Source organism: uncultured Paracoccus sp., assembly GCF_947487305.1.
GTDB lineage: Bacteria > Pseudomonadota > Alphaproteobacteria > Rhodobacterales > Rhodobacteraceae > Paracoccus.
On record NZ_CANKWH010000003.1, the window covers coordinates 56,877 to 170,663 of the forward strand.

General features: G+C 66.2%; 105 protein-coding genes (2 of these 105 running past the window's edge). 64 read left to right on the forward strand and 41 right to left on the reverse strand.

Going from position 1 to position 113,787, the window contains the following annotated elements; genetic code table 11:
- The 5 genes in view from Q1A36_RS04970 to Q1A36_RS04990 are tightly spaced (at most 24 nt apart) and all read right to left on the reverse strand, a layout consistent with a single transcriptional unit that may run on beyond the window.
- A protein-coding gene (locus Q1A36_RS04970; protein WP_299840620.1) for a GntR family transcriptional regulator crosses the window boundary here: on the reverse strand, positions 1-458 show its 5' portion. The gene continues 232 nt to the left of window position 1, outside the view; only the first 458 of its 690 coding nucleotides appear in the window; the start codon lies at positions 456-458; its stop codon lies off the left edge, out of view.
- Between the two features lie 24 nt (positions 459-482).
- Entirely contained in the window at positions 483-1,424 is a 942-nt protein-coding gene (locus Q1A36_RS04975) for a 2-hydroxyacid dehydrogenase (protein ID WP_299840622.1), read from the reverse strand.
- An 11-nt stretch (positions 1,425-1,435) separates the two neighbouring features.
- Positions 1,436-2,203 carry an SDR family oxidoreductase gene (locus tag Q1A36_RS04980; protein ID WP_299840624.1) on the reverse strand — a complete coding sequence of 256 codons (768 nt, stop codon included), beginning with the start codon at positions 2,201-2,203 and terminating at the stop codon, positions 1,436-1,438.
- Between the two features lies 1 nt (position 2,204).
- On the reverse strand, positions 2,205-2,948 hold the full coding sequence (locus Q1A36_RS04985) for an SDR family oxidoreductase (protein ID WP_299840626.1): 744 nt from the start codon (positions 2,946-2,948) through the stop codon (positions 2,205-2,207).
- A gap of 21 nt (positions 2,949-2,969) precedes the next feature.
- On the reverse strand, positions 2,970-4,751 hold the full coding sequence (locus Q1A36_RS04990) for an IlvD/Edd family dehydratase (RefSeq protein ID WP_299840628.1): 1,782 nt from the start codon (positions 4,749-4,751) through the stop codon (positions 2,970-2,972).
- A 105-nt stretch (positions 4,752-4,856) separates the two neighbouring features.
- Between Q1A36_RS04990 and Q1A36_RS04995 the strand changes: the two genes are divergently transcribed.
- From Q1A36_RS04995 to Q1A36_RS05035, 9 genes are all read left to right on the forward strand, one after another.
- On the forward strand, positions 4,857-6,008 hold the full coding sequence (locus Q1A36_RS04995) for a fumarylacetoacetate hydrolase family protein (RefSeq protein ID WP_299840630.1): 1,152 nt from the start codon (positions 4,857-4,859) through the stop codon (positions 6,006-6,008).
- 67 nt (positions 6,009-6,075) lie between these two features.
- Positions 6,076-7,053 carry a D-erythronate dehydrogenase gene (gene denD / locus Q1A36_RS05000; RefSeq protein ID WP_299840632.1) on the forward strand — a complete coding sequence of 326 codons (978 nt, stop codon included), beginning with the start codon at positions 6,076-6,078 and terminating at the stop codon, positions 7,051-7,053.
- Complete coding sequence (locus tag Q1A36_RS05005; RefSeq protein ID WP_299840634.1) at positions 7,040-7,783, forward strand: GntR family transcriptional regulator; 744 nt, start codon at positions 7,040-7,042, stop codon at positions 7,781-7,783. Before denD ends, Q1A36_RS05005 begins: the two co-directional genes overlap by 14 nt.
- A gap of 39 nt (positions 7,784-7,822) precedes the next feature.
- Positions 7,823-8,275, forward strand: a complete 453-nt coding sequence (locus Q1A36_RS05010) for a GAF domain-containing protein (protein WP_299840636.1) — start codon at positions 7,823-7,825, stop codon at positions 8,273-8,275.
- Positions 8,253-8,645, forward strand: coding sequence for a GFA family protein (locus Q1A36_RS05015; RefSeq protein ID WP_299840638.1), 393 nt, complete (start codon positions 8,253-8,255; stop codon positions 8,643-8,645). The genes Q1A36_RS05010 and Q1A36_RS05015 overlap by 23 nt, the downstream gene beginning before the upstream one ends.
- Complete coding sequence (locus Q1A36_RS05020) at positions 8,642-9,013, forward strand: GFA family protein (protein WP_299840640.1); 372 nt, start codon at positions 8,642-8,644, stop codon at positions 9,011-9,013. Before Q1A36_RS05015 ends, Q1A36_RS05020 begins: the two co-directional genes overlap by 4 nt.
- Positions 9,010-9,381, forward strand: a complete 372-nt coding sequence (locus tag Q1A36_RS05025) for a GFA family protein (protein ID WP_299840642.1) — start codon at positions 9,010-9,012, stop codon at positions 9,379-9,381. Before Q1A36_RS05020 ends, Q1A36_RS05025 begins: the two co-directional genes overlap by 4 nt.
- 56 nt (positions 9,382-9,437) lie before the next feature.
- The gene (locus Q1A36_RS05030; protein ID WP_299840644.1) at positions 9,438-10,064 is read left to right on the forward strand and encodes a LysE family translocator; all 627 of its coding nucleotides are present in this window, start codon (positions 9,438-9,440) and stop codon (positions 10,062-10,064) included.
- The gene (locus Q1A36_RS05035) at positions 10,061-10,708 is read left to right on the forward strand and encodes a pseudouridine synthase (protein ID WP_299840646.1); all 648 of its coding nucleotides are present in this window, start codon (positions 10,061-10,063) and stop codon (positions 10,706-10,708) included. Before Q1A36_RS05030 ends, Q1A36_RS05035 begins: the two co-directional genes overlap by 4 nt.
- A 175-nt stretch (positions 10,709-10,883) precedes the next feature.
- Here Q1A36_RS05035 and Q1A36_RS05040 read toward each other — a convergent pair whose 3' ends face one another.
- The gene (locus Q1A36_RS05040) at positions 10,884-11,645 is read right to left on the reverse strand and encodes an MBL fold metallo-hydrolase (RefSeq protein WP_299840648.1); all 762 of its coding nucleotides are present in this window, start codon (positions 11,643-11,645) and stop codon (positions 10,884-10,886) included.
- A 143-nt stretch (positions 11,646-11,788) separates the two neighbouring features.
- Between Q1A36_RS05040 and Q1A36_RS05045 the strand changes: the two genes are divergently transcribed.
- The 4 genes from Q1A36_RS05045 (at position 11,789) to Q1A36_RS05060 (ending at position 16,590) form a co-directional block, all read left to right on the forward strand.
- Positions 11,789-12,844, forward strand: a complete 1,056-nt coding sequence (locus tag Q1A36_RS05045; RefSeq protein ID WP_299840650.1) for a saccharopine dehydrogenase — start codon at positions 11,789-11,791, stop codon at positions 12,842-12,844.
- A gap of 1 nt (position 12,845) precedes the next feature.
- A complete protein-coding gene (locus Q1A36_RS05050) occupies positions 12,846-13,985 on the forward strand; it encodes a saccharopine dehydrogenase C-terminal domain-containing protein (RefSeq protein WP_299840652.1) in 1,140 nt (379 codons plus the stop codon).
- Between the two features lie 102 nt (positions 13,986-14,087).
- On the forward strand, positions 14,088-15,272 hold the full coding sequence (locus tag Q1A36_RS05055; RefSeq protein WP_299840654.1) for a PQQ-dependent sugar dehydrogenase: 1,185 nt from the start codon (positions 14,088-14,090) through the stop codon (positions 15,270-15,272).
- 91 nt (positions 15,273-15,363) lie between these two features.
- Positions 15,364-16,590, forward strand: a complete 1,227-nt coding sequence (locus Q1A36_RS05060) for a PQQ-dependent sugar dehydrogenase (RefSeq protein ID WP_299840656.1) — start codon at positions 15,364-15,366, stop codon at positions 16,588-16,590.
- On the opposite strand, the gene Q1A36_RS05065 is transcribed toward Q1A36_RS05060, so the two are convergent.
- On the reverse strand, positions 16,587-16,958 hold the full coding sequence (locus Q1A36_RS05065) for a DUF3775 domain-containing protein (protein WP_299841113.1): 372 nt from the start codon (positions 16,956-16,958) through the stop codon (positions 16,587-16,589). The two genes, Q1A36_RS05060 and Q1A36_RS05065, sit on opposite strands and share 4 nt — an antisense overlap.
- Positions 16,959-17,005: 47 nt before the next feature.
- Positions 17,006-18,847 carry a DNA mismatch repair endonuclease MutL gene (mutL, locus tag Q1A36_RS05070; RefSeq protein ID WP_299840657.1) on the reverse strand — a complete coding sequence of 614 codons (1,842 nt, stop codon included), beginning with the start codon at positions 18,845-18,847 and terminating at the stop codon, positions 17,006-17,008.
- Between the two features lie 128 nt (positions 18,848-18,975).
- On the opposite strand from mutL, the gene Q1A36_RS05075 reads away from it, so the two are divergent.
- Positions 18,976-19,152 (forward strand): hypothetical protein, encoded by a 177-nt coding sequence (locus Q1A36_RS05075; RefSeq protein ID WP_198590190.1) that lies wholly within the window; start codon positions 18,976-18,978, stop codon positions 19,150-19,152.
- 40 nt (positions 19,153-19,192) lie between these two features.
- Here the strand turns inward: Q1A36_RS05075 and Q1A36_RS05080 are convergent, their stop codons facing one another.
- Positions 19,193-20,530 carry a pitrilysin family protein gene (locus tag Q1A36_RS05080; protein WP_299840660.1) on the reverse strand — a complete coding sequence of 446 codons (1,338 nt, stop codon included), beginning with the start codon at positions 20,528-20,530 and terminating at the stop codon, positions 19,193-19,195.
- Positions 20,527-21,918, reverse strand: coding sequence for a pitrilysin family protein (locus Q1A36_RS05085; RefSeq protein WP_299840662.1), 1,392 nt, complete (start codon positions 21,916-21,918; stop codon positions 20,527-20,529). Before Q1A36_RS05085 ends, Q1A36_RS05080 begins: the two co-directional genes overlap by 4 nt.
- 265 nt (positions 21,919-22,183) lie before the next feature.
- On the opposite strand from Q1A36_RS05085, the gene Q1A36_RS05090 reads away from it, so the two are divergent.
- From Q1A36_RS05090 to phoB, 13 genes are all read left to right on the forward strand, one after another.
- Positions 22,184-28,867, forward strand: coding sequence for a hypothetical protein (locus tag Q1A36_RS05090; RefSeq protein WP_299840663.1), 6,684 nt, complete (start codon positions 22,184-22,186; stop codon positions 28,865-28,867).
- Between the two features lie 92 nt (positions 28,868-28,959).
- Positions 28,960-30,294, forward strand: coding sequence for a type VI secretion system baseplate subunit TssK (gene tssK, locus Q1A36_RS05095; RefSeq protein WP_299840665.1), 1,335 nt, complete (start codon positions 28,960-28,962; stop codon positions 30,292-30,294).
- Entirely contained in the window at positions 30,294-32,018 is a 1,725-nt protein-coding gene (gene tssL / locus Q1A36_RS05100; protein ID WP_299840667.1) for a type VI secretion system protein TssL, long form, read from the forward strand. Before tssK ends, tssL begins: the two co-directional genes overlap by 1 nt.
- Positions 32,015-35,644, forward strand: a complete 3,630-nt coding sequence (tssM, locus tag Q1A36_RS05105) for a type VI secretion system membrane subunit TssM (RefSeq protein WP_299840669.1) — start codon at positions 32,015-32,017, stop codon at positions 35,642-35,644. The genes tssL and tssM overlap by 4 nt, the downstream gene beginning before the upstream one ends.
- 16 nt (positions 35,645-35,660) lie before the next feature.
- Complete coding sequence (gene tagF / locus Q1A36_RS05110) at positions 35,661-36,395, forward strand: type VI secretion system-associated protein TagF (RefSeq protein ID WP_299840671.1); 735 nt, start codon at positions 35,661-35,663, stop codon at positions 36,393-36,395.
- Positions 36,379-37,143, forward strand: a complete 765-nt coding sequence (locus Q1A36_RS05115) for a protein phosphatase 2C domain-containing protein (protein ID WP_299840673.1) — start codon at positions 36,379-36,381, stop codon at positions 37,141-37,143. The genes tagF and Q1A36_RS05115 overlap by 17 nt, the downstream gene beginning before the upstream one ends.
- 128 nt (positions 37,144-37,271) lie before the next feature.
- Positions 37,272-39,122 (forward strand): serine/threonine-protein kinase, encoded by a 1,851-nt coding sequence (locus Q1A36_RS05120; RefSeq protein ID WP_299840675.1) that lies wholly within the window; start codon positions 37,272-37,274, stop codon positions 39,120-39,122.
- Positions 39,123-39,282: 160 nt separating this feature from the next.
- Positions 39,283-40,314, forward strand: coding sequence for a substrate-binding domain-containing protein (locus tag Q1A36_RS05125; protein ID WP_299840677.1), 1,032 nt, complete (start codon positions 39,283-39,285; stop codon positions 40,312-40,314).
- 70 nt (positions 40,315-40,384) lie between these two features.
- The gene (gene pstC, locus Q1A36_RS05130) at positions 40,385-41,569 is read left to right on the forward strand and encodes a phosphate ABC transporter permease subunit PstC (protein ID WP_299840679.1); all 1,185 of its coding nucleotides are present in this window, start codon (positions 40,385-40,387) and stop codon (positions 41,567-41,569) included.
- Positions 41,566-42,921 carry a phosphate ABC transporter permease PstA gene (pstA, locus tag Q1A36_RS05135; RefSeq protein WP_299840682.1) on the forward strand — a complete coding sequence of 452 codons (1,356 nt, stop codon included), beginning with the start codon at positions 41,566-41,568 and terminating at the stop codon, positions 42,919-42,921. The genes pstC and pstA overlap by 4 nt, the downstream gene beginning before the upstream one ends.
- 18 nt (positions 42,922-42,939) lie before the next feature.
- Entirely contained in the window at positions 42,940-43,740 is an 801-nt protein-coding gene (pstB, locus tag Q1A36_RS05140) for a phosphate ABC transporter ATP-binding protein PstB (protein ID WP_299841115.1), read from the forward strand.
- A gap of 19 nt (positions 43,741-43,759) precedes the next feature.
- Positions 43,760-44,488, forward strand: a complete 729-nt coding sequence (gene phoU / locus Q1A36_RS05145) for a phosphate signaling complex protein PhoU (RefSeq protein ID WP_101752955.1) — start codon at positions 43,760-43,762, stop codon at positions 44,486-44,488.
- A gap of 4 nt (positions 44,489-44,492) precedes the next feature.
- The gene (gene phoB / locus Q1A36_RS05150; protein WP_299840687.1) at positions 44,493-45,185 is read left to right on the forward strand and encodes a phosphate regulon transcriptional regulator PhoB; all 693 of its coding nucleotides are present in this window, start codon (positions 44,493-44,495) and stop codon (positions 45,183-45,185) included.
- A 200-nt stretch (positions 45,186-45,385) separates the two neighbouring features.
- Here the strand turns inward: phoB and Q1A36_RS05155 are convergent, their stop codons facing one another.
- The 3 genes from Q1A36_RS05155 to Q1A36_RS05165 are packed head-to-tail and all read right to left on the reverse strand — an operon-like array spanning position 45,386 to position 48,134.
- Positions 45,386-46,690 (reverse strand): TRAP transporter large permease, encoded by a 1,305-nt coding sequence (locus tag Q1A36_RS05155; protein ID WP_299840689.1) that lies wholly within the window; start codon positions 46,688-46,690, stop codon positions 45,386-45,388.
- A complete protein-coding gene (locus Q1A36_RS05160) occupies positions 46,683-47,144 on the reverse strand; it encodes a TRAP transporter small permease (RefSeq protein ID WP_299840691.1) in 462 nt (153 codons plus the stop codon). The genes Q1A36_RS05155 and Q1A36_RS05160 overlap by 8 nt, the downstream gene beginning before the upstream one ends.
- Positions 47,145-48,134, reverse strand: coding sequence for a DctP family TRAP transporter solute-binding subunit (locus Q1A36_RS05165; RefSeq protein ID WP_299840693.1), 990 nt, complete (start codon positions 48,132-48,134; stop codon positions 47,145-47,147).
- A gap of 240 nt (positions 48,135-48,374) precedes the next feature.
- On the opposite strand from Q1A36_RS05165, the gene Q1A36_RS05170 reads away from it, so the two are divergent.
- From Q1A36_RS05170 to Q1A36_RS05190, 5 genes are all read left to right on the forward strand, one after another.
- Positions 48,375-49,517: a TRAP transporter substrate-binding protein gene (locus Q1A36_RS05170; protein ID WP_299840695.1), complete on the forward strand. Its 1,143-nt coding sequence runs from the start codon at positions 48,375-48,377 to the stop codon at positions 49,515-49,517.
- A gap of 67 nt (positions 49,518-49,584) precedes the next feature.
- Positions 49,585-50,169, forward strand: coding sequence for a TRAP transporter small permease subunit (locus Q1A36_RS05175; RefSeq protein WP_299840697.1), 585 nt, complete (start codon positions 49,585-49,587; stop codon positions 50,167-50,169).
- 45 nt (positions 50,170-50,214) lie between these two features.
- The gene (locus tag Q1A36_RS05180) at positions 50,215-51,633 is read left to right on the forward strand and encodes a TRAP transporter large permease subunit (protein WP_299840699.1); all 1,419 of its coding nucleotides are present in this window, start codon (positions 50,215-50,217) and stop codon (positions 51,631-51,633) included.
- Complete coding sequence (locus tag Q1A36_RS05185) at positions 51,623-52,984, forward strand: amidase (RefSeq protein ID WP_299840701.1); 1,362 nt, start codon at positions 51,623-51,625, stop codon at positions 52,982-52,984. Before Q1A36_RS05180 ends, Q1A36_RS05185 begins: the two co-directional genes overlap by 11 nt.
- Positions 52,984-53,166 carry a hypothetical protein gene (locus tag Q1A36_RS05190; protein ID WP_299840703.1) on the forward strand — a complete coding sequence of 61 codons (183 nt, stop codon included), beginning with the start codon at positions 52,984-52,986 and terminating at the stop codon, positions 53,164-53,166. Before Q1A36_RS05185 ends, Q1A36_RS05190 begins: the two co-directional genes overlap by 1 nt.
- 12 nt (positions 53,167-53,178) lie before the next feature.
- On the opposite strand, the gene Q1A36_RS05195 is transcribed toward Q1A36_RS05190, so the two are convergent.
- Complete coding sequence (locus tag Q1A36_RS05195; protein ID WP_299840705.1) at positions 53,179-54,807, reverse strand: BCCT family transporter; 1,629 nt, start codon at positions 54,805-54,807, stop codon at positions 53,179-53,181.
- A 174-nt stretch (positions 54,808-54,981) separates the two neighbouring features.
- Here Q1A36_RS05195 and Q1A36_RS05200 point away from each other — a divergent pair, with 174 nt between their 5' ends.
- The 10 genes from Q1A36_RS05200 to tssH all read left to right on the forward strand — a co-directional run bounded on the left by Q1A36_RS05200 (position 54,982) and on the right by tssH (position 67,000).
- Positions 54,982-55,584: a hypothetical protein gene (locus tag Q1A36_RS05200; protein WP_299840707.1), complete on the forward strand. Its 603-nt coding sequence runs from the start codon at positions 54,982-54,984 to the stop codon at positions 55,582-55,584.
- Between the two features lie 8 nt (positions 55,585-55,592).
- A complete protein-coding gene (gene tagH / locus Q1A36_RS05205) occupies positions 55,593-56,816 on the forward strand; it encodes a type VI secretion system-associated FHA domain protein TagH (protein WP_299840710.1) in 1,224 nt (407 codons plus the stop codon).
- On the forward strand, positions 56,809-58,179 hold the full coding sequence (locus tag Q1A36_RS05210) for a type VI secretion system ImpA family N-terminal domain-containing protein (RefSeq protein WP_299840712.1): 1,371 nt from the start codon (positions 56,809-56,811) through the stop codon (positions 58,177-58,179). Before tagH ends, Q1A36_RS05210 begins: the two co-directional genes overlap by 8 nt.
- A 92-nt stretch (positions 58,180-58,271) precedes the next feature.
- Entirely contained in the window at positions 58,272-58,799 is a 528-nt protein-coding gene (gene tssB, locus Q1A36_RS05215; RefSeq protein ID WP_299840714.1) for a type VI secretion system contractile sheath small subunit, read from the forward strand.
- 3 nt (positions 58,800-58,802) lie between these two features.
- The gene (gene tssC / locus Q1A36_RS05220) at positions 58,803-60,293 is read left to right on the forward strand and encodes a type VI secretion system contractile sheath large subunit (RefSeq protein WP_299840717.1); all 1,491 of its coding nucleotides are present in this window, start codon (positions 58,803-58,805) and stop codon (positions 60,291-60,293) included.
- 39 nt (positions 60,294-60,332) lie between these two features.
- The gene (locus Q1A36_RS05225) at positions 60,333-60,830 is read left to right on the forward strand and encodes a type VI secretion system tube protein Hcp (RefSeq protein WP_299840719.1); all 498 of its coding nucleotides are present in this window, start codon (positions 60,333-60,335) and stop codon (positions 60,828-60,830) included.
- 91 nt (positions 60,831-60,921) lie between these two features.
- Complete coding sequence (gene tssE / locus Q1A36_RS05230; RefSeq protein ID WP_299840720.1) at positions 60,922-61,488, forward strand: type VI secretion system baseplate subunit TssE; 567 nt, start codon at positions 60,922-60,924, stop codon at positions 61,486-61,488.
- Positions 61,485-63,401 carry a type VI secretion system baseplate subunit TssF gene (gene tssF, locus Q1A36_RS05235; RefSeq protein ID WP_299840722.1) on the forward strand — a complete coding sequence of 639 codons (1,917 nt, stop codon included), beginning with the start codon at positions 61,485-61,487 and terminating at the stop codon, positions 63,399-63,401. Before tssE ends, tssF begins: the two co-directional genes overlap by 4 nt.
- The gene (tssG, locus tag Q1A36_RS05240) at positions 63,398-64,354 is read left to right on the forward strand and encodes a type VI secretion system baseplate subunit TssG (RefSeq protein ID WP_299840724.1); all 957 of its coding nucleotides are present in this window, start codon (positions 63,398-63,400) and stop codon (positions 64,352-64,354) included. Before tssF ends, tssG begins: the two co-directional genes overlap by 4 nt.
- A 9-nt stretch (positions 64,355-64,363) precedes the next feature.
- Entirely contained in the window at positions 64,364-67,000 is a 2,637-nt protein-coding gene (tssH, locus tag Q1A36_RS05245) for a type VI secretion system ATPase TssH (RefSeq protein WP_299840726.1), read from the forward strand.
- 6 nt (positions 67,001-67,006) lie between these two features.
- Here tssH and Q1A36_RS05250 read toward each other — a convergent pair whose 3' ends face one another.
- Genes Q1A36_RS05250 through Q1A36_RS05275 form a run of 6 tightly spaced genes read right to left on the reverse strand, consistent with a single transcriptional unit; the run spans position 67,007 to position 70,324 of the window.
- Positions 67,007-68,098: a hypothetical protein gene (locus Q1A36_RS05250; protein ID WP_299840728.1), complete on the reverse strand. Its 1,092-nt coding sequence runs from the start codon at positions 68,096-68,098 to the stop codon at positions 67,007-67,009.
- Positions 68,095-68,502, reverse strand: coding sequence for a biopolymer transporter ExbD (locus tag Q1A36_RS05255; RefSeq protein WP_299840730.1), 408 nt, complete (start codon positions 68,500-68,502; stop codon positions 68,095-68,097). Before Q1A36_RS05255 ends, Q1A36_RS05250 begins: the two co-directional genes overlap by 4 nt.
- Complete coding sequence (locus Q1A36_RS05260) at positions 68,499-68,990, reverse strand: biopolymer transporter ExbD (RefSeq protein WP_299840732.1); 492 nt, start codon at positions 68,988-68,990, stop codon at positions 68,499-68,501. The genes Q1A36_RS05255 and Q1A36_RS05260 overlap by 4 nt, the downstream gene beginning before the upstream one ends.
- A gap of 3 nt (positions 68,991-68,993) precedes the next feature.
- Positions 68,994-69,650 (reverse strand): MotA/TolQ/ExbB proton channel family protein, encoded by a 657-nt coding sequence (locus tag Q1A36_RS05265; protein WP_299840734.1) that lies wholly within the window; start codon positions 69,648-69,650, stop codon positions 68,994-68,996.
- A complete protein-coding gene (locus Q1A36_RS05270) occupies positions 69,643-70,110 on the reverse strand; it encodes a hypothetical protein (RefSeq protein ID WP_299840736.1) in 468 nt (155 codons plus the stop codon). The genes Q1A36_RS05265 and Q1A36_RS05270 overlap by 8 nt, the downstream gene beginning before the upstream one ends.
- Positions 70,103-70,324, reverse strand: coding sequence for a hypothetical protein (locus Q1A36_RS05275; RefSeq protein ID WP_299840738.1), 222 nt, complete (start codon positions 70,322-70,324; stop codon positions 70,103-70,105). Before Q1A36_RS05275 ends, Q1A36_RS05270 begins: the two co-directional genes overlap by 8 nt.
- Between Q1A36_RS05275 and Q1A36_RS05280 the strand changes: the two genes are divergently transcribed.
- The 8 genes from Q1A36_RS05280 (at position 70,317) to Q1A36_RS05315 (ending at position 79,258) form a co-directional block, all read left to right on the forward strand.
- Positions 70,317-70,691 (forward strand): DUF1036 domain-containing protein, encoded by a 375-nt coding sequence (locus tag Q1A36_RS05280; protein WP_299840740.1) that lies wholly within the window; start codon positions 70,317-70,319, stop codon positions 70,689-70,691. The genes Q1A36_RS05275 and Q1A36_RS05280 overlap by 8 nt on opposite strands.
- Before the next feature lie 97 nt (positions 70,692-70,788).
- Positions 70,789-72,177, forward strand: coding sequence for a peptidoglycan-binding domain-containing protein (locus Q1A36_RS05285; protein WP_299840742.1), 1,389 nt, complete (start codon positions 70,789-70,791; stop codon positions 72,175-72,177).
- Positions 72,178-72,189: 12 nt separating this feature from the next.
- Positions 72,190-74,454 carry a M23 family metallopeptidase gene (locus tag Q1A36_RS05290; protein WP_299840744.1) on the forward strand — a complete coding sequence of 755 codons (2,265 nt, stop codon included), beginning with the start codon at positions 72,190-72,192 and terminating at the stop codon, positions 74,452-74,454.
- A gap of 74 nt (positions 74,455-74,528) precedes the next feature.
- Positions 74,529-75,485 carry a glutaminase gene (locus tag Q1A36_RS05295; protein WP_299840745.1) on the forward strand — a complete coding sequence of 319 codons (957 nt, stop codon included), beginning with the start codon at positions 74,529-74,531 and terminating at the stop codon, positions 75,483-75,485.
- A gap of 139 nt (positions 75,486-75,624) precedes the next feature.
- Positions 75,625-76,221: an outer membrane lipoprotein carrier protein LolA gene (locus tag Q1A36_RS05300; RefSeq protein ID WP_299840746.1), complete on the forward strand. Its 597-nt coding sequence runs from the start codon at positions 75,625-75,627 to the stop codon at positions 76,219-76,221.
- Positions 76,222-76,359: 138 nt separating this feature from the next.
- A complete protein-coding gene (locus Q1A36_RS05305) occupies positions 76,360-77,613 on the forward strand; it encodes an MFS transporter (RefSeq protein WP_299840748.1) in 1,254 nt (417 codons plus the stop codon).
- Positions 77,614-77,709: 96 nt separating this feature from the next.
- Positions 77,710-78,495: a 5'-nucleotidase, lipoprotein e(P4) family gene (locus tag Q1A36_RS05310; RefSeq protein WP_299840750.1), complete on the forward strand. Its 786-nt coding sequence runs from the start codon at positions 77,710-77,712 to the stop codon at positions 78,493-78,495.
- Positions 78,496-78,565: 70 nt separating this feature from the next.
- Positions 78,566-79,258, forward strand: a complete 693-nt coding sequence (locus Q1A36_RS05315; RefSeq protein ID WP_299840752.1) for an HAD family acid phosphatase — start codon at positions 78,566-78,568, stop codon at positions 79,256-79,258.
- Positions 79,259-79,262: 4 nt separating this feature from the next.
- Here Q1A36_RS05315 and bluB read toward each other — a convergent pair whose 3' ends face one another.
- The 5 genes from bluB to Q1A36_RS05340 form a co-directional block, all read right to left on the reverse strand.
- Positions 79,263-79,946, reverse strand: coding sequence for a 5,6-dimethylbenzimidazole synthase (gene bluB / locus Q1A36_RS05320; RefSeq protein ID WP_299840754.1), 684 nt, complete (start codon positions 79,944-79,946; stop codon positions 79,263-79,265).
- Between the two features lie 7 nt (positions 79,947-79,953).
- The gene (locus Q1A36_RS05325) at positions 79,954-80,343 is read right to left on the reverse strand and encodes an acyl-CoA thioesterase (RefSeq protein ID WP_299840756.1); all 390 of its coding nucleotides are present in this window, start codon (positions 80,341-80,343) and stop codon (positions 79,954-79,956) included.
- Positions 80,340-81,263, reverse strand: a complete 924-nt coding sequence (locus tag Q1A36_RS05330; protein WP_299840758.1) for an ornithine cyclodeaminase — start codon at positions 81,261-81,263, stop codon at positions 80,340-80,342. The genes Q1A36_RS05325 and Q1A36_RS05330 overlap by 4 nt, the downstream gene beginning before the upstream one ends.
- Positions 81,264-81,330: 67 nt before the next feature.
- Positions 81,331-82,554 (reverse strand): UbiH/UbiF/VisC/COQ6 family ubiquinone biosynthesis hydroxylase, encoded by a 1,224-nt coding sequence (locus Q1A36_RS05335; protein ID WP_299840760.1) that lies wholly within the window; start codon positions 82,552-82,554, stop codon positions 81,331-81,333.
- Between the two features lie 48 nt (positions 82,555-82,602).
- Positions 82,603-83,454, reverse strand: coding sequence for an SDR family oxidoreductase (locus Q1A36_RS05340; RefSeq protein WP_299841117.1), 852 nt, complete (start codon positions 83,452-83,454; stop codon positions 82,603-82,605).
- Between the two features lie 182 nt (positions 83,455-83,636).
- On the opposite strand from Q1A36_RS05340, the gene Q1A36_RS05345 reads away from it, so the two are divergent.
- The 3 genes from Q1A36_RS05345 to Q1A36_RS05355 all read left to right on the forward strand — a co-directional run bounded on the left by Q1A36_RS05345 (position 83,637) and on the right by Q1A36_RS05355 (position 86,618).
- The gene (locus Q1A36_RS05345) at positions 83,637-85,121 is read left to right on the forward strand and encodes an AMP nucleosidase (RefSeq protein ID WP_299840762.1); all 1,485 of its coding nucleotides are present in this window, start codon (positions 83,637-83,639) and stop codon (positions 85,119-85,121) included.
- A gap of 149 nt (positions 85,122-85,270) precedes the next feature.
- A complete protein-coding gene (locus Q1A36_RS05350; RefSeq protein WP_101752920.1) occupies positions 85,271-85,570 on the forward strand; it encodes an HU family DNA-binding protein in 300 nt (99 codons plus the stop codon).
- 166 nt (positions 85,571-85,736) lie between these two features.
- On the forward strand, positions 85,737-86,618 hold the full coding sequence (locus Q1A36_RS05355; RefSeq protein ID WP_299840767.1) for a DMT family transporter: 882 nt from the start codon (positions 85,737-85,739) through the stop codon (positions 86,616-86,618).
- 12 nt (positions 86,619-86,630) lie between these two features.
- Here Q1A36_RS05355 and Q1A36_RS05360 read toward each other — a convergent pair whose 3' ends face one another.
- Together Q1A36_RS05360 and Q1A36_RS05365 are read right to left on the reverse strand one after the other, a co-directional pair.
- Entirely contained in the window at positions 86,631-86,822 is a 192-nt protein-coding gene (locus tag Q1A36_RS05360) for a hypothetical protein (RefSeq protein ID WP_299840769.1), read from the reverse strand.
- Positions 86,815-87,399, reverse strand: a complete 585-nt coding sequence (locus tag Q1A36_RS05365) for an alpha/beta fold hydrolase (protein ID WP_299840771.1) — start codon at positions 87,397-87,399, stop codon at positions 86,815-86,817. The genes Q1A36_RS05360 and Q1A36_RS05365 overlap by 8 nt, the downstream gene beginning before the upstream one ends.
- A gap of 388 nt (positions 87,400-87,787) precedes the next feature.
- On the opposite strand from Q1A36_RS05365, the gene Q1A36_RS05370 reads away from it, so the two are divergent.
- The 7 genes from Q1A36_RS05370 (at position 87,788) to Q1A36_RS05400 (ending at position 92,870) form a co-directional block, all read left to right on the forward strand.
- Positions 87,788-88,273 (forward strand): NAD(P)H-dependent oxidoreductase, encoded by a 486-nt coding sequence (locus Q1A36_RS05370; RefSeq protein WP_299840773.1) that lies wholly within the window; start codon positions 87,788-87,790, stop codon positions 88,271-88,273.
- Between the two features lie 17 nt (positions 88,274-88,290).
- The gene (locus tag Q1A36_RS05375; RefSeq protein WP_299840775.1) at positions 88,291-89,001 is read left to right on the forward strand and encodes a TauD/TfdA family dioxygenase; all 711 of its coding nucleotides are present in this window, start codon (positions 88,291-88,293) and stop codon (positions 88,999-89,001) included.
- Positions 88,988-89,203 carry a hypothetical protein gene (locus Q1A36_RS05380; RefSeq protein ID WP_299840777.1) on the forward strand — a complete coding sequence of 72 codons (216 nt, stop codon included), beginning with the start codon at positions 88,988-88,990 and terminating at the stop codon, positions 89,201-89,203. The genes Q1A36_RS05375 and Q1A36_RS05380 overlap by 14 nt, the downstream gene beginning before the upstream one ends.
- A 25-nt stretch (positions 89,204-89,228) precedes the next feature.
- Positions 89,229-90,200: an NtaA/DmoA family FMN-dependent monooxygenase gene (locus Q1A36_RS05385; protein WP_299840779.1), complete on the forward strand. Its 972-nt coding sequence runs from the start codon at positions 89,229-89,231 to the stop codon at positions 90,198-90,200.
- Positions 90,201-90,273: 73 nt separating this feature from the next.
- On the forward strand, positions 90,274-91,197 hold the full coding sequence (locus Q1A36_RS05390; RefSeq protein ID WP_299840781.1) for a hypothetical protein: 924 nt from the start codon (positions 90,274-90,276) through the stop codon (positions 91,195-91,197).
- On the forward strand, positions 91,079-91,762 hold the full coding sequence (locus Q1A36_RS05395) for an ABC transporter substrate-binding protein (protein WP_299840783.1): 684 nt from the start codon (positions 91,079-91,081) through the stop codon (positions 91,760-91,762). Before Q1A36_RS05390 ends, Q1A36_RS05395 begins: the two co-directional genes overlap by 119 nt.
- Before the next feature lie 337 nt (positions 91,763-92,099).
- A complete protein-coding gene (locus Q1A36_RS05400; protein WP_299840785.1) occupies positions 92,100-92,870 on the forward strand; it encodes an ABC transporter ATP-binding protein in 771 nt (256 codons plus the stop codon).
- Positions 92,871-92,911: 41 nt separating this feature from the next.
- On the opposite strand, the gene Q1A36_RS05405 is transcribed toward Q1A36_RS05400, so the two are convergent.
- From Q1A36_RS05405 to Q1A36_RS05420, 4 genes are all read right to left on the reverse strand, one after another.
- Positions 92,912-94,378 (reverse strand): sodium:solute symporter family protein, encoded by a 1,467-nt coding sequence (locus Q1A36_RS05405; protein ID WP_299840788.1) that lies wholly within the window; start codon positions 94,376-94,378, stop codon positions 92,912-92,914.
- A 43-nt stretch (positions 94,379-94,421) separates the two neighbouring features.
- A complete protein-coding gene (locus Q1A36_RS05410) occupies positions 94,422-95,318 on the reverse strand; it encodes a CobW family GTP-binding protein (protein ID WP_299840790.1) in 897 nt (298 codons plus the stop codon).
- Positions 95,315-96,928: an amidohydrolase gene (locus Q1A36_RS05415; RefSeq protein ID WP_299840792.1), complete on the reverse strand. Its 1,614-nt coding sequence runs from the start codon at positions 96,926-96,928 to the stop codon at positions 95,315-95,317. Before Q1A36_RS05415 ends, Q1A36_RS05410 begins: the two co-directional genes overlap by 4 nt.
- A 121-nt stretch (positions 96,929-97,049) precedes the next feature.
- Positions 97,050-98,159 (reverse strand): hypothetical protein, encoded by a 1,110-nt coding sequence (locus Q1A36_RS05420; RefSeq protein ID WP_299840794.1) that lies wholly within the window; start codon positions 98,157-98,159, stop codon positions 97,050-97,052.
- 49 nt (positions 98,160-98,208) lie between these two features.
- Between Q1A36_RS05420 and Q1A36_RS05425 the strand changes: the two genes are divergently transcribed.
- The gene (locus Q1A36_RS05425) at positions 98,209-99,609 is read left to right on the forward strand and encodes a hypothetical protein (protein WP_299840795.1); all 1,401 of its coding nucleotides are present in this window, start codon (positions 98,209-98,211) and stop codon (positions 99,607-99,609) included.
- A 60-nt stretch (positions 99,610-99,669) separates the two neighbouring features.
- Here Q1A36_RS05425 and Q1A36_RS05430 read toward each other — a convergent pair whose 3' ends face one another.
- From Q1A36_RS05430 to Q1A36_RS05475, 10 genes are all read right to left on the reverse strand, one after another.
- Positions 99,670-100,353, reverse strand: coding sequence for an SGNH/GDSL hydrolase family protein (locus Q1A36_RS05430; protein WP_299840797.1), 684 nt, complete (start codon positions 100,351-100,353; stop codon positions 99,670-99,672).
- Positions 100,354-100,362: 9 nt separating this feature from the next.
- Positions 100,363-100,557, reverse strand: coding sequence for a hypothetical protein (locus Q1A36_RS05435; protein ID WP_299840799.1), 195 nt, complete (start codon positions 100,555-100,557; stop codon positions 100,363-100,365).
- A gap of 44 nt (positions 100,558-100,601) precedes the next feature.
- The gene (locus Q1A36_RS05440; RefSeq protein WP_299840801.1) at positions 100,602-101,615 is read right to left on the reverse strand and encodes a Gfo/Idh/MocA family oxidoreductase; all 1,014 of its coding nucleotides are present in this window, start codon (positions 101,613-101,615) and stop codon (positions 100,602-100,604) included.
- Between the two features lie 24 nt (positions 101,616-101,639).
- Positions 101,640-102,578 (reverse strand): hypothetical protein, encoded by a 939-nt coding sequence (locus Q1A36_RS05445; protein WP_299840803.1) that lies wholly within the window; start codon positions 102,576-102,578, stop codon positions 101,640-101,642.
- A 61-nt stretch (positions 102,579-102,639) separates the two neighbouring features.
- Entirely contained in the window at positions 102,640-103,341 is a 702-nt protein-coding gene (locus Q1A36_RS05450) for an acylneuraminate cytidylyltransferase family protein (RefSeq protein WP_299841119.1), read from the reverse strand.
- A 127-nt stretch (positions 103,342-103,468) separates the two neighbouring features.
- The gene (locus Q1A36_RS05455; protein WP_299840805.1) at positions 103,469-104,113 is read right to left on the reverse strand and encodes a NeuD/PglB/VioB family sugar acetyltransferase; all 645 of its coding nucleotides are present in this window, start codon (positions 104,111-104,113) and stop codon (positions 103,469-103,471) included.
- A gap of 4 nt (positions 104,114-104,117) precedes the next feature.
- Complete coding sequence (gene neuB / locus Q1A36_RS05460) at positions 104,118-105,140, reverse strand: N-acetylneuraminate synthase (RefSeq protein WP_299840807.1); 1,023 nt, start codon at positions 105,138-105,140, stop codon at positions 104,118-104,120.
- A gap of 10 nt (positions 105,141-105,150) precedes the next feature.
- Positions 105,151-106,404: a polysaccharide biosynthesis protein gene (locus Q1A36_RS05465; protein ID WP_299840809.1), complete on the reverse strand. Its 1,254-nt coding sequence runs from the start codon at positions 106,402-106,404 to the stop codon at positions 105,151-105,153.
- Positions 106,401-107,468 (reverse strand): nucleotidyltransferase family protein, encoded by a 1,068-nt coding sequence (locus Q1A36_RS05470; RefSeq protein ID WP_299840811.1) that lies wholly within the window; start codon positions 107,466-107,468, stop codon positions 106,401-106,403. The genes Q1A36_RS05465 and Q1A36_RS05470 overlap by 4 nt, the downstream gene beginning before the upstream one ends.
- A 159-nt stretch (positions 107,469-107,627) precedes the next feature.
- Entirely contained in the window at positions 107,628-108,791 is a 1,164-nt protein-coding gene (locus Q1A36_RS05475) for an aminotransferase class I/II-fold pyridoxal phosphate-dependent enzyme (RefSeq protein WP_299840813.1), read from the reverse strand.
- Positions 108,792-109,119: 328 nt separating this feature from the next.
- On the opposite strand from Q1A36_RS05475, the gene Q1A36_RS05480 reads away from it, so the two are divergent.
- The 3 genes from Q1A36_RS05480 to Q1A36_RS05490 form a co-directional block, all read left to right on the forward strand.
- The gene (locus Q1A36_RS05480; RefSeq protein ID WP_299840815.1) at positions 109,120-110,241 is read left to right on the forward strand and encodes an efflux RND transporter periplasmic adaptor subunit; all 1,122 of its coding nucleotides are present in this window, start codon (positions 109,120-109,122) and stop codon (positions 110,239-110,241) included.
- 3 nt (positions 110,242-110,244) lie between these two features.
- Entirely contained in the window at positions 110,245-113,391 is a 3,147-nt protein-coding gene (locus tag Q1A36_RS05485) for a multidrug efflux RND transporter permease subunit (protein ID WP_299840817.1), read from the forward strand.
- A gap of 141 nt (positions 113,392-113,532) precedes the next feature.
- On the forward strand, positions 113,533-113,787 hold the 5' end (the start) of the coding sequence (locus Q1A36_RS05490; protein ID WP_299840819.1) for an MFS transporter. It continues 912 nt past the right edge of the window; only the first 255 of its 1,167 coding nucleotides appear in the window; its start codon is at positions 113,533-113,535; the stop codon falls past the right edge of the window.

A 113,787-nucleotide genomic window follows, 5' to 3' on the forward strand; every position in this document is an offset into this window, starting at 1 on the left:
TTGTGGCTGGCGGCGACGATGGCCGAGTGCATCGCCATGTCCAGCCCGAAGACATCGACCTTGTCGCCGCTGTCATAAAGCTCGGCCACTTCGCGCGCCTGTTCGCGGATGCGGTCGATTTCCGCGTCCGTGGCGTTGCGGCAGGCCAGTTCGCCCGACATCAGCTCCAGCATCCGCAAGACGGCGATCTCGTCGCGCACCTCGTCAAGGCTGGGTGCGGCGACGATGGGGCTGCGCAGCGGGCGCAGCGTGACCAGACCCTCCTTGGCGAGGATGCGCACCGCTTCGCGCAGCGGCGTGCGGCTGATCCCCAGCCGGTCGGCATTGTCGCGTTCCTTGATCTGGGTGCCGGGCGGCAGGTCGCCGTTCAGGATCTCGCGCCGCAGCTGGTCGGCGATGGCGGCGGGAATGGTGCGGTCCGCGCCATGATCCCCGCTCTGCGCTGACTCGGCGTCCATCATGGCGACCCTCCCGTGATGCGGTCAGTTGACCGGCGTTGACAATGCGGTCCCGTCCAGCCCCGCGCGCAGGTTCCGGCGCTGCAGATCGCCCATCGCCCCACGGGTCTCGACCGTTGCCGAGCCGATATGGGGGAGGGGGTAGAGGTTGTCCAGTTTGACCAGACGTTGATCCACCTTAGGCTCGCCCCGGAACACGTCCAGCGCCGCGCCGCGAATGGTGCCATCCGTCAGCGCCGCGATCAGCGCCTCTTCGTCGATGACGCTGCCGCGCGAGATGTTGACCACCACGCCATCGGACCCGAGCGCGTTCAGCACTTCCGCATCGACCAGCCCCTGCGTCGCCGGGCCGCCAACGATGGCGATGACCAAGTCATCCACCGCCCCGGCCAGCTCGACCGGATCGGCGTGATAGGTCCAGCCCATCGGCGCGTCCTTGGGGCTGCGCGACTGGTAATGGATCTCGGATTTGAAGGCGGCGAGCCGGTCGGCGATCTCGCGGCCAATGCGACCCATGCCAAGGATGCCGATGCGCCGCCCCGACATCTTGCGCCCTAGCGCCAATTCGCCCTTTGCCGCCCAATCGCCGCTGCGAACAAGGGCCGCGCCGGGTTCAAAGCGGCGGTTCAGCGCGATCAGCAGGCCCACCGCCAGATCGGCCACATCGTCATTCAGCACATCGGGGGTGTTTGTGACCTTGATGCCGCGAGCACTGGCCGCAGCCACGTCGATGGCGTCATAGCCCACGCCGAAATTGGCGATCACCTTCAGCCCCGGCAGCTTGTCCATCTCGGCTGCACCGAAGGGTGTGCCACCGGCATAGGCGAGGCCGCGGATGCCTGCCCGCTCGGACTCGGTCAGCGTCTCGATCTCGTCCGGTCGGGCCAGCAGCTTTGCGCCGAAATCCTCGCGCAGCGCGGTGGCGTCGCGGTCGAGATAGGGGCCGATGGCCAGCGTATCCGTCATGTCCTGTTCCTTCACAGCGAGGCGGTGATGCCGCCATCCACATAGAGCGTTGTGCCGTTGACGAAGCTCGAGGCCGCCGACGACAGGAAGATCGCCGCGCCGACCAGTTCCGGCAATTGCCCCCAGCGACCGGCGGGGGTGCGCTTGGCCAGCCAGGCGCTGAAATCGGCATCGGCAACCAGCGCGGCATTCAGCGGCGTGTCGAAATAGCCCGGTGCAATGGCATTGCAGTTCAGCCCGTATTTCGCCCAATCGGTCGCCATGCCCTTGGTCAGGTTCGCCACTGCGCCCTTGGTGGCGGTATAGGGGGCGATGCCGGGGCGGGCGAGCGCGCTCTGGACGCTGGCGATGTTGACGATCTTGCCGGCGCCGCGTGCGATCATGTGGCGCGCGACGGGTTGCGCCACGTTGAAGACGCTGGCGATATTCGTCTGTAGCAGCCGCTGGAAGGCTCCCGCCGGGAACTCCTCCAGGGGCGCACGGTGCTGCATGCCCGCATTGTTGATGAGGATGTCGATGGCGCCACTCTCGGCTTCGAACCCGTCCACGGCGTCGCAGGCGGCGGCGTGATCGGTCACGTCGAAGGGCAGGGTGGCCACGTCGAATCCGTCAAGGCGCAGCAGGTCGGCGGCTTCCTCGAGCTTCACCGCATCGCGGCCGTTCAGCACGATCGAGGCCCCCGCTGCCGCCAGCCCCTGCGCCAGCGCCAGACCGATGCCCTGCGACGAGCCAGTGATCAGCGCCCGCTTGCCGCTGAGGTCGAAAAGCGACAGGCTCATCTCAGCCCCGCCCGATGAAGGGCATCTTGGTCGCCATCACGGTCAGGAACTGGATATTCGTCCCCTCGGGCTGGGTCGCCATGTAGAAGACCGACTCGGCCACGCGCTGCGCATCCATCATCGGCTCGGCCTTGATCGAGCCATCGGCCTGCGGCACGCCGGATTGCATCCGCTCCGCCAGCTTGGTCAGGGCATTGCCGATATCCACCTGCCCGCAGGCGATATCAAAGGGACGCCCGTCCAGCGAGATCGCCCGGGTCATGCCCGTCACCGCATGTTTCGAGGCGGTATAGGCGATCGAGCCGGGCCGCGGCACATGGGCCGAGATCGAGCCGTTGTTGATGATCCGCCCGCCTTGGGGCTCCTGCGCGCGCATCACCCGGAAGGCCGCGCGGGCGGCCAGGAACATCCCGTTCAGGTTCACGTCGATCACCTTGCGGAAATCGTCGGGGTCGATCTGGTCGGGCGTGTTCGCCGGGATATTGGTGCCGGCATTGTTGAACAGGGCATCCACCCGGCCCCATTTGGCGACCACCTGGTCGAAGGCCGCATCCACCGCCGCCGCGTCGGTCACGTCGCAGGGCAGGGCCAGCGCATCGGAATCGGCGCCCGCCACCTCGCGCAGCTGATCCTCGCGCCGCCCGATCAGGCCGACGCGCCAGCCATTCGCCAGGAAATGCTCGGCCGTGACGCGGCCGATGCCGCTGCTGGCGCCGGTGATGATGATGGTCTTCGGATCCGCCATGGTGGTTCCTCCTCAATGCCCTCAGTGATTGTCGCGCGGCAGGCTTTTCGCCACCTTGTGATAGGCCGTCGCCAGTTCCAGACAGCCTCCATCGGCCAACTGCCCGACATGCTTGCGATAGATCTCTTGCCAGGGTGTCTGGTTCACCAGTTCCGGCGCGTGCCACGCATCGCGGCGGCGCTGCCATTCGGCCTCGTCCACCAGCGCGTTCATGGTCCGCGCGTTCAGGTCGAGCCGCACCCGGTCGCCGGTCTCGAGGAAGGCCAGGCCACCGCCGACCACGGATTCCGGGCTGGCGTTCAGGATCGAGGGGCTTTCCGAGGTGCCCGATTGCCGCCCGTCGCCCACGGTCGGCATGTGGTTGATGCCCTGCTTGATCAGCGCATCCGGCGGCTGCATGTTCACCACCTCGGCGCTGCCCGGATAGCCGACGCAGCCGACATTGCGGATGAACAGGATGCAGTTCTCGTCGATGTTGAGCGCCGGGTCGTTGATCCGGTCGTGGTAATCCTCGGGGCCCTCGAAGACGATGGCGCGGGCCTCGTGGATGCCCTCCTGCCCCGGTTCCGACAGGAAACGCTGGCGGAAATCGGGCGAGATGACGCTGGTCTTCATCAGCGCCGAGTCGAAGAGATTGCCCGAGAGGACGAGGAAACCGGCATTCGGTCGCAGCGGCTCCGCAACCGTGCGGATCACGTCCAGATCGCCGCTGTCCCAGCCCGTCAGGTTTTCGCCCATGGTCTTGCCGGTCGCGGTCATCGCCGCGTCCCGGATCAGCCCGGCCTTGCGCAATTCGCCCATCACCGCCGGCACGCCGCCGGCGCGGAAGAAGCTTTCGCCCAGATACTCGCCCGCCGGCTGCATGTTCAGCAGCAAGGGCACCTCGAACCCGATGGTCTCCCAGTCCTTCACGTTCAGCTCGACCCCGGCATGGCGGGCGATGGCCTGCAGATGCGGCGGCGCATTGGTCGAGCCGCCGATCGCCGCGTTGACGACGATGGCGTTCTCGAAGGCTTCGCGGGTCAGGATGTCACTGGGCTTCAGGTCGTCCAGCACCATCTGCACGATGCGCTTGCCGGTCTCGTAGGCCATGTTCATCCGCTCGCGGAAGGGGGCGGGGATGGCGGAATTGCCGGTCAGCGTCATGCCAAGCGCCTCGGCCATGGCATTCATGGTGCTGGCGGTGCCCATGGTGTTGCAATGGCCAAGGCTGGGGGCCGAGGCGCAGACCCGGCTGATGAACTCGTCATAGTCGATCTTGCCCTCGGCCAGAAGCCGGCGGCTTTCCCAGACAATCGTGCCCGAACCGGCGCGCTTGCCCTTCCACCAGCCGTCCAGCATCGGCCCGCCATTCAGCGCGATGGCCGGAATGTCGACGGTCGCCGCGCCCATCAGCATGGCGGGCGTGGTCTTGTCGCAGCCGGTGGTCAGCACCACCCCGTCGATCGGATAGCCGTGCAGCACCTCGACCAGCGACAGATAGGCGAGGTTGCGGTCCAGCGCCGCCGTGGGCCGCTTGCCGGTTTCCTGGATCGGATGGACCGGGAACTCCATCGGGATCCCGCCGCCGTCGCGGATGCCCGCCTTGATCCGGTCGATCAGGAAGACATGGATCTTGTTGCAGGGGGCAATGTCGCTGCCGGTCTGGGCAATGCCGATCACCGGGCGCTCGGATTGCAGTTCTTCGCGCGTGTAGGCCTGATTCTGGTAGCGTTCCAAGTAAAGCGCGGTCATGCCGGGATTGTTCGGATTGTCGAACCATTCCTGGCTGCGGAAGCGTTTGTGGGCGCGTGTATCCGACATGGTTTCCTCTCCCGAACCGGCGAATTGCCAAAGCTTGAAATTTTGGTATACCATTTTGAGAAGCGCGTAAAGCGCAACCATGACCGCGCCCGAGGAGGAATTCGCATGACCCCTGCCACCCACCTGCCCGAAACCGGGATCTTCACCGGGCGCATCTGGCGGCCGGGCGTCGGCCCGACGCTGGTGGCGCTGCGCGAGGGCGCGGTCTTCGACGTCACCTCACCCGCGGTGCCGACCATGCGCGACTTGTTGGAACTGGACGATCCGGTGGGCTGGCTGGCTGCGATGCCGGGCGAGCGGGTCTGCGATCTTGCCGATCTCGAAGGCGAAACGGATGATCCCGATGCGCTGCGGCTGATCTCGCCCGCCGATCTGCAGGCGATCAAGGCCAGCGGCGTCACCTTTGCCGAATCGATGGTCGAGCGGGTGATCGAGGAACGCGCCGCCGGCAATCCCGACCTTGCCGCCGAGATCCGCGCCCGCATCGGCGCGCGCGTGGGCGACAATCTTCGCGGCATAGTCCCCGGCTCGGACCGCGCCTCTGAGGTCAAGCGCGCGCTGCAGGAAGAGGGCCTCTGGTCGCAATATCTCGAAGTGGGTATCGGCCCGGATGCCGAGGTCTTCACCAAATGCCAGCCCATGGCCTCGGTCGGCTGGGGCGCGCGGGTCGGGCTGCACCCGATCAGCCGCTGGAACAATCCCGAACCCGAGATCGTGCTGGCGGTGGACAGCCAGGGCCGGATCAAGGGCGCGACGCTTGGCAATGACGTGAACCTGCGCGATGTCGAGGGACGCTCGGCGCTGCTTCTGGGCAAGGCCAAGGACAACAACGCCAGCGCCGCCATCGGGCCGTTCGTCCGGCTGTTCGATGCGGGCTATGGGCTGGAGGACGTGCGGCAGGCAGAACTGACGTTGCGGGTCGAGGGCGCGGACGGGTTCGTGCTGGACGGGCGGTCGTCGATGAGCCGGATCAGCCGCGATCCCGCCGATCTGGTCAGCCAGACGCTGGGGCGGCATCACCAGTATCCCGACGGGATGATGCTCTATCTCGGCACGCTCTTCGCTCCGACGCAGGACCGCGATGCCCCGGGGCAGGGCTTCACCCATCACCCGGGCGATCTGGTGACGATCAGCGAGCCGGGGCTGGGGGCGCTGGTGAACCGGGTGGCGCTGTCGACCGAATGCCCGGAATGGCGCTTCGGCACGGCGGCGCTGATGCGCAATCTTGCCGCACGCGGCTTGCTGGCAACGGCTTGAACTTCCCCGCATCCGGCGAATAACGTATACACTATTCATGGCCGGGCAACGGCAGGAGGAGTGTAGGATGCAGGTTCTGATTCTGGGGGCCGCCGGCATGGTCGGCCGCAGGCTGGCGCAGCATCTGCTGGCAAGCGGCAGGCTGGGCGACCAGCCCGTCAGCCGCATCACCGCCTTCGACATGGTGCCCGCCGATCTCGAGGCCGGGGCTAGTGGCATCGACCTCAAGATCGTCACCGGCGATGTCTCGGACGAGGCCACCGTCCGCGCGCTGGTGGCGGATCGTCCCGATGTCATCTTCCACCTCGCCGCCGTGGTCTCGGGCGAGGCCGAGGCCAATTTCGACAAGGGCTATCGCATCAACCTGGATGGCACACGGCACCTGTTCGAGGCGATCCGGGCCGAGGCCGATTACCGCCCGCGCGTGGTCTATACCTCGTCCATCGCCGTCTTCGGCGCGCCCTTTGGTGACAAGATCGGCGACGAATTCCTGACCGCGCCGCTGACCAGCTATGGCACCCAGAAGATGATTGGGGAATTGCTGCTGAACGACTATTCCCGGCGCGGCATCTTCGACGGCATCGGTATCCGGCTGCCGACCATCGTGGTCCGGCCCGGCAAGCCGAACAAGGCGGCCTCGAGTTTCTTTTCCGGCATCATCCGCGAGCCGCTGGCCGGGGTCGAGGCCGATCTGCCTGTGGATGACGATGTGCGCCACTGGGTCGCCAGCCCCGATTCCGCCGTCGGCTATCTGGTTCATGGCGCGACCATGGACCTTGAACCCGTCGGCCCGCGCCGCTGCCTGACCATGCCGGGCCTGTCGGTGACGGTGGCCGAGATGCTGGCGGCGCTGCGTGATGTGGCGGGCGAGGATGTCGCGGCGCGGGTTCGGCGCAAGCCGGACGAAACCATCCGCCGGATCGTTGCCGGCTGGCCGCGCGATTTCGACGCCACGCGGGCGGCGGAGCTGGGCTTTGTCACCGATGCCAGCTTCCACGACATCATCCGCGCCCATCAGCGCGAGACCGGCCATGGCCTCGCCTAGAAGCGGGGCGACCCGCCCCGGCGACCGCCGCGCCCGCTCGCGTCCCAGCCTGCAGGGCATCGCCGACCTGCCAGCCCGCGACCGAGCCTATCACGACCTGCGCTATCGCATCCTGACCGGGCGGCTGGCGCCCGGCACCACGCTGCTCGAAACCGAACTGGCGGCGCTCTTGTCGCTGTCACGGACACCGGTGCGCGAGGCGACGATCCGGCTGGCCGAGGAAGGGCTGATCGCCATCCGCCCGCGCCACGGCATCACCGTGCGCAGCCTGACGCTGAACGATGTGCGGGACATTCTGGATGTGCTCTCGGCGCTGGAGATCCGGGCGGTGGAACTGGTCGCGCGGCGGGGATTGGCGCGGGCGGATCATGACCGGCTGTTGCATCTGATGGACCGGATGGAGCGGGCGACCGAAGCCGGTGACATCGCGCAATGGTCAGAGATGGACGATGATTTCCATTCCACCGTCGCGGGGCTGTGCGGCAATGACCGGCTGTTGTCGACGCTGGACGAGTACTGGTCGCAGCAATACCGCCCGCGCATGATGATCGTGCCGTTGCGCCCCAAGCCCACGCAGTCGAATATCGAGCATCGCCGCATCGTCGAGGCACTGGCCGCCGGTGATGTCGAGGCGGCGCGGCTGGCCCAGCAGCAGCACCGCGCCCGCGCCGACCGCCAGCAGCTTGACCTGCTGCGCGACCGGCTGGCCGATGGCGCGGATCGTGCCTGACCCCTTTCGCACGCGGCCCGAAACCCCTAGATCGGCAGCATGACCGATTATGACGCACTCTCCGCCCGCATCCGGGCCCTGACCGAAGGCGAGACCGACGAGGTTGCGCTGATGGCAACGCTGGCCTGCGAATTGCATCAGTCGGATGACCGCTTCGACTGGACCGGTTTCTATCGGGTCGTCGCGCCGGAACTGCTGAAGATCGGCCCCTATCAGGGCGGTCATGGCTGTCTGGTCATCCCCTTTTCGCGCGGCGTCTGCGGAGCGGCAGCGCGAACGGGCGAGGTGCAGCTGGTGCCCGATGTCGACGCTTTTCCCGGCCATATCGCCTGCGCCAGCTCGACCCGGTCCGAGATCGTGCTGCCGGTCTGGGGCAAGGATCGCCGGCTGATCGGCGTGCTGGACATCGACAGCAATCTGCCCGACGCTTTCACTGCCGAGGATGCGCGGCGGCTGGAGGCGATTCTGCATGACACATTCGGCGGGCTCTGAGTTTTCCGGCTCCTGCCTCTGCGGGCAGGTGCGGTTCGAAGGCCAATGGGGCAGCGATCCGCTGCGCGCCTGCCATTGCGGGCAGTGCCGCCGCTGGTCGGGCCATGTCTGGGCCGCCGCCCTAGCCGACCGGCTGGAGATCACCGGCGAGGTGACATGGTTCCGCTCCTCCGCACAGGCCGAACGCGGCTTCTGCCTGACCTGCGGCTCGTCGCTGTTCTGGCACCGGCTGGGGTCGGACAAGATCGACGTGGCGGCGGGCTGCGTCGATGCGCCGACCGGGATCGTGCTCTCCGGGCATATCTATGTCGAGGACAAGGGCGATTACTACGCGATCGATGACGGTCTGCCGCAGGAAGAGCGCGAATGATCGAAGGCGCCTGTCTCTGCGGCGCGGTGCGCTTTTCCGGGCCGATTGAAAGCCGAGATGTCACCGCCTGCCATTGCGGCATCTGCCGGCGCTGGACCGGCCATGTGAACGCCGCCTTCCACATGGATGCGCCCCGGATCGAGGGCGACGTGCGCTGGTTCCGCTCCTCCGACCGGGCCGAGCGGGGGTTCTGCCCCACCTGCGGCTCGTCGCTGTTCTGGCGCGAACCGGGCGAGGCGGGGATGGCCGTCGCCGCCGGGGCGGTGTCGAACCCGACCGGGCTGCGGCTGGTCGGGCATATCCATGTCGAGGGCAAGGGCGATTACTACCAGGTCGCCGATGGCCTGCCGCAGCGAGGGCGCGAATGATCGCGGGTTCCTGCCTTTGCGGTGCCGTGCGCTTCTCGGGCCATCCCGAAACGCCGCATGTGATCGCCTGCCATTGCAGCCAGTGTCGGAAATGGTCGGGCCATGTCTGGGCCTCGTTCCACCTGACCAGCGCGCGGATCGAGGGTGAGGTGCGCTGGTTCCGCTCTTCCGATCACGCCGAGCGGGGGTTTTGCCCCAGCTGCGGCACCTCTCTGTTCTGGCGGCTCGAGGGGCGCGAGGTGCTGTCGGTTTCGGCCGGGGCGCTGACCGATCCGACCGGGCTGAACCTGGGCGAGCATATCTATGCCGCCGACAAGGGCGATTATTATGAGATCGCCGACAATCTGCCCCGCAAGGATCAGGATTGACCTTTCATCCGTTGCAAGAGATTCAGCGGTGAAACCTTCAAACCGGATGGGCTGAGATGATCTGGGACACCATCGCCAATATTCCGCTGGCGCAGTTGACGGCCTTCATCGCCGGTGGGCTGGTGTTGAATTTTGCGCCGGGGCAGGACGTGTTCTTCGCCAGTGCCTGCGGCATCCAGGGTGGACCGCGCGCCGGTGCGCTGGCCGGCTTCGGCGTGGGCTTGGGCGTGCTGTTCCACCTGACGCTGGCGACGGTCGGTCTGGGCGCGGTGGTCGCGGCCCATCCCGAGGCGCTGCTGGCGGTGAAATATGCCGGCGCGGCCTATCTGTTGTGGCTGGCATGGAAAAGCTGGAATGCCGGGCCGGTCGATCCGACCGCGCAGGCGGCGCGGCGGCCCTGGAACATCGTCCGCCGGGGCGCGCTGTCGAATATCCTGAACCCGAAGCCCGTGCTGTTCCTCTTGGCCTTCCTGCCGCAATTCACCAATCCCGCCTATGGCCCGATCTGGCAGCAGATCCTTGGCCTCGGTCTGATCTTCGCCTTTACTGGCACGCTGGTCACAATCGGCTATGGCGTGGTGGCGGGCTATGCCGGGCAGGTGCTGGGCCAGCGTCTGGGGCTGGTGAACAAGATCGCCGCGGTGCTGTTTGCAGGTCTGGCGCTGCGACTGGTCGCGAAGTGAGCTTTACCTACAGCCCGCCGTCCGATCCGCCCGAGGTGATCCATGCCGATCACGAAATTCTGGTGGTGTCGAAGCCGGCGGGTCTGTTGTCGGTGCCCGGTCGTGGCGAGGACAAGGCCGATTGCGCCATCGAGCGGCTGCGCGGCGCCTTTCCGACCATCCTTCTGGTGCATCGGCTGGATCAGGACACATCCGGGGTGATGATCTTCGGCTTGACGCCCCATGCGCAGCGGAACCTGTCGAAGCAGTTCGAGGATCGCAAGACCAAGAAGGCCTATGTCGCCCGTGTCGCCGGCAGGCTGGAGCCGAAGACCGGCAGGGTCGATCTGCCGCTGATCGTCGATTGGCCGAACCGCCCGCGCCAGAAGGTCGACCACGCCGAGGGCAAGCCGGCGCTGACCGAATGGCGGGTGATCCGGGCGGGCGATGACGAAACGCGGGTGCGGCTTTTCCCGCTGACCGGGCGCAGCCATCAGCTGCGCGTGCATATGGCCGAGACCGGCCATGCGATCCTGGGCGATCCGCTTTATGCGGCAGGCGCGGCGGCGGAGTTCCCGCGGCTGATGCTGCATGCCGAGAGTTTGCGGATCAAGCATCCCGACAGCGGTGTGCAGATGACGTTTACGGTGCCGGTGCCGTTCTAGGACGCTGCCCGATGCGCGGGCTGCAAGCCCGCCGGGCAGCGCCCGTCCGCCCCATCGGGCGGGCGCTTTGGTGACCACCCGCGCCGAACAGAAGTTCGACGTGGTGGCACCATAAACTGCAAGGTTCAACCGCCGGCAGCGCCCACCCGCGGACGGGCGCTGCCCTCCGTTCAGTCTATGCCCCCGGATACCAGTTGGCGATCACCACCTGCGAGCCCGAGCCCCCAGCCTCGACCAGGGTCTTGAAGGCCTGAACATCGCTGCCCTTGTGGTGATAGGGATAGACGAAGGCCGGCTTGAAGCCCTCGACCCCTGCTGCCGCCTGCTCGACCGTCATGGTATAGGGCAGGTTCATGGGCAGGAAGGCGACCTCGATGCCGGTCAGGGCCTTCATCTCGGGAATATCCTCGGTATCGCCGGCGATATAGACGCGCTTGCCACCAAGTGTCAGCACGTAGCCATTATCGCGCCCCTGCGGGTGATATTGCAGCCGGTCCTCGGTCAGGTTGTAGGCCGGTATCGCCTCGATGCCGATATCGCCTTGCATCGCCTGAGCGCCGTTCTCCATCGCCGTGGCGCGGGCCTTCAGCGCCTCGGGCAACATGGCATGGACGGCAGGGTTGGTGATGATCGGGGCGGCGCCGCCGATCCCCTCCAGCGTCGGCGCGTCATAGTGATCGCCGTGCTCATGGGTAATGAGGATCAGGCTGGCTGGCGGCAGCGCCGCATATTTCTCGGCCCCGCCCACCGGGTCGACCCAGATCACCCCGCCCGGCGTCTCGATCACCATCGAGGCGTGATCGACCGGGTGGATCACCACATTGCCGCCCTCGACGGCATAGGAATTGGCGTCTTGTGCAAAGACATGACGGGGCAGCGCGGCCATGCTCAGCGCGGCGGCGCCAAGCTTCAGGCTGGAACGGCGGGTCATCGGCATCTTCGGTCCTCCTGTTTTGCGGGTCGTCCTGGGGTTGCAGGCCCAACGCCCGCAAGCCGGGCAGGTTCCGGGCGGGTCTGCTGCGCCTTGTCGCCACCTGCCCGCTGGCCTAGACACATCCTGCAAACCGAGCGGGGGACAGCATGACGCATCTCTGGGTCCGGGCGGAAAACCGCCCCAACGAAGACCGGGTGGGTATCACCCCCGAAGGCGTAGCGGCGCTGATCGCCCAAGGCATGACTGTGACGGTCGAAGACAGCCCCAGCCGGGTCATTCAGATCGACGAATACCGCAAGGCCGGGGCCGAGATCGCCCCCGCCGGCGCCTGGGTCGATGCGCCGGACGAGGCGATCATCTTTGGCCTCAAGGAGCTGCCCGAGGATGGCACGCCGCTGAAGCACCGCCACATCATGTTCGGCCATGCCTTCAAGGGCCAGCCGGCGGGCCGGGTGCTGCTGAAGCGGTTCAAGGCCGGGGGCGGCAGCCTTTATGATCTCGAGTATCTGCTGGACGAGAACGGCCGACGGCTGGCGGCCTTCGGCTATTGGGCCGGGTTCGCCGGGGCGGCGGTCTCGCTGAAGGCCTGGGCGGCGCAGCAGCAGGGCGGCATCTGCGGGCCGGTGCGCAGTTGGCCCGACAAGGAGGCGATGATGACCGACCTGCGCGCGGCGCTGGACGGCACCGGACGCCCGCGCCCCTCGACCATCGTCATCGGCGCCAATGGCCGGGTGGGCACCGGCGCCAGCGACCTGCTGACGGCGATGGGCTGTTCGGTCACCAGATGGGACATGGCCGAGACCGCCAGCGGCGGACCCTTCCCGCAGATCCTGATGCACGGCGTCTTCATCAACGCCATCCTCGCCAATCCCGGCTGCCCGGTCTTCGTCCCGGCCGAGGCGGTGCATCCCGGCCGGGCGCTGTCGGTCATCGGCGACGTGGCCTGCGATCCGACCAGCGAGTTTTCCCCGATCAAGGTCTATGACCGCACGACCACTTGGGCCGAGCCGGTGCTGCGGGTGACTGATCACCCAGTTCTGGACGTGATGGCCATCGACAACCTGCCCTCGATGCTGCCGCGCGAAAGCAGCCTCGACTATGCCGCCCAGCTTCTGCCGGTGCTGAGCCGGCTTGACGCCATCGACGCCGGCCCCTGGGGCGGCGCGCGCGCGTTGTTCATCAAGCATCAAAGCGAGGTCTGACATGACCATCCACTGGATCGGCACCGGTCTTTCCGCCATTCCCGGCCTGCGCCGCCTGATCCGCGAGGGGCGGCCTGTCGTGGTGTGGAACCGCACCGAGGCCAAGGCCCGCGAGGCCGTGGGCGACCTGACCGACGACATCCGCGCCTATTCGCCCGAGGCGCTGGCGGGCGCGGTGACGAAGGGCGACATCATCGTCTCGATGCTGCCCGCCGATCAGCATGTGGCGCTGGCCCGGATGGCGATCGACAAGGGCGCGCGCTTCGTCAGCTCCAGCTATATCGCCCCCGAGATGGCGGCACTGGACGCGGCGGCGAAGGCGGCGGGCGTCGCGGTGGTGAACGAGGTCGGGCTGGACCCCGGCATCGATCACATCATGGCGCATGAGCTGGTGGCGGATTACCGGCAGATGGCCAAGCCCGGCGATGTCATAAGCTTCACCTCCTATTGCGGCGGCGTGCCGAAATACATCAACACCTTCCGCTACAAGTTCAGCTGGTCGCCGCTTGGCGTGCTGCGGGCGCTGCGCTCGCCGTCGAGATCGATCCGGGGCGGCGAGACCCGCGACGTGTCCCGGCCCTGGCTGGCGGTCGAAACCTATGACGCGCCCTTGCCCACGCCCGAACGGTTCGAGGTCTATCCCAACCGCGACTCGCTGCCCTTCCTGCGGCAATACGGCTTCGACCCGGCATGGCAGGTCGATGAGTTCGTCCGGGGCACCATCCGCCTGAAGGGCTGGAAGGAAGCCTGGACCCCGGTCTTCGAGGAGATCGAGACCTTGCAGGGCGAGGCGGGCGAGGCCCGGCTGCGCGCGATGGCCGAGGAATTCTGGCGCGCCAATGCCTATGCGCCGGGCGAGGCCGACCGGGTGGTGCTGTTCGTTGCGCTGAAGGCCGAACGGGATGGCAAGACCGTCTGGCACAAGGAATGGGTGCTCGACGCGCATGGCGACCGGGCGGGTTCGGCGATGGCCAAGCTGGTTTCCGTGCCAGTGGCGCTGGCGGTCGAGGCGGTGGCCGATGGCCGGATTGCGCCGGGGGTCCATGCCGCGCCCGAAGATCCCGAGCTGGTGGCGGGCTGGCTGGTCGAGGTCGGCCAGATCGCCCAGCATCTGGCCAAGGTGAACCACCTGAAGGCGTGAGCCAGCCAACGCAGATGTGAAGCGCCGGGCGGCGCAGGGGCCGGAACGGATCGATCCCGCATCGGTTGGATTCCCAAGTCATTGCCAAGGGAAGGTTCCGCCATGAAACGCATTGCCCTGACCGCCGCCTCGGCCCTTCTGGCAAGCGCCGCCTGCGCCCAGGATTTCAACAGCGAGGCGCCGAACGCCCCCGACCAGCAGCCCGCCTTCGAGGGCCAGACGCGCGCGCCGGTGCTGGCCGATGACCTGCGGCTTTCGACCGAGGCCGTGGCCGAGGGGCTGGAAAACCCCTGGGGCATGGCGGAGCTGCCGGGTGGTGAATGGCTGGTGACAGAGCGGCCGGGCCGGATGCGGCTGGTCGGGGCGGATGGCAGCCTGTCCGTGCCGATTACCGGCCTGCCCGAGGTCGACAACCGCGATCAGGGCGGGCTGCTGGACGTGGCCGTCGCCAATGATTTCGCCCAGACCCGCCGGGTCTGGTGGAGCTTCTCGGAGCCGCGCGAGGAGGGCAAGACCGGCACCGCGGTCGGCACCGGCACCCTCTCTGCCGATGGAACGGCGATGGAGGATGTGCGCGTCATCTTCCGGCAGCAGCCGGCCTGGGATTCGGCCATGCATTACGGCTCGCGGCTGGTCTTCGACAACGAGGGCGGGCTTTTCGTCACCACCGGCGAGCGTTCGCATCCCGAGCCGCGCCAGCTGGCGCAGGATGTGACCACGCATCTGGGCAAGGTGCTGCGGATCAGCCCGGATGGCGGCGCCGCGCCCGGCAACCCGGCGATCGAGGGCGGTCAGCCGGAAATCTGGTCCTATGGCCACCGCAACCTGCAGGCGGCGGCGCTGGCGCCCGACGGCACGCTCTGGACCGTCGAGCATGGGCCGCGCGGCGGGGACGAGTTGAATCACCCGCAGGCCGGCCGGAACTATGGCTGGCCGGTCATCACCTATGGTCAGGAATACAGCGGCGATCCCATCGGCGAGGGCCTGACCGCGCAGGAGGGGATGGAGCAGCCGGTCTATTACTGGGATCCGGTCATCGCCCCGAGCGGGATGGAGTTCTACCAGGGCGAGATGTTCCCCGAATGGCAGGGCGATGCACTGGTGGGAGGCATGGGCGCGCTGGCTCTGGTGCGGCTGGAACTTGACGGCGAACGCGTGACCGGCGAGGCGCGGCATCTGCAGAATATCGGACGGGTCCGCGATGTGGATGTGGACCGCGACGGGGCGGTGATGCTGCTGATCGACGATCCCGAGGGCAGCATGATCCGCGTGACACGGGGCGACTAGCTGCGCCCCGGTTCGGCGTCTGGCGTCTGGCGTCTGGCGGTTGGCGTCGCGGCGTGGCATTGCTGCGGCTGTAGTTTGACGAGGGTTTTTCATGTTGCGAGTTACCGGAACGGTTCTGTCTCTGCTCTGCCTTGGCCCGGCCATGGCGCAGGACTTCAACGATACTCCGCCCAATGCGACGGCTCAGTCCCCCGCCTTCGTGGGCCAGACCCGCGCGCCGCTGCTGACCGACGAGATCCCGCTGGAAACGACCGCGGTGGTCGAGGGGCTGGAACATCCCTGGGGCATGGCTGAACTGCCGGATGGAAGCTGGCTGGTCACAGAGCGCCCGGGCCGGCTGCGGCTGGTTTCCCCGGAAGGTGCGCTGTCGGCGCCGATCACAGGCCTGCCGGAGGTCGATCCGCGCGGGCAGGGCGGTTTGCTGGACGTGGTTGTCAACGATGATTTCCCCGAGACCCGCCGCGTCTGGTGGAGCTTTGCCGAACCGCGCGCCAAGTGGAAAAGCCTGATCCGTGGCCGCAACTACGCCGCCAGCCGCACCGCCGTCGCCACCGGAACCCTGTCCGAGGACGGCACCACCATCGAGAATGCCGAGGTAATCTTCCGGCAGGACCCGGCCTGGCATGGCAATTCGCATTTTGGTTCGCGGCTGGTGTTTGACCCCGAGGGCGCGCTGTTCGTGACCACCGGCGATCGCTCGGACCCCGAGGCGAGCCCGCTGGCGCAGGACCCGGCCACGCATATCGGCAAGGTGCTGCGCCTTGCCCCCGAGGGCGGACCGGCGGCGGGCAATCCCGAGATCGAGGGCGGCCAGCCCGAGGTGTGGTCGCTTGGCCATCGCAACCTGCAGGCCGCCGCACTGGCGCCCGACGGGCATCTGTGGACTGTGGAACACGGCCCGCAGGGCGGGGATGAGTTGAACCGGCCCGAGCCGGGCGGCAATTACGGCTGGCCGGTCATCAGCTATGGTCAGGATTACAGCGGCGAACCCGTAAGCGACGGCCAAACCGAGGCCGAAACGATGGAGCAGCCGGTCTATTACTGGGACCCGGTCATCGCCCCCAGCGGCATGGCCTTCTATACCGGCGAGATGTTCCCCGAATGGTCGGGCGACGCGCTGATCGGCGGACTCGCCGGCATGGCGCTGGTGCGGCTGCGGCTGGCCGATGGCAAGGTCGTCGGCGAGGCCCGGCACTTGCAGGATATCGGCCGGGTGCGCGATGTCGAGGTCGCCAGCGACGGCGCCATCATGCTGCTGATCGATGACCCCGAAGCCCCGATGATCCGGGTGACGCGGGACGTGGGCGAGGCGTCCTAGACCGGCTTCTGCAACTCGTCCTCGGCGGCCTCGGGCGAGAGGCCAAGCGCCTCCATCCCGGCCTCGAGGTAATCGGCCAGTTGCGGGTCGCCCATCAGGTAATCCTCGGTCGGCGTGGTTCGCTCGGCCCGCGCGGTGGCGATGGCCTCGTCCAGATCCTCGGCGTCAAAGCTGTCGCGGCCGATCCACATGACCGCCACGAGGCTGGCCTGTTCGTCCTCGTTCAGGCCTTCGATGAAGTCGTGCAGCTCGGTTCGCGTGCCATACTGGCGGCGCTGGCCGTTATCGGCCCAGGCATCAATGCTGCTGCCATATTCGCGGGCGCGGATGATGACATGGGCGATCTTGTCCGGGGCAATCTGCAGCATGACGGGCCTTTCGGGTTGGCCCATGGTGGGCCTCGCCAGCCTGCGGGTCAATCCTTGCGGCCGAACAAACGCTCGATATCGGCCAGTGGCAATTTGACCCAGGTGGGCCGGCCATGGTTGCACTGGCCGGATTTCGGCACCCGTTCCATCTCGCGCAGCAGCGCGTTCATCTCGTCGGCCGTCATTCGCCTGCCCGAACGCACCGAGCCATGGCAGGCCATGGATGAGAGCACCGCATCGATCCGCCCCCTCAGCCGGTCCGAGGCGCCCTGATCGGCCAGATCGTCCAGAATATCGCGGATCAGTGCGCCCGCGTTCAGCCGGGACAGCAGCGCCGGCACCTCGCGCACGGCCACGCTGCCGCCACCGAACGGTTCGATCACCAGCCCCAGCACCGCCAGATCCCCGGCGATGGACAGGATCTGCGCCGCCTCGGATTCCGACAGCTCGACGATCTCGGGGATCAAGAGCGACTGGCTGGCGATGCCGTTTTCCTCGGCCTGCGCCTTCAGCCGTTCATAGACCAGCCGCTCATGCGCCGCGTGCTGGTCGACAATGACCAGCCCGTCTTCGGTCTGGGCGATGATGTAATTCTCGTGGATCTGGGCACGGGCGGCGCCAAGCGGTGCATTGCCCGGCGCGGGCACGGCTTCCGGCATCGGCTCGAAACGGGCAGAGGGGGATTCGGCGAAACCGGGGGTCTCGAAAACAGGTGCTTCGAAGACCGGCGCCTGCAGGTCCATCGAGGCGCGCCGGGCGCTGGCCGAGGGGCGATAGTCCATCTGGTAGGGGCGCGGGGTCACGCCCTCCGGCTCGACCCGGAAGGCCCCCAGCGTCGCCGTGCCGACGGTCGTCGAGGCGCGATGCCCGGCCCCCGCCAGCGCGTGCCGCAGGGCACTGACCACGAGGCCACGCGCCAGACCGGGATCGCGGAAGCGCACTTCCGCCTTGGCCGGGTGGACGTTCACATCCACGAGCTGCGGGTCACAGGTCAGGAACAGCACCGCCGCCGGATGCCGGCCCGAGGCCAGCACATCCATGTAACCCGCCCGCATCGCCCCGGTCAGCAGCTTGTCCCGCACCGGGCGGCCATTGACATAGACATGCTGCGCCACTGCCGCGCCGCGCGAATAGGTGGGCAGGGCGGCAAAGCCGGTCAGGGTGATCTCGTCGCGGGTGGCGTCGATCGGCAGGGCATTGTCGATGAAGTCGCGGCCCATGACGCGGGCCAGACGGGCCTGCAGCGCGCCGAAGAGTTCGCCCTGTTCGGCATCGGCGCGGAACACCACGCGGTCGCCATCGGTCAGGGTGAAGCCGACATAGGGCTCGGACATGGCAAGGCGCTTGACCACATCGGCGATGGCCTGCGCCTCGGCCCGGTCGGTGCGCATGAATTTCAGCCGTGCCGGCGTGGCGAAGAACAGGTCGCGCAGCTCGACCACGGTGCCGCGATTGCCGCCGGCGGGGCGCACGGGCTGCATCCGGCCCCCGGCCACGGTGATGCTGGCGCCGTCCGCGCCGGTGGCGCGCGAGGTGATGGTCAGTCGCCCGACCGCACCAAGGCTGGGCAGGGCCTCGCCGCGAAAGCCGAAGCTGCGGATGTTCAGCAGGTCCGAGCCGTCGATCTTGCTGGTCGCATGGCGGGCCAATGCCAAGGGCAGATCCTCGGCCAACATGCCGCAGCCGTCATCGCTGACCCGGATCAGGCCCTTGCCGCCATCGGCGATGGTGATTTCGATGCGGGTCGCGCCGGCATCCAGCGCGTTCTCGACCAGCTCCTTCACCGCCGAGGCGGGCCGTTCCACGACCTCGCCGGCCGCGATGCGATTCGCGGCGGCCTCGTCCAACTGCCGGATAACAGGGCGGATATGGGGTGTCGGGCTGTTCATGCCCCCAGATATAGCATTGTGGGTCGGCTGCGGGAAGGAATTCATCCCGGGATCGCCGCCGCGAGGAAACCGGATTGCCCAATCATTCGTTGAGCCGGGCAAACACATTCAACTCAAGGAGATTGGCCATGACGAAAATCGCTATCCTTCTGTGCGGCGCTGCCCTGACGCTGGCGGCCTGCGGACCGAACACCGCGACCCGTGCGACCACGGGCGCCGCCACCGGTGCCGTCGTGGCCGGCCCTGTGGGCGCCGTGGCGGGTGCGGCACTCGGCGGTACGGGTGCGGTGCGGGTGAACCCGTAACAATTCAACCGTAACGAGTTGACCGCGCCGGGGACGACCCTCAGTTCGTCTGCGGCGCGGCTTCGGCTTCGGTCGCGTCATCCGTGACGCCGACCGGTCGGCCGACCAGCACGAAGCGCAGCTCATCGGCCTTGAGCAACCGCTCGGCCACGCGCTGCACATCCTCTTTCGTCACCGCCTCGACCATGCCGTTGCGCGTGTTGACGTAGTCGATGGGCAGGCCGATCAGCTGCATCCCGGCGAGGATGCCCGCGATCTTGCCATTGCCGTCGAAGCGCAGTGCATATTCCCCGGTCAGGTAGGTCTTGGCGTCGGTCAGTTCCTTGTCGCTGACGCCCTCGGCCATGCGGCCCCATTCCTGCCGGATCAGATCGACCCCCTCGGCCACCTTCTCGTTGGCGCTGGCCATGCCACCGGCCCAGGTCTGGCCATAGATGCCGGTCGCCAGCCCGGTGCCGATGCCATAGGTCAGCCCGCGCTTTTCGCGGATCTCGTCCATCATCCGCGAGGAAAAGCCGCCGCCGCCCATGATGTGATTGGCGACCGTGGCGGCGAAGTAATCGGGATCGTCGATCGGCAGGCCCGGCCCGGAGAAGGTCACGATGGTCTGCGGGCTGTCCCAGTCAACCACGGTCACGCCCGGCGTGAGTTGCAGGTTCGCCGGTTCGGGCAGGGGCGCGGTACCGGTTTCCGGCAGCCCGCCCAGGATGGTGTCCAGCAGCAGGCCCAGTTCCTCGGGGGTGATGTCGCCCGCCGCGCCCACGACGACACGGTCGCGCGCCAGCACGCGGTTCTTGGCGGCGATCAGATCCTGCTGGGTCAGCGCCGCCAGCGATTGCTGGGTGCCGTTCACCGACGAGCCATAGGGATGATCGCCCCAGGCCTGGCGGGCCATTTCCTTGGCGGCGATGCTTTGCGGCTCGGTCGCCTCGGAGCGGATGATCGCCTGCACCTGTGCGCGAACCCGCTCGACCGCATCGGCGTCAAAGCGCGGCTGGGTCAGGGCAAGACGCAGGAGTTCGGCGGATTCGTCGCGGTTCTCTGTCAGGGTGCTGAGGTTGATCGACAGCTCGTCATCGCTGACATCGAAGTTCAACCTTGCGCCAAGCGCCTCGATTTCCTGCGCGAAGGCGGTGGAATCCATCGGTCCGGCGCCCTCTTCCAGCGTCGCGGTCATCAGGTTGATCGCACCGCGCTTGCCCTCGGCCTCCAGCGAGGCGCCGCCCTTGAAGTCGAGCGAGATTGCGGTGAAGGGGATCGTATGATCCTCGACCAGCCAGGCCTTGATGCCGGCGGGCGAAGTCACGTCCTGAATTTCGATGGCCTGGGCCGGCAGGGCCAGCATCGTCAGGATCAGGGCGAAGGTGGCGCGGATCATCCCTGTTTCTCCTCTTTGGGGGCGGCCTTGGTGGTTGCCGGCGTCCCGGCTTCGGTCCCGGCAGGCGGTTCGGGCAGAAGCCAGCCGGTGACGGTCGCGTCGCTCTCCAGCACCTCGCGGGCAGCGGCCATCACATCCTCGGCGGTCACGGCGTCCAGAATATTCGGCCAGTCGTTCACATCCTCGACGGTCAGCCCGGTGGCCAGACCCTGCCCGTAATCATAGGCGCGGCCATGGGCCGAATCCTGGGCATAGATCTTGGCGGCGCGGATGCCGGTCTTGACCCGTTCCAGGTCTTCGGGGTCGGGGCCGGTCTCGAGGAATTTTGCCAGCACGGCGTCGAACTGCGCCTCGGCCTCCTCGGGCGTCACGTCGTCGGCGGGCACCATGGACAGGTAGAAGGTGGTGGGATCGACGGCCAGCCCGTCATAGCCCGCGCCCACCCACAGCACCTTGCCGGGAAGCGCCAGCTCGCGCCCCAGAACCGAGGTCTGCATCGACCCGCCCAGCAGTTCCGACAGAACCGTCAGCGCCGCCGCCGTCTTCTGGTCGCCGGGATTGCGCTCGGCCGCCAGAGTCGTGCGAATCATCGTGGGCTGCGCCACGCGCGGATCAACCCGGCTCATCCGGCGGGGCGCATCCTGCTCGGGCTCCTGCGGACGGGTTCGCGGGGAGATGTCGCCATGGGCGGCGATGGGACCGTAATACTGTTCAGCCAGCTCGCGCGCCCGCTCCGGGGTCACGTCGCCGGCCAGCACCAGAACCGCATTGTTGGGGGCATAATGCGCGTCATACCAGGCAATCGCATCGTCGCGGGTCAGCCCCTCCATCTCGGAACGCCAGCCGATCACCGGGCGGCCATAGGGATGGTTGTAGAACTGCACGGCATTGCGTTCCTCGCCGAAGAGCGCACTCGGGTCGCTGTCGGTGCGCTGTGCGCGTTCCTCCAGCACCACCTCGCGCTCGGCCTGCCAGTCATCCTCGCCGATCTTCAGATTGGCCATGCGGTCGGCTTCCATCTCCATGATCAGCGGCAGGCGATCGGCAGCGATGCGCTGGAAATAGGTGGTGAAATCATAGGAAGTGAAGGCGTTGTCATTGCCTCCATTGGCAGTCACGGTTTTCGACAACTCGCCCGGCGCTAGCTTGTCGGTGCCCTTGAACATCAGATGTTCCAGATAATGCGCGATGCCGGATTTGCCCGGGGCCTCGTCGGCCGAGCCGATCTTGTACCACAGCATCTGCACCACGACCGGGGCGCGGTGATCCTCGATCACCACGGTTTCCAGCCCGTTGGGCAAGGTGAAATGACTGATGCCCTCGGGCATCTCGGCCAGCGCGACCGCCGGCAGGGCGGTCAGGGCGGCGGTCAGAAAAAGGGCGCGCATGGAAAGCTCCGGCAGGGACGAGCAGAAGGTGCAGCCGCCGCCCGCCGGGCGCAAGCCGCCCTCGCGCGTTTGTGTGGACAGAGACCCTGCGACGCGGTGGCGCGGACCCTGTGCATATTCGGTCCGGTCGACCAAAACCTGCCCTTTTCGATAGTTTTTTGTCGGTTGACTTGCCGAAAATGCTCTGGTCAAGCGAGGTATGATTTGATTTTTATGTTTCTGTAGGTAGCAAGCGCGCAAGTCTTGATGCGCAAGGACGAGTAATATGGTTGTTTGGTTGTCGCGCCCCCATGATTGCATGGTGGCAAAAGGGTTCCGCTGGTCGCATTTCCGCCAGAGCACGGCGCTGATCGGCGCGACCTTGCTGTTCTGCCTTGCCGGTGTCGGCGCAGAGGCAGACACGCTGTATTACAATCGTGGGCAGAATGGCGGCACGCCGAACCCGGCAACCGATGGCGGCATCTGGTCGACGAGCTCGACTCACACTGTCTGGGTTGAACGTGACGGCGACGACTACGCAACAGAAAACACCCGGTTCCGGAACCGGGATGACGTTCACTTCCTCACCCCGGGCGGCGCCCCGATCATCGTCCATGTCTATGAGACTGTGCAGCCCGGCGACATCGTCGTCGAGCGGGGCACGTTCGAATTCGAGGATGATCTTGCGCTGCGCGGCATCATCTTCGCCGACAACCTGATCGTCGCGGCAGACGGCACACTGAATCTAGACGCCGAGATGACCGTAGAAGACGCGGCAACGGTCGAGGGCGCACTGGTGATCCGCGAGGATACCACGTTGTTCATGTCCGATCTGCCTGGCGGAGCGGAAAACGCGATTGACATCAATGGCGGCAGGCTGACGGTCGACGGAACCATTGACGGGGGCGTGGACCTCAATGCGGATGGAGTTCTGACTCTGGGCGACGGCTCGCGCATCACCGGCACTCTCACCGTCGCCAATACTGTCTATGACGGGGCCGGGCATGTCGGCGGATTGAAGGTCGAGGACAGTGCCAATGTCACCTTCGCTGGCGCCAATGCCGAGGTGAATGGAAATGTCACCAACGCGGGGCTGCTGACACTGGGCGAGGGCCGCTATGGCGGCAGGCTGTCCAACAGCGGAACGCTTGCCCTTATCGATGACGTTGCCTTTGAAGATTCCAATCCCGCGATCAGCCTGGACGGCGAAAACCAGGCCGGGGCGACGATCCGGGTAGACAGTGGCAACCACACTCTGTCTTTCGTGCAGAATTTCCAGAACGACGGAACGCTGCAGGTCCTCGGCACCGGCAACTCGCTGACTATCCAGTCGGGGCTGCTGACATTAAATCAGGGCACAGCGATTACGGGCAATGTCATCCTGTCCGGGGCGATCCGCAGCCTTGCCGATCTGGATCTGGTCCATGTGCCGGTGCTTCGGGGGAATTTCACCAATACGATCGACGGAACGGCGACCGTGACCGGCGATGTCGTTGGGAACGGGCGGCTTTTCACCAACGTTGGCCGCCTTCTGGTGACGGGCGGCGATCTGACCGGGCTTGCCAGCCTGCAGAATACCGGCACCGTCAATGTCGCCGCAGGCCAAACCCTCGGCGCGACCACGATCTCGCATGACGCCGGCACGCTGACCAGTCTAGGCGCGCTTGCGGGCGAGATCAGCTCATCTTCGACCGCCCAGATCCAGGGCCGGGTCGACGGGCGCTTCGAGGTTGCCGATGGTCAAACCACGATCACCGGTGCGCTGACCGCGACCGGAGGAGATGACGACCGTTCGCTCGTCGTCCGTTCCTCGGGCGAGTTGATCATTGCCGACGACACTACGGTGACGACGGACAATCTGGTCAATGACGGTCGGCTCGTTCTGGGAACGACCGCGTCGGAAGCGACCGATACCGTCATCAACGGCAATGTCATCAACTCGGGCGAGTTGAGCGGCGACGCGCGGATTACCGGGAACCTGACCCTCGCCGGCGACAGTGCCATGGATTTCACCGGCATGTTGCTGAGCGTCGATGGCGCGCTGATCAACGATCTCGATACTGCCGTGTTCCTGCGTGACTTCGTGGGCGTGACGTTTGGTTCGGTCGGCAACCTTGGCAACCTGACCATCGGCGATGCCATCACCTCGAATGTGACGAACGATGTCGGTGGCACGCTGAGGGTCAACGCCGCGATCACCGGCGACCTCGCCTCCTACGGGTCAACCACGCTGAACAGCGACGTGATCGGCCAGCTGCGGATTGTGGACGGTACAACCAATGTCGGACCGAACGTGGCGGGTGGCCCGGTGCTGGTCGGCGGCGGGACGACGCGGGAACTGCTCATCTTGGCGGAAGGCGCGCTACTGGTGAACAATGGTGACCTGACCTCCTCGGGTGCGGTCCGCGCGACCGGGCAGGTCCGGGTGTCGCAGCCCCAGACTTTGACCACGCCGCGCCTGATCATCACGGGCGACAGCGACAGCTGGATCCGGGGTACGGTGGCGGGCGCCATCACCGTCGCGGCTGCAGGCCAGTTGGAGTTGAATGGCGGGATCGTCACCGGCCTCGTCACCAACAATGGTCGACTGGATGGGGCCGACACGACCGGCCGGACTGTCCGCCTGCAGGGCGGGCTTGAGAACAGCGGCGTGGTGCGGATGTCCTCGCCGGGCCGCCCGGTCATCATTACAGGTTCGCTGCGCAACGAGGCCGCAGGCGATGCCGAGATCATCGGCAATGTGACCGCCACCAACGACGAAAATGCCAGTGTCGTCAACCTGGGCGAGTTGACCCTGACCGGGAATGTCGCAGGCACGGTCGAGAACAGTGGCATTCTGGAACTGACCGGCAACGCGAACCAGCTGCAGAACAACCTGAACGGCACCGCGACGGTGGACGGCACCGTCGGTCTTGCCGGTGCGCCGGCTGCTTTCGGTGTCATCAATCGCGGCACCCTGAATTTCGACGGCACGATTGCGAACAGCCTGCAGAACTTCGGCAATGCCACCGTCGATGGCACGATCAACGGCAATGCCGTGAACACCGGTACGCTGAATCTCAACGGCACGGTCGCGCTGCAGCTGCAGAACAATGGCACGGGCGCGACGCTGAACATCATCGACGACAGCCAGGCCGCCGAACTGGTCAATACCGGAACGGCCAATATCCGCGTGGGGCAAAGACTCGATCTGACCAGTGGTCAGCTGACAAATGGCAGCGGCGGGAACCTGAACATCTCTGGCAGGGTCGAAACCTCGGCGGCGTCGGGTGTACTGGCGCTGCAGAATGACGCGGGCGGAAGATTGAACCTGGCCAGCGGTGGCACGGTCGCGGGCAACCTGGCCAATGCCGGATCGGCCGGTCTTGGCGGCAGGGTGACGGGCAATGTGACCAACACTGGAACGGGTTCCGTGAGCCTGCTGAATGGCGCCCGGATCGACGGCAGCTTGAACAACCAGGCTGAAGCTTCGCTTGCCGCTGGCGTAACCGCGACTGTGGTTGGTGGCACGAGCAACCAGGGGGAGCTTGAGGTAGAAGGCACGCTTCTGTCGAATCTCGCGAATACTGCGGGCGGCACAGTCGAGATCATCGCCGGTCGGGTTGTCGGCTCGGTCAACAATCTCGCAAATGGCAGCATCATCAGCAGCGGCACGATCACGGGCGATGTGACCAACGCGGGGACCTACTCGACCGATCTCTTCAGCGAGGTTGATGGCGATTTCACCAATGACGGCCTGCTGACCCAGTCGCGGAACAACTCGCAGCTGCTGGTGACAGGGACGATCACCAACAACGGCACGATCAGCGCCGGCAGCTTTGCCGATGCGACGATCCGGATCAACGCCGAGACCTATGTCAATAATGGCACGACCGAGGGAAGCATCGTTCTCGACGCCGATATCGGCAATGTCGATCAGTTGATCTTTCGCGGCAACAGCGAGCTTCTGGGCGACCTGAGCAACCAGGACAACGGCATCGTCCGCGTCTGGGGCAACGTGACCGGGACGGGCGACAATATCATCGCCAACCGCGGCGTTTTCGACGTCTCGGACATCGGGGCACTGACCGAAGTGGACACCATCACCAACTACGATCAGTTCCTGATCGCGGCGGGCGGTCGCGTTCAGGCGAACAGTGTCACCAATGCCGACGGGCTTCTGTCCAGCGGCGGCCGGATCGAGGCCGATCTCTCCAACCGCTCGGGTGCCGAACTGCGCTCGACCGGGACCATCGCCGGAGACCTGAGCAATGCGGGCCTTGCGTCGCTGGCCGGTCGGGTCGAGGGTACGCTACTCACGACTGCGGCTGGCAACACCACCGTTTCGGGCGCGCTGGCAGTGACCGGTCCGTTGCGGAACGACGGCACGATGCAAATTGCGCAGGGCGCAAGGCTCACTTCGGCGCAGACCGTGGTGAACGGAAGCACCGGCACTCTGACCGCAGAGGGCGCGATCACCGGCTCGGTCCTGAACTATGGAGCCGCGCAGATCGTTGGTGGTCTGTCCGGCAATCTGAGCAATGCCGGCGAGGCGCTGCTGTCGGGCGCGGTCGGTGGTGCGTTGGTCAACAACAGTACCGATGCAAGCTCGATCATCCGCGTTCGCGACAACGTGCAGACTGGATCAGTCAACAACCAGAGCGGCATGTTCGTTGTCGGGGCGGGTCGCAGCCTGACCGTGCAGAACCAGTTCCAGAATGGCAGCGATGGCGTTCTGTCCCTTGCCGGAACCGTCAATCTGGGTTCGGACCAGCCGCTGCTCAATGCGACGGGCGGGCGCGTTGCCCTGCTGGCCGGATCGACGCTGAACGGCGATCTGCTGAACGACGGCAGGGCCAATCTGGCCGGCACGGTCGGCGGATCGGTGGTGAACCGCGAGAGCATGACCGGGGCTGGCCAGATTTCCGGCAGCCTGACCAACCAGGGCGGCACCTTCGAAACGGGCAACGATCTGGTTATCGGCGGCGAAATCATCAACGAGCGCGCGCCGCTGACCGGAGGCGCTGCGCAGGGTGGCATGGCACAGCGGGCCGCGCCCGGTGATCCGGCCCTGCTACGGGTCAATGCGAATACGACCGTGACAGCACGCGGCGGCGTCAGCAACGATGCCTATTCGACCGTCGAGGTTGATGGCACGCTGAATGGAAACCTCGTCAATGATGGGCGCGTGACTTTGACCAACCGCCTGAACGGCTCGCTGAACAACCGTGGGACGGCCGAACTCGAGGGCGAGATCAGCCGCGACCTGATCTTCCGCGCGGGCAGCATCGAATTGACAGGCGACCTGACGGTCGGCGGCACCTTCGACGCCTTTCAGGACTTCACCATCGGAAGCGGTCGGAGCCTCACCGCCGGTCTGTACAACAACCGCACGGATCAACGGCTGACACTCGACGGTAATCTCGGCGGTGCCGTGCGCAATGCCGGGATCATCGATGCCGGCAACGGTGTCTCGATCGGCAACCTGACCAATGAAGGAACCGTTCTGGTCGGAAATGCCCTGACCGTTCAGGGTTCGCTGGTCAACAATGGCCGCATGAACATGCAGAACACCACCGTCGGCGACGTCCTTACCGTCACCGGCGGGGCAGGCGGCAACGGTGTCTATGCGCTCGATCTGGACATCAGCGCCAATGGCGGCGCGGGCAGTTCGGACCGGGTCGTGGTGCGCGGCGGTGCTGTCACCGGCTCGGTCCTGCTCAGCTTTGATGCGGGCGATATCGAAGCGCCCAGTGACGAATCCCGGCGCATTCTGGTTTTCGATGTCGATGGCAGTCAGGGCGCGGCGAACAGCTTCACTTTTGCCGGCGAGAACCTGCCGCAGGCAAGTGAACGGATCATCTATGCGCTGGTCAGCGACAGCCAGAGCGGCGATCTCTATGTCACCGACACCATCAACCCGGCGCTTGGCGCGCTGGCCGGCAACCTTGCGCTGACCCAAAGCCTCATCGGCTCGGTGGTCAACCGCCCGACCAGCCCCTTCGTGCCTGGCCTCGCCACCGATGCCGGCGACAAAAAATGCGGTCCCGGAGCCTGGGCGCGCGCCGTCGCGGGTCATGCAACCGCGACCGGACGCAGCCGGAGCGGCGACGTCGCGGCCGCCAGTGAGATCGAGGCGAATTACCGCGGTCTGCAGTTCGGTGGCGATCTGGCCTGTTTCGAAAACAGTGTGAAGGGCTGGAACGTCGCCCTGGGTGTGCTCGGCGGGGTCAACGACGGGTCGACCACGCAACCCGTTTTCATCAACAACTCGACCGATCCGAACAGCACCAGCGGGCTGCTGACCAGCATCAACCGTGGCGAGTTCCGTCAGGTCTACGGCGGCATCTACGCTACGGCGACGCGTGACCGGCTGAGCCTTGACCTGCAGGTGCGCCGCGAGCGGACCGAGTTCACCATCGACAACCAGCCCGTTGGCGACAATGACGGCCTGCAACTGGCGACGCCGGATTTCGACAGCAACGCCACCACCATCAGTGGATCGCTGAGCTATGCCTATGATCTGCCGCGTGACGGCTGGATGTTCGTGCCGACTGCGGGCTTTGCCTTCTCGAACCTCTCTGTCGAGAAAATCACCTTCACCACCGGTGATACGCTGCAGATCGAGGACAGCAAGAACCGCGTGGGCTTCATCGGCGGGACCTTGTCCAAGACCTTCATCAACCCGGACAAGAATTCGGCGATCTATGCCTTCGGCACGGCGACGGTCTACAAGGACTTCGCCGGAGACACCAACTCGGTCTATACCATGGTCGGCGCGGACGGTTCGGTGTTCCGGACTGACAGCCTGTCCTCCAGCAACCTTGGCACCTATGGCGAGCTGAGCCTCGGGGCGAATTACCTGAAGGTGCTGGATACGGGCCGTGCGGGCGCACCGCGCCAGTTCAACGCCTCGATCCGGGTCGATGGCAGGACGGGCGATGTGCTGGACAGCTATGGCGTGACAGCGCAGGTTCGGTTCCAGTTCTGAGGAACGATGCAATGGCCGGGGGGTTGACCCTGCGCGCCGGGTGGCGGAACCTGCGCCGCGCCCGGCGCTGATACAATCATACGGGGAAATTCATGTCCTGGTTCAGCAAGGTCGCCTGGAAGGAAGGGCTGTTTCTGCAGCCCCAGCATCTGCAACAGGCCGACCGCTATCTCGAGAACCTCGTCCGTGCGCGGACTGATGTGATCACGCCCTATCCCTGGGGCGTGGCCGAGATGCAGATCGACCGCGACGTGGCCCAGCAGGGCCGCATCGGGCTGCGCGCCGTCACCGGCATCATGCCCGACGGCACGCCCTTCGATGCGCCCGGCGCCGGACCGCTGCCCGTGGCGGTCGAGGTCCCAGATGATGGCGCCGGCAGCTTCGTCTGGCTGACCCTGCCCGATGTTTCGCCCAATACCCGCGATGCCGCGCCGCTGGACGATCAGGGCGCCACCACCCGCTGGGGCGTGGTGGCCGAGACCGTGGGCGACAGCGCCAGCAGCGCCCGGATCGAGCAGGTGCTGGAACTCGCCGTGCCGCGGCTGGAACTGGTCGTGCGCAAGACGCCCCGGCCCGGCTACCAGAACCTGCGGCTGGCGCGGATCACCGAGGTGCGCGACGGCGTGGTCAGTTTTGACGACACCATCCCGCCGCCGGTGCTGGTGCTGGCAGGGCATCCGCAGGTGCTGGGCTGGCTCACCCGCGTCATCGGCTGGATCGAAGCGCGGCTGGAAACGCTGGCCCGCTATGCCAGCGACCCCTCGGCGGGCGGGGGGATGCAGGCGTCGGATTACCTGATGCTGATGTGCCTCAACCGCGAGATCGGCGTGCTGCGGCATCTGAACAGCATCCATGCCATCCATCCCGAGCGGCTTTACGAGCGGCTGGTGGGCCTCGCCTGCGAGCTGGCCACCTTCGACAATGGCAGCCGTCTGGCGCCGGTCTATGCGGCCTATGATCATGGCGATCTGAAGGCCAGCTTCACCCCCGTGGTGCAGGACATCCAGCGGCTCCTCAGCCGCGACATCGGCCGGGCGATCCGTCTGAAGCTGCGGCAGGTGCGGCAGAACAGCTATATCGCGCAGGTGGACGACCGGAACCTGTTCCGCGAGGCGACCTTCGTGGTCGAGGTGGAAAGCGCCAAGCCGCAGGGTCAGGTGCAGGCGCAGTTCCCGGAACTGTGCAAGGTAGGCCCGAACACGCGGATGAACGAGATCGTCAACAACAACCTGCCGGGCATCCCCCTGCAGCACCTTCCGAACCCGCCCCGGCAGATCCGGGTCCTGTCCTCGAATGTCTATTTCCGGCTGGAAAAGAACGCGGCGCTGTGGCGCGAGTTTTCCACCGCCCCCGCCATCGGGATGCATTTCGCCGGTGATTGGCCCGAGCTGAAGCTCGAGCTTTGGGCCATTCCGGAGAAGGGTTGATGGCCGGGCGCGACGACGAAAAGACGGTCTTCGGCGGCCCTCTGCCGGGCGCAGGCGCGCGCAAGGACCAGACCCGCGCGCCGCAGGGCGACAGCCCGTTTGGCCGCGAGGCACCCGTGCGCGGCATGGATACGGGCGGCGATGACCGCACCGTCATCGGCGGCCCGCTGCCCTTGCCCGGGCGTCCCGGCGCGGGGGGCGGTCAGTCGGGATCGCCCTTCGATCAGCGTCCATCGCCCTCGGACTGGGACCGACCGCGCCCCGCGCCACCATCGCAGGGCTGGCCCGCGCAGCGGCCGGAATCCGGCAATACCTGGATCGGCGGGCCGCAGCAGCCGGCCTATCCGCCGCAGCAGCCCTATCAACCCGCCCAGCAGGGCTGGTCCGGTCAGGCCCCCGGTTATGGCAATATCGGCAGCGCCGCCGGCGGTGATCGCGGCTTTTTCCCCGACATTCCCCGCGACCGTGCCGGGCAGGCCGCGCCGATGCAGGGTCCGAAGATCCCGCTGCAACAGGCGTTGCAGGTCAAGGGTCTGGGCAAGGGCGCCTCGACCAACCCGATCCTTGCCGCCGCCGCGCCGCTGTTGATCCTGCTCGGGCGGCTGCGCACCGGGCTCGTGGAAATGCAGGCCGCGCCGCTGATGGATCACGTCACCCGCGAGATCGACCAGTTCGAGCGCAACCTGCTGTCCCACGGCGTGAACCCGCATGAGGCGGCGGTGTCGAAATACATCCTCTCGGGCACGGCGGACGACATCGTCCAGAACCTGCCCGGCGCGGATCGCGGCGACTGGCTGCAATATTCGATGGTCGCACGCTTCTTCGGCAAGCGCGATTCCGGTGTCGGCTTCTTCCAGGAGACCGAGAAGGCGATGCAGGTGCCGGGGCAATCCTACAACTTGCTGGGCCTGATCCTGACCTGTCTGAACCTTGGTTTCGAGGGCCAGTACCGCACCCTGCCGAATGGCGCGGTGGACCTGTCGCGCATCCGCAATGCCATCTACGAAACCCTGCGCCGGGTGACGCCGCGCCCGGACGAGGATATCGCGGTCACCTGGGCACCGGTGGTGCAGGGCAAGGGCCGGCGCTTCGCCGCCGTCTCAGTGCCGGCGATCCTTGGCGGCGCGGCGATCCTGATCCTGGGCAGCTATGCGCTGCTCTCGACCCTCATCAACCGCGATGGCGCGGCGGCGGCCGAGGCGCTTCGCGCTTTGCATCCCGGCAATGCCATCATCGCCATCGAGCGCACGCCGGGCCCGGTCTATGTCGCCAGCCAGGCGCAGCTGGACCGCATCCGCGAGGCCTTTGCGGCGGAAATCGCCGACGGGCTCATCAGCGTCGATGAGAAAGGCGACTACATCGCCATCCGCGTCGGCAACCAGCTGTTGTTCGACAGCGGCAAATCCGACGTGCGCGAGGAATTTGCCCCGCTGGCCGCCCGCATCACCGAGGTGCTGAATGCCGAGGGCGGGCCGGTGCTGATCCAGGGCTATACCGACAACGTGCCGCTGCGCGGCACCGGGCGGTTCAAGAACAACGAGGAGCTGTCGGCCGCCCGGGCGCAATCCGTGACCGATGCGCTGACCGGCACCATCGACGATGCCGCACGCTTCCGCGTCGAGGGCAAGGGCGAGGCCGACGCGGTGGCTGACAACGCTACCGAGGAGGGCCGGGCGCAGAACCGCCGGGTCGAGATCATGCTGGCCAAGGAGGGAACCTATTGAGGCTGTTCGGCATCATCCCGCTGCCCCGGATGCGTATGCGTAACCAGCCTTGGCTGCGCGCGGTGCTGACGATCGTCGGCCTGATCCTCTTCGCCGTGGCGGTCTGGATCGGCCTGCCGATGACCGGATGGGCCACGGGCGCGACCATCTGGTTCCGTTCCACCGTCATCGGAGTGGTCTGGGGCATCTTCTTCCTCGTCTGGTTCATCCGCTGGCGCCGCCGCGTCCGCGCCGCCCGCGAGATCGAGGCCGCGCTGGTCCCCGAGATCCCCAAGGGCGACGGCAAGGAACTGGCCGAACGGATGGAAACCGCGCTCGCCACGCTGAAGAAATCCGGCGGCGCCTCCTATCTCTACGACCTGCCCTGGTATGTCATCATCGGCCCACCCGGCGCCGGCAAGACCACGGCGCTGGCGAATTCCGGCATCGAGTTCCCGCTGTCGCAGGCCGAGGCGATTTCCGGCTTCGGCGGCACCCGCTATGCCGATTTCTGGTTTTCCGAGGATGCGGTGCTGATCGACACCGCCGGGCGCTATACCACGCAGGACAGCGATGCCGAGGCCGACAAGGCCAGCTGGGACGCCTTCCTTGAGCTGCTGAAGAAATCCCGCCCGAACCGGCCGATCAACGGAATCATCCTGTCCTTCTCGGTCGAGGACATGATGACCGAGGAACCTGCCAGCCTCGCCCGCCATGCCGAGACCGTGCGCGCCCGGCTGGCCGAGGTGCATGAGGTGCTGAAGGTCGATTTCCCGGTCTATGTGATGTTCACCAAGGCCGACCTGATCGCCGGCTTCCGCGAATATTTCGCCTCGTTCAGCCTCAATCGCCGCAAGCTGGTCTGGGGTGCGACCTTCCAGACCGAGGACCGCAAGGCCATCACCGTCGAGGCGGTGCCGGCCGAGTTCGACAAGCTGGTCTCGCGCCTGTCGGACGAGGTGATCGACCGGCTGAACGAGGAACCCGACGGCATTTCCCGAATCGCCATCTTCGGCCTGCCCGGCCAGATGGCGCTCTTGCGCGACAATGTCACCGATTTCCTGCGCCGGGTGTTCGAACCCACGCGCTACAAGTCGAACGCCATCCTGCGCGGCTTCTACTTCACCTCCGGCACGCAAGAGGGCACGCCCATCGATCAGGTGCTGGGGGCGATGAACAAGGCGGGCGGCGGCGTCAGCTTCCAGCCCAGCTTCATGTCCGGCAAGGGCAAAAGCTATTTCATCCACGACCTTCTGCGCCGGGTGATCTTTGCGGAACAGGGCTGGGTCAGCCTCGACCAGAAGGCCGTGCGCCGCTCGATGGTCCTGCGCGGGCTGGCCTTTGGCGCAATCGCGGCGGTGACGCTGGCGGCGCTGACCGGCTTTGGCGTCAGCTATTGGAAGAACTACAGGCTGGTGAACACCGCCGAGGCCGAGACCGCCGCCTATGCCACCGCCGTCTCGCAGGAATTGCAGCGTCAGGTCATCACCGACCCCGACCTGACCCCGGTCCTGCCGCTGCTGAATGATCTGGCCGGCATCCCCGCCGGTCTCGGTCAGCCGGGCTTCTGGGAACGCTTCGGCCTTGGCCAGCGCAGCCGTGTGGTCTCGGCCGCCAAGGACGCCTATTCCGACGCGCTGGAGCGGATGATGCGGCCGCGCATGATCCTTGATCTGGAACAGCAGATCCCGCAGATCATCCGCGATGGCGAGACGACGGCGATCTATCGCGCGCTGAAGGTCTATCTGCTTCTGGGCGGGCAGGGCGAGCGCACCGATGACGATGCGATCAAGACCTGGTTCGACGCCCGTTGGCGCGATCTCTATACCGACCGCGCCGGGATCGACATGCGCGATCAGCTGGGCGGGCATCTGGCCGCGATGCTGGCGATGGACAGCGACCGCAACCTGCTGGTCGATATCGATCAGGCGACGGTCGATGCCGCGCGGCAGGCGATTGCGCAATTGCCGGTCGACGAACAGGCCTATGCCATCCTGCAGGACGGGGTTGCGGCCTCGGGTCTGCCCGACTGGTCGCTGATCGACGCCACCGACCCGAATGGCGACATGGTCTTTGCCACCCGCGACGGCACCGAGCTGGCGAACATGATCGTCCCGGCCATGTATACCTATGAGGGCTTCTGGTCCTATTTCTATCCGGGTCTGGAAGAGGTCGGGCAAAAGCTGCGCGACGATCAATGGGTGCTGGGCGATCTGGCACAGCGGGCCGAGATCGAGGAACGGCTGAACCGTCTCGACCGCGACCTGATGGAACGCTATCGCCGCGATTTCAAATCGGCCTGGGACAAGGTGCTGAACAACCTCGCCCTGACCAATCTCTCGGGCGACAAGCCGCGCTACCAGGTGCTCGAGGCGGCGGTTTCGGCCAGCGCCTCGCCGATCCTCGCGCTGGTCAAGGCGGTGGATGACGAGACCCGGCTGACCCGCGAATTCGAGGGGCTGGACGGGATGACCCCGGAACAGCTTGCCGCGGCGGGCGGTGAGGGCGGCAGTGCCGGCGAGGTGGGCAGCGATGTCGGCAATGCCATCGGCGATCGCATCCGCAGCCGCTCGACCGGGGTGCAGCGCATTCTGCTGGACGCGGCGGCGAACAATGCCAAGTCGCAGACCAGCGCCCTTGGCGGTGCCGGCGGCGGCGGGCAACGCGAAAGCGCCGTGCGCCCGATCGAACTGATCGCCGAGGATTTCGAGAACTGGCACGAGATCCTGCGCGGCGAGGTCGGCAAGCGTCCGATCGACACGCTTCTGGGCAATCTCGGCGCAGTCTGGCAGAACCTGCGGCTGGCCGAGCAGAGCCCCGACCAGTCGGCTGCCGTCCTGCCCTCGCTTCTGAACAGCCTCACCCAGTATAACAGTCAGTTGCCGCAGCAACTGGCCGGACTGGTGAACGAGGCCGAGGGCGATTTCCAGGAGGATGCCAGCGATGCCAGCCTCGAGCAGATGAACCGGGCGCTGGCCGATGACATCACCTTCTTCTGCCGCGAGAACATCACCTCGGCCTATCCCTTCGGCTCCTCAGCGCGCAGCCTGTCGATCGACAATTTCGCCCGCTTCTTCGGACCGGGCGGCGATATGGACCGCTATTTCACCGAATATCTGGAACCCTATGTCGAGCGCAGCCCCGATGGCTTGCGCTATCGTCAGGACAAGCCGCTGGCCGGGCGCATGTCCACCGCCGCGCTCTTGCAATTCCAGCGCGCCGAGATGATCCGTCAGGCCTTCTTCGCCAGCGGCGGCACGACGCCCTCGGTCCAGATCACCGTGACCCAGGTCGATGCCCATCCAACGGTCGACAGCGCCATGCTGTCGATCAATGATGCGATCATCCCCACCGTCACCGGCTCGCTGCCGCAGACGGTGACATGGCCCGGCGCCGGCAAGGCCACGGTGCTGCAGCTCAGCCCGGCGCTGAACACGGCCTCGCAACTGCGTTTCGAGGGCAGCGCCTGGACCTTCATGCAGCTTCTGGATGCGGCAAGCTCTGCCAACCAGACGGGCGACACGCTGCGCGCGACCTTCGTGGTCGGGGGGCGTTCGATTACCTACGATTTCACCATCAACGCGGTGAAGAATCCCTTTACCATGGCCGAACTGCGACAGTTCGAGTGCCCGCAAAGCCTCGAATAGGGAAACAGGAGCGGCGATGGCGGCACCCGGCATCTATGGCAAGCATCCCGGCTTCGGCGATTTCATCTCGGCCGGGTTGCCGGAGCTGGCCGATCGCGAACTGGTGCCGTGGATGACCGGTATTCTGGCCGAGACCCGCGACGGGCTGCGCGAGGACTGGGAGCCTGCCTGGGACGCGGCCCTGCCGCTGCGCTTCTGGATCGGCGGCGCGATCTGGGGCGGGCCGCATCTGCAGGGTGTCGCACGGCCAAGCCGCGACCGGGTCGGGCGCCGCTTTCCGCTGATCGTCGTGGCCGAGACCGCCGATGCGCCGCCGGTGCAGCAGCCGGATCAGAACTTCTACGAGGTGATCGAGACCGCGCTGGCGGGCGAGGTGCCCTCGGCCGGCGCGTTGCGCGAGCAACTGGCGGCACTCTTGGGTGACACAACAGGGGCGGTGGATGCGGCACCGGCAGCGACCTTCTGGGCCGCCAATCCGGCGCTGGACGTGGCCGACCTGCTGGACCAGATCGAGGCCACCGACCGGCTGCGGGCGGCGGCGGCGCGCAGCTATTGGTGGACAGGAGCGACCGAGGGGCGCGCCAGCGCCGTGCTGGCCTGCGACGGGCTGCCGCGTGCCGGGGAGCTCGCCTGGCTTCTGGCCGGTGTGCCGGCGGGAACGCGGGTCGGGATCGCGACCCCGTTGCAAATGCCGCCGGCAGAGCCGAGGCTGGTGGCGAACAGCGAGGACAGCAATGCCGGGCGACAGTGATCTTTTCCTCTTCGACACCGGCGCCGGCAGCGATACCGGCCGGCTGCGCGAGCATAACGAGGACAGCTATCTCAGTCTGCCCTCTGCCGGGGTTTGGGTGGTTGCCGACGGCATGGGCGGGCATCAGGCAGGCGATGTCGCCAGCGCCATCATCACCAGCGAGATCGAGAGCATCGGCGTGCCGGTCTCGGCCCAGGACCAGCGCGCCCGTGTGTCCGAGCGGCTGGACCGCGCGCATCACCGCATTCTCGCCCGTTCGGCCGAGATGGGGAACGTCACCATCGGCGCCACCGTCGTCGCGCTGCTGATCCACGAGGCGGGCTTCGTCTGCCTCTGGGCCGGTGACAGCCGCATCTACCTGATGCGGCAAGGCCGGCTGTCGCGGCTGACCGTGGATCACAGCGAAGTACAGGAGCTGCTGTCCTCGGGCATGATCAGCGAGGACGAGGCCCGGCACTGGCCGCGCAAAAACGTCATCACTCGCGCCATCGGCATCCATGACGGGCCGAATTACGAGGCCGTCACCGGCAGCGTGCAGCAGGGAGATGTCTTCCTGCTCTGCAGCGACGGGCTGACAGAGCATCTGCGCGACGAGGAACTGGCCGAGGTGTTGGCCAGCGACCGCGCCACAGCGCAGCAGATGGTCGACCACCTGATCGACGAGACCCTGCGGCGCGGCGCGCGTGACAACGTCACCTGCCTTGCCGTCCGTTGCCTGCCCCGCGGGGGCGAGGGGTTTGACCTTTGACTGGCGCATCCGACCAGGAGCCTGAGAACGACGGGGATCGCACCCGGATCACCCCGGCGCCCGCACCGGGGGAGGAGCGGACCCGGCTGTCAGAGCGACCGTTGCCGACTCGCTCCGCCGCCGCCCCCTTGCCCGAGGTTTCGCTGCAGGGCCCGCTGGTGGCCAGTCGCGTGGTCGAGGCGGGGGTGCTGATCAACAACAATTACCGCATCCAGCGGATGCTGTCCGCCGGCGGCATGGGCGAGGTCTACAAGGCCGAGAACGTCTTCACCGGCGACCCGGTGGCGGTCAAGATCGTGCTGCCGAGCCTTGCCAGCGATGACGGCATCATCCAGCTGTTCAAGCGCGAGGCCCGCATCCTCGGCCAGCTGAACGACAGCGCCATCGTGCGCTACCACAATTTCGTGCTGGATCAGGGTCTGAACCGCTATTGCCTGATCATGGAATATATCGATGGCAATACGCTGTGGGACCAGGTCGACAGCTATGGGCCGATCCCCGGCAATGCGGCGCTGCACCTGATCGGGCGCCTGTCCGAAGGTCTGGCCAAGGCCCATGCGCGGGGCGTCACCCATCGCGACCTCTCGCCCGACAACGTGATGCTGCGCGGCAACCGCATCGAGGACGCGGTGCTGATCGATTTCGGCATTGCCCGGGCGGTGGATTTCGGCGAGGGCACGCTGGCCGGGCGCTTTGCCGGCAAGTTCAAATATGTCTCGCCCGAACAACTGGGCCATTACGGCGGCGAGATCGGTCCGGCGGCCGATATCTATGGCATGGCGCTGATGGTTTCCGCCGTGCTGCGCGGCAAGGCGCTGGACATGGGCAGTTCGGCAGTCGAGGCGGTCGAGGCGCGGCGCGGCATTCCCGACCTCTCGGGCCTGCCGCACGAGATCTATCCGCTGTTGCAATACATGCTGGAACCCGATCCGCGGGCGCGGCCGGCCTCGATGGAAGACGTGGCGCTGATGGCCGAGGACCCGACGCGCATTCCCCTGCGCTACCGGATGCCGCTCTGGGGCGGGCAGGGGGCCGGGGATCGCGCGACCACCGGCGCCTTGACCGGCCCGATCTCGGTCCATGGGGTCGAAACCACCTCTGACAGCCCTTTCGGCCCGCTGTCGCCGCCGGAGGACGCTCGGCCCCCAGAGCCCCAGCCGCGCCGCAAGCCGCCGCTTGTGCCGTTGGCCGCCGCTGCCGTGGTGGCCGGTCTGGGTCTTGGCGGATGGATGATTCTCGGCGGCGGTGACACGCCACCGCCCGAGCCGGCGATCGTGGGCGGCAACGAGACCCCGCCCGACGCGGCGATGGTCCTGCCCGCACGCGACCTCACCACGCGCGAGGGCTTTCTGGCCAGCTATGACCTTGGAACCTGCGCGCAGGTGCAGCGGGTCGCCTCGGGTCTCGATGCCGGCAAGCTGGCAGCGGTCGCGGACCGGGTGCTCGATACCGAGCCGCTGGTCGGTGCCTATGACACGGCCTTCGGCACCCGCCCCGAGGTGATCGCCAGCCGCATCGATCCCGCGCAATGCGCCGCCGCCGATTTCGTCCGCGCGCTGCAAGGCCGGGCCGAGCCGCCGCCGGTCCTGTCGCTGGATGCGCCCAGCCTGCCGGTCGGCGGCACGGTCGCGGGCCGGGTGCGCGAGGCGCAGGGGCGCAGCATCTGGCTGTTTCTGGTTGCTGCCGACGGGGGCTTGCACGACCTCTCCTCGCGGCTCGTGCCGCAGGCGGATGGCAGCTTCACCTTCAGCTTTGGCCTCGCGCTGCAGGATCTGACGGCCGCCAGCCCGCAACTGATCGTGGCTCTGGCCAGCCGCAATCCGCTGGTCGCGCCCACCACCATCGCCGCCGCCGCCCCGGTGGCGACGGCGCTGCCGCAGGTGCTGGACGAGATCACCAAGACCGGCGGATTTGCCGCAGCCGATCTGGCTTTCTTCGCGCTGACTCCACCCGATACCGGGACTATTCCCGAGAACTGACCGGCGCGAAGGCAGCCCGGAAGCAGAAAGTCCGGCGCTTTTGCTGCGCTGCGGCGATTGTCATGAAACTGTCACGAGATGGTCGCATAAGCGTCACCACGGGGGGCTAGGTCACGAGACAAGCCGATTCTGGCTCCGCATTGAAGATCAGGAGAGATCCATGAAATCCGTCAAACTCGCCGTTTCGTCGCTGGCGCTCATCGCCGCCTCGGCCGGCATCGCCGCCGCGCGCGATCAGGTTCAGGTGTCCGGTTCCTCGACCGTGCTGCCCTATGCCACCATCGTGGCCGAGGCCTTTGCCGAGAACATGGGCATGCCGGCGCCGGTGGTCGAGGGCGGTGGCTCCTCGGCGGGGCTCAAGCAGTTCTGCGAGGGCGTGGGCGAGAACACCATCGACATCGCCAATGCCAGCCGCCAGATCAAGCCGGCCGAGATCGAGACCTGCAAGGCCAATGGCGTGACGAACATCATCGAGGTTCGCATCGGCTATGACGGCATCGTCTTTGCCAGCGACGTGAACGGTAACGAGTTCGCTTTTACCCCGGCTGACTGGTTCAAGGCGATCGGCGCCAACCAGGTGGTCGACGGCAAATCCGCGCCGAACGTCAACGAGACCTGGGCGCAGGTGAACCCGGAGCTGCCGGACCAGCCGATCCTGGCCTTCATCCCCGGCACCAAGCACGGCACCCGCGAAGTCTTCGAGGAAAAGGTGATCCTGAAGGGCTGCGAGGATAGCGGTGCGATGGAGGTCTTTGCGGCCGAGAACGGCGGCGACGAGGACAAGGCCGAGGAACTGTGCCTTGCGATCCGCACTGACGGCAAATCGGTCGATATCGATGGCGATTACACCGAAACGCTGGCCCGCATCGAAAGCGACAAGAACGGCATCGGCGTCTTCGGCCTGTCCTTCTACGAGAACAACACCGACAAGCTGAAAGTGGCGACCATGTCGGGTGTTGCGCCCTCGACCGAGACCATTGCCTCGGGCGATTACCCGGTCTCGCGCCCGCTCTACTTCTACGTCAAGAAGGACCATATCGGCACCATTCCGGGCCTGAAGGAATTCGCCGAATTCTTCGTCGCCGACGAGGTTGCCGGTCCCGATGGCCCGCTGGCCGAATATGGCCTGGTCTCGGACCCGGAACTGGCTGCGGTCCAGCAAACTGTTGCCGATGAAGTGACGCTGCCCTGATCCGAACCGGGACAGGCGGGGCCAAGCGGTCCCGCCTGTCCCACCCCGTCACGCTGCCCGGAAGGCCCGCATGTCGATCCTCTCCCTCACCCTGATCCTGCTGGCGCTCGCGGCCCTGGGCTATGTGCTCGGTTCGCGCCGGGCTTTGGCCGCGACCGGCGGCGATGCCCGCAAGCTGCATTCCCGCCCGGTCTATCACGGCTGGAACGTGGCGCTGCTGGCCGTCGTGCCGGCGCTTCTGGCGCTGATCGTCGGGCTGCTGGTTCTTGGCCCATCGGCCGCGCTGGCCCCCGCCGTTCTGGTCCTCGCGCTGGCCGGCGCCGGCTGGGGCCTTAGCCGCATCAGCGCCGAGTTCCGCGCCCGCAACCGGGTCGAGACCATCCTGCGCGGGCTGCTGATCCTCTGCTCGACCATTGCCGTGCTGACCACCATCGGCATCGTGCTGTCCCTGGTCTTCGAATCCGCCGGCTTCTTCCGCCTCTATCCGTGGCAGGAGTTCTTCTTCGGCACCGAATGGACCCCGGCCTTTCAAGGCAATTCCAAGCTCGGCGTGCTGCCGCTTCTCTGGGGCACGCTCTATATCAGCCTGATCGCGCTCTTGGTCGCGGTGCCCATCGGCCTGTTCGCCGCCATCTACATGTCCGAATATGCCGGCCCGCGCGTCCGCTCGCTGGTGAAACCGGCGATCGAGATCCTCGCCGGCATCCCGACCATCGTCTATGGCCTCTTCGCGCTTGTTACTGTCGGCCCACTTCTGCGCGACTGGATCGCGCAGCCGGCGGGTCTGGGTGACAGCGCCTCGTCGGTGATGACCGCCGGGCTGGTCATGGGGATCATGCTGATCCCCTTCGTCAGCTCGCTCTCGGACGACATCATCAACGCCGTGCCGCAATCCCTGCGCGATGCCAGCCTCGGCCTCGGCTCGACCCAGTCCGAGACCATCACCAAGGTCGTGCTGCCCGCCGCCCTGCCGGGCATCGTCGGCGCCATCCTGCTGGCCGCCAGCCGCGCCATCGGCGAGACGATGATCGTGGTGCTGGGCGCCGGCGCCATGGCCCAGATCAGCGGCAACCCCTTCGAGGCGATGACCACCATCACCACCCGGATCGTGGCGCAGCTGACCGGCGACAATGACTTTGCCAGCCCGGAAACGCTGGTGGCCTTCGCCCTCGGGCTGACGCTGTTCGTCATCACCTTGGCCCTCAACGTTCTGGCGCTCTACATCGTGCGCAAATACCGCGAGCAATACGAATGACCGATCTGACGCATCTGCCCGCCCCCGCGACCGCGCCGCAAAAGCAGTCGCTGATGGTCGCCGACCCGAACACCCGCCGCCGCCACCGGGCCGAGGCGCGGTTCAAGGCCTATGGCATCGGCGCCATCCTGATCGCGCTGGCGGCGCTGGTCTTTCTGCTGGCCACCGTCTTCCGCGACGGCTCGGGCGCCTTCCAGCAGACCTATGTCAGCCTGCCGGTGACACTGTCCGCCGATGTCGTCGACCCCAAGGGCAACCGCGACCCGGCCGAGATGTCCAAGGTGCTGACCATGTCCTATGGCAAGCTTCTGGACCAGGCGCTGACCGACTGGATGGCCGCCAATGACGTGACCATCGACGGGCTGAAGAAATCCGACCTCAAGGGCTTCATCTCGGGCCAGGCCTCGGCTGATCTTCGGGACGCCGTGCTGGCGGATCCGGCGCTGGTCGGCCAGTCGCTCGAGATCACCGCGCTGGCCTCGTCCCGCGTCGACGGCATGTTCAAGGGCCGCGTCACCGACGAATCGGCGGCGATCGATTCCAAGACCTCGCCCGAACAGGTGGCACTGGCCCGCGCCATGGCCGAGAAGGGCGCACTCGATACCCGCTTCAACCCCGATTTCATTACAAATCCCGACGCTTCCGAGACCCGCGCCGAGGCCGCCGGCCTTGGCGTCGCCATCATCGGCTCGCTTTACATGATGCTGATCGTGCTGGTCCTGTCGCTGCCCATCGGCGTTGCCGCCTCGATCTATCTCGAGGAATTCGCGCCGAAGAACCGCTGGACCGACATCATCGAGGTGAACATCTCGAACCTCGCCGCCGTGCCGTCCATCGTCTACGGCATCCTCGGCCTTGCCGCCTTCATCAACTTCATGGGCCTGCCGCGCTCGGCCCCCATCGTCGGCGGGCTGGTGCTGACGCTGATGACGCTGCCCACCATCATCATCGCCACCCGCGCCGCGCTGAAGGCGGTGCCGCCCTCGATCCGCGATGCGGCGCTGGGGGTGGGCGCCTCGAAGATGCAGACGGTGTTCCACCACGTCCTGCCGCTCGCGATGCCCGGCATCCTGACCGGCACCATCATCGGCCTGGCCCATGCGCTTGGCGAGACCGCGCCGCTTCTGCTGATCGGCATGGTGGCCTTCGTGCAGGACATCCCCTCGGCTCCGCCGGCGGGTCTCTTCGAGCCCTCTTCGGCCCTGCCGGTGCAGATCTACAACTTTACCCGCCGCGCCGATCCGGCCTTCTTCGAGCGGGCTTCGGGCGCGATCATCGTGCTGTTGGTCTTCCTTCTCTGCATGAACCTGCTGGCGATCTATCTGCGCCGCAAATTCGAGCGCCGTTGGTAACGGAGCCGAGGAATGAATATGATGAACCAGATGCGACTGGCGGAGAACGCCGTGACCCAGAACGACAGCAAGATCTCGGCCCGCGATGTGCAGGTCTGGTACGGTGACAAGCACGCCATCAAGGATGTCAGCGTCGAGATCCTCGACAAGACCGTGACCGCCTTCATCGGCCCCTCGGGCTGCGGCAAGTCCACCTTCCTGCGCTGCATCAACCGGATGAACGACACCATCCCCATCGCCCGGATCGAAGGCACGATCCGGCTGGATGGCGAGGATATCTATGACCGCCGCGTCGATCCGGTGCAGTTGCGCGCCAAGGTCGGCATGGTGTTCCAGAAGCCGAACCCCTTCCCGAAATCGATCTATGACAATGTGGCCTATGGCCCCCGCATCCACGGCCTCGCCCGCAACCGGGCCGAACTGGATGCCATTGTCGAGAAATCGCTGCGCGGTGCCGCGCTCTGGAACGAGGTCAAGGACCGGCTGAACGAGCCGGGCACCGGCCTTTCGGGCGGTCAGCAGCAACGGCTCTGCATCGCCCGCGCCGTCGCCACCTCGCCCGAGGTGCTGTTGATGGACGAGCCCTGTTCGGCGCTCGACCCGATCGCCACCGGGCAGGTCGAAGAGCTGATCGACCAGCTGCGGCAGGAATTTTCTGTGGTCATCGTCACCCATTCGATGCAGCAGGCCGCCCGCGTCAGCCAGAAGACCGCCTTCTTCCACTTGGGCAACCTGGTCGAATATGGCGATACCGACGACATCTTCACCCGGCCGCAGGACCCGCGGACGGAATCCTATATCACGGGCCGGATCGGCTGAGGCGACAGGGGCAGACCACATGAACCGCGACAAGCATATTTCCTCGGCCTTCGACCGCGATCTGGAAACCATTCAGGCCCTGGTGGTGAAGATGGGCGGGATGGTCGAAAGCGCCATCTCGGACGGGGCCAGCGCGCTGATGAACCGCGACGAGGACCTGGCCGACGAGGTGCGCCGCCGCGACAAGGCCATCGATGCGCTGGAAGCCCAGATCAACGAGGACAGCGCCCGTCTGATCGCGCTCCGCGCCCCCACCGCCACCGATCTGCGGCTGGTCCTGTCGGTCATCAAGATCGCCGCCAGCCTCGAGCGGGTGGGCGATTACGCCAAGAACATGGCCAAGCGCACCCATGTGCTGGCGCAGATGCCGCAGATCGCCGGATCGGGCATTGCGCTGAAGCGCATGGCCGCGACGGTGGAAAAGATGCTCTCGGATGCGCTGGACAGCTATATCCAGCGCGATGCCGATCTGGCCGGCGACGTGCGCGCCCGCGATCTGGAAGTTGACCAGATGTACAACGCGCTCTTCCGCGAGTTCCTGACCCATATGATGGAGGACCCGCGCAACATCACCGCCTGCATGCACCTGCATTTCATCGCCAAGAACATCGAGCGCATGGGCGATCATGCCACCGCCATCGCCGAACAGGTTATCTATCTTGTGACCGGCGAACTGCCCGATGACAGCCGCCCCAAGGATAACCGCGTGCCGCCTGCCGATGCGGTGGCGCTGCCGGGCGAGGGCTGAGCCGATGGCGTCGCAACAGACCCCGCTGGTGCTGGTGGTCGAGGACGAGGGGGCGCAGCGCGAGGTGCTGCGCTACAATCTCGAGGCCGAGGGCTTCGGCGTCGCCATGGCCGAGAATGGCGATGAGGCGCTGCTGTTGGTGGCCGAAGAGATGCCCGACCTGATCGTGCTCGACTGGATGCTCCCGAATGTCTCGGGGATCGAGATCTGCCGCCGGCTGAAGGCCGATCCGGCGACCCGGCCCATTCCGATCATCATGCTCTCTGCCCGCAGCGAAGAGGTCGACCGGGTGCGCGGGCTGGAAACCGGCGCCGATGATTACGTGGTGAAACCCTATTCCGTCGTCGAGTTGATGGCGCGGCTGCGCACGCAACTGCGCCGCACCCGTCCGGCCACGATGGGCGAGCGGCTGAGCTACGAGGACATCATCCTCGACGCTGCCGAGCACCGGGTCTTCCGCGCCGGTCAGGCCCTGCATCTCGGCCCGACCGAGTTCCGCCTGCTCTCGACGCTGATGGAGAAGCCGGGCCGGGTCTGGACGCGCGAGCAGCTTCTGGACCGGGTCTGGGGCCGCGACATCTATGTCGACACCCGCACCATCGACGTGCATGTGGGCCGCTTGCGCAAGGCGCTGATGCAGAACGGCGGTGACAACCCCGTCCGCACCGTGCGCGGCGCGGGGTATGCGCTGGGGTAGCGACTCACGCTAGCAGACCCCGCCCGATGCGCGGGACGCCGTCCCGCCGGGCGAGCGCCTGCCCTGTGCTGTTTCCCGTTCACGCCCTGTGCACCGGCTGTGCACGCCCTGTGCAGGCGTTTTCCCAGCATTTGCTGGCCCAATCGCCCCTCACCCCGCGCCTGTTGCACGAACCACCGCGCTGCTGTTGCGCGGCGAGCCTACCGCCCCAACAGCATCAAGCTCAGCGCCGGAACCGCCGCGATGACCGCCAGCCCGATCAGGCTGGTCAGCAGGAACGGCAGCGCCCCCCGCGCCACCTTTTCCAGCGGCAGCCGGGTGATGTTCGCCGCGACATAGAGGTTGATCCCGACCGGAGGGGTGATCAGCCCGATGGCCAGGTTGACCATGACCAGCACGCCGAACCAGACCGGGTCCCAGCCCAGTTCCCGCGCCACCGGCAGGAAGATCGGCAGGCAGATGAACATGATGGTGATCGCGTCCATGAACATGCCGCAGATCAGCAGCACCAGCATGATGACCCCGAGGATCACCCATTCGTTCGACGAGAGGCCCAGCAAAGCGCCGGAATAGGTGCCGACCAGATCATCCACCGTCACCACCCAGCCGAAGAGCCCGGCATAGGCCACGACCAGCATCACCACCGAAGACGAGGCGGCGGAATCGGTCAGCGCGGCCATCAGCCCGGACCAGTTCAGCGTGCGATAGGCCAAGGCGCCGACGGCCAGCGCATAGACCGAGGCGACGATGGCGGCCTCGGTCGGGGTGAAGATGCCGGAATAGATCCCGCCAAGGATCACCACCGGCGTCATCAGCCCCCAGAAACTGTCCAGAAAACAGCGCCACAGCCGCGCGCCATAGCCGAGGCCCGGATAGGGCGGCGGCACCAATGCGCGGGTCGCCGCAGCATCGCCGACGCGTCCGAAGGGCAGGGCGCAGAGCATCAGCGCACCGCAGACCAGCCCCGGGATGATCGCCGCAATGAACAGGTCCGCGATCGAGGTCTCGGCCAGCACGCCATAGATGACCAGCCCGATCGAGGGCGGAATGACGATCGACAAGGCCGCCCCGGTGCAGACCAGCCCGGCGGCAAAGGCCTTGGAGAACCCGTCCTCCTCCATCGAGCGGATGATCATCGGCCCGATGGCCGCGACCGAGGCCGGGCCCGAGCCGCTGACCGCGCCCCAGAAGAGGCAGACCACCGTGCCCACAAGTCCCATGCCGCCCGGCAGATCGCCCACCAGCACGCGGAAAAAGCGGATCATCCGGTCGGCAATGCCGAGCCGGCCCATCAGGTTGCCGGCAAGGATGAAGAAGGGGATCGCCAGCAGCGAGAATTTTGCAATGCCTGCCGTCAGCAGGTCGCCCACGAGGTCGAGGCCGAAGCCCAGCTGCCACATGGCGACCAGTGCCGAGAGGCCGAGCGCGAAGGCCACCGGCACCCGCAAGATCAGGAACAGGAAGAACAGCCCTACCATCAGGCTGCCGGAACCGATCTCACCCATCACGTTCAGGCCCCCGGACCAGCGCCTGCACATAGCGGACCAGCACCAGCGCAAAGCCAAGCGGCACCGCCGCCGAATACCACCAGAGCGGCAGGTTCAGCGCATAGCTGGTCATGCCGGTCCGGATCTGGTTCTGCACCAGCCCGATGGTGAACCAGACCGAGGCCACAAGCAGCGCGGCCGACAGCGCCCCGGCCAGCCAGATCACCGCGCGGCGGGCGGGCGGGGGCAGCAGGTCGGAAATCAGTTCCACCGCCAGATGCTCGCCCCGCCGCGCCGCGATGGCGGCGCCGAAGACGGTCAGCAGCACGAAGCCGCCGGTCAGCAATTCCTCGGTCGCGGCAAAGCTATGGCTGGTGCCATAGCGCACGACGATATTGGCAAAGCCAAGCGCGGTCATGCCCAGCAGCAGAACCGCGCAGACGATCTTCTCGAAATCGTCGATCAGGCGCATTCAGTTCGCCGCGTTCGCTTCGTCGGTGAACAGCTTCACGATATCCGCGCCGACCTTCTCCGACCATTTGTCGAAGCTGGGCTTGGTCGCGTCCTTGAAGGCCTGCAACTCCTCGGGGGTCAGTTCCGTGACCTCCATGCCCTGTTCCTTCAGATAGGCGATGCCCTCGTCGGTGGCCTTGCGGCTGATCTCGATCTGATAGGCCATGGCCTCGTCGGCGGCCTTCTGGAACTGCGCCTGCGTGGCCTCGTCCATCGCGTCCCAGCGGGTCTGGGCGATGCCGAGAAACAGCGGGTCATAGCTGTAATGCCAGGGCGTGATGTACTTCTGCACCTCGTAGACGCGCTGCGGGATGATCACCGCGCCGATCGGGTTTTCCTGCCCGTCGACCACGCCCTGCTGCAGCGCCGGGAAGGTTTCAGACCATTGCATCTGCTGCGGATTGGCGCCGAGATCGGTCATGACGTCGATATACATCGGCCCGGCGACGCGCATCTTCAGCCCGGCCATGTCGGCGGGGGTCTTGATCGGGCGTTTCGAGTTCGTCACCTCGCGGAAACCGTTCTCGCCCCAGGCCAGCACCTTGATTCCGTGCCCGGCCATGATTTCTTCCATCTTGTCGCCGGCGGCACCCTGCGTCGTGCGGTCGACGGCGGCGTAATCGGCATAGAGATAGGGCAGCGAGAAGGCGGCCATTTCCGGGGCCAGCGGCGTCACGTTGATGGCCGAGGTCAGCACCAGGTCGATGGCACCGCGGCCGGTCATCTCGGCCTGCTTCATCTGGTCGCCGCCGGCCAACTGGGCATTGGGGAAGACCCGAACGTCATAGGCGCCGCCGGTTTCCGCGGCCAGCAATTCGCCGAACTTCTCGGCCCCCTGCTGCCAGGTGGTGGTGTCGCCGACATTGTGGGACAGGCGCAGCGTCTCCGCCGCGGCGGGCAAAGCAAGGGCCAGCGCGGTGGTCGCGGCCAGAACCAGTTTCGTATACATTGTTTTCCTCCTCCTCGTCTTCTTGCGCTGTTGATTGCAGATTGCGCAGGCTCGCGCAAGTTGCCCGCGTGTCCGTTTTTGCCTGCCTCCACAGGAAAATATGGGCTTTCATGCGGGATTTTCTGACCGATCGGTGCAGTCACAAAGAAACGAGCGATCAATAAACTCTTGATTTGAAACCAGCCAGACGGAACAGTGCAGTGGGGAGCAAAGTATACAAATAACCTGGGAGGAAGACACATGACGGAAGACACGATCAAACCTGCGGTGTCGCGCCGCTCGTTCCTGCGGCGTGGCGGGGCCATCGCCGGGGGGGCTGCGGCCAGCACGCTGTTGGCGGCGCCGGCGGTTCTGGCGCAATCGCCGCTGGTCCTGAAGATGCAGACCAGCTGGCCGGCCTCGGACATCTGGCAGACCATGGCGCAGCAATATGTGGACCGGGTGCAGGCCATGTCGGGCGGACGCATCCAGATAGACCTGTTGCCGGCCGGCGCGGTGGTCGGGGCGTTCCAGGTGATGGACGGGGTCAGCGATGGCGTCATCGACATTGCCCATTCGGTTTCGGCCTATTGGTATGGCAAGCACAAGGCGGCCTCGCTGTTCGGCACCGGCCCGGTCTTCGGCGGCGATCCCACCAATATGCTCAGCTGGTTCTATCAGGGCGGCGGGCGCGAGCTTTACCGCGAGCTGACGCAGGACCAGATGGGGCTGAATGTGGTGGGCCTGATGGCCTTCCCGATGCCGGCGCAGCCCTTTGGCTGGTTCAAGAACCCGATTGCCGGAGTCGAGGACATCAAGGGGATGAAATACCGCACCGTCGGTCTGGCCGCCGACCTGCTGCAATCCATGGGCATGTCGGTCGCGCAGCTTCCGGGCGGCGAGATCGTTCCGGCGATGGAGCGCGGCGTGATCGACGCCTTCGAGTTCAACAACCCCTCATCCGACCTTCGCTTCGGCGCGCAGGATGTGGCCAAGAATTACTACATGGGCTCCTATCATCAGGCGTCCGAGGCCTTTGAATTCCTGTTCAACCGCGACGTGATCGAGGATCTGGAACCGGACCTGCAGGCGATTCTGGAGCATGGGGTCGAGGCGGTTTCGACCTATAACACCGCCTATGCGCTGGATAACTATTCCGCGGACCTGCTGAAACTGCGCGACGAATCCGGCGTGACCATCCACAAGACCCCGGATGCGATCCTGCAGGCACAGCTCGAGGCCTGGACGGCGATGATCGCCACGCTGGAGGCGGATGCCACGATCAAGAAGATCCTCGACAGCCAGCGCGACTGGGTCAAGCGGACGGTCTATTACGAGCTGATGGACAAGCCGGACTATGCGCTCGCCTACGAGCATTTCTTCCCCGGCGAGCTGAAGATCTGATCGCCTGATCCGCAGGCCCCCGCGCGGCGTGACCGGGCGGGGGTGTCTTCGAATGCGAGGAAACCCGATGCTTGGCTTTGTGCGCTTTGCCGACAGCCTGTCGGCCTGGTTCGGCAAGACCTTTGGCTGGCTGATCATGCTGATGACCGTGGGCGTCACCTATGAGGTGATCGTCCGCTATATCTTCAACGCGCCGACCTCGTGGTCGCTGGATGTGTCCTTCATCATGTACGGGACGCTGTTCATGATGGGCGGCGCCTATACGCTGTCGCGCGGCGGCCATGTGCGGGGCGATTTCCTCTATCGGCTCTGGCCGGTCAGGGTGCAGGCGGGGGTGGACTTGCTGCTGTACCTGATCTTCTTCTTTCCCGGCGTCTCGGCGCTGATCTTTGCCGGCTGGAAATACGCCGCGCGCAGTTTCCAATATGGCGAGGTCAGCGTGAACAGTCCCGCCGGCATCCCGATTTTCCAGTTCAAGGCGGTGATCGTCGCCGCCGGCATCCTGCTGTTCATCCAGGGCATTGCGCAGGTCATGCGCTGCATCATGGCGATCCGCGACGGCTACTGGACCGAGGCCGAAGAGGATGTCGAGGAGACCGAGCAGCTGCTGATCCGCGAGCAAGCCGAGAAGGCCCATGCCCATGAGGCCTGACCCGCGCCTTCTGCCAGACCTGCCCCTTCAGACGGAGAACCGAAATTGACCGATCCGCAGGTCGCCCTGTCGATGCTGGGCGTGTTCATCATCCTGGTGTTCCTGGGCTTTCCCATCGCCTTCACGCTGATGGCCCTTGGCATCATGTTCGGCTATTACGCCTATTTCGACGCGGGCCGGATGTGGCGCAGCTTCAACCGGCTGGCCGAGGATGCCGACTGGTGGACCTCGACGACAAGCTGGGTCGAGGGGCTGTTCAACAACCGCATCTTCGATCTCTTCATCAACCAGACCTATACGGTGATGTCGAACGAGGTGCTGACGGCGGTGCCGCTGTTCCTGTTCATGGGCTATATCGTCGAGCGGGCGAATATCGTGGACCGGCTGTTTTCGACGCTGGCCGTTGCCTCGCGCAATATGCCCGGTTCGATGGGCGTGGCCGCGCTGATCACCTGCGCGCTGTTTGCGACCGCCACCGGCATCGTCGGCGCGGTGGTCACGCTGATGGGGCTGCTGGCGCTGCCCTCGATGCTGAAGGCGCGCTATGATCCCAGCTTCGCCAGCGGCATCATCTGTGCCGGCGGCACGCTTGGCATCCTGATCCCGCCCTCGATCATGCTGATCGTCTATGCCGCCGCCTCGGGCGTGTCGATCGTCCGGCTTTACGCGGGCGCGATGCTGCCGGGGCTGGTCCTGGTCGGCCTCTATCTCGTCTATGTCATCGGCCGCTCGATCCTGCAGCCCTCGGTGGCGCCGCGCCCGACCGAGGACGAAGTGCCATCGGTGCCCTTCCCGACGCTGGTCCGAATGCTGGTCACGTCGTTCTTCCCGCTGGCGGTGCTGATCGTCGCGGTGCTGGGTTCGATCCTCTTCGGTCTGGCCACGCCGACCGAGGCCGCCGCCATCGGTGCGATGGGTGGGCTGGTACTGGCTGCCGGCTATCGCTCGCTGACCTTCCAGCGCCTCAGGGAATCGGTCTATCTGACCGTCCGCACCACGGCGATGGTCTGCTGGCTCTTCGTCGGATCCTATACCTTCAGCTCGGTCTTTTCCTATCTGGGGGGCGAGCATCTGATCTCGGAATTCGTCGGCGGGCTGGACCTGACGCCGCTGCAATTCCTGCTTCTGGCGCAGCTGATCATCTTCTTCTTGGGCTGGCCGCTGGAATGGTCCGAGATCATCATCATCTTCGTGCCGATCTTCCTGCCGCTCCTGCCGATGTTCGGGGTCGATCCACTGTTCTTCGGGATCCTGGTGGCGCTGAACCTGCAGACCTCGTTCCTGACCCCACCCATGGCCATGTCGGCCTATTACCTGAAGGGGATCGCGCCGCCCGAGGTGAAGCTGACGCAGATTTTCGCCGGCGTCATGCCCTTCCTCTTCATGGTCTTCATCGCCATGGCCATCGTCTATATCTTCCCCGGCGTGGTCTATTACCTGCCCGAGGTGTTCTATGGCGGTTGATCTGACGGGGCTGTCGGCCATCGACCTGCGCGACGGCATGGCCTCGGGGCGCTTTTCGGCGGTCGAGGTGGTCACGGCGCATCTGAAGCGCATTGCCGAGACCGAGCCGCGCCTGCAGGCCTGGGCCTGGCTCGACGGCGAATACGCGCTGGCGCAGGCGCGGGCGCTGGACGAGCGGCGGAAGTCTGGGGCGGCGCTTGGGGCGCTGCACGGGCTGCCGGTGGGCATCAAGGACGTGATCGACGTAGCGCGGGTGCCGGGCGAGAACGGGACCGCGATCGACAAGGGCCGGGTGCCGCGAGAGGATGCGGCGCTGGTGGCGCGGCTGCGCGCGGCGGGCGCGGTGATCATGGGCAAGACCGTGACCACCGAAATGGCCTATCTGCAGCCTTCGAAAGCCCGCAACCCGCATGATCTGGCACATACGCCGGGCGGCTCCTCCTCGGGTTCTGCCGTGGCGGTGGCGGCGGGAATGGTGCCGCTGGCCGTGGGCACGCAGACCGGCGGCTCGGTGATCCGGCCCGCCGCCTATTGCGGGGTGGTCGGGTTCAAGCCGAGCTTCGGGCTGATCGGGCGCAGCGGCATCCTGCCGCAATCGCCCTTCCTCGACACGGTCGGGGTCTTCGCCCGCAGCGTCACTGACGCCGCGCTGCTGGCCGAGGCGCTGGCCGGCCATGATCCTGCCGATCCGGCCACCCAGCCCATGCCCGCGCCGCGCCTGACCCAGACCGCCAGCGCCGCCCCGCCGGTCCTGCCCAATCTGGTGATGATCGACATGCCCAGCCCGCCCGAGACCGATCCACAGATGCGCACGGCGATGGAGGAGCTGTTCGGCCTTCTCGGCGAACGGATCGAGCGGGTGGAACTGCCGCCGGTCTTTGCCGAGGCGCAGGCCATCCGCACCCGGATCAACCAAGCCGAGATGGCGAAATGCTATTTCGCCCATGAACAGCGCGGCCGGGCGCTGATGTCGCCGGAACTGACCGAGGCGATCGATGCCGGGAAAGCGGTGCTGGCGCGGGATTACCTGTCGGCGCTCGACTGGCGCGGGGTGCTGAATGCCGGGCTCGACCGGATCTTCAATCGCTGCGACGCGATCCTCTGTGCCGCCAGCCCCGGCCCGGCGCCGGATCGGTCCAGCACCGGCGATTCCGCCTTCAACGGCATCTGGACGCTCTGCGGCACCCCGGTCGTGGGCCTGCCGCTGTTCGTCAGCGACGGCGGGTTGCCGATGGGGCTGCAACTGGTGGGCCGGGTCGGCGACGATGCGCGGCTGCTTCGGACCGCCGCATGGCTGATGGACCTTGTCCAGTCCGGGCAGGAGATCGACGAACAGAAGGAGATCGCTTGATGGACAGGCTGATGGCGCTTTTCGCCTATGCGGTCATGGCCGCGTCGCTGCTGGTTCTGGTCTGGTATGTGCCGCGTTGGGATCTGGGCGGAGTCATCGCGGTGACGCTGGCACTGGCCGGGGTCGATGTGGTGCAATCGCTGCGTAGCCATCGCAGGCCGCGCAGCCCAAAGGATCACTGAGCCGGCCGCGCGCTATCGCGGCTCGGTCTGCAGCGCGCGGATGATGGAATAGCACATCAGCACCATCACCACCGAGAAGGGGATGCCGGTCGCCGTCACCCCCGCCTGCAGCGCCGACAACCCGCCGCCGATCAAGAGCACGATGGCGATCAGCCCCTCGATCGTCGCCCAGAAGATGCGCTGCGGCTTGGGCGCGTCGATCTTGCCGCCGGCGGTGATCGTGTCGACCACCAGCGAGCCGGAATCGGACGAGGTGACAAAGAAGACCAGAGCCAGCACGATGGCGATGGTCGACATCAGCCCGGTCAGCGGCAGTTCGGCCAGCATCCCGAAGAGCGACAGCTCCGGGCTGTAATTGTCGATGACATATTCCTTGACCAGACTGTTTTCCGGGTCGGCGAACAGCGTCTCGATGGCGATGCCGCCAAAGACGCCCATCCAGATGAAGATCATCAGGCTGGGGATCAAGAGCACGCAGATGACGAATTCGCGCACCGTGCGGCCGCGCGAGACCCGGGCGATGAACATGCCGACGAAGGGCGCCCAGCTGACCCACCACGCCCAGTAGAAGGCCGACCAGCCCTCGCGATAGGCGTCATCCTCGCGCCCGAAGGGGGCCGAGAGCGGGATGAAGTCGCGGACATAGGTGACAAGCCCGGTCCAGAACCCGTCCAGCGCCGCCAGCGTCGGCCCGGCGAAGAGGACGAAGAGAAAGAACAACAGCGCCATCACCATGTTGATCTCGGACAGGATCTTGACCCCGCCATCCAGCCCCCGCCAGACCGAGACCAGCGCCACCGCCGTCACCAGCATGATGATGATGACCTGCGTCGAGGTATTCACCTCGAGCCCGAAGACGAAATTCAGCCCGGCATTGGCCTGCTGCGCGCCAAGCCCAAGGCTGGTCGCCAGCCCGAAGAGGGTCGAGAAGACCGCAAGGATGTCGATGGCATGGCCCCACCAGCCCCAGACACGCTCGCCGAGGATCGGGTAGAAGGCCGAGCGGATCGAGAAGGGCAGGCCCTTGTTATAGGTGAACAGCGACAGGGCCAGCGCCATTACCACATAGACCGCCCAGCCATGCAGCCCCCAGTGGAAATAGGTGCCGGCAATGCCAAGCGCGCGGGCCTCGGCGATGTTCCCGGGGATGATCTGCCCGTCCGGCCCGATGGGTGAGGGCACGCCAAGCGGCGAGGAGACGTTCATGTGATAGACCGGCTCGAGCACGCCGAAGAACAGCAGCCCGATGCCGATGCCAGCGGCGAACAGCATCGCGAACCACGAGAGATAGCTGTATTCCGGTTCGGCGTCCTTTCCGCCCAGCCTGATGCCGCCATAGGGCGAGACGATCAGCGCGAAGCAGAAGATCACGAAGAAATCGACCACGATCATGAAATACCAGTCGAGCGTCTGGGTGGCGAAACTGACGATCGACTGGAACACGCCGCCTGCCGTTTCGGGAAAGATCAGCGTCAGCAGGATGAAGGTCATCGCCGTCAGGGCCGATACCACGAAGACCGGATTGTGGATGTCGAACCCGACCGGCCCCAGCGAGCCTTCGATATTGTCTTGGCCCACGACGTAATCCGTGTCGTGGAACAGGTCGTCGTCAGATTGCGGAGTCCCTCCGGTCTCGCTCATGGTGGCCTGCCTTCCGGTTGTGGCTTCTTCGGTTTTTCTCCCGCGATCATAGGGAAAATTGCACAAAACGCAAAACCGCCCCTCGTTCACCAGTCTCCGCGCGGTCGGTCACGGGCTTGACCTTCCCGTCCAAAGCCTTGATCTTCTCGCCAGTTAAACGGTTCCGGCAGTGCCATGAATGACTCGACCCCTCCGCCGACGCGGTCCGACGCGGACAAGACGCGGCCGCCCATCGGCGCGCTGCGGTTCGACACGCCGCAGGACCTGTATCTGCGCCTGCCCGAGATTGCCGAACTGACCCAGCAGCGCCCGCGCCCGGGCGAGGACCCGCTGGCCTTTCTGGGCCGGCTGCGCGCCTCGACCACACCCGAGGAGGCCGTGACCTATACCGCTTTTGCGGCCCTGCCGCAGATGTCGGTGCGCTGGGGTTATGAATGCCTCCGACTGATGGCCGATTATCTCGACCCGATGGAACGGCCGATGATGGAGCTGGTGGCCAACTGGCTGAACCACCCCGCAACCGCCATGCGCCAGCGTATCGCGAGGGATGCGCTCTGGGCACCTTCGCGGACGCCGTCGGTGCTTCTGGGTCTGGCCGTGGCCTGGTCGGGCGGGCCGGTGGCGCCAAACGATCCCATGCCCGCGCCGTTGCACCGCGCCCCGCGCTCGGTCAACAGCGCGGTGCTGTCCTGCCTCGCGCGGGCCGAGTTGAATCGGCGACCGATCTTTCTTGCCCGGTTCATCGACATGGCCGAAACGCTGTTCCGCGTCTATTGACCAGCGCCATGACCCTGACCCTGCAGATCGAGAATTATCAGGTTCTGGACGATGGCGGGCCGGCCAGCGTCGCGGTGCCCGATGGCGGGCTGTCGGCCGGACGCTCGGGCGGGATGGGCTGGGTGCTGCCCGATGCCAGCCGGCATATCTCGGGCCATCATTTCGATGTCTACCTCGACGAGCGCGGCTGGTGGCTGCGCGATGTCTCGACCAATGGCACCTTCCTGCAGGGCCAGCGTTACCGGCTGGACGGGCCGCACCCGCTGCAGGACGGCGACCGGTTTCAGGTCGGGCAATATATCATCGTCGTCCTGCTGGAGCAGCCGGGGCAGGGCTCGGCGCTGACGCCCGCCTCGCTGCCCGACCGCTCGCAGGCGCCGGGCTTTGCCGAGGACCCCTGGGCGCTGGAGGGCGGTCCCGCTGCGCCGATCGATCCGCTGCCCGCCCGGCATCTGGGCCAGCGCCATGACTTTGCCGACGATTTCATCCCGACCGGTCAGGCGCGCCAGCCAGCGCGTCGCTATGCGCCTCCGGTGGTGCCTCCTTTGGACGATCCCTCGACCTTCGCCGCCCCGCCATCGGCGCCGCGCGAGATCACCGGTTTTCAGCCGCCCGCCGCACCCGCGCCCGAGCATGATTTCGTCCGCGCCTTCTGCAAGGGCGCCGGCCTGCCGCCCGACCTCTATGCCGACGTGGCCCCCGATCAGCTGGCGCAGGTTCTGGGCCAGACGATCCGTCGCGTGGCGCAGCAGGTGATGATGGCGCTGCAGGACCGCGCCGCTGCGAAGCAGTTCGCCCGGACCGGCGAGCGCACCATGCGCGGGGCGGCGGACAACAATCCGCTGAAATTCCTGCCCGATGTCGATCAGGCCATCGAAACCATGTTCCTGAAACCGCGCGCCGGCTTCCAGGATGGGGTGTCCGGATTTGACGATGCGTTGAACGACCTGCGGCTGCACCAGGCGGCGCTGTTTGCCGCGCTGCAACCGGCACTGGCCAGGCTGATGAGCGATCTGGCCCCCGAGACCATCGAGGCCCAGGCCGAGACCGGGCGTCTTGGCGGCAACAAGCGTGCCAAGGCCTGGGAGATCTTCGTCGAGCGGTGGGACAAGAAGACCGCGCCGCATGAGAACGGGATGCTGGACGAGTTCCTGATCCACTTCTCCGCGGCCTATCGCGACATGGTCGAGCGTCAGGGCGGCGTCGCGGGAAAGGAGCCGAACGATGGCTGAAACTCAGGCCTTGCCGCTGAACTGGCTGCTACAGCCGATCAGCGAGGACGCGCCTTGCGGCCCCGATCTCGAGGCCGAGGGCGCGCCTGCCTTCATCGACTATTATTACGAGGCCGAGGTGCGCCTGCCCGAACGCTATGTCACGCCGGGCATGGCCGGGGTCGAAGGCAGCATCGACCAGGTCTTTGATCCGAAATCCATCAACCTGCGGGCCGAGACGCAGGCGATCAGCGATCTTCTGCGCCAGAGTCGCGACCTGCGGCTGCTGTCCTTGCTGGCGCGGTTCCAGATTCTGGCCGGACGGCCCGGCGATTTCGCCGACACGCTGCAGGTGATGGCGGAGGCGCTGACCCAATGGCCCGACGCCCTGCACCCGAGCGTCGCGGGTTCCTCTGCCGACCGTCGTGCGGCGCTGGAGGAACTGGGCTCGATCAAGACCGTGGTCATGCCGCTGCACTACCTGCCGCTGGCCGGTCAGGCGGATGCGACCTATCGCCGCTATCTCGTCGCAACGGGCCAGGCAAGCGGGCGGGCATCGGAAGAAGGGATCGAGCGCGGTCCGATCATCTCGACCCTGGCCTCGCCGGCGCATCAGAAACTGGTCGAGCGGCTGCATGGTGACTTGGGCCGGGCGGCACAGGCGCTGTCGCGCATCGTCGAAATTTGCGCGGCACATCCCACCGCGCGCTTCCGCCCCTTGGTTGCCGAGACGCTGGATGCGCTGACCGGGATGCAGAAACTGCTGCAGGAAGCGCGACCGGAGCTGGTGATCTGGTCCAGCCAGGTCGAGGCCGCGCCGATCCCGGTGGAGTCGCCCACCGAGGCCACGCCGGATCAGCCCCTAACCGCCCCGGCCCCGCTAGCCGCACCGCCGCCCATCGGAGCCATCACTGATCGCGCGGGCGTGCGTGCGGCGCTGGAAGGCACCGAGCGCTTCCTTGCGCGCAACGAACCCTCCTCGCCGGCGCTGCTTCTGGTGACGCAGGCACGGCTGTTGATCGGTCGGCCGTTGATCGAGGCGCTGGAGACGCTGCTGCCCGGCGATGCCGGCAAGGCGGTGATCGGATTCGCGCCCGAAACCGGCTTTGCCCTGTCGATGGAGCGGATGAAGAAGCTCAGCGAGAACGCCCTTGGCGGTTTTGATCCGCAGAGCGGGGGCACCGAGGCGCCGCCGGCTGAACCGCTCGTTCTGACCTCGCGTGCCGAGGTCGCCGCGCAGTTGCAGGCGGTCGAGGCATTCTATGCCGCACGCGAACCGGCCAGCCCGATTCCGATCCTGCTGGCCCGGGCGCGGGGCTTCATGGACAAGGGATTCCAGTCGATTGTTGCGGAATTGATGCCGAACGCCGAGGCGAAAGGCTAGGCTTTGACCTTTCGGACAGGGATTCCGGGCTGTGCCATTGACACAGTCAAGATTTGATTGTTTCGTCGCACGCAACTGTTGGGAGTTTAATGATGGCCGCGGACAAGTCGACCGATTTTATCAAGCGTAATCGCCCGCCGCGGGTGAATATTTCCTACGAAGATCCCTATGACAGCGAGAAGATGGTCGAACTGCCCTTCGTCATGGGCGTGATGTCGGACCTCTCGGGCAATGCCTCTCCGGTCGAGAAGAAGCCGCTGGAAGAGCGCGATTTCGTGGATGTCACCGCCGCCTCGCTGGACGAGTTCATGGACAGCGTGACGCCGGGCCTGACCTATAACGTCGAGAACGAGCTGGGGGCCGAGGGTGGTCGCCTTGGGGTCAACCTGGAATTCCACTCGATGGAAGATTTCGAACCGGCCGCCATCGCCCGGCAGATCCCGGCGCTGAAGAAACTGCTCGAGGCGCGCCAGCACCTGGCGAACCTGCAGCGCTACATGAATTCCAAGCCCAAGGCTCAGGAACAGATCAGACAGCTTTTGAACGACCCCGAGCTGATGGCGGCACTGGCCGCGCGCGAAAGCGCCAAATCCGCATCGGACGACGGCACGGAGGACTAAGTCATGGCCCAAGCCCCCCAGCAGGCCGGTAACGAGAATGCCGGCCTCGCCGAGCTTGACGAATTTTCCGACATTCTGCGCCAGACCATCAAGCCGCGCACCGATGTCGCCGCGAAAGAGGTGGACAACGCCGTTGTCGCCCTGGTCAACGAGGCGCTGCAGGACGAGACCCTGATCGGCGAGGATGTGATCGACACCATCACCGCCATGCTGGCGAAGATGGACAAGAAGCTGTCCGACCAGCTGAACGAGGTGATGCATCACGACGAGTTCCAGAAGCTGGAAGCCTCGTGGCGCGGTCTGGCCTACACGATCAACAATTCCGAAACCGACGCCACCCTGCGGGTCAAGGTGCTGAACGCCTCGAAGCAGGAACTGGCGGCGATGATGCGGCGCTATCCCGGCGCGAAATGGGACAAGTCGCCGCTGCATCTGAAGATCTACGAACAGGAATTCGGCACGCTCGGCGGCAAGCCCTTCGGCGCGCTGGTGGGCGATTACTATTTCGACCAGTCGACCGCCGATGTGGGTCTCTTGCGCGCGATCGGCAAGGTGGCGGCTGCGGCCCATGCGCCCTTCATGAGCTCGGCCGCGCCCGAGCTGCTGGGGATGGACAGCTGGACCGAGATCGGCACCCCGCCCGACCTGTCCGAGATCTTCGAGACGCCGGATTATGCCGCGTGGAACAGCCTGCGCGACAGCCAGGACAGCCGCTACCTGGCGCTGACCCTGCCGCGCGTCCTCTCGCGCGAGCCCTATGGCCAGAACACCAATTCGGTGGTCGAGGAGTTCGATTTCCAGGAGGAAACCGACGGCCATGACGGCAAGCAATATGCCTGGATGAACGCCGCCCACGCGATGGCGGTGAACATCAACCGGGCGCATAAGGAATACGGCTGGACGGTGCAGATCCGCGGCGTGCAGTCGGGCGGCGAAGTGCTGAACCTGCCCAGCCACACATTCGAGACCGGCGATGGGTCGAAAGACCTGAAATGCCCGACCGAAGTGTCGATCACCGACCGGCGCGAGGGCGAGCTGTCGAAAGCCGGACTGATAGGGCTGATCCACCGCAAGCATACCGACAAGGCCGCCTTCATCGGCGCACAGACGCTGTACCGGCCCAAGAAATACGTCGATGACATGGCGACCGCCTCGGACAACATGTCCTCGCGCCTGCCCTATATCTTCGCGGTGTCACGCTTCAGTCACTATCTGAAGGTAATGGTGCGCGACAAGATCGGACAAAATCCCGACCGTCTGCAACTTCAGACGCAGTTGCAGAGTTGGGTCAACAAATATGTATCCGGCAATCCCGAAAGCGCGAGCGAGCGGGAGAAAGCCAAGAAACCTTTGGCGGGGGCCAAAGTGGAAGTGGTCGAGGACGAGGAGAATCCCGGCTATTACGTCGGAAAGTTCTTCCTCAAGCCGCATTTCCAGCTTGAAGGAATGGACATCGGGATGAGCTTGGTGTCCAAGCTGCCGAAAGGCAAATGAGTTTTTTTACCTGGCTGTCGTTATTAAAGGAGCGAGTGCATGGCCGTTGATATCTTCCTGAAACTTTCGAACAACATCAAGGGTGAGTCCCAGGACGACACCCATCGCAACGAGGTCGACGTGCTGGCCTGGAACTGGGGTCTGACCCAGTCGGGGACCACCCATGTCGGTTCCGGCGGTGGCGGCGGCAAGGTGAATGTTCAGGACATCACCCTGACCAAATATGTCGATCTGGCTTCCAACGACCTGATCAAGCGCTGCACCAACGGCGAGCATATCGAGAACGGCGAGTTGATCGTCCGGAAATCCGGCGGCGCAGCCCCGGTCGAGTATTTCCGGATCAAGATGGAAAACATCATGATCACCAGCTACAACACCGGTGGTTCCAAGGACGGTCTCGATCGCATCCAGGAAACCCTGACCCTGAACTTCCGCAAGTTCGAAGTGCTCTACACCCTGCAGGAAGAATCGGGCGCTGCCGGCGCCGAGACGATGGCCGGCTGGGACATCGCCGAGAACAAGGAATGGAACGCCTGATCCCAAGCGATCAGCGTCATTCCCTGACAGGAACGATCCCCGGCGCAGCGCAGACTTGCGCCGGGGATTTTCTATGGCAGGCTGAGACCCGATGAGCCGCAGCCCCCAGAAACGCCCCGACCGGCAGATGTCGATCCTGCAGGTCTTTCGCGCCGCCGCCCGCGCGGGCGATGCGCGCGATGCCGCGCCCTCGGAGCGCCGCGCCGATGACGATCGCATCATCTCGGTCCGGCGCCGTCAAAGCCGCGACGGCAGCGACCCAATTGCCATGCAGTCCGATCTGGCAATAGACATCGCCAGCCTGATGAACACCATCCGGTTGGATGCGCTGGTCGATCTGTCCGATGCGCCGCTGGTGCAGAAATCCATCGTCAATTACGGTTTCCGCGACATGTCCAGCCTGACGCGCAGCCAGGAAACCACCGCGCGCATCGCCGCCTCGATCCGCGAATCGCTGATCCGGCACGAGCCCCGGCTGATCGCCGAAACGCTGGAGGTGCGCGTGTCCGAGCGCAGCGCCAGGACCGATCAGCGCATCTTCTTCGATATCACCGCCGAGATGCGGGCCTCGCCCGCCGACCTGCCGATGGATTTCGTGGCCGAGGTCGATCTGGGCGCCGGCAAGCTGCGCATGACCGGCGGGCGGCCCGAGCGATGAGAAAGGCCTTCCGCGACCTCTACAACCGCGAACTGGCCATGCTTTACGAGCGGTCGGCCGAATTCGCCGCCGAGTATCCGGGCATTGCCGACCGTCTTGGCGGGTTGTTGCGCGACAATACCGACCCGGCGGTTGCCGGTCTGCTGGAAGGCACGGCCTTCCTTGCCGCGCGGGTGCAGCTGAAGCTGGATGAGGAGTTTCGCGGCTTTACCACCGAGCTTCTGGAACAGATCTTCCCGGACGCCCTGGCGCCGATCCCCTCGGTCATGCTGGTGCAGGCCCAGCCCCCGGCGGATGAGCGCAAGCTGGACGAGGGCTGGCGCTTCCTGCCGGGCGAGTATCTGGATGCGCGCTTCGTCGATGCCGACCAGCGGGTCTCCTGCCGCTTCCAGCTGACCTCGCCCTTGACCCTTTGGCCGCTGTCGGTGGATGCCATCACCTATCACGATGCGCCCGGTCCCCTCGGCGCGCTGGGGCAGGACCCCGACCCCCGGACCAAGGCCGGGCTGCAACTGGGCATCCGCCGCAGCACGGCGGGCGGCATGTCCGGCTTGCCGCTGGACGAGCTGGTCCTGAACCTGACCGCGCCGGATTTCGGGCAGGCGGCGGCGCTGTATGAACAGATCCATTGCGACCGGCTGCGGATCTCGCTGCGCTGGATCGACAAGCAGGGCGATCCGGCCTTCCTGCGGCTGAACCCCGATCAGCTGAGCCAGATCGGCTTTGACGAAAGCGAACGCCTGTTCAGCCGCGACACGCGCCTGTTCGACGGTTTCGCTCATCTGCGCGAGGCCTTCATCTTTCCAAGGAAGCATCTGGGCTTCCGTCTGACCGGCCTGCGCCCCGCACTGTCGCGCATCCCGACGGATCGGGTCGAGATCGTCATCGAGTTCCGCCGCAGCGACGATGTCCTGGCCGCCCGTCTGGGGTCGGGTCATGTGGCGCTGAACTGTGCCCCGGCTATCAACCTCTTCGAGGAAACCAGCAGCCAGGTGCGGCTGGATCAGAAGCGGCACGAATTCGTGGTGACACCGGACAGTAGCCCGGTCACGCATTACGAGATCCACCGCATCGCGCAGGTCTTTGCCCATTACGGTAGCAGCGCCGACAAGGTCGAGGTGCGCCCGCTTTATGCCCTGCCCGATGGCGGCACCCCACCGCGGCAGGCGCTTTACTACACCGCCCGCCGCAAGCCCCGCCGGCTGACCACGCATGAACGCCGTTTCGGCAGCCGCCATCGCTATCGCGGCACCGAAACCTATATCGCGCTTTACGAGCCGCCCGCCGAGCAGGTCGCCAACCGGGCACAGCGGCTGCAGATCCGCGCGCTCTGTTCCAATCGGCACCTGCCCGAATACCTGCCCATCGCCGGCAGCAAGGATGATTTCCACTTCACCAGCGATACAAGCGTGGCGCTGTCCTGCCTGATCGGCCCGACCAAGCCGCGCGATTCCATGCTGGAAATCGACCGGGGCGCGCCGCATCGGGCCGAACAGGGTGATGTCTACTGGCGGCTTCTGTCCTATCTGTCGCTGAACCATTTCGGGCTGGACGACCGGCCAGGCCGCGACGGCGCGGAAAGCCTGCGCGAATTGCTGAGCCTCTTCGCCGACATGTCGGACAGCATCACCGAGGCGCAGATCCAGGGCATCAAGTCGCTGAAAACCCGGCCCGTCGTGCGCTCGATCCGCCGCGCCGACGGCTTCTTCCCGGCGCGCGGGCTGGAGATCAGCGTCACCTATGACGAGGCGGCCTTCGAGGGCACGGGCATCATCACGCTGGCCGCCGTGCTGGACCGCTTCTTTGCCGAATACGCCAATATCAACAGCTTCACCCAGTCGGTGACGATCAGCCAGCAGCGCGGCGAGATCATGCGCTGGCCCCCCCGCACCGGAAGCGGGGCCTTGCTGTGAGCGGCGATCAGGGCTTTCTGGCGCTGCTGCGCCGGCTGGAACGCGAGGCGCCCGAGAAACCGCCCATCGGTCGCGCGGCGCGTTTGCGCGACGAGGTGGTGCGGATCGGTCAGGACCCCTCGCTGGCCTTTCCGGCGGGCGAGTTTTCCGAGACCCGGAACGGTTCGCTCAGGGCGCAGGTGCTGGGCTTCTTCGGCCCGCAAGGCGCGCTGCCGCTGAACACCACCGAAGAGGTCGCCCGCTGGCTGGAAACCGGGGATGACAGCTTTGTCGCCTTCACCGACATCCTGGCGACCCGCTTCCTGCAACTGTTCTTCCGCGCATGGTCGGATGCCCATGCGATCAGCCAGTTCGACCATCCGGGCAGCGACCGCTTCAACGGCTATGTCGCCGCCATCGCCGGGATCGGCACGCCGGCCTTCCGCGACCATGACGCGCTGCATGATCTGGCCCGCCTGCCGATGGTCTCGCTGTTCGGGGGCCGCGTGCGCAGCCCGGTGCGCCTCAGGCAGATGATCGAGACCCATCTGGGCGTCGATGCCCATGTCGAGGAGCATGTCCCCTACTGGATGGAGTTCGACGCCAGCGACACCTCGGCGCTTGGCCAGCGCGGCAGTTCCATTGGCCGCGACATGTATCTGGGCGCGCGGGTGCAGTCGGTCGGCGAGAAGATCCGGCTGGACCTGCGCACCGCGAGCCTTGCCCAGTATCGCCGCTTCCTGCCCGGCCAGCCCGGATATCAGCGGCTGGCCGATATCGTCTTCTGGTATCTGGGCAAGACCTATGTGGTCGATGTGTCGCTGTCCCTGCCGGCCTCCGAGGTAGAGCCCGCCGTACTGGGCAAATCCGCCAGCATCGGCTGGATGGCGGCGCTGGCCCCGGCCAATGATGACCCCGAGCATTTTGTAACCGCGGCCACCTTTACCCTGGATGCCGACCGACCCGCCGCCTGAGGACTTTTAATGACCGAAATCAGTATCGAGAAATTCGCCGGCAAGATGAACCGCGCCGGCTACGACGCCTTCATTCAGGCGATGCGCCATGCCCGGGGCGAGGGCAACCGCAATGTCGAGCTGGCGCATTGGCTGTTCCATGCGCTGTCCAACCAGGAATGCGACATCTCGGTCACGCTGCGCGAATTGGGCCTCGATCGCGGCAAGGCGCTGCAAGAGGCTGACCGGGCAATGGCGGCGCTGAAGAAGGGCGTGACGGAGACGCCGGGGATCTCGGACACGCTTGGCGATGCCCTGAACCACGCCTGGACCTATGCGACGCTGTTCTTTGGCGAGACCCAGATCCGCAGCGGCCATGTGCTGGTGGCGCTGCTGAACGACGGGCATCTGCGGCGCGAGCTGCTGACCATTTCGCCGGTCTTCGGCGAGGTTTCGGTGGACCGGATCAGCGCCGACAGCCGCACACTCTGGGCCGGTTCGGAAGAAGAGACCATGCGGCCGATGGATGGCTCGGGTCTGGTCGGTGCCGGGACGCCGGGCGCAGCCGAGGGAGGGGCCAAGACCGCGCTTGGCCGCTTCTCGGTCGATATGACGGCACAGGCGGAATCGGGCACGATGGACCGGATCGTTGGCCGCGATGACGAGATCCGCCAGATCGTCGATATCCTGCTGCGCCGCCGCCAGAACAACCCGATCCTGACCGGCGAGGCCGGGGTCGGCAAGACGGCGGTGGTCGAGGGTTTCGCGCAGCGTCTGGCCTCGGGCGATGTGCCGCCGGCGCTGAAGGGGATGCGGCTCTATATGCTGGATATCGGCGCGATGCAGGCCGGGGCCAGCATGAAGGGCGAGTTCGAACAGCGCCTGCGCTCGGTCATCGAGGAGGTGCAGGCGAGCCCCATCCCGATCATCCTGTTCATCGACGAGGCGCATACGCTGATCGGCGCGGGCGGGGCGCAGGGCACGGGCGATGCGGCGAACCTGCTGAAGCCGGCGCTGGCACGCGGCACCCTGCGCACCATCGCGGCGACGACATGGGCCGAATACCGCAACCATATCGAGAAGGACCCGGCGCTGACCCGGCGTTTCCAGCCGGTGACGGTGGACGAGCCGGGGATCGAGCAATGCTGCTACATGCTGCGCGGCATCCTTGATCCGATGGAGAGCCACCACAAGGTCCGTATCTCGGACGAGGCGATCACCGCCGCCGTGGCGCTCTCCGCCCGCTATATCCCGGCGCGGCAGCTGCCGGACAAGGCGGTGAGCCTTCTGGATACCGCCTGCGCCCGGGTGGCGATCTCGCAGAACGCCACCCCGGCCCGCATCGCCGATCTGCGCGAAGCCATCGCGGCGCTGGAAACCGAGATCGCGGCGAAAGAGGCCGAGCGCGATCTGGGCGAGACCAACGAGGCGCGGCTGACCGAGGCCGAGGGCGAGGCCGAAACCCTGCGGGGCAAGCTGGCCGAGGCCGAGGCTGGCTATGCCGAGGAAAAGGCGGTGGTCGACCAGATCCTCGCGCTGCGCGAACGTCTGGCAAAGGCCGAGGGCGAGGATTTCGACGCCGAGGCCGTGCGCGCCGAGATGGCGGGCGAAATGGCCAAGCTCGCCGATCGCAACCCCGACGACCGGATGATCTGGCCGCATGTGGACGAGCAGGCCGTGGCATCGGTCATCAGCGACTGGACCGGCATCCCGGCGGGCCGGATGGTGGCCGATGAATTGCAGGCCATTCTGGGTCTGGCCGATCACCTGAAGGAACGGGTCATCGGTCAGGACCACGGGCTGAAGATGATCGCCAAGCGGGTCGAGACCAGCCGTGCCGGTCTGTCGAATCCGAACAAGCCCATCGGTGTCTTCATGCTGGCCGGCCCCTCGGGCGTCGGCAAGACCGAGACCGCGCTGGCTCTGGCGGAACAGCTTTACGGCGGCGAGCAGAACATCATCACCATCAACATGTCCGAGTTCCAGGAGGCGCATTCGGTCAGCCTGTTGAAGGGCGCGCCGCCGGGCTATGTCGGCTATGGCGAGGGCGGGCGGCTGACCGAGGCGGTGCGGCGCAAGCCCTATTCGGTGGTGCTGCTGGACGAAATCGAGAAGGCCCATCCCGATGTGCACGAGCTGTTTTTCCAGGTCTTCGACAAGGGCATGATGGAGGATGGCAATGGCCGCCCGATCAACTTCCGCAACACGCTGATCCTGCTGACCTCGAATGTCGGCACCAATGTCATCATGGACATGGCCGAGGGTGGCGAGACCACGCCCGACATGGAAACGCTGGAAGCGCAGTTGAAGCCGGAACTGCTGAAGGTGTTTCCGCCCGCGCTGCTGGGCCGGATCGTGACCATCCCCTATTTCCCGCTTGGCGGCGAGGTTCTGGCCGGTATTGCCAAGCTGAAACTGGGCGCCATCGTCGCGCGGATGCGCAGCGCCCATGGCGCCAAGTTGGGCTGGGAGGATGCGGTGATCGACCATATCGTCGCCGAATGCCGCGATCCCGACAGCGGCGGGCGGATGATCGACAATATCATCACCAACTCGATCCTGCCCGACCTGTCGCGCCAGGTGCTGTCGCGCATGGTCGAGGGGGCGGGGATGTCGGACGTGACCATCGCGATGAAGGACGGCAAGTTCGACTACGTCTTTGCCTGACGGGCCTCAGGGCACCGCGCGCACATAGACCGGGGCAACCCCGATCAGCGCGCGGCCAGCCGCCGCCTCGGCCAGCGGCGGAAAGAAGTCGCTGGCGAGGCGACCCGACAGGCCGGCAATGGACTCGGGACGCTGGGGCAGGGCCACGGCCATCAGCAGCTGGCTGGTGTCGCGGTTGCCACCGACGCGGTAGACCGGAATGTCGAAGCGGGTCACCTCGCCCGATGCCAGGGTAAAGCGGCCAAGGTCCTGCACCACGCCATTGTCGTCGATGATGAGCAGCGCCACGGGATTGCCGCCCGCGCCGGTGATCTCGCCGATCAGCTGGCCGTCCGAGGCAACCTCGCTGGCCTCGAGCCGCAGGACCAACGGCAGGGCCGGATAGCTGGCCGAGGCGCGAACGAAATCCACCGCCGGGCATTGCCGCGCGTCGAGCAGCACCGAACGCTCGGTCATCGGCACCTCGACCGTGCCGGCGATATCGCGGAACAGGTCCGAAATGTCGCGATCGACGGCACCGAGCGTGGTCAGCAAGACCTCGTCCCCGCCGATGGTCTGCGGCAGCGCCGCCAGGCAGGGCTGGGCCAGCCTTTCGCGCAGACGCAGCACCAGATCGCTGATCGCGGCGTTCTGCTGCGGCGAGCCGGGGCTGACGCCCTGCCCATCGCCCTCCGGCGAACCGGGAACGTTGACCGGATCGCTGCCGTCAACGGGCGGCGTGTTCGGTGCCGTGACGGGCTCGACCGGTTCCACCGGCGTGGCGGTGGTTGCCGCGATCATGTCGTCCGAGGGGGTCAGCACCGGCTGCTCGGCCTTTGATGTCTGGTCCGGCATCGGGACCTGCGCGGGCGGCAGGGTCGCGCTGACACTGGCCGCGCCGGTGACCGGCTGCGCTTGATCGAGTACCACCTGCGCGGCGCTGCCCTGTTCGACCGGCAGGCTCAGGATGTCGATCTCGGGCAGGGCCCGGCTGTCATCCCGCCGGGGCAGCGAGGGCAGCACATCCATCACCGCGGCCGCCGCCACGCCATGCACCGCCAGGGACAGGACCAGCGCCTGAATCCAGTATCCCCGTTTTTCCTGCATCCGGCCAATCATTCGGCCGTCCTCTCCTTCAGCGTCACCAGCCGCACCGAGCGCTCGGCCAGCGCCGGGTTCTGCAGCACCGCGACCAGCAGATCAGCCGGCGCACCGCGATCCAGCAGCAGATGCAGGGTCAGCGGCTCGGGCAGCGCATCCAGCGCCACCCTCAGAAGATCGGGCGCGACCTCGGCCCCGTCAAGCAGCCATTGCCCGTCGCGCGTGACGACCAGCAAGGGGCGCGGCAACTGGTCCAGCGGCAGGCTGCTGCTGATCGGCAGCTCGACCTCGTCCGAGGGGCGCTCGGCGGTGATCTGGCCCGTCACCATGAAGAAGAAGATCAGTAGCAGCACGATATTGACGATGGCCAGCGACACATCGATATGCGTGTGCTGGCGACGCGGGGGCAGCGAAACGGTCATGGCTGGACCCCACTTGGGGCAGGCGCCACCGTGCCGCCTGCGATCTGGACATCGGTGATGCCATGCGCGGCCAGCGCCTCCAGCACCGAGACCAGCCCCTGCACCTGCGCATCCGGGCGCGTCACCAGCAGAACCCGCGCCGTGCCCGCCGCCTGCATCGCCTCGGCCAGTTGCGGCAGGGCGTCAAAGCCGAATCGCTGACCGCTGGCGACGATGGATTCACGGCTGACCGACCAGATCGCGGTATCGCCGGGCGAAAGGGCCGGGGCGCCAAGCTCTTCTCCCTTGTCGGCAGGGGGCTGGCCCGAGTCCCCGCCGCCGATCGTGCCGGCCTTGAGGCTCAGCAGCGAATAGGGTGTCAGGTTGGCCGAGAGCATGAAGAAGACCAGCAGCTGGAACATCGCATCGGCCAGCGGCGTCAGCGCGAAGCCATAGCGGCGCTGGCGTTGCGGCAGCTCGATCCGGGGATGGGTCCGCGCCCCGGCCATGGCTCAGCGCCGCCCGCCGCCCGCCACCCGGCCATGGATCGCCGCCGAGATCGCCATCTCGATATCCTGCCGCTCGGCATCGATGCGTGATTCCAGCCAGTTGGCGACGAAATAGGTGACCAGCGCGATGGCAAGGCCGATGGCCGTGGTGGTCAGCGCCGTCCAGATGCCGCCGGCCAGCTGCGCCGGGTCGATGGCACCGGTCGATTGCGACAGGGCCGAGAAGGCATCGATCATGCCGATCACCGTGCCCAGCAGGCCCAGCATCGGCGCCGCCTGCACCACCGATTCCAGAAGCCGCATCCGCGCCGCCATCGATGACAGCTCGACCAGCGCCGATTGCCGGCCCAACTCCTCGGCATAATCGGGATCGTTCGGTCTTGCCCTGAGGCCAGACATCACCGCCTGCAGCACACGCGGCAGCACGCCATCGCCCTGTCCGGCCTTGCGCATGGCCTCGTCCGGGCGGCCGTTCAGCCAGTCGTCCAGCACCTGGTCGGCAAGCCGGCCCTTGCCGACCCCGATGCGACGGAACTGCAGGATCTTGAAGATCGTCACGGTCAGCGCCAGCACCGACAGAAGCGCGAGGGCGGCGAAGACCGCCACGGTGACCGCGGGAAGGCCGAGAGATAGGGTCGAGAGATTCATCTGGTCAGACACCGAATTCGATGGCCGCGCGCGACCGGGTGGTCAGCGCATCAAGGCAGGTCGGGGCGATGGCGTCCGCCGCCGCCTCCTCGGGCTGGCAGAGCGTCACGTCATTGACGATCACGCGCGAGATGTCGTCGCAGCCCCGGCCCGGCAGGTCGAACAGCACGATCTTGGTCTTGCTCGCCGGCAGCGCGCCGAATTCCAGCGCCAGGATCGAGCGGACGATGCCCCCGGCGTCGAACACACCGACCTGCCAGCCGGTGCGCGCGAAGCCCGAACCGCTGTTGTTGATGGCAACGAAGGTCATGCGGCAGGCGCCGGCCTCGGTATCGGTCACGTTGTTCAGTTCCAGCACGATCCGCCCCGCATCCGAAGCTGCCGCCTCCTGTGCGGGGGCCGGCGGGGCGGTGAACCCGATCAGGGCCAGCGCCGAGGCCAGGACCGTCTTGCTGAGCAGGGCGTCACGCAATTTGAACCTCTCGCTGCGCGTTGATTCGATGATCCATAGCACAGAATCCTGTGCGATGATGACGGGGCTGGTGCAGGGCAATCTCCTTGCGCTTGGTCGTCTGGCCGTCGGTCGCGCCCTGTGGCGGGCTTGGGCATTCTGGTGTAATGGTCGGCTGAACCGGTGCAAAGATCAATATGTTACGATTTTTCATTCCTTTACTGATCGTGATCACGCTCTGGTCCGCACCGGCGCGGGCCGAGTTCAAGGTCTGCAACCAGAGCTTCGACGTGCTGAACCTGTCCTTTGGACAGCCGGTCCAGGGTGGGTTTCGCACCGAGGGCTGGTGGCGCGTTGCGCCGAACCAATGCGCGACGCTGATCCGCGAACCGCTGACGGCGCGCTTTCTCTATCTCTTCGCCACCGATGTCTTCGGCAAGTCGGCGCTTGGCGGCACGGTCCCCATGTGCGTCGCCCCGCGCCGCTTTCGCATCGAGGGCGAGCGGGATTGCCTGCTGCGCGGCCATCTGGAGGCGCGCTTTGTCGAGATCGATACCGGGCGGGCGGATGAGTGGACGGTTTTCGTGGCGCCGCGGCCATGAGGGTGGCGCGTTCACATCCGCGACGCCGGGTGGCGGCGGACTCGCGTGGTGGCGCGGCTTCGGCTAGACTTCCGGGGGAAAGCGAGAGGCGGGGCCGATGCGCGGACTGACAGGTCGGATAATGGTGGGAACCGGGGCGGCACTGCTGCTGGCGGCGCCCGTATGGGCCGAAACCCGGCAGGCGCTGGTCATCGCCGGCCGCGCCGCCGCGCAGGAGATCGGCCAGCCCGGGCGTGACGCCCTTGCCGTCTCGCGTGCGCTTCTGGCGGCGGGCTTCGACGTGCGGCGCTTGGAAAACCCGGCCAGCCTGCCCGAGCCGCCCGCCGATGCGCCCGATGTGATGCTGGTCTATGTCTCGGCTGACCTTGCGCAGACCGACCATGGACAGGCCATCGCGCTGGCCTCGGGCCCGGTGACGCTGGCGGAACTGGCGATGCGCTATCCGGCAGCGCAGCAGATGGTGCTGGCCGAATCCTGCGCCGTTGAACCGCTGGCGGGACCTGCCAAGGATGAGGCCAAACACGGCGATGCCCCTGCCGCCGCGCTGCTTGCCCATTCGCCCGCTGACTGCGCCGGCAGCGCGAGGCTGACCACCGCGCTGCTGGCGGCGCTGGAAAGCCCGGGGGCTGAACTGGCCGACAGCCTGTCCGGGGCCGGATTGGCGGTGGCGACGGGTTCGGGCTGGGCCGGGTTCACCGCGATGGCAGCACAACCGAAGTCGGCAGGCAGCGGCACCCTGATCCTTGACGCGCCCCTGCGCCCGGTCAGCGCACTGACCCCGACCGCACGGCCCGGCGCGCTCAGCGCCGCCGGTCAGGCCGCGACCTCCGGGGTGCAGATCTTCAACGCCGCCGCGCCGGTTCAGCCGCTGACCGGCGATCGCGCCGCGCGCCCCACCGGGGCGGGCCTGCCCGAGCCCTCGATCATCGTCGGCGAACGCCCGCGCGAGGACGGGGTGGCGCCGCCCACGGACAGCCTTGCCGGTTCGGCGCTTGGCACCAGCGCCGAGGAACGCGCCCGCATCCGCGCCGAGGACCCGCAGGCCTTTGCCAGCCTGCTGGAAAGCGGTGCATTCGACCCGCCGTCGGAGCAGATGGCCAGCGCCATCCAGACCGATCTGCAGCGGATGAACTGCTATACCGGGCGGATCGACGGCGACTGGGGCAATGGCTCGCGGCAGGCGGTGGATCGCTATTTCCAGCAGGCCGGCGGCACGGCTGTGACGCGCGAGGCCGATGTGACGCTGTTTCGGCAGATTGCGCTGAGGGATGACCTGCGCTGCCCCGATGTCGTGGTCCAGCCGACCGTGCGGAACACGCCTGCGGCCAGCACGCGCCAGCCGACGACCACCCGCAGCACCCCGGCGCGGGCCACCACCCAGCGCCAGCCGGTGCAGCCGCCGCGCCAGACGACGCCCCCGCCCGCCGCGACCACCACGCAACCCCGGATCAACCCGAATGCCCTCGGCTCGGGCATCTTCCGCTAGGGTGCAGGTTTCGTGCAGGTCGATCCCGCTTTTCAAAGCCACCGCCTGAATGCCCGCCGCCGCCGCAACCGCAGCCGGGCGATCCGGTCGGGGATCGGGCTTGCCGTGTTGCTGCTTGCCGGCGGGATCGGCTGGCTTGTCTGGCCGGACGGCGAGGCACCACCGCTCGAAACCGTGCAGGTCGCCGATGCCGCGAGCGGTGGCGATACGCTGCAGGACGGCGCGCAGATGGTGCAGGTCGAAGAGGCGTTCGACGTGGCGCCCGTGGTCCGGGCCGATACCTTTACCGACCTGCCGGGCGATCCCTTGATCCTGCGGCTGGCCGATGCGGGGCAGGGCGACCGCAGCCTGCCGCTGGCCGGCCCGCCCACGCTGGATGTCGGCCGCGTCGGCCTGCCCGCGCCCGACCGGCTGATGCTGGTGAACGAGACGCTGCATGTGCGCGAACGGCGGCTGATGACCGCGCTGCCCAGTTCGCCCGAGGATTTCGCGTTGTTCCAGTCGCAGCGCACCCGCTCGATCGAGCTGTTGCAGGCCAAGGCCGAGGCGCCGGCGCCGATCGATCCGCTGACCATGAGCGAGGCCGAGAAGACCCCCGCCCCGGTCGCCGCCTCGACTCTGTTCCTCAACCCCGAGGCCGAGCGTCCGCCGCTGTCGCAGGAACTGGTTCTGGACCTGGAACTGGCCACGCCGCTGGCCGATCTTCTGCGCGACAACGGTTTTCAGGCCACCGAGATCGAGACGGTGGTGCAGGGCGCAGCCGGTCTGTTGCCGGTCGAGGAGGCGCTGCCCGAGGGCACGGTGCTGGCGATCCGCTTTGACCCGCGCCCGGACGATCCCAGGCTGATGCAGCTGTCGCTTTACGGGGCCGAGGGCTGGCAGGGATCTGTCGCCCGCGACGGGGCCGAGCGGCTGGTGGCGGCAGCCGATCCGTGGATTGATGCCGATATCCAGGATCTCGCGCGGGACGAGGACGGCCCGTCGGGCGAGGGTCTGCAATATCGCCTGCTCGACGTGATCTATTCCGCCGCCATCCGCGCCAAGGTGCCGACCGAGATCGTGGGCGAGGTGATCGCCATGATGGCGCAGGTGCATGATCTGGCCGGCTTCGCCGATCCGGGCGACCGGCTGACGCTGATCTTTGCCCGCGATCATGGGGCAGGCGGCGGGCTGGCCGGTCAGGTGCTGTTCGCCGGTGTCGACGGACCGTCCGGGGCAAAGCCCTGCTATGTGGTGCCGCGCGAGGATGGGCAGGGCTTCCGCTGCCATGCGCCGGGCGCGCGGGTGGCGCGGGCCGAGGGTGGCGAGGTGGCGATGACCCTGCCGGTCAGCGGCACCATCCGCCGGAAGTTCGGGGCCGAAGATGCGGATGCGGGCGAGACCCTGCCCGGCATCGACTTCGCCGCCGCCAGAGGTGCGCCGGTGATCGCCGCCGCCGCCGGTCAGTTGCGCGAGATCACGGCTGAGGGCGAGAGCCTCAGTGTGACGCTGGATCATGGCGCCGGGCTGGTCACGCGCTATTCCGGCTTGTCGGCCTTGGCCGAGGGGCTGGCCAAGGGCGCGGCGGTTCCGGCGGGCGGCGCGCTTGGCCGGGTCGGGCAGGTCGGCGGCGAGGATGGGCTGTTCTTTCAGGCCTTCCGCGCGGGGCAGGCGATCAACCCGATGCCGCTGTTTACCGGCGGTCAGACGGTGCTGGCCTCGGACGCGGTCGAGGCGCTGATCGGGCGGATCATCCGGGTGGAAAGCGCCGGCAATGCCACGGCCAGAAACCCGCTGTCTTCCGCCACGGGGCTGGGACAGTTCATCGATTCAACCTGGCTGCGGATGATGGCCAGCTATCGCCCGGAACTGGCCGCCAGCATGGCAAGGCGCGACCTGTTGAACCTGCGCTTCAACCCTGATCTCTCACGCGAGATGGTCAAGCATCTGGCGCAGGAGAACGAGGCTTACTTGCGTGCGCGCGGCCATCAAATCACCGCCGGGCGCCTCTATCTGGCGCATTTCCTTGGCCCCGAGGGGGCGCATCGCGCGCTGTCGGCGGCGGATGGGGCCAGCGTCTTGCAGGTGATGGGGGCGGGGGTGGTGAACGCCAACCCCTTCCTCAACGGCTATTCCATCGCCCAGTTGAAAGGCTGGGCCGATCGCAAGATGAATGCCGCCCCGGTTCTGGCCGCCACGCCCGAGCCCGAACGCGAGGCGCCGCCCTCGCCCGCCGTGCTGGCCTTTGTCGCGGCGATGGATGCGATGTTGCAGGAAAACCTGCCCGATCGGGGATAGGTCCGTCGCCCCTGCCGCCTGTGCCGCCATCGATGCTATGACAGGGGGCAGAGCATCGCAGAGGGGGCAGAGCCATGCCGCAGGCACAACCGGACCGGGGCAGGGCCGATCCCTCGCCCGAGGCGCTGCAGGAGTTCCTGACCGGGCTCGCCGCCGAGATCCATGCGCGCGCCGACTGGGGCAAGGTGGCCGATTACATCCCGGAACTGGCGGATGTGGAGCTGGCGCAATTCGGCATCGCGGTGCAGCTGGCCGACGGCAGCCTGTGCCATGCCGGGGCCTCGCAAGTGGGCTTCTCGATCCAGTCGATCAGCAAGGTGTTTTCGCTGTCCTGCGTGCTGGGCCGGATCGGCGAGCAGATCTGGCAGCGGGTGGGGCGCGAACCCTCGGGCTCGCGCTTCGATTCGATCCTGCTCTTGGAACTTGAGAAGGGCATTCCCCGTAATCCCTTCATCAATGCCGGCGCGCTGGTCGTCACCGACGAATTGCTGACCGGGCGGACGCCGCGCGATGCGCTGGCCGAGATCATCCATTTCATCCGCGCCGCCGCCGGCGATGACGCCATCCATATCGACCGCGCCGTTGCCATGTCGGAACAGGCCACCGGCGATCGCAATCGCGCGCTTGGCAATTACCTGAAATCCTATGGCAACCTGAAGAACCCGGTGGATTACACGCTTGGCACCTATTTCCACCAATGCGCCATCGAGATGGATTGCCTGCAACTGGCCCGCGCCGGCCGGGTCATCGCCGGTCTGCCGGGCGCGCCCGCGATCCTTGCCCCGGCCCGGGCGCGGCGGATCACCGCGCTGATGCTGACCTGCGGGCATTACGACGAATCCGGCGATTTCGCCTTCCGCGTCGGCTTGCCGGGCAAGTCGGGCGTCGGCGGCGGCATCCTGATGGTCGCCCCCGGCCGCGCCTCGATCGCCATCTGGTCGCCGGGCCTGAACGCCACCGGCAATTCCCGCGCCGGAGCCTATGCGGCGGAGAAGCTGGCCGAGTTCACCGGCTGGTCGGTCTTTGGCTGAGGCTGGGACGGACGCGGTCCCTGTGCCGAAAGGTCACGCAGACTTGCCGGAACCCTCACCGCGGCGCGAGCGTTCGGGCCGCGAGCCATCCATCATTCGTGATGTGCAAGTCATTGGAGAATCAACCATGATCGGGGCCATGAAAATACGCTCACTCGCCCTCGCGCCCGTCCTCGCCCTCGCCTTCGCGCTGCCCGCGATGGCCGAGAAAATCTCGCTCAACGAGCTGTCGAACTATCTGAACGGCCTCAGCACCATGAACGGCAAGTTCACCCAGGTGAACAATGACGGCAGCATATCGACCGGTCAGATCTATATCCAGCGCCCGGGCCGCGTGCGGTTCGAGTATAACAACGACAAGCAGCTTGTCCTCGCCTCGGGCGGGCAGGTCGCGGTCTTCGACAGCAAGTCGAACAACGGCCCGCAGCAATACCCGCTGTCGGAAACGCCGCTGTCGATCATCCTGGCGCAAAACGTGAACCTTGGCCGCGCCAATATGGTCACCGGCCATAGCGAGCAGAAGAACAGCACCGTCGTCACCGCGCAGGACCCGGCCCATCCGGAATACGGCAATATCCAGATGGTCTTCACCGCCGGCCCGACCGAGCTGCGCCAATGGGTCGTGACCGACAATGCCGGCGAGAAGACCACGGTGATCCTCGGCGAGATGGCCAAGGGCGCACGCTTCCCGGCCTCGACCTTCTCGATTAATGACGAGGTCGCCCGGCGGAAGTGACCGCGCCGGACTGATCGCCGAAACCGGCTCGGCCGGGCTGATCCATCAGCCCGGCTGATGCATTCATCAAAAATTGTCCGCTTGATCTTCGTCAGATGACCGGCCATCGGTTAACGGGTCATTACCCGGTGAAGATCCATGTCAGCCTCGCACGCCCGCCTGTTCACGCCCGTCCTCATCGGCGGCTGTATCATCCTGCTGATCAACTTCGCGCTGCGCGCCAGTTTCGGCATGTTCCAGATCCCGATCGGCGAGGAGTTCGGCTGGCCGCGAGCCGAGTTCTCGCTGGCCATTGCCATCCAGAACCTCGCCTGGGGCATCGGCCAGCCGATCTTCGGGGCGCTGGCGGAACGCTGGGGGGATCGCTGGTCGATCATCCTTGGTGCGCTGCTCTATTCCGCCGGGCTGATCCTCACGGCCTTCGCCACCACGCCCGAGACCATGCAGATGCTCGAGGTGATGGTCGGCTTCGGCATCGCCGGCACCGGCTTCGGCGTCATCCTGGCCGTCATCGGCCGCGCCGCCAGCGACGAGAACCGCAGCCTTGCCCTTGGCATCGCCACTGCCGCCGGCTCGGCCGGGCAGGTCTTTGGCGCGCCCTTGGCCGAGATCCTGCTGGCCTTCTACAGCTGGCAGATGGTCTTCATCATCTTCGGCGTCATCGTGCTCAGCTGCATGTTGTTCCTGCCGCTTCTGGGTGACAGCAAGCCGGCCAGCCGCTCCGAGCTCGAGGAGAGCATGGGCACAGTGCTGAAGCGCGCCTTCCGCGACCCGTCCTATCTGATGATCTTCGCCGGCTTCTTCTCCTGCGGCTATCAGCTTGGCTTCATCACCGCGCATTTCCCCGCCATGATCGCCGAGATGTGCGGGCCTATCAGCCCGACCGGCATCCTCGCCTCGATCGGCATCACCACCACCTCGGCCCTTGGCGCCATCGCCATCTCGCTGATCGGTCTGGCCAATATCGCCGGCTCGATCCTGTCGGGCTGGCTCGGCAAGCGCTATACCAAGAAATACCTGCTGGCGGGGATCTATACGCTCCGCACCATCGCGGCGGCCGCGTTCATCCTGACGCCGATCACCCCCACGACGGTCATCGTCTTCTCGCTGGTCATGGGTGGGCTGTGGCTGGCCACGGTGCCGCTGACCTCGGGTCTGGTCGCCTATATCTACGGGCTGCGCTACATGGGCACGCTATACGGCTTCGTCTTCCTCAGCCACCAGATCGGCTCGTTCCTCGGCGTCTGGCTGGGCGGCTGGCTGTATGATGTCTATGGCAACTACACGCTGGTCTGGTGGATCGGTGTCGGCGTCGGCGCAATCAGCGCGCTGATCCACCTGCCGATCCGCGAGGAACCGGCGCGTCTGCCGGCGGCCCCCGCCGCCGCCTGAGACCCCTGCCGTCCCGCATTGCGGGGCGCAGGTCTTCTCACTAGGCTTCGGCTCTGCCGCCCGTTTTGCGGCAGGGTTCAGACCAGGGAGAGAAGAATGAGAAACACCCGCCTTACCGCGCTGGCGGCCGTGACTGCCGCGCTCATGGCGCAGCCGCTTGCCGCGCAGGATGCCCCGGCCGAGGCTGCCGCCGACAGCTGCGACGTGGCCCAGTTCACCATGGGCCTGCGCTTCCAGCAGCAATCGGCCGAGATCCGGGCACTGCAGTTGCAGGCCTATAACATCGCCACCGAGCGTTTGGATGCCGCAGTCGAGGGCGCGGCCGACCCGGCCAAGCTGGCCGTCGTCACCGATCTGGACGAGACGGTGATCGACAACAGCGCGCTGCTGGCCCGCGATCTGGCCAATTGCCACACCTATGATGCCTGGGACACCTGGCTGCCTTGGGAGCGTGACGGCCAGCCGACGCTGATCCCCGGCGCGCTGGAGTTCCTGAACCACGCCAACGAAAAGGGCGTGACCATCCGCTATATCTCGGACCGCTCGGACCAGCAGAAGGTCGACACGCTGGCCACGCTGACTGCGCTTGGCCTGCCGCAGGTCAGCGAGGAGTCGGTGCTGCTCTTGGGTCCGCCCAAGGTCGAGCGTCGTGATCTGGTCGCCAAGGATCACCAGATCATCCTTCTGCTGGGCGATACGTTGCATGATTTCGACGGCCGCTTCCGCAAGACGCCGCTGGATCAGCAGAAGGGAACCGTCACCGAGGAAACGGCGAAATGGGGCAAGGAATGGATCGTCTTCCCCAATGCCAGCTACGGCACCTGGTCCGAGGCGCCGCTGACCGCTTGGGCGGCGGAAGAAGTGATCGAGCCTTGGGAATAGACCCCGCGATTTGACCTCGGCGCGCGGCGGGCCTAAGCCGGTCGCGCGCCCACCCCGAAGGATAATCCCCATGCCCGACGACAATCGCCCCCATCCCAGTGAACATGTGACGGCGGTGCGATATCAACAGCTCTCTGCCGAGGTGCGGGCGCTGCAGCGGCAGTGCTATGTCCTGGCGACCCTGCGTCTCAACGAGGCGGTGGCGGCGAATGGCGGCACCGGTGCGGGTCTGGCCGTCGTGACCGATATCGACGAGACGGTCTTCGACAATTCCGCCGTCATGGCCCATGCGGCGACGGCAGCCGAGGGCTTCGACAATATCGAGACCTGGAAGCTGTGGGAGCTGCACGGCACCCCCGGCCTGATCCCCGGTGCCGCCGAGTTTCTGACGCTGGCCGACCGTCTTGGCGTGGCGATCTTCTATGTCTCGGACCGTTTCGGCGAGAACAAGGCGGCGACGATGGCGACGCTGGCGCAGCTGCAACTGCCGCAGACCACGCCCGACCGGGTGCACCTGTTTGGCGCGCCCAAGACCGAGCGGCGCGCGCTGATCGCGCGCGACCACAAGATCGTGCTGCTGCTTGGCGATACGCTGCACGATTTCCACGGCGATTTCGCCAATGCCACGCTGGACGAGCAATATGCCCGGACCGAGGCCCATGCCGAGCGCTGGGGTCAGGACTGGATCGTCTTCCCCAATGCCGCGCATGGGACGTGGATGGAGGCCGATCTGCGCCCCTGGGACGCGCCGAAGCCGGAGTGACGCCTCAGCGCGCCTGCCAGCCTTCCTCCATCACCATCGCGTCCAGATCCGCGACACTGGCCCAGCCACGGGCGGCCAGTTCCGGGCGGTCGAACAGGTCATCGACATGGCCGAGGCACAGATAGGCAATGATGGCGATATGGTCGGGCAGGCCCAGGATGGGCCGCAGATCAGCCTCGTTGAAGATGCTGACCCAACCGACGCCGATCCCCTCGGCCCGCGCCGCCAGCCACAGGTTCTGCACCGCGCAGACGGTGGAATAGCGGTCCATGTCGGGGTTATGCGTGCGCCCCAGCACCACCTTGCCACCCCTGCTGCGGTCGCAGGTGACGCAGATGTTCAGCGGCGCCTTTTCGATCCCCTCGAGTTTCAGCGCCGCATACTGCGACTGCCGGTCCTCGGGAAACAGGGCGCGGGCCTCGTCATTGGCCTTGAGGAAGGCGCGCTTCACCGCGGCCCGGCGCGCGGCATCGCGGATCAGGATGAAGTTCCAGGGCTGTGACAGGCCGACCGAGGGCGCGGCATGGGCGGCGCGCAGGATGCGGGTCAGCACCTCGGGGTCGATCGGGTCGGGCAGGAACTCGTTCCGCACATCGCGGCGATGGGCGATGATGTCGTAAAGCGCCTGCCGCTCGCTCGCGGAAAACACCCTCGCTCGGCAGGGTGCAGGGCTGGTTTGATCGGACATGGCGGGTTCAGGCCTCGGGCTTCACCGGGCGCGCCTTGCCGTTCGCATCCAGCGCCACGAAGGTAAAGGTGGCCTCGGTCACCTTCTGGCCCGTCTCGCTGTCGCGCTCGCGGCGCCAGGCCTCGACATGGATATCCATCGAGCTGCGGCCGATCCGTTCGATCTCGGCATAAAGCGAGACCTCGTCGCCGACCTTGACCGGGCGGTGGAACTTCATCCCCTCGACGGCGATGGTGGCGCTGCGTCCGCGCGCCGTCAGCGAGGCGATGGAACCCGCCGCAAGGTCCATCTGGCTCATCAGCCAGCCGCCGAAGATGTCACCCGCCGGGTTGGTATCCGCCGGCATGGCGATGGTGCGGATGGTCGGGCTGCAATCGGGCATCGTCTCGTCGCTCATGCGCGGGCTCCCTGGCTGGCGGCATCGAGGATATAGCGGGCGGTCATCAGGTCCAGATGCGCGCCGCCGCCATTCTTGGCGATGGTGATCTCGGCGTCGCTGGTCCGGGCATAGCGGCCCGAGGGCAGGTCGTAGAAATCGGCAACGATGTCGGCCTCGGTGATGACGCCCTGATCCAGCGGGATCTGGATCTCGCCGATATGGCCGATGGTGGTCTTGCGGCTGTCGACGAACAGCCGGGCGCGTTTCAGCGCGGCATCATCGACCTCGCGCATGTCGGGGCGATAGGCGCCGATCAGGTCCAGATGGGTGCCGGGCGTCAGCCACTCGCCCCGGATCAGCGGCTCGCGCGCCATGGTCGTCGTGGCGATGATCTCGGCCCCGGCCACCGCCTCGGCCAGATCTCCCGACACCCCCGCCCCGGTCTCGGCGGCCAGCGCCTCGGCCGCGCCCTTGCTGCGGTTCCAGATCGTAAACGTGGCATCAGGGATCATCGCGCGATAGGCGTCGATCATCGAATGGGCGACCTTGCCAGCACCCACGATCAGCACCCGATTTGCGTCCTTGCGCGCCAGCATCCTCGCCGAAAGCAGGCTGTCGCCCGCCGTCTTCCACTTGGTCACCAGATGGAAATCGACCAGCGCCGCCAGTTGCCCGGTCACGTCATCGATCAGGTTCACCACGCCGTTGATCATCGGTCGGTCTTGGGCGGGATTGCCGGGATAGACGGTCGCCGCCTTCACCGCGAGCCCCAGCCCGTCGATCCAGGCCGAGCGCGTCAGCAGCGTATCCTCGCCGCGATAAAGGAAACTGTCGGCAATCTCGGCCGGGGGCAGGGCATGGCCGGCGGCCAGCGCCTCGGTCAATGCGATCCAGTCCAGCCGGGCTTCGGCCTCGGGGCCGATGATCTGCGGGGTCATGGCGGTCCCTTTCACCGTGTCGGGCGACCCTAGCCGGGCGCCGGGCGGGCGACAAGCCGGTCGGGTGTTACAGTGGCTGCCCGGTCAGAAGGCGCGGCATCGGGTCGATGGACAGACCTGCCGCCTGCCGCATGAAACCACGGCGCAGTTGCGGCACTGCACTGACCAGCCCCATGCCCAGGCCCCGCGCCGTGCGGATCAGCGGGTTGTCGCTGCCGAAAAGCCCGTTCACCGCATCCATCCCCAACGCCAGACTGGTCGCGTCAAAGCGCCGCCAGCCCTGATATCGGCTTAGCACCGGCTCGGACCCGATATCCTCGCCCCGCCGCGCCGCCTCGACCAGCACCTCGGCCAGTGCCGCCACGTCGCGCAGGCCAAGGTTCAGCCCCTGACCCGCCAGCGGATGCACCCCATGCGCGGCATCGCCCATGATGGCGACGCGCGGCGCGATATAGGTCTCGGCCAGCGACAGCGACAGCGGATAGGAAAAGCGCGGGCCCGCCAAGGCGATCGGCCCGAGGAAATCGCCAAAGCGCGGGCGCAGCACGTCAAGGAAACCGTCATCGGGCAGGGCGCTGATGGCACTGGCATTCTCCCGGGTTTCCGACCAGACCACGCTGCTGCGATTGCCGGGCAAGGGCAGGATCGCCAGCGGGCCGGTCGGCATGAAATATTGATGCGCGATGCCGTGATGCGGCAACTCGTGGTCGATGGCCGCGACCAGCGCGGTCTGGCCGTAATCCCAGCCCTGCCGCTTGATTCCGGCGCGGCTCGCCACGCCCGACCGCCGCCCGTCCGCCCCGACCAGCAGCCGCGCCGTCAGCTGCCGACCGTTCGAAAGTTCGACCGTGACCGAGGCCGGCCCGGCCTCCTGCCCGGTGACGGACACCCCGTCCATGAGCGTAACCTTGCCCGCCATCCCCTTCAGCAGCGCGCGATAGAGGAAGCGGTCCTCGAGCATATGGCCGACCGCGCCCTCCTCGATCTCGGCGCTGTCGAAATGCAGGAAGAACAGGCCCGCCCCATCGCCCGGCTGCCCCTGTGAGGCCTTGACCTCGAGGATCGGCTGGCTGTTCCCCGCCAACTCGCCCCAGAGGCCGAGCGCCTTCAACAGCCGCTGCGAGGCCAGCGCCAGCGCATAGGCGCGGCCGTCGAAATCATCGGCTTCGCGGGCATCGGCAGGCCGGGCATCGACCACGGCGACCGAGAGACCCGCGCCGGCCAGTGCCAGCGCAAGGGTCGGGCCGTTCAGCCCGCCACCGGCAATGAGAACGTCGAAATCAGCTTTCATGGGAAAGGGTCAAGCATGGTCGGGCCGGGTTGTAAATGCGGTGCATGGTCAGCCGCGCCCCTCGGCCCTGAGGATCGCGGCCAGCGCGCTTGGATAATCGGGGTAAAGCAGCTCGATGCCCAGCTCGCGCTTGATCCGGGCGTTTGAGACGCGCTTTGACTCGGCATAGAAGCTGCGGGCCATGGGGGTCATTTCGGCGGTGGCGAAATCCTCGGCCGGGGGAACGGGCCGTCCGATCAGCGTGGCGGCATGGGCGATGATCTCTTGCGGCGGGGCGGGGTCGTCGTCGCAGACATTGTAGATCGCGCCCGGCCCCTCAGCCCTGATCGAGGCCATCAGCACGCGGGCGATATCCTCGGCATGGATGCGCGAAAAGACCTGTCCCGGCTTGATGATCCGCCGCGCCGTGCCGTTGCGCAGCTTCGCAAACGGCCCCCGGCCCGGGCCGTAGATGCCGGCGAGGCGGAAAATGTGTAGTGGCCAGCCGGCCTCGCCCGCAAGGCGCTGCCAGGCCGCCTCGGCCTCGACGCGTGCCTGACCGCGTGTGGTCGAAGGCTCCAGTGGCGAGTCCTCTGTCACCCAGTCGCCGCCGCGATCGCCATAGACCCCGGTGGTCGAAAGGTAGCCGAACCAGCGCGGGCTTGCGCGGCGCAGGTCATCGGCGAAGGCAGCCAGCACCGGATCGCCCTCCGCTCCGGGGGCGGCGCTGACCAGGATGGCATCGGCGCTGGCGATGCGGTCACGGATCGCGGCTTCATCGCCCGGCCAGAGCATCGGCTCGGCCCCGGCGGCGGCAACCTCGGCCCGGCGGCTGCGGGTGGTGCCCGCAACCTGCCAGCCCGCCTCGCGCAGCAGCGGTGTCAGGAAGCCGGCGGAATAGCCATGGCCGAGGATCAGCATCTGCGGTTCTGTTGGTTCGGCCACTGTCACGCCCCTGTTGCCTTGGCCTGTCAAACTAGCCGCAGGCGCGGTGGATTGCGAGGGTCGGAGGCGGCCGTGGCAGCGGCGGCCCGGCGCTTTCGGCTTCTTGTCAGCATCGCCTCCGGCTGGCACATTCGCCGGAACCATCAGGGAAGACGCAGATGAACCACGACAGCCGCTTTCTGCCGGTCGAGACGCCACCGGCGGCACCGCGCGAACAATTCACCGATGCCAAGGCCGCCGTCGCCCGTCTGGAAGAACTGTATCACGAGCCGACGCAGTTCCTGCTGGATCACTTCGTCGAGACCCTGAAGGGCGGAAAGCCCAAGGCCCGCTATCGCGCCTTCTATCCCGAGGTGCGGCTGACCACGACCAGCCATACCCCCACCGATTCCCGCCTGTCCTTCGGCCATGTAACGACGCCCGGCAGCTATGTGGCGACGATCACAAGGCCCGATCTCTTCCGCAATTACCTGACCGAGCAGATCGGCCTTCTGATCCGCAACCACGGCGTGCCGGTGACGATCGGGCCAAGCGAGACGCCGATCCCGGTGCATTTCGCCGTCTCGAGCCAGTCGGACCTGAACGTTCCGCAAGAAGGCGTGCTGGATTTCAGCCTGCGCGATGTGTTCGACGTGCCGGACCTCGAGACGATGAACGACGACATCGTCAACGGCAAGGCCGTGCCCCATGCCGACGGGGCGCTGCACCTCGCGCCCTTCACCGCGCAGCGGGTGGATTACTCGCTGGCGCGGCTGGCGCATTACACCGCGACCGCGCCCGAGCATTTCCAGAACTTCGTTCTCTTCACCAACTACCAGTTCTATGTCGACGAGTTCGAGGCCTATGCCCGCCGGGCGCTGGCCGATCCGTCGATGGGCTATACCTCGTTCGTGGCGCCGGGAAATCACGTCATCACCGACCCGAACCAGCCCCTGCCGCATGACCAGAAGATGCCGCAGATGCCGGCCTATCACCTGACGCGCGAGGGCGGGCAGGGGATCACGCTGGTCAATATCGGCGTCGGCCCGTCGAACGCCAAGACGGCGACCGACCATATCGCCGTGCTGCGTCCCCATGCCTGGCTGATGGTCGGCCATTGCGCCGGGCTGCGGAACAGCCAGCGGCTTGGCGATTTCGTGCTGGCTCATGCCTATCTGCGCGAGGATCACGTTCTGGACGACGACCTGCCGGTCTGGGTGCCGATCCCGGCCTTGGCCGAGGTGCAGGTGGCGCTGCAGGAGGCGGTGGCCGAGATCACCCAGCTCGACGGGTTCGAACTGAAGCGGATCATGCGCACCGGCACCGTCGCCACCATCGACAACCGCAACTGGGAACTGCGCGACCAGTCCGGCCCGGTGCACCGGCTGTCGCTGTCCCGCGCCGTCGGGCTGGACATGGAAAGCGCCACCATCGCCGCCAACGGCTTCCGCTTCCGGGTGCCTTACGGCACGCTTCTCTGCGTCAGCGACAAACCGCTGCATGGCGAGTTGAAGCTGCCCGGGATGGCCACGGATTTCTATCGCGCGCAGGTCGCAAACCATTTGCTGATCGGAGTCAGAGCGATGGAGAAGCTGCGCGAGATGCCGCTGGAACGGATTCACAGCCGGAAGTTGCGGTCCTTCAGCGAGACGGCCTTCCTTTGACCCTACGGAAGCTTTGCAGACTGGGCAAGAACGCGCATTTTCAGCGAAAAATACTTGATCTAAGAGTCAAAACCGTGTGTAGCAGGCTTTGTGTCGCCGGAACGGCGCAATCCATAACGCCTTCAACAGGGCACTGAGGAGACAGTTTAATGGCTAACGTGAACGCGAAACCGATGACCAAGACCCAGCTGGTCGCGACCCTGGCCGACGAGATGGGCTCGGACAAGAAATCCGCCGCCGCCGCCCTGGACGCGCTGACCGCCGTGGTCACTCGCGAGGTGGCGAATGGTGGTTCGGTGACGCTGCCGGGCATTGGCAAGATCGCTTGCCGCGCGCGTCCCGAGCGTCAGGTCCGCAACCCGCAGACCCAGGAAATGATGACCAAACCGGCCGACAAGCAGGTCAAGGTGACTGTTGCGAAAGCGCTGAAGGACAGCGTCAACGCCTGATCCTGTCACAGGCAAGATTCCGGGGCCGCGCCAGTTGGGCGCGGCCTTTTGCATTTCGGGGGGCGGGCATCGTTGACCGGCCCGGTGCGCTGGATCGCGCCGGCTTTTCAATTGTCGCGCAAGCTGCTAGCCGGCGGTTGCAGATGCTGCAAATGGAGGCAGGGACATGGATATCCGCGCGATCCTGATGGGGCTGAGTTTCGGCCTCTTGTGGTCCTCGGCCTTTGCCTCGACCCGGGTGATCGTGCTTGATGCCCCGCCGCTGACCGCGCTGGTCATCCGCTTTCTGATCTCGGCGGTTCTGGGCGTGATCCTCGCCCGTGCCATGGGCCAGAACTGGAAGCTCAGCCGGGCCGAATGGCGCATGGTCATCATCTTCGGCCTTTGCCAGAACGCGCTGTATCTCGGGCTGAACTGGGTGGCGATGCAATGGGTCGAGGCCTCGGCCGCCTCGATCATCGCCTCGATGCTGCCGCTTCTGGTCGCGGCGGCGGGCTGGGTCTTCTATGGCGAGAAGCTGCGTCCGATCGCGATCATCGGCTTGCTAGTCGGCTTTGCCGGGGTGGCGCTGATCATGGGATCGCGGATCAGCGACGGGCTGGATCCGATTGGCGTCATCATGTGCCTTCTCGCCGTGGTCGCGCTGACTGTTGCGACGCTGGTGCTGCGCGGCGCCGGCGGCGGGCGGAACGTGCTGATGATGGTGGCGCTGCAGATGCTGGTGGGGTCTGTGGTGCTGCTGCCGCTGGCCGTCGCCTTCGAAAGCTGGAGCGACATCCAGTGGTCCTGGACGCTGATCTGGGCCTTTCTCTATACCGTGCTGGGTCCGGGCCTGCTGGCCACCTTCATCTGGTTCCGGCTGGTCGGCCGCATCGGCGCCACCCGCGCGGCGACCTTCCATTTCCTCACGCCCTTCCTTGGCGTCAGCATTGCCGCCGCTTTCCTGGGCGAGCGTTTCGGCCCGACCGACCTGATCGGCGCGCTGGTCGTCGCGGCCGGCATCCTGATGGTGCAGTTGTCCAAGGTGCAGGGTCGCGCCAGCGGCTAGGTCAGCGGTGCCTCACCTGACCCCCGTCACCTGCCTGGCCATGATCAGGCCGAGGGTGAAGCCGAAATGCAGGGGCGCGCGCCAAATCTCAGCCGCATCCGCGCTGTGACCCCGCTCCTCCGGCCTGATCCGGTGGAGGACGGCCTCGCGCGGGCTGCGGGTCAGGAGGTCGGTGGGCTCGTGATGTGAATGTCCGTCAAGCATGGTGCGAACTCCTGTCGCGGAAGAGGGGGCGAGCTGTCAACGCGGCGGGGCGGGCCGAGCGGAGCAGCAGGTCATCGCGCAACCGCTTGGCCTCGGGCCAGGGGCCGAAGCCCGCCGCGCTGTTGATATGGCCGGCGCGGCCCAGGTCGATCAGCCGGCTGCCCCAGGCGTCGGCCAGTCCGGCGGCGCGGGAAAAGCCCATCCAGGGATCGTCATGGCTGGCGACAACGGTCGTGGGAATGTCGAGCGCCTGTTCCGGGATGCGTCCGAACTGCCCGATCCGGTCACTGCCGAAGGTCTCGGCCGGCGCGACCAGCACGGCGGCGCGGACCCGCAACTGCGGCCAGCGCGACAGAAGCCGGGCGATCAGGATCGACCCCAACGAATGGCCGACAAGGATGCTGTCGGGATGGCGCAGGATGGCGCCGGCCAGCTCGATCTCCCAGTGATCGGGGTTCGGCTGCGCCGTTTCGGGCAGGTCGACCGTCAGTGCCTGCGGATCGGTCATGGCCCACCAATGTTGCCAATGCGGGGCCGGAGACCCCTCAAGCCCGGGGACGATCAGCGTCTTGGTCATGTCTCGCTCCGATCGATTGAACCTGTGTGTCAGATAAATCTACTAAGAATATCGTGATTTAGGGAGTCTAAAGATGGCCGCAAAAAGGGAAGCTTCTTCTCTCTCTGGAACTATCACCCTTGTTTTACGGGGTGATGACGTTTCGGGCCGAAACCGGCCCTGGGCAGCACAGGCTGGGCCCCGAAGTGCAAATTCAGCTGGCGCGGGACCGGTGGTTCACCGGCAATCCTCGCGGCCGCCCGTTCCCTGCCCGACGACCAGAAAGCAGGAGTTCTCTCTTTCCTCTGGCAGGGACGGTCGAAATCGTCTGATTCCAAGTCGTGATTTGGAATTCCCGGATCTGTCGCTCTGCGCCGACCTACTCGACAAATTAAGTCGTGATTTTGAGATGCCAATAACACTTCGCATCGCCGGCATTGCCGGAAACCTTGGCCGGCCATTCCGGACCCGCACGCTTGTCGATCGGGGGACCGCCCGCGCCGCCGCCCGTTTCAGCGCCATCGCTACCGACCATGACCTGAGCGACCTCCAGCCGGCTCGGGGTGCGGCGCCGCCGCTGGAGGATCTGGACGGATTGCCCCGCACCATCATCAAGCAGATCCTGTCGGCGCATGCGCTGGTCGTAGGCAGCCCGGTCTATAAGGGCTGCTATACCGGGCTTTTCAAGCATCTCTTCGATCTCATCGATCCCGCCGCGTTGGCCGGCAAGCCGGTGCTGCTGATCGCGACCGGCGGCGGTGTAAAGCACGCGCTGGTGATCGAGCATCAGCTGCGCCCATTTCTCGGCTTCTTCGAGACGGTCAGCCTGCCGACCCGCATCTATGCCTCGGGCGCGGATTTCAGCGAGATCCGCCTCCGGGCGCCCCGCTTCTGACCCGCATTGACCGCGCGGTGGTGATTCCGGCCGAGGGCGGTGATACCATTTGGGCCAATACCGCAGCCGCCTATGACGACTTGCCCGAGCCGCTGCAGCGACTGGCGGACAGCCTGAGGGCGATCCATTCCAGCAGCCATGACTATTCCGCAGCACGCGCGCGCCCCCGCGCCGAGGACAGTCGTTATCACGCCGAGGCCTTCGCCTCGACGGCCGACGAGACCGAGCACCCCTTGGTGCGCGTCCATCCCGAAACCGGCGATCTCAACATGCTGCTGGGCGGCTTTGTTCAGCGGATCGCGGGCCTGAACCGGGGCGAGCCACAGCGGAAGTATGAGCTCTTCCAGTCCTATGCGACCGCGCCCGAGAACACCCTGCGCTTGCGCTGGCGACAGGGCGATGTGGCGATCTGGGATAACCGGGCCACCCAGCACGTCGCCGTCAACGACTACAGAGATATCCATCGCGTGGTTCGCCGCGTGACCATTGCCGGCGATGTGTCGGTGGTCGTCGACGACCGCCGCAGCACCCCCGCCGTCCGGCAAGCGCCTGACCAGACCCAGACGAGGAGAACTCCCGTGCCCCCCAAGATACGCCTTGGCGCCTTCCTTCCCGGTGGTGGCCAGCTTATCGCCGCCTCGCGCGATCCTGACAGCCCGGTCGACGGGGCAAGCAGCTTTGCGTTCCATGTCGAACCGGCGCAGGAGGCCGAGCGTGGCCTTGTTTGATGCCTATTTCCTTGCCGACAGTCTGGCCATCGCCTTTGGCACCGGGGCCGAGGGCGGCAATTCCAAGATTGCGGGGGTCGAGCCGGTGACACTGTGTTCGGCATTGGCGCCGCTGACCCGTAATCTCGGCTTCATCGCCAACGCATCGACCACCTATGAGAAACCCTATAACACGCCCGCAAATTCGCCTCGCTGGATCTGATCTCTGACGGGCGGGCTGGAATGTGGTGACGACCGCCAACGACATCGCGGCGCATAACGTCAACCTCGATGAGCAGCATCCCGATGCCTTCCGCTACAAGTGCGCGTCCGAGCATGTCGAGGTGGTGAAAAAGCTGTGGGACAGCTTCGAGGATGACGCCGTCCTGCATGACAATGACAGCGGACGCTTCTTTGACCCGGCCAAGATCCATCCGGCTGATCACCGTGGCGAGCATTTCAGGGTGACGGCGCCGCTCGATGTCGTTCGCAGCCGTCAGGGCCATCCGGTCATTGTTCAGGCGGGCCAGTCCGACGGCGGACGCGGTCTGGCGGCTGCAACCGCAGAGGTGATCTTTACTGCGCATCAAAAGTCGGACACAGCGCAGGACTTCTATCGCGACATCGAGGCGCGGGCGACGGCATTGGGGCGCGATCCCTCGCATATCCTGGTCATGCCCAGTGTCTCGCCCTTCATCGGGCGGACCGAGGCCGAGGCGCGCGAGAAATACGACAGGCTGGCCGGCCTGATCCTCGAAGAAGATGGCATCGCGCTGACCAAGGGGCTGACCGGCGGCACCTTGGACCTGAGCGGCGTCGACCTTGACGGCCCGCTGCCGCCGGACGCCCCGACCGAGGGAATGGAGTCGCGGCAGGCCCTGATCCGGCAGATCACCGATGAGAACGGCTTTAGCTTCCGCCAGCTTTACCAGCATGTCGCCTCGGCCCGCGGGCATTTCACCCTGATCGGCACGCCCGGACAGATCGCCGACATCCTGCAGGACAGGTTCGAAAACGAGGGGGCTCATGGCTTCAACATCCTGCCGCCCTGGCTGCCGAGCGGCCCGACGGATTTCGTCGATCTGGTGGTGCCAGAATTGCAGCGGCGCGAGCTGTTCCGCACCGCCTACGAAGGCACAACACTGCGCGAAAATCTGGGCCTTCCCTTCCCCGAAACCCGTTGGGCGGTTCAGCATCGTCTGGCCCATGCGGCGGAGTGATCCCAGCACCCTGCAAAGCATCGACAACCCGATCCAGTCCCGCAGGAGCGACCGATCCCCCGGCACTATCCTCTTGAGCCGGGAGCTGGCAGCCGACCGCTCCGTTCTGCGCCGCTATGGATTTTTGCTGAGCGTTCTCGCCATCTGGCAGATCAGCGCCACACAGGGCTGGATCAACGCCAGCATCTTCCCACCACTGGACAGGATCGCGCTGGCGGTGTGGCAGGGCATTGCCGGTGGCGCGCTGCTGGATGACATCGCCATCAGCCTGCGGCGCTCGGGTCTGCCCTATGGCGCTGCGGTGCTGATCGACATTCCGCTGGGGCTGTTCATGGGCCAGATCCGCCGGGTCGAACAAGCGCTGGACCCGATCCTGCAGTTCTTTCGCCAGACCTCGGCGCTGGCGCTCTATCCGGTGTTCATCCTGCTACCCGGGCTGGGCGAGGCCTCGAAGGTCTTCGTGATCTTCCGGGTCACGCTGTTTCCCATCCTGCTCGCGACCATCAGCGGGGTGAAAGAGGTCGATCGCAAGCTGATCGAGATGGCCGCACCTTTGTTGTCAGCCACTCCACCATCTTTGGCCACGTCGTGCTGCCCGCCGCCGTACCCCGATTTTTGTCGGGCTGCGCCTCTCGGCGACGACCGCGCTGCTGCTGCTGATCGCCGCCGAGTTGATCGGCGCCAACAGGGGCCTCGGTTTTCAGGTGATGAACGCCCGGTAAAATTTACTGATCCCGCAGATGTTCGCCGCGATCTTCCTGCTGGCCGTGCTTGGGCTGGCTGCCAATGCCGTCCTTGTCACCCAGCAACGCCGCATCGGTCGTTGGGCCGACGTGCCGCACTGATCGCATCTTCCCATCACAGAAGGAACCAGAGCCATGAGCATCACCTTTCGCGCGCTTGCGCTGACCTCGGCCCCCGGGCCTTGCTGGCACCCCGTCTTCGCCGATGTCACCATTCGCCATCTGACCAGCCACGGCGGCATATCGGCCCATGAGGGGGCCGACGAGCTGGGCTATTTCGACGGCACAGGCATTACCCTCGAAAAGGTCGGCCATGCGCAGGGTAGCCCAGCCTCTCTGGTGGCGTTGGCCGCAGGCAGCGTCGATATCGGGTCGGCAGCCACTGCGGCGGTGCTGAACTCGATTGCCGCCGGCAATGATTTCGTCGCCGCCTATCCCTCGAACGGCATCAATGACGAGGTGCGGTGGATCTTCTATGTGCTTGAGGACAGTCCGATCCGATCCATCGAGGATATCGTCGGCAAGACGGTCGCGGTGAAGACGCTTGGCGCGGACTTGGACTATACCGTGCGCGAGGGGCTGCAGCAGAAGGGCCTGCGGAAGGGTGCCGCCAAACTGATCGCCCTGCCCGGTCCGCAACTGGAACAGGTGCTGCGTTCGGGGCAGGTCGATGTCTCGGCCTTTGGCTATTGGCTATTGGCTATTGGCTATTGGCAGACGATCTTCACCGGCGCAGCGCTGACGAAAGGCGGCTCGCGCCCGGTCTTTGACGATACCGATGTGCTGGGCGATATCGCCGGCGGCTTCGTGGTTCTGTGACGTGACTGGATCGAGGCGTATCCTGCCGAGGCCAAGGCCTTCGTCGAGGGCTCGACCAAGGCGCTCGGCTATGCCCGCAAGCATCCCGCCGAAACCTGCGAGATCCTTGCCCGGGTCCTGGCCGAGCGCGGTGAGAGTCCCGAGATGGCCCAGTATTTCCTTGGCTATGGCGTGCGCGAGGGTCGGCTGCCGTTCGAGCAGGATATCCAGTTCTGAATTGACGCGCTGGAGCGCGAGGGCTCGGTCGGGAAGAGCGCGGTGGTTGCGAAGGACATTCTCTACACCACCGGCGACGATGCCAAGGCCGAGGCGCCTGTGGTCAGGAAAGGCGAGACGGATGACCGAGGCTGACACCATCCGCTGCGGCGATGTCACGGTCCGTGATCTCGCGAAATCCTTCGCGCTGAATGGCCAGCCGCTGAACGTTCTGCGCGACCTGCAGTTTCGGGTCGAAGCCGGCGAGGCCTTGGCGATCGTCGGCCCCTCGGGCTGCGGCAAGAGCACGCTTCTGCGCATTCTCGCCGTGCTCGAGGCGCCGGATTCCGGATCGGTGTTGATCGACGGCGATCCGGTGCAGGGCGTCGGCACCGAGCGTGCAATCATCTTTCAGGAGCTGCGGTTGTTGCCCTGGCTGACTGTGCTGGGGAATGTCGCTTTCGGGTTGCAGGTGAGGGGTGTTTCGCGATCCGAAGCCGAGCAGCGCGCCCACCACCATATCCGGCTGGTCGGGCTCGAGGAGTTCGAGAAGGCCTATCCCCGGCAATTGTCAGGGGGTATGGCCCAGCGTGTCGGCATCGCCCGGGCGCTGATCGTACAACCCGGGAATCTGCTGCTGGACCAGCCGCTTGGCGCGCTGGATGCGATGAGGCGGCTGACCATGCGGGAGGAACTGGCACGGATCTGGCGGGAAGAACAGGTGACGATGATCCTCGTCACCCATGACCTCGAAGAGGCGATCTTCCCTGCCGATCGTGTGCTTGTCCTTCCTAAGGGCAGGGGCAGCAAGCGCAGACTGATCGAGATCACACTGCCTCAGCCCAAGGACCGCAGCAGCGTCAAGTTCGTGGCCCTGCGCCGGCAGCTGATGGCGCAACTCGGTCTGCATTGAACGAGGACCGGGCGTGATTGCCCGGTCCCTCTTCAGGCGGGCTATTGCGCCGCCATCACCGCGCCCTCCGGCTCGCCGGGCGCGCCGCGCGTTTCGGCGGTCGGCAGGTCGTCCCAATAGACCGCGCGCGGGCATTCCTCGGGCGAATGCTCGGTCATCAGGCTGACGATCACCAGCGCCAGCAGGCTGACGATCACCCCCGGAATGACCGGATCGATGCCGGTGCCCATCAGCGGCCAGGCGATGGTGACGATGATGGCGAGGATCATCGCGGCGGCGCAGCCCCTGGCCGTGGCGCGGGGCCAGAACATCACCGCCAGGAAGGGGATCACCAGCGTCGTGGTCGAAAGCCGGAGCGCCCATTGATAGGCGCTGATGATATCGGTCATCAGATAGGCGACCATCAGCGACAGGACCGAGATGATCACCACGCTGATCCGCGCCGCCGCCATCTTCTGCGGCTCGGTGGCCTGCGGGTTGATGAGCCGGCGATAGAAATCCTCGGCCAGGTTCGAGCTGCCTTGCAGGATGAAGCTGTCCGCCCCGGTCATCAGCGCCGAGAGAAGCCCGATCAGGACGATGCCGCCAAGCGCCGGGGGCAGCAGCTCGACCGTCAGATAGGAGAACAGCATGTCGGGCTGCATCCCCTCGGGCACGAATTGCACCGCACTCAACCCGATCAGATAGGGCAGCACGGCGATGACCGCGAAGATGCCGAAGCCGGTCATCCCCGCCGCGATGGCGATGCGCTCGGTGCGCGAGGCGAAGATGCGCTGCCAGGTCGATTGCCAGACCAGATAGAACGGCCCGACCGTCAGCGCGAAGATCAGCACGTCCGAGGCACCGCCCGCGCCGAAGAGGCTGAGATGGGCCGGATCGGAATTCGCGATGATCTCGGCAGGGCCACCGGCAAAGCGCATGGCGGCGAAGAACAGGATGAAGATGCCGGCAATCACGATGACGCTTTGCAGCGCGTCGGTGACGATGGTGGCGATCAGCCCGCCCAAGATGGTGAAGCCGAGGATCAGCGCGAAGGACAGAAGGATCGCCCAGTTATAGGGCACGCCGAAGACCGTGGCGAAAAGGGTGCTCATGCCCACGATCTGCAGCGCCGTCGTGGGCACCGAATAGATGAAAGCCGAGAAGATCGAGGGGATCAGCCCGACCCTTGAGCCGAAACGCTCGGAAAACAGGTCGGCCAGCGTGTAGAGCCGCTGCCGGCGCAGCGGACCGCTGAAGAACCAGATCAGGATCATGCTGAAGATCATCGAGGGCAGGGCGAATTTCATGAAGCCCGAGACGCCCACGGTATAGCCCATGCCGACCCAGCCAATGAAGACGGCGGCGCCGGCGCAGGTGCTGATGATGGTGCCGGTGATCGACCAGAACCCCATGTTCCAGCTGGCAATCAGATAGTCATCGGATGTCTTGACCTTGAAAAAGTAATAGAACCCGATGGCGAACATCACCGCGAAATACACGATGGTATAGGTCAGATACCAAGCCAAAGCTTCTCCTCCTCATCTTTGCTTCGTCAGGTGGGGCTGGTCGTCAGCCTGCCGTGGCCTCCCGCCACAGCGCGGCCATATCCTCGGGGCGGAAGCGTCCGCTGGGGCCGATGGCGACCAGTTGCGACCCCGACCGCGCAGCGGCGGGGGAGAGTTGCAGATGCCGGCCGACGCGATGGACCTCGCGTGTGCCGGTCTCGTCGGTGATCCAGCCCTTCAGCCGGTAAAGACCGGCGGGCGGGTTCTCCAGCAGTGCGCGGATACGGTCTGCAGGCAGGGGGGCGGGGCTGTCGCCGGTCCATTTGGCGAAGTGATCGGCGTGATGGTGATGCGCAGGGGTGGCGGGGGCGTTCGGGGCGGCGGGGTCGAGGCCGAAGAGCAGATCGGGATCGATCCGGCCAAAGGGCGCGGCGAGCTGTGGGGCCGGGGTGATTGCGGCCAGTCGTTCGCCGGCGGCCTCCGTCGGGCCATGCTCGGTCCGGGTCAGGACCAGCAGGTCGGCGGCGGCGATTTGCTGGGCGATCTGCGCGCCGATCTGGGGATCGTCCAGCAGCGCCCCGATCTCCTCGGCATTGACGACCGTGACCGTGCCGGCCAGCGACAGGTCGGGCTCGGCCAGGGCCAGCGCGGCGATGCGGGCCGGGTCGCTGATGCCCGAGGCCTCGATGACGATGGCATCGGGGCGCGGGTTGCGGTCCAGCGCGTCGCCGACGGCGTAATAGAGATCGCCGGTCATGGCGCAGCAGACGCAGCCATTGGTCAGCGCGATGCTGTCGCCCCCGGCCTCGGCGATCAGCCCGGCGTCGATGTTCACCGCGCCGAAATCGTTCACCAGCACCAGCAGGCGCCGCCCGCCACTTTGTTGCAGCAGATGGGTCACAAGGCTGGTCTTGCCCGCGCCCAGAAAGCCGCCGACGACCAGCAGCGGCACCCGGCTCATGCCGTCACCCGCCCGGCAAGAACCGTGTCGGTGACGGCGATATCCTTCAGGGCCATGGGATCGACCTCGGTCGGGTCCTGGTCCAGCAGGGTGAAATCGGCGAATTTCCCGGTCTCGATGCTGCCGATCTGGTGGTCCATCCGAAGCGTCCAGGCCGCGCCGAGGGTGATGGCGTTGAGTGCCTCGGCCACGGTGATCGCCTGTTCGGCCCCAAGCACCCGGCCCGAGGCGGTCTGCCTTTTCACCGCGCACCATGCGGTGAACAGCGGCGAGAGCGGCGTCACCGGCGCGTCGGAATGGATGGCGAGGTTCAGCCCGGCATCCAGCGCGCTGCGGCAGGCATTCATCCGGTTGGCCCGGTCGGGGCCGACGGTCAGGGCGTAATGCTGGTCGCCGAAATGGTAGAGGTGATTGGCAAAGAGATTCACCCCCAGCCCCAGCTCGGCGGCGCGGCGGAACTGGGCGGCATCCATCAGCTGCCCGTGCTGCAGGATGTGGCGGTGATCGCGCGGGCCGCCCTTGGCGATGGCCCCGGCCAGGGCCTCGATCACCACTTCCGAGGCCTCGTCGCCGTTCACATGGATATGCATCTGCACGCCCGCCGAGTGGAACCCCTCGACAAGTGCGCGGATGGTGGCGGGGGGCGTGTTCCACATGCCGTTCGGCGCGCCGTTCACATAGCCGGGCCAGCGCAGCCGTGCCGAATAGCCCTGGATCGAGCCATCGGTCATCAGCTTGACCGCGCCAAGTCGCAGCTTCGGCCCGGATTTCGCCGCCATCCGGGCCATCATCGCCGCCAGTTCGACCGGGTCGCCCTCGGTCACGCCTATGGCCGGTACCAGACGGATCGGGTAATCCTCGCCCTCGACGATGGTTTGCAATTCGGCCAGATCGGCCTCGGTCTGGGCGCTGAAAAGGTCGGTCGTGGTGGTCACACCGGCGCGCCGGGCCGATTGACCAAAGGCCGCCAGCACCGCCGCGCCGCCGGTCAGCGCGCGGAAGTCGACGCCAAGCCGGCGCAGCACCGGGAACATCGCCGCCATCTCGCGCAGTTCACCGGTCGGCTGGCCCGCGCCGTCGCGGATGAGGCCGTCGACCTCGGCGCCATCGAGATAGCCGGCCATTTTGAGCGCGACAGTGTTGCACACGAGCACATGCAGGCTGGAATAGAGCACCGCGACCGGGCGGTCGGCGGACACGCGGTCCAGATCGGCGCGCGACAGCGGCTGATCGGACATGAAGATCGGATCGAAGCCCCAGCCGATGGCCGGTCCGGGGCCGGGAACGTCGCGCAGCCGCTGGACGATGGCCTCGTTCGTCGTCAGCCCCGCCCACCAGACCCCGTCGGGCGCCTGCCGGTCGCGATAGCCTAGATAGGCATAGCGCCAGAGACCGCCCTCCATCAGATGCGCATGACCCTCGACGAAACCCGGAAGCATGATCCGGTCGGCAAAGCGGTCGTCGATCCGTCCACCGCCCCACGGCGCGGCGCAATCGACATCGCCGACCGCCAGGATGCGGCCACCGCGCACGGCGACATGCGTGGCAACGGGTTGGTGCGGAGCCATCGTCAGAATGCGGCGGGCCGTGTAGATAATCGTTTCTGACATGGTCGCGCCTTCTTGTTGTCGCGCCCGCAAGGGCCGGTCAGCGCGAGACTAGGCGTGCGGTTGACTTGGGGATAGGACCAGAATCAGGTTTTCCTAGGTCCAGATCGCCAGCGGGGCAGAATCAGGATTCGCCGCTCCCGGGTCGGCTGAGGGTCTGGCAATAGTCGTCCAGCCGCGCCTGCCAATCGCCCAGGTCCTTGCGGCCGAAGGGGCCGGGATCGACCAGTTGCAGCTGGCGATGGCTGAACAGCCCGCCCATCGAGTTCAGCGCGGCGGTGCAGAGCGCCACGGCCAGATCGAATTTCTGCCGCGCCAGCCAGGGCCAGGCCTCGATCGGGAAGAAGGGCGGAATGACCAGCTCTTCGCTGTCCTCTGCGGGCTCGGCCCGTTCGCGCGGATGCCGCTTGACCACCACGGCGAAACCGGCCTCGGCGAGCCGACGGCGAATGCTGCGATAGATCACCCGCTTTTCCGACGCCGTGCAGAAGCCGATCGCGTCGATGGGCTGGGTCAGGACCAGCGCGCTAGCCTCGATCGGGGCAGGGGGTGGCCCCTCCCAGAAGATCCCCGCCAGAGTCCGGGCCTGACCAGCTGGCAGCCGATTCATCAGCTCCGGAAAGGTGACTTGTCGTGCCTTGCGCTGCAGCTTCGCGGGCAGGGCGTCGGGCCGGTTCATCTCGATGCGGTCGATCCAGCCCTCCTCTCCCATGATCTGATGACGGGGCGACAGACCGAAGGCCAGCCGCAGCAGCGCCTTGCCTGGGCCGAAACGCAGGCTGTGATAATTGGGCAGACCCTCCTCGCGCAGGACGATGGTCTGGCAGCGCCGGCGCAGGGTCTTCGAGACGAAGTTTCCCGACAGGTAGATATAGGCGGTGCGATAACGCGGCCCCAGCCATCCGGGCGGGCGGTGATGGGGGCGGCGAAGTCCGCGAAGGCTAGGGGCGACATTGCGCCGGATCAGGTCGGGGACTGGGTGCGGCAGCGAGGCGAATTCCTCGATCGCGCTCCGGTCCGAGCGCAGGCTGAAGGTCAGTTGCGGGAAATGGGTGCGAATACCTGCGACCACATAGTCGGGCAGGGGGGTGTCGTCGTCGAGATAGACGATCTCTGACGGATAATCGGTTCCAAGCGCCGAAGCCAAGGCCGCCAGCAGGGTCTGGGCATTCGACGGCAGGTAGAGATCGGGCGCGGGCGTGACCGCCGGACTAGCAATCATGGACAGCGTCACAGCGAAGTCGGGGCGGCATCGTCACGACGGACGTTGACGACCTGCTTCGTTGCAGTCCATGGCGACAGAGCGACGTCCCCTGCGTGGTGGTACAGTCCAGTTCTGCGGTCCCACGTCATGGCCGGCCTCGTCCCCGTTCAAACTCGCCTTCACCTGCCATATAGAGAAGTCGCGGGACAGAGGATATCTCTCCTCTCTGGAACCTCGTGATCTGGAAAGAAGGGCGGGTATGGTGCTGGGGAAGATCGGTCGGACGCTCCGCCGAGAGGGCGTTTCAGGACTGTGGGCGCGGCTGCGTCACCCCGAGCGGTCGGGCGGTCCTGCCGCCGTGACGCCGCCGCAGCGGCCACCTTTTCGGCTGATCGGACAGGATCCGGTGCTGACTGGTCGGGTCGCCGCTGCCTTGCAGCGATGTCTGGGCCAGGGGGGGCTGACCTGGGCCGGGTCCGGGGCCGGGTCCGGGGACGCCGCGACCATTCGCATCATCGGGCCGGTCGATCCGCACGACATCCGACCGGGCGAGATCCTGCTGTTTCCCGACGCCGCGACCGCCCTGAAGCTTGTCGGCGGAACCAGGGCGCCTGACCTGGCGCTCTGCGGCGCGGTGCTGTTACCCGACGCAGCCCTGCTGAAGCCTTTTCGGGACGCGGGGCTGGGCGAGGGTCGCCTGTTCGTCCTGCCCTCGCTAGGCGATCCGGCGCGGACGGGGCTCGCCGGAGATCTTCTGCGCTGGCTGATCGCGGCGGGTGCGCTGGACCCAGGCACGATCGATCCTGCGTTGTTTCCGGTGCTGGAAACACTGACCCCGCATTCCCGCCTCTGCCTGAGCCTGCCCGAAAGCCCGGATCGCCGCGCCTCCTTCCTGAGCCATGAGCTCAGGGAGTTTTTCATCTTCGACGGTCTCCGCCTGAAACCCGGCTGGCAGGGTGCCGGATGGAGCCATGCCACCATCGCCCGCGCGGCGCTGGCCCGAAACGCAGTTCCGCTGCTGGTCTGCGAGGACGACATGACGCCCTCCGCCGATTTCGCCGCGAGGCTGGCCAGCGTCGAGGCCTATCTGGCCGATGCAGACTGGGATATGTTCTCGGGTCTGCTTACCTCTATTCCCGAGGATTGCCGCGTCCATCATGTCGAGACCCGGGACGGGCTGACCTTTGTGCATCTGGATTATGCAACGGGAATGGTCTTGAATATTTATCGCAGTCGCGCGCTGGAACGGTTGGCCGCGTGGCAGCCCGGCGGCGGGCATCCCGAAACGGATACCGTGGATGCCTGGCTGTCGCGCCTGCCCGGACTGCGCGCGATCACCACGATTCCCTTCCTGGCCGGTCACGACACGGCAGCTGTCTCGACCGTTTTCGGCTTTGCCAACCGTCGCTATGACAGTCTGATCAGGGCCAGCGAGCAGAGACTGAACCGGCTCGCGACCGAGTGGCTGAAGCGTCTCTGAGCTTGGGAAAGCAGGCGATGGCGCGAGATCCGGGTTCCTGATGTCAAGCCCGTTGCCGCCTCAGACCGGCAGCAACGCCATGGCCTCGCGGGCAAAGATGCGGTGGCCTTCGCTGGCCAGATGCATGCCGTCGCTCAACAGGGCGCCCTCATGCTGGGCCCGCCAGATATGGCGGTCGAGATCAAACAGCAGCGCGCTATGATTGCGGGCTGCGGACATGATCCTCATGTTGTAATCCGCGAAGTTCCTGTTGATGAACGGCGTGCTTGGCCATGCGGAAATCGGCGGCAGGATGATCGTGGTCAGCACCACCCGCTGCGCCTTGCGCTGCTTCAGCAGCACAAGAATGGCGTCCAGATTGGCGGAGAATTTTTCAGGCGAAACATAGTGACGCGAGGCCAGATCGGTCAGGATCGCCCGCCGATGGCGGTTCGAGAAGGTCACTACACGGGTCTTGAGCTCCTCGGGCAGCAGGTCCAGCGAAAGGCGCTCGTCTTCCAGGAACATACGGTTGACGCAGTCATTGAGCCCGACATGGATGATGACATCGGCCCCCGCCGCCAGCTGCGGGTCGGCCTCTAGTTCCTGAAGGATATGGGAGGTAGTGAAGTAGCGTTGGCAGATGCTGGTCATCGCCCGATCGGTCGCCGCATCGGCGATCAGCTCGGCATAGACCCGATCTTCCAATGGTTCGGCACCGCGCGCCACCGGGCGAGGCAGGCCGAGGGAATCGGCGAAGATCACCAGGCCACGTCAGGTGGGGGGGCGCGCGGCGATGGCGCTGCGATGCCGTTCCCGCTCGGTCCGAAAAACCTTCTCGTTGCGGGCAACGATGGCGGCGATGGTCCCGGCAGGGGGCAGGTTGACGCTCAGCGCGCGCGCCAATGCAAAGGCCTGCACCGCCGGGCCGGAACGACCTGCCTTGATCAATGCCTCCGCACGATCCATGGCGTCCGCGATCTGAGCGACCGCTGCAGGCTCAAGTTTCTGCATCAACCGCGCCCTGCCCGCTGAGCCGTCCCGAGCGAGGCCTGGGACTGCCATGACCCGCCCGTGCGGATCACATCATAATGCTGCATGTTACGCGCCTGCTCTTCCAGGTCGGGCAGGTTTTCGGCCTCGTCACCGAACAGGAACGCGCGCAGTTGGCGCAGCAGGCCGGGTTTGACCCCGGTCTCGTCGGTCAGGTCCAGCTCCTCGGGCACTTCAGGGAAGCCGGCATGGGACTGAACCCGAAGCTGCTCGAGCGGCTGCAGGATCAGCCGGCGCTCGGGGGTGAGAACCTCCAGACCCCAGCGACCGGGTGCGGCCCAATTGGCATGCCAGCTCATCAGGGCGCCATCCTCGGCCTCGGCACTGCCGCTGAATATGCTGGCCCCCGGATGCCAGCTGACCAGCCCCGTCCCGGCGGTCAAGGCGTCGAGCCGCCGCACCGGGCCAAGAAAATGGAACGCGAGGTCCAGCACATGCGAGGAATTGCCATAGAACCAGGTGTCAAGCTCGCGCTGCGGCTTGCCCAGCTGTGCGATGCGCCGCGCCATTTCCGAGAAATCGGCCTTGATTGACAGCACGCCGCCATCCTCGGCCACGATCTGCCGTGCGCGCCGGACCGAGGCCATGAACCGCCGGTTATAGGCCAGGAAGACCTTGGCCCCGGTCGGTCGGACTGCGGCCAGAAGGCGATCCATTTCGGCCAGATCCAGCGCCGCCGGCTTCTCGACCAGCATTCGGCGCACGCCACGCGCCGCCAGCATGCTGGTCACCTCGGCCAGATGCATGGCGTTGACGGTGACGATGGCATTTTCGGGCAATTGCCCGTCAAGGGCGTCCAGCTGGGTTTCAAGCGGCCCGGTTCCCGGCATCACGCCGGTCGCCGCGTGGTAGGCGGCGGCCGATTCCGCGCCCCGGCCAAGCACTACGCTGCCGATCTGCAGCCGGTCCAGCGCCCGCGCATATTCCTGGGCCATGTTGCCCGCGCCGACCACGAGGATTTTGTGTTCTTCCATGACTATTCCCGTCTTTCTTGTGGCTCAGCTAACCGGTACCGGCTGGTCAGATGCAAGGCCGAAATGCGACCGCAAGGCGCCCAGATACAGCGCGTGCTGGCGCAGGCTGTCCGCCATCGGTGTCAGATCACAATGCCCGGCCAGCGCATCGGCGTAGATCTCAGGAATCTGCGATACAAAGCGAATTTCGAAGGTCTCGGCCTCTCCTTCGTGGCCGGTGATGCGGCTGCCGGCCTCGTCGATGGTGAAGCTGCGCCCGTCCGCTGTGCTGACCTTCAGATGAAGGACCAACTCAGGCTCGTCTGCGCAGGTGACGCGCAACCCGGCGCCATTCGCAAGCCGGGCCTCCAGCGTGCCGTAGATTTCCTGGAATCCTGCCCGCTTCGAATCCCTGCTGCCCTTATCCAGACCTGTCGCATCGACCAATGTCAGCGTGCTGTCGTTCAGGTATTCCAGAAGGTCGAGGAAATGCACGGCATTGGACCCGAGTCCGAACTGGCTGCCTGTGACCTCGATCGACAGCGGGCCGGCTTTGGCCAGCGCCGCACGCAACTTCTGATATCCCGGGAAATAGCGGCGCGGGCAGTTGACATGCGCCGTGCTGCCGATGGCGGCCAGATCCGCCGCCATCGACTGCAATTCGGCATCGGTCTGCGCCAGCACCTTTTCAAGGACGACCGCGCGCGGACGTGGCCCTTCAGTCAGTGCCCGCACGATTGCCGCGCGGGGTGGGGCGGATGTCGCGACAACGGCAAGATCGACCGGGCCGGACGGCGGCATCGCCGCGACCAGCGAAACGCGATGCGCCGCTGCCTGCGGCTTGGCGATCTCGGTCGTGATCCGCGCGTGCAGGGCTTCGGCGGGTTCGATAATCAGGATATCGGCGGGCTCTGGCATGGCCAGCATCGCCTGAAGATGGCGAAAGCCGATATTGCCGCAGCCAATCAGCCAAATGGTCGTCACGTTTGGATCTCCTTTGCGGATCGCGTGTTCTGGCGCGGCCTCGGTTGTTTCGCCGGCACGCCTATTGGCCGGTCGCCGCCTTCTGTGCATCTGTCATCAGCAGTTCGACGAGACGGAAGTCGATCTCGTTGTCGATATCCACCGAGCGTACATGCGGCATTTCGTAGATCCGGGTGCGGCCGTTCCACAACCCCGATTTCAGGCTGTGCCGGTGCCAGACATAGACCGAGCCGTTCATTGACCAGACCTTTGGCGCGGCTTGACGTGATGTGACCAGATCCGGCAGCGGCTTGACCAGGCCGATATTTCCATCGGGGCCGCACTCGACCATGTTGAAATAGGGGTTCTTTTCGGCCGGATAGCCCGTGATCACGCAGTCCGTGTTCGCGTCCAGCAGGGCGGCTGCGGCGTCAATGTCAGAGACGAGGCGTAGCGGCGATGTCGGATCAAGGTCGATGATCCGGCTCACCTCGACCCCCATCGCCTCGACCTGCGCCACCAGATGCTCGATCACCGGAAATTTCGCGGCGCTGGATGTGGCCATCTCGGCCGGACGAACGAAGGGGACCTCCGCGCCGGCGGCAGCTGCCACGGCTGCGATTTCGGCATCCTCGGTCGAGACAAAGACCCGATCGATCGCGCTCGAGGCCAGTGCCTGCTCGATCGTATGCACAATCAATGGCTTGCCCAAAAGGGCGCGGATATTCTTGCGCGGCACGCCTTGCGAACCGCCACGCGCACAGATCGAACAGATGGTAGTCATGCGATTTCCTCTTCTTGCCTGCCAGCCGGTCCGTCTTCCAGCGACGGCAGTTTCTCGGTTTGGTCCTGAACTACCCCGGTGGCTTCGCGCTCCCAAACAGGGTCCGCGCCGATCTGGCGCCGCCGGCTCATGCCGTGTCTACCGGCACCGGGCGCGCGGGCACGCCCAGCACCGTCACCCCGGGGGCAACATCGCGCAGCACCACGGCCCCGGCACCGACGACGGCCCCGATGCCGATACGGACACCCTGCCGCACGGTTGCGCCCGCGCCGATCAGCACATTGTCACCCACAGTCACGCCGCCGGCCAGTCTTGCCCCCGTGGCGACATGGCAATTCGCGCCGAGACGGCAGTCGTGATCGACCACCGCCCCGCTGTTCAGGATCGTCCCGGCTCCGGCCCGGCTTTTGGTGCCGAGGATGGCGCCTGGCGCCATGAAGCTGCCGACGCCGAGCCGGGCCGAGGGCGACAGGATGGCGTGGGGATGGATGACCGTGACCAACGCTTCTGCCGGCAAAGCTGCCAGCCAGTCGGCGCGCCGCTCAGCACCTGCTGCGGTGACGAAGCCGATGCCCGGCACCAGTCCAAAGCCGGCTGCGACCAGCGCGGCGATTGCCGCGTCATCGCCAAGGCGCGGCCCCAGCAGCGAAAGATCCCGATCCGTTTCAGGCGCGGGGGACAGATGTCCGGCCAGATCACCCTGCGACAGGGCGATGGCCTCGGCCACCACGTCGGCATGACCGCCGGCCCCAAGAAGGATCAGGCGCTGCATGGTCTCACGCCTCGCCGGCCTGGAAGTCGGCAGTTGTCAGCGGCTTGAAGGCCGCGACGCCACGCGCGAGCCTGAGACCGGTAACGAACTCCAGTGCTGCGGGCTTCAATCCGTCACCGGGGCGCATGATGCGGATGTCATCAGCCGTCAGCACATGACCTGCGGGCAGATCCCGAGCCGCCACAAGCGAGCGACGACCGACTTTGGCAGTCTTCAATTCACCCTGCGTCGGAGCCTTGATACCGCTGCCGATGGACAGTTCGATGGCGCGGATGCCGGCGACGAAATCGCGGAACTCGCCCGGTTCCATCGAGGCGCGGTGATCGGGGCCGGGCAGGTCATGGTCCAGGGTGATGTGCTTCTCAACGATGCGCGCCCCGCGCGCCACCGCTGCCCAGGAAATTGCGGAGCCCTCGGTATGATCGGACCAGCCGACCGGCAGGCCGAAGGCGCGGGCCATGGTGTCGATGGCGGCAAGGTTGCAATCCTCGACCGCCGCCGGATAGTTCGAGACGCAATGCAGCAGCGAAACCTGCGGATCACCCGCCGCCCGGATCGCCGCCAGCGCCGCCGCGACCTCGGCCAGATCGCCCATGCCGGTGGACAGGATGATCGGCTTACCCTTCTGCGCGATGTGGGCCAGCAGCGGCAGATGGGTCAGATCGCCCGAGCTGATCTTGAAGGCATCGACGCCCACGCGTTCCAGCAGGTCCGACGCCGCCTCGCTGAAGGGGGTGGAGAGGAACTGGATCCCCACCTTGCCGCAGTAATCGGCCAGCTCGGCAAATTGCGCCTCGGTCAGCTCCAGCGCCTTCAGCATGTCGAACTGGCTGCCGCCGTCGCCGGTATTGGCGACCTGGTATTCGGCCTTGCGGGCATCCGGTGTCACCAGGTCCTCGGCGCGGAAGGTCTGGAACTTGACCGCATCCGCCCGCGCCGCGACCGAGGCGTCGATCAGCTGGCGGGCCAGGTCCAACGAGCCGTTATGGTTGACGCCGATCTCGGCGATGATGAAGGTCTTCGTCACGCGCCTCTCCTCAGATCCGCTGGTCCAGCGACTTGGCGCTGACGACATGGGTGCGGGCAAAGCCCGTCTCGACGCTGCTGATCGCGTCCTTGAGATCGGCGACGCTCAGCGGCTGGCCGTGGTCCGAGGCCATCACCCCTTCCAGCTGGCGCAGCAGCGTGTCGAAGCTGTCGGGCGCGGCGGGGGCCAGGTAGGGCACGCGGCGCAGCGAGGCAAAGCGGGTCGGATGCACGCTTTCCTCGGCGCCGACGAATTCCTCGTAAGGCTTCTCGCCCGCCGTATCGAGCGGCGTCAGCAGCACCGGCCATTTGCCCTCGGCCGCAAGCTCCTCGACCCGGCTGACCGCCTCGGCCTCGTCGCGGGTGTAATAGGGGCTGAGACCCTGAGCCTCGAGGAACCAGCCGGCCACATCCTGCAGCAGCATCAGGTGCTCTTCCGGTTCCAGTGCCGGCACCATGATATTGCCGGTTTCCCCCAGAAGCCCGGCCAGCGTGCAGAGATGGCCCGATTCCGGCAGGGCGACGAAAAACCTCCGGCAGCCCTCGGGGCAGGCCATCGGCTGGCGCAGGGCCAGCCGGTTTTCCCAGCTTTGCAGCAGCGAGCCGTTCGACAGGGCCACATTGGCAAAGCGCGCCGAGGTGATCCCCAGCCCCTCGGGCCAGTCGAGCGTGGGCGAGAACATCGCGTGTTCCATCAGCCGCTTGGTCGCGCCCATCATCGAGGAGGGGTTGGCGGCCTTGTCGGTCGAGACGCAGAACAGGCGCTTCAGGCTGCTTTGCCGGGCCAGTTGCCGCGACAGCCGCGACAGCTTCAGCACGTTGGTATCCAGCATGGCGAGGATGGAATAGGGGTCCTTTTCCGACCGCACATGCTTGAGCGCCGCGAAGTTCAACACGTAATCATAGGACTGCGGCTGCGAGCCGAGCCACAGCCGGAAGGCATCGCCGCCGTAATCGATCGGCATGGTCAACAGCTCGTCCACCGTCAGCGGCTCGGGTGCCGAACGCAGGGCGCGCACCAGTTCGGCCAGCCCATTCTCGTTATGGTCGACGACATGCAGGGCCTTCGGGGCGAAATGGGCCACACTGCGCAGGGTCTGGAAGCCGATAGAACCGGCGCCGCCGATGAATAGGATGCGCGAGCCGCGGATCATCTGCGACAGCTCGCCCGCCGCCGCGGCAAGGTCATCGGCGAAGAAGCTCTCGCGCCGGCCGACGATGCGCGATGAAAGCCGGTCAAGCCTGGTGTCGGGCGCTGCGGTCATTCTTTCCTGCCTTCATAGATGCTGCGGGCGCGTTCGAAATCGGTCATATTGCCGATGTCGATCCAGCGCCCGGAATGGGTATAGGTGCCGCCCCTCATGCCATGCTGGGGCAGATCGGTGAACAGCGTCGGCAGGTCATAGAAGCTGCCCTGCGGCACCACCTCCAGCACGCGACGGGACAGCATGTAGATGCCGGCATTGATGCAGTAATGCAGCGTCGGCTTTTCCTCGGCGCCGAGGAACTCGCCCTCGTCCGAGCGCTGCACCACGCCATAAGGAATGGTATAGCCATGCTCACGGACCACCATGGTCGCCTGCCAGCCGCTGGCCCGATGCGCGTCGAGCAGTTGCGAGACATCGACATCGTTCAACAGGTCGCCGTTGCAGACCATGAAATCGTCAGACAGCGCCTTGGGATCGATCAGGCTCAACGCCCCGCCGGTGCCCATGCGCGTGGTCTCGTGAATATAGTTGATATAGACATCATGCTCGCTGCCATCGCCGTAATGCGCGACCAGCATATCCGCCAGATAGTTCACCGAGAGGATGAAGCGGCGGATGCCCTGGTCGCGCAGGTTCTCGATGATATGGGTCAGGATCGGCTTGCCGCCCATCTGCAGCAGCGGCTTCGGGCAGTCGTCGGTCAGCGGCGCGAGCCGGCTGCCCAGCCCGCCTGCCATCAAGACGACGGTGATATCGGCCGGCGAGGGCGCCAGCGTCAGGACATAAAGCGCCGCGAAACGCCCGTCCTTCAATTCTGGCAGCGCCTCGATCCCGCGCCGCACCATCAGCGAGCGGACGGCGGCATGGGGCATCTCTTCGTGGATGGCGATGGGGTTCGGGTTCGCCGCGCGGATGACCGGGTCGTCCAGCTTGCCGCCGGCGGTGATATAGCGGCGCAGGTCGCCATCGGCCACCGCGGCCACCATGCGGCCCTCGTCATCGACCACCGGCACGAAGCGCAGCCCGGCCTTGCTCATCAGCTCCATCGTCCGGCGCAGGGTGAACTCTGGCCGGATCAGGGTGCCGCTCATCGAGCTGGCGGAATGTCTGGTCAATTGCATGGCGCGTCGATCCTTTGTCCATCCAATCCGGGATAACGGGTCAGGAGCAGCTTGTCCCCTGACCGACGGTCACGTTGCGGTGCCCGCAGCGTCGTCGAGGCCGACCGCCCGACCGTAACCACGGCAATGCGCCGGGTCGGGCCGTTAAGATTCCGCTGCTCAGGCATCGGCCCCGCTCCAGAATCGTCCGGCGGCGGCGATGACATGATCGAGTTCGCCATCCGTCAGATGGGTCGAGCAGGGCAGGGGGAAGATGCGTTGCCACAGGGCATCCGAGACCGGCATCTCTGACGCCAGCGCGCCGAGATAGGGCGTTTGCAGGTGGATGGGCTTCCAGAAGGGCCGCAGGTCGATCCCCTCGGCCCGCATATGGGCGCGGAAGGCATCGGGGCGGTCGGGATCGGCGCCCGTGTACCAGAAGCCCGAGAACCAGTGTCCGTTCTCGCCGAAGGACGGTTCGGGGAAGGCCTCGAGCGCGGGATGACCGGCGGCGAATTCCGCGTAACGGTCGCGGATCTGGTGCTTGCGGTCCAGGAAGGCGGGCAGCCGCTCGATCTGGGCCACGCCAAGCGCCGCCTGCACGTTGGTCATGCGGAAGTTATATGCGATGACATCGTGATCGTAATTCGCCCCGACGCGGCCGGTCGAGCAGAGATGCTTGATCCGCGCGATCAGCTCGGGATCGGCTGCCGCCACCGCGCCGCCGCCGCCCGTGGTGATGGTCTTGTTGCCGTTGAAGGAATAGCACACGGCATCGACGCCGGTGGCCGCCAGCGCCCGGCCATCCGCCATGGTGGTGCCAATGGCCGCCGCCGCATCTACCACCACCTTCAGCCCGAATTCGCGCGCCAGCGCGACGACGCCATCCAGATCGGCGACCGCGCCCATGACCATCACCGGCATGATCGCACGCAGCACCTCGCCGGTTTGGGCATGGCGGCGCAATCCGTCGGCGCCGGCGACCGTCTCGGCCAGGATCAGCCGGCGGCAGAGGTCCAGATCGACCATCCAGCTTTCATCGGTGACATCGACCAGCCAGGGCTGCGCGCCGCTGTGGCTGACCGCGTTCGGCGTGGCGATGAAGGTCAGCGACGGCGTCAGCACCAGGTCGCCCGCGCCGATGCCCAGACCCTCCAGCGCCATCTGCAGCGCCACCGTGCCGGTGCACAGCACCGCCGCCCGCGAACTGCCGGACAGCTCGGCGATCTGCGCCTCGAACTGGTCGACGAAGGGGCCGACTGAGGACACGAATGTCGAGCTGATGCACTCGGCCAGCAATTCGCCCTCCCGTCCCTGCAGGTTGGGGGTGGCAAGCGGGATCATGCGCTGTGTGGAGATCAAGATTTCAGCCTCGGTCTGGTTCTCGGCTGTGTGTTACACAGGAAAGCCAGCGGTTTCCAGACCACCACATGACTTGTAGCGCGCTGGCCGGCAGGGCGACCGGATCCCGGCAATCTCGTGCCTGATCCTGACTCGGATCATGAAACCCGCCTTCCGCAACGTCGCGACGGCATCGGGACGCGAGCCGGGGATGACCTCGGATTCGCATCGGTTGCGAAAATATTCTTGCGCGAGCAAATGCATAGGCAGAGTATTCCTTAGAATTGAGCGTCGGGCCCGCGGCAGGCGAGGCCTTGGACTGGGGGCAGCCATGCTTTGCAAACCGCGAGAATTCGACATCATCAGAACCACGTTCGGCGCCGCTGTCCTGCTGGCTGCCGGGCTTGTTGCCGGTCCTCCGGGCGCGCTGGCGCAGGATGCTCCGGTGGTCATGGTCCGCGAGGTGGAAAGCCGCGAGGTGCCGAATACCAGCGAGTTCATCGGCCGGATTCAGGCGGTCGAGCGGGTGGATATCGTGGCCCGTGTGACCGGCACGCTGCTGGCGCCGCAATTCACCGAGGGCGACAGGGTCGAGGCCGGGCAGCTGCTCTATCAGATCGATCCGGCACCGTTCCAGGCCGATGTGAACGGGCAGGCCGCACAATTGGCCAGCGCCAGGGCGGTCGCTGCCAATGCCACGTTGAACAACACCCGCGCGCAGGATCTGGCCAAGACGCAGGCCGGATCGCAGGCCACCGCCGACACCCGCGCGGCCGAACTGGCGCAGGCCAATGCCGCCGTGCAGATCGCCGAGGCCGGGCTTGAAGTGGCCGAGATCACCCTTGGCTATACCCAGATCACCTCGCCGATCAGCGGTCGCATTGGCCGCAGCGCGATTACCCAAGGCAATATCGTCTCGCCCGCCTCGGGTCCGCTGGCGCGGGTGGTGCAGGATGACAAGGTCTGGGCGGTCTTTGCCCCCAGCCAGCGCGAGGTGCTGCAATACCGCAAGGCCGGGTTCGAGAAGCCGCCGGTGGTGCGGCTGAAGCTGGCCGATGGCAGCCTCTATGACGGCACCGGCACGGTCGATTTTCTGGATAACAGCGTCGATGCCAGCACTGACAGCCAGACCCTGCGCTCGACCTTTGACAATCCCGACAAGCTGTTGATCGACGGCCAGACCATCCGGGTGCTGATCGAGCAGCCAGCGGATGCGCCGGTGCTGGTGGTGCCAGGTGTCGCGCTGGCGGCGGATCAGACCGGACCCTTCGTGCTGGTCGTGGATGCCGAGAACAAGGTGGCGACCAAATACGTCACCACCGGCCAGCAGCGCGACGGCATGGCGGTCATTACCGCAGGACTGGCCGAGGGTGACAAGGTGATCGTGCAGGGCGCGCAGCGCGTCCGCAATGGCATGGTGGTCGATCCCCAGCCCGCCGACACGGGGAATTAGGCTATGATCTCCTCGGTCTTCATCCGTCGCCCGCGCATGGCGATCGTCATTTCGCTCATCATCACCATTGCCGGGCTGATGGCCTATCGCGCGCTGCCGGTGGCGCAATTCCCCGAAATCGTGCCGCCGCAGGTGCAGGTCAGCGCCTTCTATCCCGGCGCCGATGCCAGCACGCTGGAGCAATCGGTGGCGCAGGTGATCGAGCCTGCGATCAACGGCGTCGATGACATGATCTACATGCAATCGACCTCGGGTTCGGATGGCAGCTACAGCCTCGCGGTCAGTTTCGAGGTCGGCTCGGACCCGGACCTGAACACGGTGAACGTGTCGAACCGGGTGAACCAGATCACCGCCGCCCTGCCAGCCGAGGTGCAGTCGCTTGGGGTGACGGTGCAGAAACGCTCGACCAGCATGTTGCAGGTCATCACCGTCTACTCTCCCGACAGCTCGCGCGACACGCTGTTCCTGTCGAACTACACAAAGCTGAACCTTGTCGACCGGCTGGCGCGGGTGCCGGGCGTGGGCGAGGCCTTTGCCTTCGGGCCGCGCGACTATTCCATGCGGGTCTGGCTGGATGTGCAGCGGCTGTCGAGCCTGAACCTGACGGCCACGGATGTCATCGGCGCGCTGAAGGCGCAGAACGTGCAGGCTGCGGTTGGCCGGATCGGTGCCAATCCGGCGATTCCCGGCACGAATTTCCAGGTCAACATCACCGCCGATGGCCGGCTGAACAGCGTCGAAGAGATCGAGAACGTGGTGTTGCGCAGCGATACGGGCGGTTCGCGCGTGCTGGTCAAGGACGTGGCCACGGTCGAGCTGGGCGCCAAGTCGCAGGATGCGGACCCCAGCTTCAACGGGCTGCCGGCGGCGGGCATCGGCATCTACCAGGCACCCGGCGCCAATGCCATCGCCACCGCCGAAGCGGTGAACGAGGTGCTGCACGAGCTGGAGGCGCGGCTGCCCGAAGGCGTGGGGCTTACCGTGGCCTACGATTCCACCTATTTCGTCGAACAGATGATGGAAAGCGTGATGCGCACGCTGGAAGAGGCCTTCATCCTCGTCGCCATTGTGGTGCTGGTCTTCCTCGGCAGTTTCCGCGCCACGCTGATCCCGATCCTTGCGGTGCCGGTGGCGCTGATCGGCACGCTGGCGGTCATGCTGGCACTGGGCTTCTCGCTGAACACAATCTCGCTTCTGGCGCTGGTTCTGGCCATCGGCATCGTGGTCGATGACGCCATCGTCGTGGTCGAGGCGGTCGAGCACAAGCTGGAGGAGCATCCCGAGATGACGCCCGCCGAGGCGACCGAGGCGGCGATGAAGGAAATCACCGCGCCGATCATCGCCATCACGCTGGTGCTCTTGTCGGTCTTTGTCCCGACCATGTTCATCCCCGGCATCACCGGCGAGCTCTACAAGCAGTTTGCGGTCGCGGTTTCGGTCTCGATGGTGATCTCGGCGATCAATGCGCTCAGCCTGTCGCCGGCGCTGTGCTCAATCATCCTCAAGCGCAACGAGGGCGGCAAGAAGGGCCTGTTCCGGGTCTTCGACCGGGGCGTGAACGGGCTCAGCCGCGGCTATCTGGCGGTGGTCAGGCCGCTGACCCGGCGGGCGATCCTGACGCTGGTGCTGCTTGGCGGCTTCCTCTTTGGCACCGGCTACCTGGCCACGACCGTCCCCTCGGGTTTCCTGCCGCTCGAGGATCAGGGCGCCTTCATGGGCGAGTTCCAGCTGCCCGCCGATGCCTCGGTCGAGCGCAGCACCGCCGTCGGCGAAGAGGTCCGCGCGGTTCTGGCTGCGAACGAGAATATCGAGAACGTCTTTACCGTCGCCGGCTTCTCGCTGATCGACGGCGTGGTGCTGCCGAACCGGGGCTTCTTCGTCGTCACGCTGAAGCCCTTCGAGGAGCGGCCCGAAGCCTCGCAATCGGCCTTTACCGTCATCGATCAGGTGAACCAGCAACTGGCCGGACTGACCAGCACCACCGCCTTTGCCTTCAACCTGCCACCGATTCAGGGCCTTGGCACCGGCTCGGGGTTTCAGGCGATGCTGGCCAGCCGCGAGGGCGCCGAGCCCGCGCAGATCGCCGAGGTCGCGCGGGGCCTGACCGCCAATGCGGCGCAGGATGATCGTTTGGCCGGGGTCTATACCACCTTCAGCGCCGATACCCCGCAGCTGAAACTGGTCATCGACCGCGAGCGGGTGCAGACCCTTGGCGTCGATATCGCGAGCCTCTTCCAGACCTCGGGTGCGCTTTTGGGCGGTGCCTATGTCAATGACGTGAACCTGTTCGGGCGCACCTGGCAATTGAAGGTGCAGGCCGATGCCGATGCGCGCATGGATGTCGAGGATATCGGCCAGATCCGGGTGCGCAGCGCCAGCGGCGCGCTGGTGCCGCTGACCGCCGTGGCCGAGGTCAACCTGATCACCGCCCCGGCCTTCGTCACCCGCTATAACAACGAGCGGGCGGTGATGATCAATGGCGGTCCTTCGCCCGGCCATTCCTCGGGCGAGGCGATTGCCGCCATGCAGGAGGTCGCGGATGCGAGCCTGCCCGACGGCTATGCCCTGGAATGGACCGGCACGGCGCTGCAGGAGCAGGAGGCCAGCGGCCAGACCGGGCCGATCCTCGTGCTGGCGCTGGTCTTTGCCTACCTGTTCCTCGTCGCGCTCTACGAAAGCTGGATGATCCCGATCGCAGTGCTCTTGTCGGTGGGCACCGGGCTCTTCGGTGCCATGCTGGCGCTGAAGCTGACGGGCTTGGAAAACAACGTCTATGCGCAGGTGGGCATCGTCATCCTGATCGCGCTGGCGGCCAAGAACGCCATCCTCATCGTCGAGTTCGCGATGGAGCAGCGCGCCCATGGCAAGAGCATCGTCGAAGCCGCCATCGCCGGTGCCGGGCTGCGCTTCCGCGCGGTGATGATGACCTCGTTTGCCTTCATCCTCGGGCTGGTGCCGCTGGTGACTTCGTCCGGGGCCGGGGCGGCGACGCAGCGCGCCGTTGGCACCTCGGTCTTCGGCGGGATGCTGGCCTCGGCCGCCTTCGGCATCTTCCTGATCCCGGGGCTTTACGTGATCTTCCAGTGGCTGCGCGAGAAGACCAAGAGTCTTGGCGGCAAGAAGAAGGACCCCGCGACCCCCGCCCCGTGATCGTCAAGGCGTTCCGCTGGTTCCGGCTGGCGGCAGGGTTCGCGCGTGCTATGTCCTTGTTGCGGCCAGACGCGCCGCAGCAAGGAGACCTGTGCCCGTGACTGCCGAAACCACCCCGAAAAACCGCCCGGCCGGGGCGACGTGCCGCTGAGGCTTTCCGCCGATCGCCGCAGTGCTGTGGTCGCGGCGCTCGGCGTCACCCAGACCATCGGCTTTGCCTCGAGCTATTACATCCCGGCAGTGCTGGCCGGGCCGATGGCCGCGGGGCTGAACCTGTCGCCGATCTGGGTCTATGGCGCCTTTTCCATGGCGCTGATCGTCTCGGCCTTTGTCGGGCCTTGGGCCGGGGCGCGGATCGATCGGCTAGGTGGTCGCGGCGTGCTGATGGGGTCGAAC

What these genes read in the sequence shown, in the direction of transcription:
- Q1A36_RS04975 (WP_299840622.1), bottom strand. Translation starts at nt 1,424, where the DNA reads ATGACGGATACGCTGGCCATCGGCCCCTATCTCGACCGCGACGCCACC.
- Q1A36_RS04980 (WP_299840624.1), bottom strand. Translation starts at nt 2,203, where the DNA reads ATGAGCCTGTCGCTTTTCGACCTCAGCGGCAAGCGGGCGCTGATCACT.
- Q1A36_RS04985 (WP_299840626.1), bottom strand. Translation starts at nt 2,948, where the DNA reads ATGGCGGATCCGAAGACCATCATCATCACCGGCGCCAGCAGCGGCATC.
- Q1A36_RS04990 (WP_299840628.1), bottom strand. Translation starts at nt 4,751, where the DNA reads ATGTCGGATACACGCGCCCACAAACGCTTCCGCAGCCAGGAATGGTTC.
- Q1A36_RS04995 (WP_299840630.1), top strand. Translation starts at nt 4,857, where the DNA reads ATGACCCCTGCCACCCACCTGCCCGAAACCGGGATCTTCACCGGGCGC.
- denD (WP_299840632.1), top strand. Translation starts at nt 6,076, where the DNA reads ATGCAGGTTCTGATTCTGGGGGCCGCCGGCATGGTCGGCCGCAGGCTG.
- Q1A36_RS05005 (WP_299840634.1), top strand. Translation starts at nt 7,040, where the DNA reads ATGGCCTCGCCTAGAAGCGGGGCGACCCGCCCCGGCGACCGCCGCGCC.
- Q1A36_RS05010 (WP_299840636.1), top strand. Translation starts at nt 7,823, where the DNA reads ATGACCGATTATGACGCACTCTCCGCCCGCATCCGGGCCCTGACCGAA.
- Q1A36_RS05015 (WP_299840638.1), top strand. Translation starts at nt 8,253, where the DNA reads ATGACACATTCGGCGGGCTCTGAGTTTTCCGGCTCCTGCCTCTGCGGG.
- Q1A36_RS05020 (WP_299840640.1), top strand. Translation starts at nt 8,642, where the DNA reads ATGATCGAAGGCGCCTGTCTCTGCGGCGCGGTGCGCTTTTCCGGGCCG.
- Q1A36_RS05025 (WP_299840642.1), top strand. Translation starts at nt 9,010, where the DNA reads ATGATCGCGGGTTCCTGCCTTTGCGGTGCCGTGCGCTTCTCGGGCCAT.
- Q1A36_RS05030 (WP_299840644.1), top strand. Translation starts at nt 9,438, where the DNA reads ATGATCTGGGACACCATCGCCAATATTCCGCTGGCGCAGTTGACGGCC.
- Q1A36_RS05040 (WP_299840648.1), bottom strand. Translation starts at nt 11,645, where the DNA reads ATGCCGATGACCCGCCGTTCCAGCCTGAAGCTTGGCGCCGCCGCGCTG.
- Q1A36_RS05045 (WP_299840650.1), top strand. Translation starts at nt 11,789, where the DNA reads ATGACGCATCTCTGGGTCCGGGCGGAAAACCGCCCCAACGAAGACCGG.
- Q1A36_RS05050 (WP_299840652.1), top strand. Translation starts at nt 12,846, where the DNA reads ATGACCATCCACTGGATCGGCACCGGTCTTTCCGCCATTCCCGGCCTG.
- Q1A36_RS05055 (WP_299840654.1), top strand. Translation starts at nt 14,088, where the DNA reads ATGAAACGCATTGCCCTGACCGCCGCCTCGGCCCTTCTGGCAAGCGCC.
- Q1A36_RS05060 (WP_299840656.1), top strand. Translation starts at nt 15,364, where the DNA reads ATGTTGCGAGTTACCGGAACGGTTCTGTCTCTGCTCTGCCTTGGCCCG.
- Q1A36_RS05065 (WP_299841113.1), bottom strand. Translation starts at nt 16,958, where the DNA reads ATGCTGCAGATTGCCCCGGACAAGATCGCCCATGTCATCATCCGCGCC.
- mutL (WP_299840657.1), bottom strand. Translation starts at nt 18,847, where the DNA reads ATGAACAGCCCGACACCCCATATCCGCCCTGTTATCCGGCAGTTGGAC.
- Q1A36_RS05075 (WP_198590190.1), top strand. Translation starts at nt 18,976, where the DNA reads ATGACGAAAATCGCTATCCTTCTGTGCGGCGCTGCCCTGACGCTGGCG.
- Q1A36_RS05080 (WP_299840660.1), bottom strand. Translation starts at nt 20,530, where the DNA reads ATGATCCGCGCCACCTTCGCCCTGATCCTGACGATGCTGGCCCTGCCG.
- Q1A36_RS05085 (WP_299840662.1), bottom strand. Translation starts at nt 21,918, where the DNA reads ATGCGCGCCCTTTTTCTGACCGCCGCCCTGACCGCCCTGCCGGCGGTC.
- Q1A36_RS05090 (WP_299840663.1), top strand. Translation starts at nt 22,184, where the DNA reads ATGGTTGTTTGGTTGTCGCGCCCCCATGATTGCATGGTGGCAAAAGGG.
- tssK (WP_299840665.1), top strand. Translation starts at nt 28,960, where the DNA reads ATGTCCTGGTTCAGCAAGGTCGCCTGGAAGGAAGGGCTGTTTCTGCAG.
- tssL (WP_299840667.1), top strand. Translation starts at nt 30,294, where the DNA reads ATGGCCGGGCGCGACGACGAAAAGACGGTCTTCGGCGGCCCTCTGCCG.
- tagF (WP_299840671.1), top strand. Translation starts at nt 35,661, where the DNA reads ATGGCGGCACCCGGCATCTATGGCAAGCATCCCGGCTTCGGCGATTTC.
- Q1A36_RS05115 (WP_299840673.1), top strand. Translation starts at nt 36,379, where the DNA reads ATGCCGGGCGACAGTGATCTTTTCCTCTTCGACACCGGCGCCGGCAGC.
- Q1A36_RS05125 (WP_299840677.1), top strand. Translation starts at nt 39,283, where the DNA reads ATGAAATCCGTCAAACTCGCCGTTTCGTCGCTGGCGCTCATCGCCGCC.
- pstC (WP_299840679.1), top strand. Translation starts at nt 40,385, where the DNA reads ATGTCGATCCTCTCCCTCACCCTGATCCTGCTGGCGCTCGCGGCCCTG.
- pstA (WP_299840682.1), top strand. Translation starts at nt 41,566, where the DNA reads ATGACCGATCTGACGCATCTGCCCGCCCCCGCGACCGCGCCGCAAAAG.
- pstB (WP_299841115.1), top strand. Translation starts at nt 42,940, where the DNA reads ATGATGAACCAGATGCGACTGGCGGAGAACGCCGTGACCCAGAACGAC.
- phoU (WP_101752955.1), top strand. Translation starts at nt 43,760, where the DNA reads ATGAACCGCGACAAGCATATTTCCTCGGCCTTCGACCGCGATCTGGAA.
- phoB (WP_299840687.1), top strand. Translation starts at nt 44,493, where the DNA reads ATGGCGTCGCAACAGACCCCGCTGGTGCTGGTGGTCGAGGACGAGGGG.
- Q1A36_RS05155 (WP_299840689.1), bottom strand. Translation starts at nt 46,690, where the DNA reads ATGGGTGAGATCGGTTCCGGCAGCCTGATGGTAGGGCTGTTCTTCCTG.
- Q1A36_RS05160 (WP_299840691.1), bottom strand. Translation starts at nt 47,144, where the DNA reads ATGCGCCTGATCGACGATTTCGAGAAGATCGTCTGCGCGGTTCTGCTG.
- Q1A36_RS05165 (WP_299840693.1), bottom strand. Translation starts at nt 48,134, where the DNA reads ATGTATACGAAACTGGTTCTGGCCGCGACCACCGCGCTGGCCCTTGCT.
- Q1A36_RS05170 (WP_299840695.1), top strand. Translation starts at nt 48,375, where the DNA reads ATGACGGAAGACACGATCAAACCTGCGGTGTCGCGCCGCTCGTTCCTG.
- Q1A36_RS05175 (WP_299840697.1), top strand. Translation starts at nt 49,585, where the DNA reads ATGCTTGGCTTTGTGCGCTTTGCCGACAGCCTGTCGGCCTGGTTCGGC.
- Q1A36_RS05185 (WP_299840701.1), top strand. Translation starts at nt 51,623, where the DNA reads ATGGCGGTTGATCTGACGGGGCTGTCGGCCATCGACCTGCGCGACGGC.
- Q1A36_RS05190 (WP_299840703.1), top strand. Translation starts at nt 52,984, where the DNA reads ATGGACAGGCTGATGGCGCTTTTCGCCTATGCGGTCATGGCCGCGTCG.
- Q1A36_RS05195 (WP_299840705.1), bottom strand. Translation starts at nt 54,807, where the DNA reads ATGAGCGAGACCGGAGGGACTCCGCAATCTGACGACGACCTGTTCCAC.
- Q1A36_RS05200 (WP_299840707.1), top strand. Translation starts at nt 54,982, where the DNA reads ATGAATGACTCGACCCCTCCGCCGACGCGGTCCGACGCGGACAAGACG.
- tagH (WP_299840710.1), top strand. Translation starts at nt 55,593, where the DNA reads ATGACCCTGACCCTGCAGATCGAGAATTATCAGGTTCTGGACGATGGC.
- Q1A36_RS05210 (WP_299840712.1), top strand. Translation starts at nt 56,809, where the DNA reads ATGGCTGAAACTCAGGCCTTGCCGCTGAACTGGCTGCTACAGCCGATC.
- tssB (WP_299840714.1), top strand. Translation starts at nt 58,272, where the DNA reads ATGGCCGCGGACAAGTCGACCGATTTTATCAAGCGTAATCGCCCGCCG.
- tssC (WP_299840717.1), top strand. Translation starts at nt 58,803, where the DNA reads ATGGCCCAAGCCCCCCAGCAGGCCGGTAACGAGAATGCCGGCCTCGCC.
- Q1A36_RS05225 (WP_299840719.1), top strand. Translation starts at nt 60,333, where the DNA reads ATGGCCGTTGATATCTTCCTGAAACTTTCGAACAACATCAAGGGTGAG.
- tssE (WP_299840720.1), top strand. Translation starts at nt 60,922, where the DNA reads ATGAGCCGCAGCCCCCAGAAACGCCCCGACCGGCAGATGTCGATCCTG.
- tssF (WP_299840722.1), top strand. Translation starts at nt 61,485, where the DNA reads ATGAGAAAGGCCTTCCGCGACCTCTACAACCGCGAACTGGCCATGCTT.
- tssH (WP_299840726.1), top strand. Translation starts at nt 64,364, where the DNA reads ATGACCGAAATCAGTATCGAGAAATTCGCCGGCAAGATGAACCGCGCC.
- Q1A36_RS05250 (WP_299840728.1), bottom strand. Translation starts at nt 68,098, where the DNA reads ATGATTGGCCGGATGCAGGAAAAACGGGGATACTGGATTCAGGCGCTG.
- Q1A36_RS05255 (WP_299840730.1), bottom strand. Translation starts at nt 68,502, where the DNA reads ATGACCGTTTCGCTGCCCCCGCGTCGCCAGCACACGCATATCGATGTG.
- Q1A36_RS05260 (WP_299840732.1), bottom strand. Translation starts at nt 68,990, where the DNA reads ATGGCCGGGGCGCGGACCCATCCCCGGATCGAGCTGCCGCAACGCCAG.
- Q1A36_RS05285 (WP_299840742.1), top strand. Translation starts at nt 70,789, where the DNA reads ATGCGCGGACTGACAGGTCGGATAATGGTGGGAACCGGGGCGGCACTG.
- Q1A36_RS05295 (WP_299840745.1), top strand. Translation starts at nt 74,529, where the DNA reads ATGCCGCAGGCACAACCGGACCGGGGCAGGGCCGATCCCTCGCCCGAG.
- Q1A36_RS05300 (WP_299840746.1), top strand. Translation starts at nt 75,625, where the DNA reads ATGAAAATACGCTCACTCGCCCTCGCGCCCGTCCTCGCCCTCGCCTTC.
- Q1A36_RS05305 (WP_299840748.1), top strand. Translation starts at nt 76,360, where the DNA reads ATGTCAGCCTCGCACGCCCGCCTGTTCACGCCCGTCCTCATCGGCGGC.
- Q1A36_RS05310 (WP_299840750.1), top strand. Translation starts at nt 77,710, where the DNA reads ATGAGAAACACCCGCCTTACCGCGCTGGCGGCCGTGACTGCCGCGCTC.
- Q1A36_RS05315 (WP_299840752.1), top strand. Translation starts at nt 78,566, where the DNA reads ATGCCCGACGACAATCGCCCCCATCCCAGTGAACATGTGACGGCGGTG.
- bluB (WP_299840754.1), bottom strand. Translation starts at nt 79,946, where the DNA reads ATGTCCGATCAAACCAGCCCTGCACCCTGCCGAGCGAGGGTGTTTTCC.
- Q1A36_RS05325 (WP_299840756.1), bottom strand. Translation starts at nt 80,343, where the DNA reads ATGAGCGACGAGACGATGCCCGATTGCAGCCCGACCATCCGCACCATC.
- Q1A36_RS05330 (WP_299840758.1), bottom strand. Translation starts at nt 81,263, where the DNA reads ATGACCCCGCAGATCATCGGCCCCGAGGCCGAAGCCCGGCTGGACTGG.
- Q1A36_RS05335 (WP_299840760.1), bottom strand. Translation starts at nt 82,554, where the DNA reads ATGAAAGCTGATTTCGACGTTCTCATTGCCGGTGGCGGGCTGAACGGC.
- Q1A36_RS05340 (WP_299841117.1), bottom strand. Translation starts at nt 83,454, where the DNA reads ATGCTGATCCTCGGCCATGGCTATTCCGCCGGCTTCCTGACACCGCTG.
- Q1A36_RS05345 (WP_299840762.1), top strand. Translation starts at nt 83,637, where the DNA reads ATGAACCACGACAGCCGCTTTCTGCCGGTCGAGACGCCACCGGCGGCA.
- Q1A36_RS05350 (WP_101752920.1), top strand. Translation starts at nt 85,271, where the DNA reads ATGGCTAACGTGAACGCGAAACCGATGACCAAGACCCAGCTGGTCGCG.
- Q1A36_RS05355 (WP_299840767.1), top strand. Translation starts at nt 85,737, where the DNA reads ATGGATATCCGCGCGATCCTGATGGGGCTGAGTTTCGGCCTCTTGTGG.
- Q1A36_RS05360 (WP_299840769.1), bottom strand. Translation starts at nt 86,822, where the DNA reads ATGCTTGACGGACATTCACATCACGAGCCCACCGACCTCCTGACCCGC.
- Q1A36_RS05365 (WP_299840771.1), bottom strand. Translation starts at nt 87,399, where the DNA reads ATGACCAAGACGCTGATCGTCCCCGGGCTTGAGGGGTCTCCGGCCCCG.
- Q1A36_RS05370 (WP_299840773.1), top strand. Translation starts at nt 87,788, where the DNA reads ATGCCAATAACACTTCGCATCGCCGGCATTGCCGGAAACCTTGGCCGG.
- Q1A36_RS05395 (WP_299840783.1), top strand. Translation starts at nt 91,079, where the DNA reads ATGAGCATCACCTTTCGCGCGCTTGCGCTGACCTCGGCCCCCGGGCCT.
- Q1A36_RS05400 (WP_299840785.1), top strand. Translation starts at nt 92,100, where the DNA reads ATGACCGAGGCTGACACCATCCGCTGCGGCGATGTCACGGTCCGTGAT.
- Q1A36_RS05410 (WP_299840790.1), bottom strand. Translation starts at nt 95,318, where the DNA reads ATGAGCCGGGTGCCGCTGCTGGTCGTCGGCGGCTTTCTGGGCGCGGGC.
- Q1A36_RS05415 (WP_299840792.1), bottom strand. Translation starts at nt 96,928, where the DNA reads ATGTCAGAAACGATTATCTACACGGCCCGCCGCATTCTGACGATGGCT.
- Q1A36_RS05435 (WP_299840799.1), bottom strand. Translation starts at nt 100,557, where the DNA reads ATGGATCGTGCGGAGGCATTGATCAAGGCAGGTCGTTCCGGCCCGGCG.
- Q1A36_RS05440 (WP_299840801.1), bottom strand. Translation starts at nt 101,615, where the DNA reads ATGGAAGAACACAAAATCCTCGTGGTCGGCGCGGGCAACATGGCCCAG.
- Q1A36_RS05450 (WP_299841119.1), bottom strand. Translation starts at nt 103,341, where the DNA reads ATGACTACCATCTGTTCGATCTGTGCGCGTGGCGGTTCGCAAGGCGTG.
- Q1A36_RS05455 (WP_299840805.1), bottom strand. Translation starts at nt 104,113, where the DNA reads ATGCAGCGCCTGATCCTTCTTGGGGCCGGCGGTCATGCCGACGTGGTG.
- Q1A36_RS05465 (WP_299840809.1), bottom strand. Translation starts at nt 106,404, where the DNA reads ATGACCGCAGCGCCCGACACCAGGCTTGACCGGCTTTCATCGCGCATC.
- Q1A36_RS05470 (WP_299840811.1), bottom strand. Translation starts at nt 107,468, where the DNA reads ATGCAATTGACCAGACATTCCGCCAGCTCGATGAGCGGCACCCTGATC.
- Q1A36_RS05475 (WP_299840813.1), bottom strand. Translation starts at nt 108,791, where the DNA reads ATGATCCCGCTTGCCACCCCCAACCTGCAGGGACGGGAGGGCGAATTG.
- Q1A36_RS05480 (WP_299840815.1), top strand. Translation starts at nt 109,120, where the DNA reads ATGCTTTGCAAACCGCGAGAATTCGACATCATCAGAACCACGTTCGGC.
- Q1A36_RS05485 (WP_299840817.1), top strand. Translation starts at nt 110,245, where the DNA reads ATGATCTCCTCGGTCTTCATCCGTCGCCCGCGCATGGCGATCGTCATT.